Origin of the sequence: Aeromonas sp. OTU364 (genome assembly GCF_038440395.1) — a bacterium.
Classification (GTDB): domain Bacteria; phylum Pseudomonadota; class Gammaproteobacteria; order Enterobacterales; family Aeromonadaceae; genus Aeromonas.
The window spans coordinates 1-114,299 of the sequence record NZ_JASATR010000013.1; the positions used below are offsets into that span (position 1 = coordinate 1).

The following is a 114,299-nucleotide window of genomic DNA, read 5'->3' on the forward strand; positions in this document are numbered from 1 at the left end:
TTGGCGTGTTCCGCCGTGCTGGTAGGGGCGCATTATAGGGAGCCGGTTCACGATGACAAGGGCTTTTTGTAAAAATGCGTTCGTTTGCTGAAAAAGCAGGCTGAACCTCATGAAATGAGAGTTTTAGCTCCGTTTCATGCCGCTTTTTTGTTCATTCCATCGGTCTGGGCCTGGATGTAGTTGACCCAGCTGGTCGCCCGCTGTTGCCAGTTGTCCTGCTGTTGCAGCTCGCGAGCCAGTTCCAGCGCCTGGGCATACTGCTCCTTATTGAGATGTGCCTGCACCAGCAGTGCCTTGGCTCTGTTGCCCTGCTCACCCTTGGCTGACTTCATGGACACCAGCTGGGTCATGGCGGCTTCTGTCTTGCCTTGTTGCAGCAACAGCTCGGCGACGCGCATGGCCGCCTTGGGCTGGGCATGCTGTTTGGCAAGCTGTTGCCAGCTATCTACCGCCTTGGGCCACTCGCGGGCACCTTCCCACAACTGCGCCAGCAGTTGCTGGTTCTCGGCACTCGCCTTCATCTGTCCCTTGGCCATGGCCGCTTCCAGCAGACGGGCGCCGCGATAGGGCAGCCCCTGCCAGGCATAGAGCCGGATCAGCTGGTTGCGGGCGGCGGCATCGTCCATCAGTTGACGGTCGATGGCTGTCTGCAACAGCGCCAGCGCCTGGTCCCCGCGCTTGGCGGAGAGGTTAAGGGATACCGCCTGCTGCCACCACTTGCTCTCTTTCGGTTCGTGGCGGATCAGCTCTTCCGCCTGATCCGCCGCCACACCATAACGTTGCAGGGCAGTGAGGGCGGAGAGGCGAATGATCGCCGTCTGCTTGTGCCAGCCTTTCTTCAGCAACTGCTCGCTCTGGCTGACCGCCTCGCCATATTGCTTGTTGTGGTAATAGAGGCCGGCCAGGCGCAGACGCAAGGCATCGTCGGACTTGAGTGCCAGTGCCGCCTTGTAACTGGCGATGGCGCCTGACCAGTTGGATTGCTGCGCCTGGATATCCCCACGCAGACGCAGCAACTGGAGCTGCTGCTGCTCGGGCCACTCTTTATAGGCCAGCGCCTGTTCCACGTAGCGACTCGCCTGTGCGGTCTGCTGCAGGTTGGCCGCCAGTGATGCCTGCAACTGGGCCAGCCAGGCGCGCTCGGCATCGGAGCCAGGCTTGAGCCCGCTCGCCTTGTTCTGGGCCTGTTGCCACTGACCCGACTGATAGAGCTTCATCACGGGCTCCAGCTGACGGGAGAAATGAGGGCTCACTTCCATGGCCAGACAGGCTTGACTGACCAGGGCCAGCAGACAGATCCAGATCCGCAACATGGTTACGACTCCAATTTGAATTTGAGATTGATGGTTTGCACCAGCTTGTCGGTGGCACCCGGTCTTGGCTGGTAGCGCCACTTGCTGACGGCCTGAATCGCCGCCCGCTCGAACTGCCGCTTGGGTTTGGCGTCGATCACTTCCACATCTTGTACCCGCCCCTCGGCATCGACGCTGAAGCGCAGGGTCACCGAGCCTTCTATGCCGGCCTGCTGGGCCCGATAGGGATAGACGGGTTCGACTCGCTGCAAGGGGGTCAACATGTCGCCGACCCCTATGCCCGCGCCTTGGGACTGACCATGGAAGCTGCCGCTCGCCACCGGGGTGGGGCTGGTTGCGACCCCAGGGGCAGATACCTGCACCGCGCTCAGGCTGGATACCAGATCCAGGCTGGGCTGCACCGAGGGCAGCGGCGCCGCCGCCGGCATGGGCATTGGCGTGGACGCCAGGGCGGCGGGAGGCTCCGGCAAGGGTTCCGGCTCCTGGGGTACCGGACGCTCGCGCACCTGCACCTCGTTCACCTCAGTCTGCATGTTGATGACGATGGCTTTCTGCTCGGACGAGGCCTTCTCTCCCCGGGGAGGTTCCACCAGCGTGGCCATGAACAGCAGGATCCCCAGACTGAGGGCAATCCCCAGCCCCAGGCTCATCAGCTTGAACTTCATTTCGGCGCCACCGCCACGGCGATATTGGCGATGCCTGCCGCCTTGGCCTCATCCATCACCCGTACCACCTTGCCATGGGGCACCCGCTCATCGGCCTGGATCACCAGGCTGGCATCGGGCTGCTCCGACAGCAGACGGGCCAGACTGGCCTGCACCCGCTCCACATCCACCTGTTTGCGGTCGAGGAAGATCTGCCCCTGGGCGCCGATCGCCAGCATGATGCTGGAGGACTTCTGCGCCTTGGCCTGGCTCGCCTGGGGCCTGTGCACTTCTAACCCGGCTTCCCGTACGAAGGAGGTGGTCACGATGAAGAAGATCAGCATGATGAACACGATATCCAGCATGGGGGTCATGTCGATCTGCACTTCATCACGCTGGCGTTTGGATTGCCGTCTCATTGCATTACCTTCTCTTCTCGCAGGCCGTCCCGGGTCTTGGCCAGCGCACGCTTGGCCTGGCTCTCGAGACGACTGAGTAACAACACGCCGGAGAGCGCCACCACCATGCCTGCCATGGTGGGGATGGTGGCGCGGGAGATACCGCCCGCCATGCTCTCCGGGTTAAAGCGGTTGGCGGCGGCCAACGCATCGAATACGCCTATCATGCCGGTCACAGTGCCGAGCAGACCCAGCATGGGGCAGAGCACCACCAGGGTGCGGATGAAGATGAGATGGCGGTTGAGCTCGAGCTCTGCCTCGGCCAGCCAGCGGCTGCGGATCGCCTTGGCGTGCCAGCTGTGGCGCTCGCTGCGTCCCTGCCAGCGGCCGAACAGCTGCCGCTGCAGCGGGCCGAAGCCCAGGTTGAGGTAGAGCAACCGCTCGATCATCAGAATCCACATCAGCACCAGCAAGGCCAGGATGACCCAGAGCACGGGGCCGCCACGGCCCATGAAGCTCTGCAACTGTTGCCAGATGTCGACCATCATGCCACCCGCTCCATCCCGTCCCCGTTATTCTCGGCCCGCTCGGCCAGAATGCCGGCGACCTGCTGCTCCAGCACGTTGGAGAGCTCGGTGAAACGGGATTGCAGCAGGCTGTGGGCCAGGATCAGCGGAATGGCGGCCACCAGCCCCTGTACCGTGGTGATCAGCGCCATGGAGATGCCGCCCGCCATGATCTTGGGATCGCCGGTACCGAACTGGGTGATGGCCTGGAAGGTGCCTATCATGCCGGTGACGGTGCCGAGCAGCCCCAGCATGGGGGCGATGGCCGCGATCACCTTGACCATGCCGATGCCACGCTCCATCCGGGGCGTCTCCTGCAATATGGCCTCGTCCAGCCTCAGTTCGAGGGTCTCCATGCTCAGCTCCGGGTGCTTGTCCGCCACCGTCAGCACTCGACCGAGGGCATTGTCGGCGTGGTATTCGCCGCTCTTGAGCTGGCGACGCACCAGGGTCAGTTCGCTGGAGAGGGTCCAGAGCCGCACGGCGGCAATGCCGAGGCCGATGGCGGCCAGCAGCACTATGATGGCGCCTACCTGGCCCCCTTGCTGGACTTGCTGCCAGAAGGTCGGTGCCTGGGCCTGCATCTCGAGCAGGACGCCGTGGGAGGGATCCAGCGGCAACGCCTCACCTTCCTTGCCCTGATAGGCGGTCAGCTCGGACAGCAAGCCGCCGGGCAGTCCCAGTACAGGGATCAGCCCTTCGCCGCTCGGTTGCAGGAAGCCTTCGCTGCCAAACAGCGCGAAGCTCCCGACCCGGGTCAGCGCCTGCTCACTGGCCGCGCCCTGGGCATTGAGCACCTTGCCATCGAACTGGACAACCCGACCCGACTCGCGGATCTCCTGCAGCAGGGTGGCGGGCAGCAGGGCGAGGGCGGCGCGATCCGGCACCTGCTTGTCCTGGGCCATGGCCTTCAAGGCAGTCAGGCGATCCGGATACTGGCCCTGCACCGAGGAGTCACCCAGCAGCTTGACCGCATCGCTGGCCCCCTGACGGGTCACCGCGAAGATCTCGTTCATGTCGCCGGAGGCTTGCTCCCAGCGGGTGTTGAGCTCGACCAGCTGCTTTTCATTGCTGGCAAACTGACCGGCCAGCTCCTTGCTCAGGCGCTGAGCCTCGGCCAGCCTGGCGCGGGCACTGTGCAATTCGGTGGAGACAGACGCCAGATCCTGCTGTGCCTGTTGCTCGCGGGCCTGTTCCTGCTGTTGCCACTCTTCATTGGCAAGGGCCAGCTGGGAGCAGAGGGAGAGGGTGATCAGAAGGGGGAACCATTTCATGACTGAGCCTCCTGGCTACGCGCGACAGACAGGGGCACATGCAACAGTTGCGGGACTTTCTTGTCGGCCGCCATGTCAAGCGCATCGGCAAGGGGGCTGAGCCACTCGCTATCCAGCGGCAGCCAGGTCTTGCTCTCGGCGGACCAGCGCCAGCCCTGGGTGCGATCGGCTGTCATGGCCAGCAGGGAGACGCGACCGAGCGCCAGCACATCGACCCGGCGCTCGGCACCATCCAGCGCCAGCTGGGCGGGATAGGCATCCATCCGGCTGCCGTATTCGGCTTCGATTTGGTAGGCCTGCAGCAGCTGGCGGAACTTCTCCGCCTCGCTCACGTCCGCCCGGGCCAGGGTCACCTTCAGCTGCTCGACCCGCGCCAGACGGTCCTCCTTGCGCAGGGGAATGTCATCCTGCACCAGCTTTTCCAGATCCGCCTGCATCTGCAACATCAGCGGGATCAGGCCCTGACGGGTCTCCTGAACCGCTTCCAGCTGTTGAGTCAGCTTGCCCAGCTCATTCTGCTGATCGGCCACCAGAGACTGCATGTAGCGGTTGTAGGCTTCCAGATCCCGCAGTTGCAGCTGGGCATTTTGCAGCTCCAGCCGGGCGGCAACGGCGGCATCGGCCGCCTTTTCTACGCGCTGCTGGGAGGCTTTCCCATCCGCGATGCTGTTTTTCAGTGCGGGCGCGACCAGATCGTCTGCCGAGGCGACGAAATGAACGGCCAATGGCAACAAGGCCAGACCCCAGATCTTTTTCATGGTACACAATCTTAACAATGATAACTATTCTCATTGTCTCAAAGAGTAGGGTCAGTGGCAATCAGATGATTTTCTTGGCCTGTGGCTGAAAAAACAGGATACTTTTTAGACAAGCACGGGAACAACTGGCGTTGGTAGTCACAACACCATTTTAAATAACTAAAAAATGTCTTTTCGATCAGGATGATAAGTGGTCGAAAAAGGAGACTTACATGTTTAACGATGCGATCTGGGAACACATAGATCGGTTCACCAAGGCCAAGAAAACCAGCGACATCCAGCAACAACTGGAGCGCTTCAGCCATCAGATGGGATTTGATTACTTCAGGTTGCTGATCATTTTCCCCATCAGCATGCAGAAATCACACGTGGCCTTGTTCAACAACTGCCCGACCAGCTGGTTTGATGCCTACACGGAGCGGCACTACCTGACCCAGGATCCTGTGGTCTTCCTGGGCCTGAAGCAGACCCAGCCCATCTTCTGGAACAAGCTCGACTGCGACTCCCCCTGGCTGCCCAGCGCCAGCCGGGAAGTGATGAATCTCGCCGCCGACTTTGGCGTGCGAAACGGTGTCTCCTTCCCGCTGCACACCCCTCAGGGGGAACACGGCATCCTCTCCTTCATCAGCAAGGAAAGGTCCAACTCTGACCTGATGTTTGAAAACGTTCCCATGCTCTCATTTTGTGCCAGCTACATCTTCAACGCGGCGCTGCAGCTGATAAAGAGCAGGCCGGACCTGATGAAGCATCTGGCCGAGCTGTCGGATCGGGAGAAGGAGTGCCTGTTCTGGGCCAGCGAGGGCAAGACCTCCTGGGAGATAGCCACCATACTCGGTATCAGCGAGCGTACCGTGAACTTCCACCTCAATCAGGTCACCAACAAGACGGATTCGAAGAACCGCAACCAGGCGATCGCCAAGAGCATCTCCAGCGGCATCATAGTGCCCTCGCTGGACGACGTGACCATCACCAACCTGCGGCTGTCGTAACGGCAACCCCGCCAAGAAACCAAAAAAAGAGCCGCAACAGCGGCTCTTTTTTATGTCTGACAACGGCTTATTCCACGGTCACGGATTTCGCCAGGTTGCGCGGCTGATCCACGTCTGTGCCCTTGATGAGGGCGACGTGGTAGGAGAGCAGCTGCAACGGCACCGTGTAGACGATGGGGGCTATCATCTCTTCTACGTGATTCAGGCTCATCACCCGCATGGTCTCGTCGCTCTTGAAGCCGGCGTCCGCATCGGCGAACACATAGAGGATACCGCCACGGGCGCGCACCTCTTCCACGTTGGACTTCAGCTTCTCCAGCAGATCGTTGTTCGGCGCCACGACGATGATGGGCATCTCGGCATCGATCAGTGCCAGCGGGCCGTGCTTGAGCTCACCGGCGGCATAGGCCTCGGCGTGGATGTAGGAGATCTCTTTCAGCTTGAGCGCCCCCTCCATGGCGATGGGGTACTGGCTACCACGACCGAGGAAGAGGCTGTGATGCTTGTCGGCAAACTCTTCGGCCAGAGTCTCGATCTGCTTGGCCAGGGCCAGGCTCTCCTTGATGCGCAGCGGCAGGGCCTGCAGCGCCTTGACCAGTTCGGCCTCGGCCTCGGCACTCAGGTTGCCGCGGCAGTGACCGACGGAGGCCACCAGCATCAGCAGGCCGGCCAGCTGGGTGGTGAAGGCCTTGGTGGAGGCCACCCCGATCTCGGCACCGGCCCGGGTCATAAAGGCCAGATCCGATTCCCGCACCAGGGAGGAGCCCGGCACGTTGCAGATGGCGAGCGAGCTCATGTAGCCGGACTCCTTGGCCAGGCGCAGGGCCGCCAGGGTGTCGGCGGTCTCGCCGCTCTGGGAGAGGGTCACCAGCAGGCTGTTGGGGCGCACCACGGACTTGCGATAGCGGAACTCGGAGGCGATCTCCACGTCGCAGGAGACGCCGGCGATTTCCTCGAACCAGTAGCGGGCCACCATGCCGGAGTTGTAGGAGGTGCCGCAGGCGACGATCTGGACGTGCTCCACCTTGTCGAAGATGGCACGGGCGCCGTTGCCGAAGGACTCGACCACCACGTGATCCGTGCCCAGACGGCCTTCCAGGGTATTGGTAATGGCCTTGGGCTGCTCGTAGATCTCTTTGAGCATGTAGTGGCGGTACTCGCCCTTGTCACCGGCGTCGTGGGAGAGCTCGGACTCCAGCTCCTCGCGCACCACGGCATTGCCGTCGGTGTCGAAGATGTGCACGTCGCGACGGGTCACCTCGGCCACGTCACCCTCTTCCAGGAAGATGAAACGGCGGGTCACCGGCAGCAGGGCCATCTGATCGGAGGCGATGAAGTTCTCGCCGATGCCGCGACCTATCACCAGGGGCGAGCCGGAGCGGGCCACCACCACGCGGCTGTCGTCACGGCTGTCCATCACCACTGTGCCGTAGGCACCGCGCAACTGCTTCACCGTGACCTGCATGGCCGCCAGCAGGCTGGGGGCGGATTTCAGCTCGTGGTGCACCAGGTGGGCAATCACCTCGGTGTCGGTGTCAGAGGTGAACTCGTAGCCCATGCCCTGCAGCTGGCTGCGCAGCTCTTCGTGGTTCTCTATGATGCCGTTGTGCACCACGACGATATGCTCGGAGACATGGGGGTGAGCATTGCGCTCGGACGGCTCGCCGTGAGTCGCCCAGCGGGTGTGGGCGATGCCGGTGCCGCCATGGACGGACTGCTCTTCCAGCGCCTTGGCCAGCTCGGCCACCTTGCCGAGGCGGCGCACCCGCTGCAGCGGCTGGTTGGCGCTGAACACGGCCACACCGGCGGAGTCATAGCCACGGTATTCCAGACGGCGCAGGCCTTCTACCAGGATTTCAGCCACATCACGTTGGGCCACAGCCCCGACGATGCCACACATAGACTTCTCCTCAAGAGGTAAAAACGGAAATTCGTTTGGATAGTTGGATGTTTGGGTCAAACCGCCACGGGGGCGCAGATCAGTGCTATCCCCCGGGCCTGGATCTGTGCTCTGGCCTCGTCGTCCAGCCCCTCGTCGGTCACCAGGGTATGGATGCTGGACCAGGGCAGCTCGAGATTGGGGATCTTGCGGCCTATCTTCTCCGACTCCACCATGACGATGACCTCGCGGGACACCTCGGCCATTACCCGAGAGAGGCCCACCAGCTCGTTGAAGGTGGTGGTGCCCCGCTCCGGGTCTATGCCGTCGGCGCCGATGAACAGCTGGTCGAAGTCATAGGAGCGCAACACCTGCTCCGCCACCTGTCCCTGGAAGGATTCGGAGTGGGGATCCCAGGTGCCGCCGGTCATCAGCAAGGTGGGCTCGTTCTCCAGCTCGCGCAGGGCACCGGCCACGTTGAGGGAGTTGGTCATCACGATGAGGCCGCGCTTGCTGCCCAGCATGGGGATCATGGCGCTGGTGGTGCTGCCGCTGTCGATGATGACGCGGTTGTGATCGCGGATGCGCTCGGCGGCGGCACGGGCGATGGCCAGCTTTCGTTTCGAAACTTGATCCGGGTTGCTGTCCACCACCATCTCGCTCGGCAGAGGCACGGCGCCACCGTAACGGCGCAGCAGCAGACCGCCGGTCTCCAGCACCGCCAGATCCTTGCGGATGGTCACTTCCGAGGTGGAGAAGTGCTTTGCCAGGGCATCGACGCTGACTTCGCCCTGTTCCTGCACCAGGGTCACTATGGTGTGACGGCGCTGTTGAGTGTTGCGTTTGGTCATCTTAAAGTTTCGATTCGAAAGAATGGCGAAATATTAATACCTTTTCGGGAAAAATCAAACGGCAAATAGGATCCGAATTGGTTCGATGCCAGAATGGTCAGGCCGATTTGTGACGAGGACGCCATGCAAAAACGAGTCATCTGGCTGGTGGAAGATGAGGCCAGCATCGCCGACACCCTGATCTATGCCCTGCAGACCGACGGTTTCGAGGTGGAGTGGTTCCCCCTCGGCCAGCCGTTGCTGGCGCGACTGGAACAGTCGCGCCCGGACTTTCTGATCCTGGATGTGGGGTTGCCAGACATCAGCGGCTTCGAGCTGTGCAAGCAGGTGCGGGCCCTGACCGACACTCCCCTGATGTTTCTCACCGCCCGCAGCGAGGAGATAGACAGGTTGATCGGGCTGGAGATAGGGGCCGACGACTACGTGGCCAAACCCTTCTCGCCACGGGAGGTGTGCGCCAGGGTGAGGGTGATTCTGCGCCGCAGCCAGCCGAGCGCTCCCCAGCCCAGCGCCCTGCTGGCACTGGACGAGGAGCGGGCCCGCATCTGCTTCCACGGTCAGCCCCTGACCCTCACCCGCTACGAATACCTGCTGCTCAAGACGCTCATGCAGGCGCCGGGCCGGGTCTACTCCCGCCAGCAGCTGATGGACCTGGTGTGGAGCGGGGCCGAAGAGAGCCTGGATCGCACCGTCGACACCCACATCAAGACCCTGCGCGCCAAGCTGCGGGAGCGGGACTCCGAGACCAATCTGATCCTGACCCATCGCGGGCTGGGCTACAGCCTGGAGCTGGCATGAACTCAGGGGGCCGGGCACCGGCCGGAGGATGAGATGAGAATCGGATTGCAACTGCTGTGCGGCCTGGTGCTCATCTTCGCCCTGGCCGCCTGGTTCGTGCTGGAGATCTTCGTCGAGGAGATCAAACCCGGGGTGCGCAGCGCCACCGAGGATACCCTGGTGGACATGGCCCAGTTGCTGGCCCCCCTGGCCCTGGACGATCTGCAGGAGGGGAGGATGGCGGATGGCCGGCTGGCCAGCGCCTTCGCCCGCCTCAACCAGAGCCCCATCAACGCCCTGATCGACGGTCACCTCAAGCAGCAGGCGGAGTACCGCATCTATGTGGTCGACGCTAAAGGCAAGGTGGTCTATGACTCGGACGGGGTGGATCTGGGCAAGGACTATTCCCGCTGGAACGACGTCTACCGCACCCTGCGCGGGGAGTATGGCGCCCGCAGCACCCGCAGCGACCCTGACGATCCCGCCAGCTCTGTGATGCACGTGGCCGCCCCCCTGCGCGAGGGGGACGAGATCCTGGGTTCCCTCACGGTCGCCAAGCCCAACCGCACCCTGCTGCCCATGATAGAGCGCAGCGAGCACCAGCTGTTGCAGGGGGCGGCCCTGCTGCTGTTCATCTCGCTGCTGATCGGCGCCCTGCTGGTGTGGTGGCTCACCCGCGCCATCGGCAAGCTGGTGCACTATGCCGATGCGGTCAGCCAGGGTCAGCCCGCCAGCCTGCCGCGCCTCCACAGCCCGGAGCTGGACCGGCTCGGCCACTCCCTCGAGACCATGCGCCGCCAGCTGGACGGCAAATCCTACATCGAAGCCTATGTGCACAGCCTGACCCACGAGCTCAAAAGCCCGCTGGCCGCCATCCGCGGGGCAGGGGAGATCCTCGCCGAGGCGCCGCCCCCCGAGGTGGCGCGGCGTTTCATCGGCAACATCAATCTGGAGACGGCCCGCATGCAGCAACTGATCGAACGCATGCTGCAGCTCGCACGTCTCGAATCGGGGCAGGGGCTGGACAGACAGGCCACAGCCCCCGCCACGCTGGGCAGGCGAGCTCTGGATGCCCGCCAGATAGTCGCTGCCCGTCGTCAGGTGGCCCTGGCGGCAGAGCTCGCCGACGCCCCCAGGCAGAAGTGGGATCCCCTGCTGGTGGAGCAGGCGCTGGGCAACCTGCTGGACAACGCCCTCGACTTCTCACCCGCCGGGGGTCACATCCGGCTAAGTGGCGCCATGGAGGAGGGGGGTTACTGCTTCCGGGTACGGGATCAGGGGCCCGGCATCCCGGACTATGCGCTGCCGCGGATCTTCGAGCGCTTCTACTCCCTGCCCAGACCCGACAAGGGCAAGAGCAGCGGCCTCGGGCTCAGCTTTGCCGCCGAGGTGGCGCGCCAGCACGGCGGCCGGCTGACCCTGGGCAACCAGCCTGAAGGTGGGGTGCTGGCCGAACTCTGGCTGCCTGCCGGCCAGAAGACTTCACACTGAACACACAGAGCCGGGCTAAGCTGCGCCTCCTCGGATAGGGTCCCGCCCGGACCCGTCTACCCGCGTTCTGATGAATCAAGGAGATGTTCATGTCCCGCATTCTATTGTCCGGCCTGCTTGCCGCCGGCCTCTTCTGTGCCTTGCCCGCCAACGCCACCACGGGCTGCCTGCTGTTCGCCGATGGCAGCGGCAAACCCCTCAGCGCCCAGGGTGACTGCGCCAGCCAGCTGACGCCCGCCTCCACCTTCAAGATCCCGCTGGCGCTGATGGGCTATGAGAGCGGCTTCCTGGTGGATGAACAACTGCCCGCCCTGCCATTCAAAGCCGGCGACCCTGACTTCCTGCCGGAATGGAAACAGACCACCACCCCGAGCAACTGGATGAAGTTCTCGGTGATCTGGTACTCCCAACGCCTCACCGAATGGCTGGGAGAGGCGCGCTTCCAGCAGTATGTCGACCGCTTCGACTACGGCAACCGGGAGCTGTCGGGCAACCCGGGCAAGCACGACGGCCTGACCCAGGCCTGGCTCAGCTCCAGCCTCGCCATCAGCCCCCAGGAGCAGGCCCGCTTCCTCGGCAAGCTGGTGGGCGGCAAGCTGCCGGTCTCCGCCGAGGCGGTGCGCCGCACCAGCACTCTGCTGCGTCAGCCCGACATCGATGGCTGGCAGATCCACGGCAAGACCGGCATGGGCTATCCCAAGCTGCTGGATGGCAGCCTCAACCGGGATCAGCAGATCGGCTGGTTCGTCGGCTGGGCCAGCAAGCAGGACAAGAAGCTCATCTTCGTGCACACAGTGGTGCAAAAACCCGGCAAGCAGTTCGCGTCCCTCAGGGCAAAGGAAGAGGTGTTTGCCGCCTTGCCAGCAGAGCTGAAGAAACTCTGATCCCCAACCGGCGCCTGGCGCCGGTTTTTTTATCCTCCTTCACTCCCACTTCACAGGGCCCCATCCCCGCTTCACCCGACCAGGGCACAGTCGACCCCATCAACAAGGAGAGGCGTCATGGTCAAACAGATATTCACCCACAAGATAGTGCTGCTGCTGTTGCTCAGCCTGCTGCTGATGATCCCGGTTCACTCCATCATGGAGCTGAACCGGGAGCGCCAGGCCTACCGCAGCCAGGCCATCCACAGCATCATGGCCAGCAGCAGCGGTCCGCAGCGCTTGCTGGGGCCTGTGCTGGTGCAACCCTATACCCGGGCCGTCACCGTCGAGCAGGATGGCAAGCGCTTCGTGCGCGAGGAGCGGGTCTATCGCTACCTGCTGCCGGACAGACTGGATGTGCGGGCCAGCATGGAGGTCACCCCGCGCAAGCTCGGCATCTATCAGGCCCAGGTCTATCACGGCCGGCTCTCCCTCTCCGGCCGCTTGCCGGCCAGCCTGGCCGACAAGGCGCTGGTGGCCGGCAACCCGGACCTGAGCTTCGACGCCGCGGATCCCGCCCTGATCCCGGGCAAACCCTACCTCAGCCTGGTGCTGTCCGATGCTCGCGGCATCAGCAGCGTGCCCGAGCTGCAGTTGGGGGAGCGGCGCATTCCGTTCGCCCCCGGAGCCTTGCTGGGTGACGGCCTGGCCGGTATCCATGCTCCGCTCGAGCGCCTGCCCGGGGAAGATGGCCGCTTTCACATCGAGCTGAACCTGCAGGGCATGAACGCACTCGAGGTAGTGCCGATAGGCCAGGACAGCAGGTTCAACCTGAGTGGCAACTGGCCCCATCCCAACTTCATCGGCGATTTTCTGCCCGGCAGCCGCACCCTGAACGATCAGGGGTTCGACGCCAGCTGGCAGACCAGCTGGTTTGCCACCGACATGGAGCGGCGCTTCACCCGCATGATGAAGGGAGCGGGGGCCGAGTTACCGACCTTCAGCGTCAGCCTGGTGCAACCGGTGGACCACTACCAGCTGAACGAGCGGGCCGCCAAGTACGCCCTGCTGTTCATCGGCCTCACCTTCCTCAGCTTCTTCATGTTCGAGCTGCTCAGGGGGCTGCGGGTACACCCGATCCAGTACGCCCTGGTGGGCATGGGGCTGGCCATCTTCTATCTGGTGCTGCTGGCGCTGACCGAGCACCTCGGCTTTGGCTGGGCTTATCTGGTCGCCAGCCTCGCCAGCGTGTCGCTCAACGGCTTCTACCTCAGCCATGTGCTGGGGGGGCCGCGTCAGGGCCTCGGCTTCGCGGCCCTGCTCGGGCTGGTCTACGCCATCCTGTTCGGGCTGCTGCAAGCCGAGGAGATAGCCCTGCTGCTCGGCGCCCTGCTGCTGTTCGCCATCCTGGCGCTTGTCATGGTGCTGACCCGCAAGCTGGACTGGTATGGGGTGATGGGCAACCCGCCCCCTTCTCCAGCCCCGGGCCAGGAGAGCTGAAAACAAAACCGGCGCCCTCAAGGCGCCGGTTTCATTTCATTGATCGGGCATCACTTCTTCTTGACCGGGCGGGCCCAGTTCTTGATGTGGCGCTGGGGCACCCGGGTGATCACCAGCTCGTGCTCGGCCACATCCTTGGTGATGGTGGAACCCGCCCCCAGGGTCGCCCCCTTGCCGATGCGCACCGGCGCCACCAGCTGGGTATCGGAGCCGACGAAGACGTCATCCTCTATGATGGTCTGGAACTTGTTCACCCCATCGTAGTTGCAGGTGATGGTGCCGGCACCGATATTCACCTTGGCGCCGATGTCCGCATCCCCCAGGTAGGTCAGGTGACCACACTTGGAACCGACCCCGAGCCGGGATTTCTTCATCTCGACGAAGTTGCCGACATGGGCATCCTGCTCCAGCACGGCACCCGGGCGCAGACGGGCGAAGGGGCCGACCGAGCATTGATCCGCCACCAGGGCACCCTCGATGACGGAGTAGGGTTTCACCTCGCTGTGATCGCCAATCTCGCAATCCTTCAACACGGCACCGGCACCTATGCGCACATGGTTGCCGAGCTTGACCTTGCCCTCGATGATGACGTTGACGTCGATCACCACCTCTTCACCTATCTCCAGGGTGCCGCGCAGATCGAAGCGGGCCGGATCGATCAGGGTGACCCCAGCGATCATCAGCTTCTCGGCCTGCATCTGCTGATAGCTGCGTTCGAGGGCCGCCAGCTGGACCCGGTTGTTGGCCCCTTCCACCTCCATGGCGCTGTCCGGATGGACGGCGGCGATGGGGCAGCCATCCCCATGGGCCATGGCGATCACGTCGGTCAGATAGAACTCCCCCTGGGCGTTCTTGTTGTCCAGGCGCGACAGCCAGCCGCTCAGCTGGGCGCCATTGGCCACCAGCACACCGGTATTCACCTCGCGGATGGCGAGCTGTTCGGCGTTGGCATCCTTCTGCTCGACAATGCCGACCACCTGGCCGTTTTCCCGCACTATGCGGCCGTAGCCGGTGGGATTGTCCAGCACCACGGTCAGCAGCGCCATGCCGTCGTCGGCCTTGGCGGCCAGCAGCCGTTGCAGGGTCTCTGGCTGGATCAGCGGGGTGTCGCCGTAGAGCACCAGCACGTCATCCTCATCCTGCCAGAACGGGATCGCCTGGGCGACCGCATGGCCGGTGCCCAGCTGCTGCGCCTGCAACACCCAGTTGAGATCCGGGGCGGCGATCCGCTCCTTGAGCAGCTCGGCGCCGTGGCCATAGACCAGGTGCAGTTGCTCGGCACCTATCTGGCGGGCGGTGTCGATCACATGGGACACCATGGGTTTGTTGGCGACGGGGTGCAGCACCTTGGGCAGAACGGAACGCATGCGAGTACCTTTACCCGCAGCCAGGATCACGACGTTGAGAGACATAGCCAGCCTTTGAAACATGAGGAAATACCCGGCGGAGTCTATCCAACGGGCAAAAAAAAAGCGACCCGAAGGTCGCTTTTTGCATCACCGTGATTAGCGGTAATTCTTTTTGACGATATCGATAACCCGCAGCTGGGCCATTGCTTTGGCCAGCTCGGCAGACGCCTGAGCATAGTCGATATCACCATGGGAGCTGCTGATCCGCTCTTCGGCACGACGCTTGGCTTCCTGGGCTTTCGCCTCATCCAGGTCATCGGCACGAATGGCGGTATCGGCCAGCACGGTCACGGCTTCGGGTTGTACTTCCAGCATGCCGCCGGAGATGTACAGCACCTCTTCGCTACCATTTTGCTTGATCAAGCGGACCAGGCCCGGCTTGATGGCAGTCAGCAACGGAGCATGACCGTGGCGGAGACCCAGCTCACCCTCGGAGCCTGTTACCTGGGCAGATTGCACGCGACCGGAAAACAGTTTCCCTTCGGCGCTCACTACATCCAGGTGAAATGAGATCATCTCAGCCATGGGCCCTCCTATCGAGGCTTACAGTTTCTTGGCTTTCTCGACGACTTCGTCGATACCGCCAACCATGTAGAACGCCTGCTCGGGCAGATCGTCATACTCGCCTTTCAGGATGCCCTGGAAACCGCGAATGGTCTCTTTCAGCGGCACGTACTTGCCGGAAGAACCGGTAAATACTTCGGCCACGAAGAACGGCTGGGACAGGAAACGCTCGATCTTACGGGCACGGGATACGGTCAGTTTGTCTTCTTCTGACAGTTCATCCATACCCAGGATGGCGATGATGTCCTTCAGCTCCTTGTAGCGCTGCAGCACGATCTGCACACCACGAGCGGTCTCATAGTGATCCTTGCCAACCACCAGCGGATCCAGCTGACGGGAGGTGGAGTCCAGCGGGTCAACGGCCGGGTAGATACCCAGTGCCGCGATCTGACGGGACAGTACTATGGTCGCATCCAGGTGGGCGAAGGTGGTCGCCGGAGACGGGTCGGTCAAGTCATCCGCAGGCACGTAAACGGCCTGGACTGAGGTGATGGAACCGGTCTTGGTGGAGGTGATACGTTCTTGCAGAACACCCATCTCCTCGGCCAGGGTCGGCTGGTAACCTACTGCGGACGGCATACGGCCCAGCAGTGCGGATACCTCGGTACCGGCCAGGGTGTAACGGTAGATGTTGTCCACGAAGAACAGCACGTCACGACCCTCGTCACGGAACTTCTCGGCCATGGTCAGACCGGTCAGCGCCACGCGCAGACGGTTTCCGGGCGGCTCGTTCATCTGACCGTATACCAGGGATACTTTGTCCAGTACGTTGGACTCCATCATCTCGTGGTAGAAGTCGTTACCCTCACGGGTACGCTCACCCACACCGGCGAATACAGAGTAACCACTGTGTTCGATCGCGATGTTACGGATCAGCTCCATCATGTTGACGGTCTTGCCTACACCGGCACCACCGAACAGACCGACCTTACCACCCTTGGCGAACGGACAAACCAGGTCGATAACCTTGATGCCGGTCTCCAGCAGCTCGGCGCTGTTGGACTGATCTTCGTAGCTGGGGGCTTCGCGGTGGATGGACCAACGCTCTTCTTCGCCGATCGGACCCTTCTCGTCGATGGGCTCGCCCAGTACGTTCATGATACGACCCAGGGTCGAGGTACCAACCGGTACCTGGATGGCCTTGCCGCTGTTAACTACTTCCAACCCACGACGCAGACCGTCGGAGGAACCCATGGTGATGCAACGAACGACGCCGCCGCCGATCTGTTGCTGAACTTCCAGTACCAGACCCTGGCCTTGGCCTTCGCTGATGACTTTCAGTGCATCGTACACCTGGGGCACGGCATTCTGCGGGAACTCGATGTCCACTACAGCGCCGATGATTTGGACGATGAAACCGTTACTCATGTCAAATCCTCTAAACCTTTGATAACCCTTGCCTTACACCGCAGCAGCACCGGATACGATCTCTGTCAGTTCCTGGGTAATACTGGCCTGACGGGCCTTGTTGTACACCAGTTGCAGATCGTTAATCAGGTTGCCGGCGTTGTCAGTCGCGGCTTGCATGGCAACCATTCGGGCTGCCTGTTCACTTGCCAAGTTTTCTACCACGCCCTGGTACACCTGGGATTCGACGTAGCGAATCAGCAGGGTATCCAGCAGCTGCTTGGGATCCGGCTCATAGAGGTAATCCCAGTGGTGTTTCTTGGCGAGCTTGCTGTCTTCTGTTACGGGCAAAGGCAGCAGTTGATCGACTTTTGGTTGCTGAACCATGGTGTTGACGAACTTGTTGTACACCAGATACAGCCTGTCAATCTCACCGTTGTCGTAAGCCTTCAGCATGACCTTGACTGAACCAATCAGGTCATTGACGCTCGGGTTGTCACCCAGTCCGGAGACATGGGCTTTCACCTTGGCGCCGTGCCGTTCAAAGAAGTTGGAGGCCTTGCTACCGATCAGTGCCAGGTCAACCTTGGCACCTTTCGCGCTCCATTGCTTCATATCGTTGAGGGCAGCTTTGAACAGGTTGATGTTCAGGCCGCCACACAGGCCACGGTCGGTGGAGACGACGATGTAACCCACTCGCTTGACCTCACGTTCGATGAGGTAGGGGTGCTTGTATTCCAAGTTCCCCTGAGCGATATGGCCGATCACCTTGCGCATGGTTTCAGCGTACGGACGGCTGGCAGACATGCGTTCCTGCGCACGGCGCATCTTGCTGGCTGCCACCATTTCCATAGCGCTGGTGATCTTCTGAGTGTTCTTCACACTCCCGATCTTGTTACGTATCTCTTTTGCGCCGGCCATCTCTTCTCTCCATCAGGTGGCAGCTTGCGCTGCCACACACGCTTACCAGGTCTGGGTTGCCTTGAAGCTATCCAGCAACGCAGTCAGCTTGCCAACGATCGCGTCGTTGTAGTCGGCCTTGGCATTGATTTCAGCCATCAGCTCGGCATGCTGGGTATTGGCGTAAGAGAGCAGAGCGGCTTCGAAGTCGACTATCTTGCTCAGTTCGACATCGGCGAGGTAGCCCTTCTCGGCGGCGAACAGCACCAGAGACTGGTGAGCCACGCTCATCGGAGAGTACTGCTTCTGCTTCATCAGCTCGGTCACTTTCTGACCATGGTCCAGCTGCTTGCGAGTCGCATCGTCCAGATCGGAAGAGAACTGGGCGAAAGCAGCCAGCTCACGATACTGGGCCAGCGCGGTACGGATACCACCGGATAGCTTCTTGACGATCTTGGTCTGAGCGGCACCGCCCACACGGGATACGGAGATACCCGGGTCAACCGCCGGACGAATACCGGAGTTGAACAGCTGAGTAGTCAGGAAGATCTGGCCATCGGTGATGGAGATCACGTTGGTCGGAACGAACGCAGACACGTCGCCGGCCTGGGTTTCGATGATCGGCAGCGCGGTCAGAGAACCGGTCTGGCCAGTCACGGCACCCTTGGTGAACTTCTCGACGTACTCGACGTTGACGCGGGAAGCACGCTCCAGCAGACGGGAGTGCAGATAGAAGACGTCGCCCGGGTAAGCTTCACGTCCTGGCGGACGGCGCAGCAGCAGGGAGATCTGGCGATAGGCTACGGCCTGCTTGGACAGGTCATCATAGATGATCAGCGCGTCTTCACCGCGGTCACGGAAGTACTCACCCATGGAGCAACCGGCATAGGGAGCCAGGTACTGCAGGGCAGCAGCTTCGGAGGCGGAGGCGACGACCACTATTGTGTTGGCCAGGGCGCCGTGCTCTTCCAGCTTGCGCACCACGTTGGCGATGGTGGAGGCCTTCTGGCCAATCGCAACGTAGACGCACTTAATGCCGGAGTCTTTCTGGTTGATGATGGTGTCGATCGCGATGGCGGTCTTACCAACCTGACGGTCACCGATGATCAGCTCACGCTGGCCACGACCGATGGGGATCATGGCATCGATGGCTTTCAGACCGGTCTGGACTGGCTGGTCAACAGACTTACGCTCGATAACGCCCGGGGCAATGACTTCGATCGGCGAGTAGCCGTCGTTGTCTACCGGACCCTTACCGTCGATCGGCTGACCCAGGGTGTTGACCACCCGGCCCAACAGACCACGACCGACCGGCACTTCCAGAATACGGCCGGTACCCTTTACTTTCATCCCTTCCGCCAGGTTGGCATAGGGACCCATGACAACGGCACCAACGGAGTCACGCTCCAGGTTCAATGCCAGAGCGAAGCGGTTACCCGGCAGCTCGATCATTTCACCCTGCATGGCATCGGCCAGACCGTGGATACGAATGATACCGTCACTCACAGAGACGATGGTACCTTCGTTACGCGCTTCGCTTTTGACATCAAACTGCGCAATGCGCTGCTTGATCAGCTCGGCGATTTCAGTGGAATTCAGTTGCATGCTCTAATACCCCAATCAAGATTGCAGCGCGTCGGCCATGCGATCCAGCTTACCGCGGACCGTGCCGTCGATAACCAGATCACCGGCCTTGATGAGCACCCCGGCCATCAAGGACGCATCTGTGCTGCAATTCAGCTTCACTTTGCGCGCGAGACGTTGTTCCAGAGAAGCCTGAATAGCGGCCTTCTGCTGGTCGGTCAGTTCGATCGCCGAAATCACGTCAGCCTGAACTTCTTTGTCCAGTTCAGCCTTGAGCGCGACATATTCAGCAACGACAGCCGGCAGCACACCCAAGCGACCATTCTCAGCCATCACCCGGATCAGGTTCTGACCATGCTCGTTGAGCTGCTCACCGCAGACACCGACAAACAGATTTGCCAGTTCTTCGGCGGCCACGGAGCCGTTTACCAGGTCATGGATGGTCTCGTTCTCTGCCACTTGTGCGGCGAAACCGAGCATCTCCAGCCATTGGTCAACCGCCTTGTGCTCAACGGCAAACTCGAAAGCAGCCTTGGCGTAGGGGCGAGCGATTGTAGTCAGTTCAGACATAGCCCCGTTCCCGTTACAGTTCTGCTACCAGTTTGTCGACGATGTCGCTGTTGGCAGCCTGGTCGATTTGGCGTGCCAGGATCTTCTCTGCACCCGCGATGGCAAGAGCAGCAACCTGCTTGCGCAGTTCTTCTTTGGCACGATGACGTTCAGCTTCGATCTCTGCACGGCCCTGAGCCAGGATTTTTTCCCGCTCTGCTTGAGCTCCGACAGCGGCTTCATCAATGATCTGGGCCTTGCGTTTGTTGGCTTGATCGATGATTTCAGCAGCCTGAAGCTTGGCTTCTTTCAGCTGATCGGTGGCGTTGGCCTTGGCCAAATCCAGATCTTTCTTGGCACGTTCGGCAGAAGAGAGACCATCAGCAATTTCTTTCTGACGGGCTTCGATGGCAGCGATCAGCGGCGGCCATACGTACTTCATGCAAAACACTACGAAGATGAAAAAAGCAACTGCTTGGCCGAGGAGGGTGGCGTTGATATTCACAGCCGATGTCCTCTTAAGTTAGTTAATGGGTTCTGCGTGAGTCGTGACGACTTAGGCAACCGCAAACATCACATACAGACCCAGACCAACGGCGATCATCGGGATCGCATCCACCAGACCCATGACGATGAAGAACTGGGTACGCAGAACAGGGATCAGGTCCGGTTGACGAGCAGCACCTTCCAGGAACTTGCCACCCAGGATACCGATACCGATGGAGGCGCCGATAGCCGCCAGACCCATCATCATTGCAGCAGCGATGTACAGCAGGTCCATGTTCAAGTTTTCCATGAGGATCTCCATTTATTTAGATGTAATTGATTGTATAAAAAGGATTATTTGAGTTGCATCAACCATGGTCTTCTTGCGCCATCGACAGATAGACGATGGTCAGAACCATGAAGATAAACGCCTGCAAAGTGATGATCAGGATGTGGAAAATTGCCCAAGGCACGGACAGGATCCACTGTGACCACCAGGGTAACAAACCCGCAATCAGGATAAAGATCAGTTCGCCAGCATACATGTTGCCGAACAGTCGCAGACCCAATGAAACAGGCTTGGAAATCAACGTGACGGTTTCAAGGATGAAGTTAACCGGGATGGCAGCGGGATGGTTGAAAGGCTGAAGCGTCAGCTCCTTCACGAATCCGCTGATACCCTTGACCTTGATGCTGTAGTACAGGATCAAGAAGAACACGCCCAAAGCCATGGACATGGTGATGTTAACGTCAGCAGAGGGAACCACACGCAGATAGGGAACACCCATCAACTGTGCAGCGTGAGGGATAAAGTCAACGGGGATCAGATCCATGAAGTTCATCAGGAAGATCCAGACAAACACTGTCAGTCCCAGCGGTGCGATGACCGGGTTCCGACCATGGAAGATGTCTTTGACGTTACCATTCACAAACTCGACCAGCATCTCCACAAAGCACTGCAGTTTACCGGGCACACCGCTGGTGGCCTTGACGGCTACACGGCGGAACGACCAGATAAACAGGGCGCCTAGCAAGACGGAAAATATCATTGAGTCGATATTCACCGTCCAGAACCCGGACCCGACTTGCAGGTGGGTCAGGTGGTGGGAGATATATCCCTGAGGAGTCAGGACTTCTCCGGTTGCAGACATGAGTTTTCCTAATAGTGGTTGTTAAGCGTGAATGAAACTATCCACTGTACAACGAGGGCGAGGATATAAGTGGCGAAGAACGAGACGGTGTCGACCTCGATCCCGGAGCCAAACATCAGGGCGAAAAGTCCTGTTGTAGTAATGAGCTTAATCCCTGCCCCACCATAAAAGTCCCGCAAAACCAGGCCCACGCTCTCTTTCGTCACCTTGCGGCGCAGAACCCAGAGCGTGAACAGGGCTTGAGGAACCCAGTACATTCCCCCCCCGAAGAGGGAAGAACGTCCGGCAAGCGCCCCGCTCTGATAAAACCAGACGGAACCGATCGCCAGGATCAGGATGAGCTGACAAACGAGCATAGCCAAGGCTAGCGTCAAACCTTCCAAGGCTACTTTCTGTTTCACCAACCTACCCCTGAACATTACAGAACTGTAAAAAATCGGGATCCGAAGACCCCAGGTTCACAGCTCGAAAAGCCGGTCAAATTATACCCGTGAAGACGGCTATTGCAACATGGCAAAAATCCTTAATTTTTGCGGCTTTCCGCGCGAAATTAAGGTTATGTTCATATCGAAAGGAATGGATGTTTTATTACTACAAAAAGCGTAAAAATCACGATTCTGACAGACCAAAATAGCCCAATACCCGGTCCAAATCCGCTAAGTTATCGTAACTTATTACTAACTTGCCGCTATCCTTCTTGCCTGGCTGAAGCTGTACCTGATTGCCAATTTTTTCTGAAATCTGGCGCTCGAGGTAACCAAACTGCGGATCGCGGACTGGCTCGACCTTGGTTTTTGCCGGTTCCAGCGTTTTTTGCACCAGTTTCTCGGTATCTCGCACCGTCAGCCCCTTCTGGGCGACCAGCTTGGCCAGCTCTGACTGGGCCGGGCCGCTCAGGGCAAGCAGGGCACGGGCATGGCCCATGTCGAGATCCCCGTGCTCGACGAACCGCTTCACGTCCTCGTTGAGCTGATTGAGGCGCAGCAGGTTGGTGACCGTGGTGCGGGACTTGCCCACCGCCTCGGCCACCTGCTGGTGGGTCAGCTCGAACTCGGTCAGCAGTCGCTGCAGGGCCACCGCCTCTTCGATGGCGTTGAGATCCTCGCGCTGGATATTCTCAATCAACGCTATGGCCACCGCCGCCTCGTCGGGCACGTCCTTGACGATGCAGGGCACCACCTCGAGCCTGGCCAGCTGGGACGCGCGCCAGCGCCGCTCACCAGCGATGATCTCGAAGCGATTCTCGCCGATGGAGCGTACCACTATCGGCTGAATCACGCCTTGCGCCCGTATCGAGTTGGCCAGGTCTTCCAGCGCATCCTGAGACATGTCCTTGCGCGGCTGGTACTTGCCGGACTGCAGCCACTCCAGCGGCAGCTTGCGCAACTCGCCCTGGTTGGTGGGGGCCATGGCCTGTTCGGTACGCTGGTCGCTCATCACCTGTTTCTGGCGGGCGGCCGTGCTGGTGCTGAGCAGGGCATCCAACCCCTTGCCCAGCCCACGTTTCTTCGGCGTCATATGCTCTCTCGGTCTGCGGTGATCGGCTGAGACTCCTGCTCCTGGCGACGCAGGATCTCGCCAGCCAGGGCCAGATAGGCCTTGGCCCCCACCGATGATTTGTCATAGTGCATGGCCGGGGCACCGAAGCTCGGCGCCTCCGCCAGTCTAACGTTGCGGGGGATGATGGTGCGATAGACCTTGTCCCCGAAATGCTGTTTCAGCTGATCGGACACATCATTGGCCAGCCGGTTGCGGTGATCGAACATGGTGCGCAGCACCCCTTCGATCTTCAGCTCCGGGTTGACCACGGCCGCAAGCTTGCTGATGGTATCCACCAGGGCGGTGAGCCCTTCCAGCGCGTAATACTCGCACTGCATGGGCACCAGCACGGAGTCGGCGGCGGCCATGGCGTTGACGGTCAGCATGTTGAGAGAAGGCGGGCAGTCGATGAAGACGTAGTCGTACTTGTCCCGTACCGAGGCCAGGGCGTTGCGCAGGCGGATCTCGCGGGCGAAGAACTCCATCAGACGGATTTCCGCCGCCGTCACGTCGGCATTGGCGGCGATGAGGTGATAGCCACCCGAGGTCTCGGGGATGATCACCTCCTTGATGGGGGTGTCTTCGATCAGCAGTTCATAGGCGGTGCGTTCGACTTCGTACTTGTCGACGCCGCTGCCCATGGTGGCATTGCCCTGCGGATCCAGATCGATCACCAGCACCTTGCGCCGGGTGGCGGCCATGGAGGCGGCCAGATTCACACAGGTGGTGGTTTTACCCACTCCACCCTTCTGGTTGGCTATGGCAATGACTTTTCCCACACTATCCCCTAAATGAATACGGCGGCCCTATTCGGGCTGGATGGCTTTAAACTCCAGCAGATGACGCTCACCTTCCAGTTCGGGCACCACCAGCTGATGGGTGGCAACCAGGCGAATGCTGGCAGGCAACTGTGCCAGTTCCTGCTCGGGGTATTGTCCCTTGAGTGCCAGGAAGCTGCCCTCGGGTGACGGCAGATGGTGACACCAGTTCAACATGTCCTCCAGGGAGGCGAAGGCCCGGCTGAGAACGCCATCGAAGCCCACCTCGGGTTGATACTCCTCCACCCGGGATTTGACCGGCGTCACGTTGGTCAGCCCCAGCTCCTGGATCACCTGGCGGATGAAGTTGATCCGCTTGCCCAGGCTGTCGAGCAGCACGAACTGCTTGTCCGGATTGATGATGGCCAGCGGCAGGCCGGGCAGACCCGGGCCGGTGCCCACATCGATGAAACGCTCACCGTGCAGGTGAGGGCTCACCACCAGGCTGTCGAGGATGTGCTTGACCAGCATGGCGTCCGGATCCCGCACCGAGGTGAGATTGTAAGCCTTGTTCCACTTGTGCAGCAACTCAACCAACTGCACCAACTGGGTCTTTTGAGTGTCGGTGATAACAATACCGGCCTGCATGAGCAGGCCGTTCAATCTTTCCAGCATGGGATTCCTCAGGCGGTTTTACGCAGCAGGCCGTGTTTCTTCAGGTGAACCAGCAGGATGGAGATGGCCGCCGGGGTGATGCCGGAGATGCGGGAGGCCTGACCTATGGTCTGCGGCTTGGCATCGTTCAGCTTGGCGATCACCTCGTTGGAGAGACCGTTCACGTCGCGGTAGTTCATGTCCAGCGGCAACAGGGTGTTCTCGTTGCGCAGCTGCTTCTCCACCTCGTCGTGCTGGCGCTCGATGTAGCCGGCGTACTTGATCTGGATCTCCACCTGATCCGCCGCGGCCGCATCTTCCAGCGCCGGGCCGACCCCTTCGATGGCCATCAGGGCATCGTAGGTCACCTCGGGGCGACGCAGCAGCTCTTCCAGGCTCTGCTCCCGGGTCAGGGGCGTGTTCACCAGGGCGTTGACTGCCTCCAGCGACGGATGCTGCGGGTGGATCCAGGTCGAACGCATGCGCTGACGCTCCTGCTCCACCTGCTCCATCTTGGTGTTGAACAGGCTCCAGCGATGGTCATCCACCAGGCCCAGCTCGCGACCTATGGCGGTCAGGCGCAGATCGGCGTTGTCTTCCCGCAGCAGCAGACGGTATTCGGCGCGGCTGGTGAACATGCGGTAGGGCTCGCGAGTACCCAGGGTGGAGAGATCGTCCATCATCACGCCCATGTAGGCCTGATCCCGGCGCGGATGCCAGGCATCCTTACCCTGGGCGCGCAGACCGGCGTTCAGACCGGCCATCAGCCCCTGGGCGGCCGCCTCTTCATAGCCTGTGGTGCCGTTGATCTGGCCGGCGAAGAAGAGGTTTGGAATGCACTTGCTCTCCATGTTGGCCTTGAGATCCCGCGGATCGAAGAAGTCGTATTCGATGGCGTAGCCGGGGCGGGTGATGTGGGCATTCTCAAAGCCACAGATCGAACGGACGATCTGCACCTGCACGTCGAACGGCAGGCTGGTGGAGATCCCGTTCGGGTAGAGTTCGTGGGTGGTCAGGCCTTCCGGCTCGACGAAGATCTGGTGCGCCGTCTTGTCGGCGAAACGGGTGATCTTGTCCTCGATCGACGGGCAGTAACGAGGGCCTATCCCCTCGATCACCCCGGCGTACATGGGGCTGCGATCCAGGTTGTTGCGGATCACCTCGTGGGTCTTCTCGTTGGTGTGGGTAACGTAGCAGGGCACCTGACGCGGGTGCTGGCTGGCGTTGCCGATGAACGAGAAGACGGGACGAGGATCGTCACCGTGCTGCTGCTGCATCACGGAGAGATCGACGGTACGGGCATCGATGCGTGGCGGCGTGCCAGTCTTGAGCCGATCGATGCGCAGCGGCAGCTCACGCAGACGCTGGGCCAGGGCGATCGAGGGTGGATCCCCGGCGCGGCCGCCCTTGTAGTTTTCCATCCCGATGTGGATCAAACCGTTCAGGAAGGTCCCGACCGTGAGCACCACCGTCTTGCCGCTGATGCGGATCCCGCTCTGGGTGACCACGCCGGCGACGCGATCCCCGTCCATAACGAGATCGTCACAGGCTTGCTGGAAGATCTTCAGGTTCGGGTAATTTTCCAGGGTCTGGCGCACCACAGCCTTGTAGAGCAGGCGATCCGCCTGGGCACGGGTGGCACGCACAGCGGGCCCTTTGGAGGAGTTGAGGGTGCGGAACTGGATCCCGCCAAGATCGATGGCCTGCGCCATGATCCCACCCAGGGCATCCACTTCCTTGACCAGGTGTCCCTTGCCGATCCCGCCGATCGCCGGATTACAGGACATGTGTCCCAGCGTATCGATGTTATGGGTCAGCAACAGGGTATTCAGGCCCATACGAGCGGCCGCCGTTGCTGCTTCGGTTCCTGCATGACCGCCACCGACGACGATCACATCAAATTGTTCATGGTATTGCATTGGGGATCACCTTGATCTGCACGCCTGAAGATCTTTATTTGCCTGGGCTGAAGGGCGGATCATTCTATCCGTTTCGCCTCTTGAGGGGAACGTCTACTTCAGGATCAGTATGGATGCAGGATCCGTTAGTAGATCTTAAGGATCTTTAGATCGATCTTTTACTGGATCTTTTATTAGGATCCGGGGTTTCTGTTGATAAGCCCTTTTTGATCATAAAGATCATCGGTTTAAAGACGATCCCAGCTTGTGGAAAAGCTTGGATCCCAGGGCCGTGAACGGGGGGATAACCAGTGGTTTTATACACAGACCAGAACTGGATTAGATCTCATACATGGATAACTATAGGTTTTACAGAGCTTAACACTGTAGTTATGCACATAACCCCTGGGCGTTGTGGGTAACCCTGTAGAACAACTCTCCCGGATCTATCTGTTAATAACCTGGTGGATAGGAATTTGGGGATAAGCGGGGAGATCAAGGTGTTTTTACCGGATCTCCCAGGCCCTGATCAGGCGATCATCTGCATCCAGTCCTGGATCCAGGCTTCGGCGGCATCTTCCGGGATCTCGTGCTGGGTTACGTCTATCTCCAGACGATCCCCGATCCGGCTGGCGCCACATTCGGCCAGCAGTCGATCCAGCGTCTTGCCACCCTGGCAGAGGGTGTCATAACTGCGGTCCCCAAGCCCGATCACCCCATATTTCAAGGTGTTGAGATCCGGATGCTGGTCGGCAAGATCCTTGGCGAAGGGCTGAAGATTGTCGGGCACATCGCCGGCTCCGTGGGTGGAAGTGATCACCAGCAGGATCGCATCCGGCTCCGCCAGCACCTCGGCCAAGCTGGCCGGGTTGTGGATCCGGGTCTGGTGGCCCGCCTGTTCCAGCAGGCTGGCGACATGATCTGCGACATATTCGGCGGCGCCCAGCATGGAGCCGACGACAAGATTGAGTTTGGCCATGGAATGGATCCTGATGTCATCGAAAGAAACGGAGAGCCGGGATTCTACCGCCAAAGGATGTGGATAAATATGGATAAAGCTTGGGGATAAGGATCCTTCACGATTTTTATGGCGAAGGCCGCCCTCGCCACCTTTTTTCATCTTCCTCTGTGTTCCCTTCTCTTGATCACCCTCTTGAATGAGTCTTTCTGCCGGAAAAGTCGCCCGTTGATACAGCAGGTAACAATAGAGATGCAAATGATTAGCAATTATTGAATCGATTCGATCATGGCTCCTGTAGTAGCATTATGCCGATTTATTCGCCTAAGGAGTCGGGCAGACCGGCCGCATTGGGCACCCATAATAAGAAACCAATTTATAACTCATTGATATTTGAGACACTTATATGATTGCGCAAAAAAATACCCAAGATGCAGTGATGCGAAAGAAGGGGGCCCAGCTGTTGTCGCTCTCCTGCCTGCTGGCGAGCCTGCCGGTGCTGGCCGCAGAACCGGTGGATAAAGAGCTGCCCAAGGCGGCTGAAACCATGGTGGTGACCGGCACCGCCATGAAGGTCGAGGTGCCCATGGCCGAGACTCCTCGCGCCGTCTCCGTGGTCAACCGTGAAGAGCTGGATCAGCACGCCGTGCAGCAGCTCGACGAGTCCGTGCGCTACCGCTCCGGCGTGCTCACCGGTTTCTATGGCTCGGACAACAACACCGACTGGTTCAAGGTGCGTGGCTTCGATGCTGCTCAATACCTCGATGGCAACCGCCTGTTCGGCACCGGCTACTATGTCTGGACACCGGAGCCATTTGGTCTGGAAAGCGTGGAGCTGCTCAAGGGCCCGGCCTCCATCCTCTACGGCGAGGCGCCTCCCGGCGGCGTGATCAACTCCATCAGCAAGCGCCCCACCGCGACCCCGCAAGGCCTGGTCAATCTGCAACTGGGCAACCGGGATCTGCGCCAGGTCGGGGTCGATTTCTCCGACGATCTGACCGACGACAGCCGCTATCGCATGGTTGCGCTCTATAAAGAGCGCGACGGCGTGCTGGATGGCACCTACAACGAGCGCGCCTACCTGGCGCCGAGCGTGACCCTGGACATCTCGGATCGCACCAGCCTCACCCTGCTGGCCAGCTTCCTGCACGATGAAGGAGTGCCCACCAACGGCTTCTTCCCCGTCTATGGCACCCTCAATACCGAGGGCGGCCAGATCGATCCCGCTACCAACCTGAGTCAGCCGGATTACGATCGCAACCGCAACACCCAGATCTCCACCGGTTACGAGCTGGCCCACCAGTTCAACCAGACCTGGGAGTTCAAGCAGAACGTCCGCTTCAACTACAACGATCTGCTGCTGCGCCAGACCTATATCTTCCCGACCTATGAAGGCACCACCGCCTACCGCGGCCTGGTCTACCGTGACGGCGACACCAAGAGTGCCACCATGGACAACCAGCTGGTGGGTTACTGGAACACGGATCGCACCGAGCAGACCCTGTTGATGGGGATAGATCTGCAGCGTCACGTGAATGAAGGGGTCGAGGCCGACAACTACGGCATGGGGTCCATCGACACCATGAACCCGGATTACAGCGGCTTCCCCGGCTTCGACGAGTCCACCGCCACCTATCAGAAGAACACCAAGGGTCAGAGCGGCCTCTACGCCCAGCATCAGATCCGCTGGGACGATCGCTGGTTGCTGACCGCAGGTGGCCGCTTCGACTATGTGGAGACCCACAACATCAGCGAAGCCACCAGCAAGAACGAGAAGCAGTATGACGACAACCTCTCGCTCTCCGGCAGTCTGATGTACCTGGCCGACAACGGCCTCTCCCCGTACTTCGCCTATGCGGAGTCGTTCGAAGTGCTGCCTGGCATAGACCCGAACACCAAGAACTCCTACAAGCCGCTGGAAGGCAAGCTGTATGAGACCGGCATCAAGTACGCCCCCAGCTTCCTCGATGGTTACATCAACCTGGCGCTGTTCGATCTGGAACAGACCAACTCGCTGGTCTCCACCGGCTCCGGCCAGCAGACCCAGGCCGGTGAAGTGACCTCCCAGGGGATCGAACTGGAAGGGAGCGTGCAGGCCACAGAGGCGCTGCGCCTGACCGCTGCTTATACCTACACCGATGCCAAGACCAACGACACCGGCAACGGTGATCGCCAGGCCAGCCTGATCCCGCGTCACCAGGCCTCCTTCTGGGGCAACTACAAGGTGCAGCAGGGTCCGGTCTCCGGGCTGGAAGTGGGCACCGGGGTGCGTTACATCGGTTCCAGCGTCGGCATAGGTGCCGTGAATGCGGACTACACCCCCATCTACGGTTCGGCCCAGGTGCCGGCCCAGACGGTGTGGGATGCGATGATCGGGTATGACTTCGCCAAGAACTGGCGTGCCCAGGTCAACGTCAACAACCTGCTGAACGACACCTATGTAGCGAGCTGTGACTACTACTGCTACTACGGCGAGCCGCGCAGCATAGTCGGCTCAGTCAACTACCGCTGGTAAGATACAGGCCGGGCGGGAGCCTCAAGCTCCCGCCCTCCTTCTTTTTGTACACAGGCCTGTCATGGAACTCTTGTCACTGGTTTACCGCCAATACCGTTGGCCCTTCATCGCCATTACCCTGCTCAGCCTGCTCAGTGCTGTCAGCGGGATAGGTGTCATTGCCTTTATCAATCAATATCTTATCGAGTCAGTCGGCGATCCGTTGCCGATCCTGGGTCAACTTGTCGGCCTTATCTTTTTGCTGCTGGTGATCACGCTCGGCTCTCAGCTGGCCCTGACCACCCTCGGTCATCATTTCGTCTACCGGTTGCGCGGCCGCCTGCTCAAGCAACTGCTGGACACCGACGTCGCCCGCATTCGCCAGATAGGGCAGGGGCCGCTGCTGGCCTCCCTCTCCAGCGACATCGGCCAGATCACCATCGCCTTCGTGCGCCTGCCGGAGCTGGTGCAGGGGCTGGTGCTCACCCTGGGTTCCATCATCTACCTTGGCTTGCTCTCTCCCGCCCTGCTCGGTGTCACCGCCCTCTGGGTCACCGTGACCATGGTGGTGGGCTGGCTGCTGGTGAACCGGGTCTATCGCCACCTGGCCCGGATGCGTCAGGCCGAAGACAGGCTCTACCAGAACTACCAGTCCATCATCGCGGGCAGCAAGGAGCTGGCGCTCAATCGCGAGCGGGCTCACTTCGTCTACCACCAGCTCTATGAGCAGAACGCCCGGGACTACCGCCGGGAGATCATCCGTGCCGATACCTATCACCTGAGCGCGGTGAACTGGTCGAACATCATGATGCTGGGGGCCATAGGCCTGGTCTTCTTCCTGGCCAACGGCCTCGGTTGGGCCAACACCAATGTGGCCGCCACCTTCGCCCTGACCCTGCTGTTCCTGCGCACCCCCTTGTTGCAAGGGATAGGCGCCCTACCGACCCTGATCTCGGCCCAGGTGGCGTTCGACAAGATAGCGACCCTGAATCTGGCCGAGCCGGAGCCCAGGTTCCCGCTGCCGCCGGCCCCCAGTGCCTGGCAACGCATCGAGCTGGAGCAGGTGAGCTTTCACTATCAGGGGGAGGGCGGCTTCGCCGTGGGCCCCATCAATCTGATCATTGAGCGGGGGGAGCAGATCTTCATCATTGGCGGCAACGGCTCCGGCAAGTCGACCCTGGCCATGCTGCTGACCGGGCTCTATCAGCCGGTCTCTGGCCGGATCCTGCTGGATGGTGAGCCCATTGCCGATCGCAACGCCTACCTGGCGCTCTTCTCCGCCATCTTCACCGACTACCACCTGTTCCAGCACCTGCTGGGGCCTGAGCCGAAAGAGGCCCTGGTGGCCGAGTGGCTGGAGCGGCTGCAGATGGGCAGCAAGCTTTCCATCGAGGAGGGCTTCATCGCCAACATCGATCTCTCCCAGGGGCAGCGCAAGCGGGTCGCCCTGCTGCTGGCACTGGCGGAGCAGCGCGAGGTGATGCTGTTTGACGAGTGGGCGGCGGATCAGGATCCCCAGTTCCGCCGCATCTTCTATCAGGTGCTGTTGCCACGCCTCAAGGAGATGGGCAAGACGGTGATCGCCATCAGCCACGACGATCTCTATTTCTCCCTGGCGGATCGCCTGCTGGAGATGCGTCAGGGCCAGCTCACCGAGCTGACCGGCGAGCGGCGCGAGCAGGTGAGCCGGGATGCGGTCGCCCATCTCGATAGCGAGGTGCCGGTCTGATACCGGCCGCAAGGGGGAGGCGAGCGCCAACCCCTTTCAGTACAGGAATGAATCATGTTTGAGATGAAAGCCGCCAGCTTCGCGGTCAACGACCGCACCCTGCTGCAACCCACCAGCCTGCGTTTCGAGCAGGGTCAGGTCTACGGCCTCATCGGCCACAACGGCTCGGGCAAATCCACCCTGCTCAAGCTGCTGGCACGCCAGCAGCCCCTGAGCGATGGGGAGATACGGTTCGATGACAAGCCGCTGCAGGAGTGGGGCAACCGGGACTTCGCCCGTCAGGTGGCCTATCTGCCCCAGCATCTGCCGAGCGCCGAGAACCTGCTCGGCCGGGAGCTGGTGGAGATGGGGCGCTATCCCTGGCGCGGCCTGCTGGGCCGCATGGGGGCGGAAGATCACCGCCAGGTCGACAAGGCCATAGCGCTGACCCATACCGAGGGGTTTGCCGACCGGCTGGTGGATACCCTCTCCGGCGGCGAGCGGGGCCGGGTCTGGCTGGCCATGCTGCTGGCCCAGGAGAGCCGCTTCATCCTGCTGGACGAGCCGCTGGCTGCGCTGGACGTGGCCCATCAGGTGGAGGTGCTCACCCTCGTCAAACAGTTGAGTCGCCAGCTCAACCTCGGGGTCATCATCGTCATTCACGACATCAACATGGCGTCCCGCTTCTGCGATCGGCTGGTGGCGCTGCACGGTGGTCGTCTGCTGACCCACGGTGAGCCCGAACAGATCATGACAGGCGAGACCCTGCATGCCATCTATGGCATCCCGATGGAGGTCATTCGCCACCCGGCTCATGACCATGCCATCGCCATCGTCTGACCGGGGGAGCTCTTGAACCTTTTATTGAAGATGGCCCCCTGCCTCGTCAGCCTGCTGCTGCCGCTGGCGACGCAGGCCGAGACACCGCCCTCATCCCCTGTTGCCGACGGCACTGTTCCGCGCATCGCCACCGTGGACTGGACCATAGCCGAAACCCTGCTGGCCCTCGGCGTGACCCCGCTGGCCATGGGGGATGTGAACTCCTATCGCGCCTGGGTCGGCGAACCCAGGCTCCCCGCCGGGGTGATCGACATCGGCCTGCGGGCCCAGCCCAACCGGGAACTGCTGGCTGAGCTCAAGCCCGATCTCATCCTCATATCCCCGCTGGCGGCCCCCCTGGCGCCGACCCTGTCCCGCATCGCGCCGGTGCAGTCCATCGCCCTCTATGAACCCGATGCCGAGCTGTGGCCGCGGCTGCGTGAGGCGACCCTGACCATAGCCGCGCTGGTGAACAAAACCGCCGAGGCCGAGCGCCAGCTCGCCGCGCTGGAGCGGGATCTGGCGCAGATGAAGGAGACGCTGCCCGCCGATCTGCCCCCCTTGCTGGTGGTGCAGTTCATCGACGAGCGCCATGTACGGGTGTTTGGCCGCCACAGCCTGTTCGAGGCGGTGATGGAGCGGCTCGGCCTGCGCAATGCCTGGCAGGGGGAGACCAATGCCTGGGGCTTCTCGGTGGCCAGTCTCGAGCAGTTCTTGGCCATTCCCGAGGCCAGGCTGGTGGTGGTGGATCCCATTCCCGTGGGGGTGAGTGAAAAACTGCAGGAACCCGGGCTCTGGCAGCACCTGCCGCTGGTACAGAACACGCCCGTGCTGCATCTGCCCGCGACCTGGAGTTTCGGCGGCATGCTGGCCGCCCGTCGTTTCGCCACCTTGCTCGGTGAGGCCCTGCAGCCTCAGGGCGGCGTGGCCCTCAAGGGGGAAGCCCAATGAATAGTTTCGTCTCCTCTCCCTTGCTGCGCCCGGGCCTCTGCCTGCTGGCGCTGACCCTGGTGCTGGCTTGTGGTGAGCTGGCGCGCCAGCTGCCAGGCTCCCTCTGGTGGCAGGCGCTCTTCTCCCCCGAGCTGGACGACGCCCGCCAGGCGGTCATCCACTTCAGCTGGCTGCCGCGGCTGGTGGTCTGCCTGCTGGCCGGTGCCGCCCTCGGGCTGGCCGGCACCCTGATGCAGCAGGTGCTGCGCAATCCCCTCGCGTCCCCCACCACGCTGGGGGTGGCCTCCGGCGCCCAGCTGGCGCTGATGATGGTGACCCTGTTCGCCCCCTCCTGGCTGCTGATCGGGCGCGAGTGGATCGCCATGGCGGGGGGGAGCCTCGCCATGGGGCTGGTGTTTGCCCTGGCCTGGCGTCGCCAGCTCAACCCTGTGGTCATCGTATTTGCGGGGCTGGTGATCAACCTCTATCTGGCGGCCATCAGCATGGGGCTGCTGCTCTTCTTCCAGGAGGAGCTCAAGGGCCTGCTGGTGTGGGGCAGCGGTTCCCTGGCCCAGAACAGCTGGAGCGGCGTCCTCTACCTGCTGCCACGGCTGCTGCTGGCTGGCGTCCTGGCCGCGGTGCTGGTCCGCCCCCTGGGCGTGCTGGAGCTGGATGATGCCAGCGCCCGCAGCCTGGGGGTCTCCCTCAAGCAGCTGCGCTTCGCCGGCCTCGGGCTCGCGGTCTTCGTCACCGCCTGCGTGGTGAGCGTGGTGGGGCTGATCGGTTTCATCGGGCTGGCGGCGCCGGCCATGGTGCGACTGCTGGGGGTGAGGCAGCTCGGCCAGCGCCTGCTGTGGGCCCCCATACTGGGCGCCTTGCTGCTGGCGGCCACGGATCTGCTGCTGCAATCCCTGAGCCGCTTCTGGCCTGTGCTGATCCCGACCGGGGCCATGACGGCGCTGCTGGGGGCCCCTCTGCTGCTCTGGCTGATCCCTCGGCTTGCCTTCAAGTCAGGCGCTCCCAAGGCCGCCAGCGGCCTGACGGTGGCACGCCATGGGGCGCCCGCTCGCCTTATCGGCCTGCTGTTGATGGGGCTGCTATTGGCGGTGGTTGCGTCCCTGCTGGTCGGGCAGGGGGTGCATGGCTGGAGCTGGCCGAGCTGGCTCAGGTGGCAGGCCCAGCTGGAGTGGCGCCTGCCGCGTACCCTGGCTGCCGGTGCTGCCGGTGTGCTGCTGGCCCTGGCGGGCACCCTGTTGCAGCGGGTCAGCAACAACCCCATGGCGAGCCCGGAGCTGCTGGGGGTGAGCGGCGGCACCTTTATGGGGGTGATAGCGACGGCCTTGCTGTTGCCCGCTTTGCCGCTGCCCATGATGCTGCTGGGGGGTCTGCTTGGTGCCTTCGGCTGCCTGCTGCTGCTGGTGCTGGTCAACCGCAAGCACGGTTTCCAGCCTGAGCGGATCCTGCTCTCCGGCATCGCCATCACGGCACTGTTCGAGCCGCTGCAGGCCATCGCCCTGGCCAACGGCGATCTGCGGGTGCAGCAACTGCTCTCCTGGATGTCCGGCTCCACCTATTACGTCACCCTGCCGGTGGCCTATGGCCTGACGGGGTTGGCGCTGCTGATGCTGGCGGCCTGCCTGCTGGTGAGCCGCTGGCTCGATCTGATGCCCATGGGGCCGGCGGTGGCGACGGCGCTCGGCATTCGTCTCAACCGCGCCCAGCTCATCATACTGCTGCTGGTGGCCGTGCTCACCGCCAGTGCGACCATGGTCATAGGCCCGCTCTCCTTCGCCGGCTTGCTGGCCCCCCACATGGCCAAGCTGATGGGGCTGGTGCGGGCCCGCTGGCACCTGCTCGGTGCGGCGGGATGCGGGGCCCTGCTCATGGTGTTGGCGGACTGGGTCGGCCAGCAGCTCCTGTTCCCGCAGGAGGTGCCGGTCGGGCTGGTCTCCACCCTGTTGGGGGGCGCTTACTTCATGTGGTGCCTGCGCCGCCTCTAGGGTTGTGAAGAAAAAATGCACAAAAAAAGTCCGGGATCATCCCGGGCTTTTCATTGCCTGCCGTGCAGGTTTATTTGCCGATGCAGAAGCTGGAGAAGATGCGCCCCAGCAGATCGTCGGAGCTGAACTCGCCGGTGATCTCGGAGAGGGACTCCTGCGCGAGGCGCAGCTCCTCGGCCACCAGCTCGCCGGCCACGAAGACCTCGAGTTGCTCCCTGGCCACCAGCAGCCGCTCGGCGGCACGCTCCAGGGCATCCAGGTGGCGGCGGCGGGCCATAAAGCCCCCTTCGGTGTTGCCCTGGAAGCCCATGCAGGCCTTCAGGTGCTCGCGCAGGGCGGGCAGCCCCAGCTCGGTCTTGGCGGAGATGCGGTAGACGGCGTGGCCCAGTTCCTGGCTAGGTTCCAGATCCTCGCCGGTCAGGTCGGCCTTGTTGCGCACCACGGTGAGACCGATCTTTTTTGGCAACCGATCAACAAATTCCGGCCAGATCTCCCGCGGGTCGACCGCATCCGTGGTGGTGCCATCCACCATGAAGAGCACCCGATCGGCCTGCTCTATTTCGGCCCAGGCACGCTCGATGCCGATCTGCTCCACCTTGTCCTGGGTATCGCGCAGGCCGGCGGTGTCGATGATGTGCAGCGGCATGCCGTCCAGGTGGATGTGCTCGCGCAGCACGTCGCGGGTGGTGCCGGCGATTTCGGTGACGATGGCGGATTCGCGGCCCGCCAGGGCGTTGAGCAGGCTGGACTTGCCGGCGTTGGGACGGCCGGCGATCACCACCTTCATCCCTTCCCGCAGCAGGGCGCCCTGCTTGGCCTCGCCGCGCACGTCATCCAGCTCTGCCATGATGGCGTAAAGATCCCCCGCTACCTTGCCGTCTGAGAGGAAGTCGATCTCCTCGTCCGGGAAGTCGATGGCGGCCTCCACATAGATGCGCAGCCGGGTGAGACTCTCCACCAGTTGCTGGATCTTGCCGGAGAACTGCCCCTGCAGGGAGTGCATGGCGCTGCGGGCGGCCTGCTCGCTGGAGGCTTCGATCAGATCGGCGATGGCCTCGGCCTGGGCCAGATCCAGCTTGTCGTTGAGGAAGGCGCGCTCGCTGAACTCGCCGGGACGGGCGGGGCGGATGCCCTCGATTTGCAGGATGCGGCGGATCAGCATGTCCAGGATGACGGGGCCACCGTGGCCCTGCAGCTCCAGCACATCCTCGCCGGTGAAGCTGTTGGGGGCCTTGAACAGCAGGGCTATGCCCTGATCCAGAGGCTGGCCCTGCTCGTCCTTGAACGGCAGATATTCGGCATAGCGCACCCTGGGCAGCCGACCGAGCACGATTTCGGCGACTCGTTCGGCGGCGGGGCCTGAGACGCGGACTATGCCGACGCCACCCCGGCCGGGGGCGGTGGCCTGGGCCACGATCGTATCTGTTGTCATCTTGCTTGACTCGTCTGTTCGGTAATTGGGGGACATTGTAATAAAAAAGGCGGCCCGAAGGCCGCCTCTTTTGTCATCAGGGAAGATGGGCTGCGCATCAAGTGCGTGAGTGCAGGCCTTTCTTCTCCAGCTGACGATAGATGATGGTCTGCTGGATGATGGAGATGACGTTGCTCACCAGCCAGTACAGGGTCAGACCTGCCGGGAACCAGAGGAACATGAAGGTGAAGATGATCGGCATGAACTGCATCACCTTCTGCTGCATCGGGTCCGTGATGGTGGTCGGGCTCATCTTCTGCAGATACCACATGGAGGCACCCATGAGGATCGGCAGCACGAAGAAGGGGTCCTTCACCGACAGGTCGGTGATCCACAGGGCGAACGGCGCGTGACGCAGCTCGACAGACTCCATCAGTGCCCAGTAGAGGGCGATGAAGATAGGCATCTGTACCAGGATCGGCAGACAGCCACCGAGCGGGTTGACCTTCTCCTTCTTGTACAGCTCCATCATGCCCTGGGACATCTTCTGGCGATCGTCACCGAAGCGTTCCTTGAGCGCAGCCAGCTTGGGTTGCAGCATGCGCATCTTGGCCATGGAGGTGTACTGGGCCTTGGTCAGCGGGAACATGATGCCGCGTACCAGCAGGGTCAGCATGATGATGGCCAGGCCCCAGTTCTGGACGAAACCGTGGAACACGGTCAGCAGCCAGTGCAGCGGCTGGGCGATGAACCAGAGCCAGCCGTAGTCGACGGTCAGGTCCAGGTGGTTTGCCACCTTGGCCATCTGATCCTGCAGCTTGGGACCGACCCACAGCTTGCCGCTTACTTCGGCCTGCTGACCGGCAGCCACGTCAACCAGCGGCGCCTTGTAGCCGATGATGGCCTGGTCTTTACCCGGGATCACGCGGCTGTAGAAGCTGTTGGTGTCCTCGGCGTTCGGTGCCCAGGCGGAGACGAAGTAGTGTTGCAGCATGGCGACCCAACCACCCTTGGTGGTCTTGTTCAGGTCGGCATCCTTCATCTCGTCGAAGGTGTACTTCTTGTAGCGGGTATCTTCGCTGGAGAAGGCACCACCACGGTAGGCGCTGGCCACCATGGCATGGCCTTCCTGGTCCTTCGGCGTGGTCACGGTCTGCTTCAGCTGACCGTAGAACTGCACCTGAACCGGCTCGGCAGACTTGTTGTCGATCTTGTAATCGACGCCGATGGCGTAGTCACCGCGCTTGAGCACGAACTCCTTGGTGAAGACCACGCCCTTGCTGTCGGTCCAGGTCATCGGCACGACGACTTGATCCTGACCGTCGGCCAGCTGGTAGCTGGTCTGGGCGGCTTCGTAGGTGGGACGACCCTGGGGCTGGCTGTCAGGACCATTGCGACCCACCAGACCACTCTGGGCAACATAGAGGTGCGCAGGCTGGCTGGTCAGCAGGGTGAACGGCTGTTCCTTGCCTTCTTCCAGCTTGTGGGCCAGCAGTTCGGCAGAGACGATGTCACCGCCCTGGGTATCCAGGGTCAGCTTGAGCACGTCGGAGGAGACGGTGATCAGCTTGCGTGCGGTAGTGGCGTTGGCTTGCTCGGAAACCTGAGGAATATCACCGGTCTGACCGGCTTCAGGTACGAAATGTTCGGTTTGGGCCACGGTAGTCGGGGCCGGCTTCGGAGCCTTGTCGGACTCCCACTGTTGCCAGAGCAAGAAGCTCACGAACAGCAAACCGATCAGGAGTAAATTGCGTTGTGATTCCATAGTCTTCAGTTTCTTCGCTTTGGTTGCGGAACCGGGTCATAACCACCCTCGGATAAGGGATGGCATTTTAATAGACGTTTGCTGGCTAACCAAACGCCTTTTATGAAACCGTGAAGTCGGATTGCTTCTATCGCAAATTGGGAACAAGTCGGGGTGAAACGGCAGCGCGGCCCGAGCAGGGGACTAATGATTAGCTGATACAGGCGTATCAGTTTGATAGCTACCCATTGCAACGGCGTGACAGAGTGCGCCATAGCTTTTCCAGTAACTTGAACAGCTCTTCGTTATCCATCTCCTTTACGCCACCCTTGGCTATGACGACGATGTCGATAGCGGGCAGATTGGCCTGATTGAGACGGAAGCTCTCCCGTACCACTCGTTTGACACGGTTACGCCAGACGGCACGCTTGAGTGCTTTTTTGGGCACAGCTAGGCCAAGACGGGGGTGTTCGAGGGAATTGGGGCAAGCAAGAAGCGTAATTTGCGGAGAAGCGGCCCGGACAGGCTCGGCGAAAACGCGTTTGAAGTGTTCGGGAGTTAACAGACGTAACTCCCGAGAGAAGGTGTGCTGGGTAGGCATTAGACTACCAGGCGGGCACGACCCTTGGCACGACGAGCGGCCAGAACTTTGCGGCCGTTGGCAGTAGCCATGCGAGCGCGGAAACCGTGAGAGCGCTTGCGCTTCAGGTTGGACGGTTGAAAAGTACGTTTCATGATTCGATTCCGTATTTCTGTACAGTTTTGATTGTCACACTTAGCCGACGCGCCAGCTATAGCGTGTGACGACTAGCAAAAGAGGCCGAATTCTAAACAGAGTTCGGCTTCTCGTCAATCCGCCGTTCCCTCTCATCTTCTTCTGGCTCAACAATAAGCAGGAGAAGCTGGCAGGATCCAGAGGATCAAGGGCCCCGAATTATACTGGCAACCCCGGGTTAAACAAGGATCCACCAAGAAAAAAGGCGGCCAGGCCGCCAAAGAGAGAGCTATTTAAGGACTTTGCGCAGGAACTCCCGGGTACGGGGATCCTGCGGATCGACCAATATCTGATCCGGCGGGCCCTGTTCGACGATCCGGCCCCCTTCCATGAAGATCACCCGGTCGGCGACATCACGGGCAAACTCGATCTCGTGGGTCACCACCACCATGGTCTGGTGCTGGCGGGCGAGCTCCTTCATCAGCCCCAGCACCTCGTCGACCCATTCCGGATCCAGGGCCGAGGTGGGCTCGTCAAACAGAATGACCTTGGAGTGGGCCGCCATGGCGCGGCCTATGCCGACCCGCTGCTGCTGGCCACCGGAGAGGGACGCCGGGTAGGCATCCTGCTTGTCGGCGAGGCCTATGTCCTTGAGGATGCCAAGGGCGGTGGCACGGGCCTCCGCCTTCGGCTGTTTCCAGACGGTGATCAGCCCCTCGGCGATGTTGTCCAGCGCCGTCTTGTTGGCAAACAGGGCGTAGTTCTGGAACACGAAGGAGGCGCGCTTGCGCAGCTCGATGGCCTGCTGCTCGCTGGCACGGGCCAGATCCAGCTGCAGATCATCGATGGCAAGGGTGCCTGCATCCGGGGTCTCCAGCAGGTTGAGGCAGCGCAGCAGGGTCGACTTGCCGGTGCCGGAGGGACCGATGATGACGACAATGTCACCCTTCTTCACCTCCAGATCGATGCCGTTCAATACCTGATTGCCGTCATAGGCCTTGGAAAGACCCGTTAACTTGATCATGACAGGTCTCCTTCAATGGACGCGGCTGTTGAGAGGTACTCCCAGCCTGTGCCGCAAGTGGGTAATGGCGTGCTCATCATCGCTGGCATCCTCTTAGTAAGCACGATTGAGGCGTACTTCCAGCAGGTGCTGCAAGCGGGTGAAGAAGATGACCACCACCCAGTAGACTAGGGCCACCGCCATGAAGCTCTCGAAAAACTTGAAGGAGGAGGAGGCCTCCATCTGTGCCTTGCCCATGATCTCGGCCACCCCCAGGGTAAACGCCAGGGAGGTGCTCTTGATCATGTCGATGAAGTAGTTCATCAGGGACGGCGTCGCGATGCGGGCCGCCTGCGGCAGTATGATCCGCCGCATCGCCTGATAACGGCTCATGCCGATGCTGAGGGCAGCTTCCATCTGGCTCTTGTGGATGCCGAGAATGGCGGCCCGGATCGATTCGGCCATGTAGGCGGCGAAGTGCAGGGTCAGCCCTATGATGGCGGCGGTAAAGGCATCCATCCCCACGAAGACAGGGAACAGTTGCGGCAGCCCGTAGTAGAGCAGGAACAGCTGGACGAGCAGGGGAGTCCCCCGGAAGAACGAGATATACAGCATCGCCAGCCAGTGAATTGCGGGAACGCGAAACACCCGTACTATCGCCAGGGCCAGCGACAGTACGAGTGCCAATACGAATCCCCACAGGGCCATTTCCATCGTGGTGCCCAGGTATTTGAGCAGGATGGGAAACAGCCCTAGCGTGTACTCGAGATCAAATTCCATCATTTATTTGCTGGTGATATCCGCTGCGAACCATTTTTCCGAGATCTTGGTCAGGGAGCCGTCTTTACGCATGGCGGTCAGCGCCTCGTCGACCTTCTTCAGCACGGCCTGTTTTTCCGGGGTCTTCAGGAAGGGCAGGGCGTTCTCGATAGTCTCGAACGGTGCGCCTGCCTGTTGCAGCGGCAGCTTGGATTCCTTGATCAGCTGGGCGGTGGAGACGCGGTCCATCACGAAGGCATCGATGCGACCCAGGGCGACGTCCTGCTCGAAGCTGGAGTCATAGGTGCGGATGTCGATCTTCTTGTTCGGGTCGTTCTTGCGCAGCAGCTCTTCGAAGTTGGAGCCCAGGTTCACCGCGACCGTCTTGCCTTCCAGATCCTTGAGACCGTGGATGGTGCTGTTGCCCTTGCGCACCACTATCTGGGCGCCGTCATAGACGTAGGGCTGGGAGAAGGCGTACTTGGCCTTGCGCTCGTCGGTGATGGTGATCTGGTTGGAGATGGTATCGACGCGACCGGTTTCCAGCATGCCGAACAGGCCGGAGAAGCTGGCGGTGACGAACTCGACCTTGTAACCGGTGCGCTCACCGATCTGGTTCCACATGTCCACCTCGAAGCCCTGCAGCTTGTCCTGCTTGACGAAGGTGAACGGGAAATACTTGCCGGACATGCCGACCTTGATGGTTTCCTGGGCGATGGCCTGGCCGGACAGGCTGGCCAGCAGAATGGCGGCGCCGGAAATCAGCTTGATGGTGGTCTTCATGGGGATTCCTCTCTCTGTAGTTCTGTATTTTTAGTTGTAATCACGGGTTGGCGCTGATGTTATTGGAATAAAATATAAAGAATAAATGATATTTGGTTATATAAAATAACCGCAGCAGCAGGCTCTCATTCTGTCCACATCACCGGTCGGTGGCTGTGGGTAACTTTGGGGATGAAATCAGATCCTGGGGCGTTGGATCCTTGAAAGTCAAGGATCTTATTTGCTGGATCCGTGCGGCGGCAACTGGAGATCCAGCCACTAAAAACGTAGAATAGCCGGTCTTTACTTAATCAATTGACGGGAGTCTAGAGTGACTGCTTCGCTATGGCAGCAGTGCCTTAACCGGCTGCAAGATGAGTTGCCCTCGGCAGAATTCAGCATGTGGATCCGGCCGCTTCAAGCGGAGTTGAGTGACAATACTCTGACCCTGTATGCACCGAATCGCTTCGTTCTGGACTGGGTACGCGACAAGTACCTGCTCCGGGTCAATGGCATCATCAACGAGCTGTGCGGAGCCGATGCTCCCACCCTGCGTTTTGACATCGGTAATCGTCCCCATCCCGTCGCGGTCGCCAGAGCGCCGGCGCGCGGTGTCGATCCTGTGAATAACTCTCACAAGAGCTGGGAAAGCAAGGCGGAAGCCAAGCCCGAACCGAACCACAAGAGCAACACCAACGTGAACTACACCTTCGAGAATTTCGTCGAGGGTAAGTCCAACCAGTTGGCCCGTGCGGCGGCCCGTCAGGTGGCCGACAATCCGGGTGGCGCCTACAACCCGCTGTTCCTCTATGGCGGCACCGGTCTGGGCAAGACCCACCTGCTGCACGCCGTTGGCAACGCCATCAAGGAACGCAAGAAAGACGCCAAAGTCATCTACATGCACTCCGAACGGTTCGTGCAGGACATGGTGAAGGCGCTGCAGAATAACGCCATTGAAGAGTTCAAGCGTTATTACCGTAGCGTCGATGCCCTGCTCATCGATGACATCCAGTTCTTCGCCAACAAGGAGCGCTCCCAGGAGGAGTTCTTCCATACCTTCAACGCCCTGCTCGAAGGCAACCAGCAGATCATCCTGACCTCGGATCGTTACCCGAAGGAGATCAATGGTGTCGAGGATCGCCTCAAGTCCCGCTTCGGCTGGGGTCTGACGGTGGCGATCGAACCGCCCGAGCTGGAGACCCGCGTCGCCATCCTGATGCGCAAGGCGGACGAGAACCAGATCCATCTGCCGGACGAAGTGGCCTTCTTCATCGCCAAGCGTCTGCGCTCCAACGTCCGTGAGCTGGAAGGCGCCCTCAACCGGGTGATCGCCAACGCCAACTTCACCGGTCGTGCAATCAACATCGACTTCGTGCGTGAGGCGCTGCGCGACCTGCTGGCCTTGCAGGAGAAGCTGGTCACCATCGACAACATCCAGAAGACGGTGGCGGAGTACTACAAGATCAAGCTGGCGGATCTGCTGTCCAAGCGTCGCTCCCGCTCCGTTGCCCGCCCGCGTCAGCTGGCGATGGCCCTGGCCAAGGAGCTGACCAACCACAGTTTGCCGGAGATAGGCGATGCCTTTGGTGGCCGTGACCACACCACCGTTCTTCATGCCTGCCGCAAGATCGAGCAGCTGAAGGAGGAGAGTCACGACATCAAGGAAGACTATTCCAACCTGATCCGTACCCTTTCTTCCTGATAACGGAACGGAGTGGACAGATGGGGCTCGAATATTCCAACCTGATCCGAAAATTTTCCTCCTAATCACAACGGAGAGCACAGATGCAGCTCGAAATTAGCCGTGAGGCCCTGTTACGTCCTCTGCAACTGGTGTCCGGTGCCCTGGGTGGCCGGCCGACCCTACCCATCCTCGGCAACGTCCTGCTCGATGTCAGCAATGGCCTGCTGTCGCTGACCGGGACAGATCTCGAGGTGGAGATGATAGGCCAGGTCTATCTCAGCAGCGACAGCCAGGATGGGCGCACCACAGTGCCGGCGCGCAAGTTGCTGGATATCTGCCGCGGCCTGCCGGAAGGGGCGGATATCCGTCTCAACACCGAAGGGGAGCGCCTCATCATCCGCTCCGGTCGTTCCCGCTTCAATCTCTCGACCCTGCCGGCGACCGAGTACCCGAACATCGAGGACTGGGAATCCGTGCTCGAGTTCGACATCAGCCAGCTGGAGCTTAAAAAACTGATCGATGCGACCCAGTTCTCCATGGCCAGCCAGGATGTGCGTTACTACCTGAACGGCATGCTGTTCGAGAGCGAGGGCCATGGCCTGCGCACCGTCGCCACCGACGGTCACCGCCTGGCCACCTGTCGCCGCGAAGTGGTCGGGGAATCGCTGCCCGATCATCAGGTCATCCTGCCCCGCAAGGGCGTGCTGGAGCTGGTGCGCCTCCTGGAGGCGGAAGACAAGCCGGTGCGGTTGCAGGTCGGTCGCAGCAACCTGCGTGCCGCCCTGGATGGCTTCATCTTCACCTCCAAGCTGGTAGATGGCCGCTTCCCGGACTGGCGTCGCGTCATTCCCCGGGGGAGCGACAAGGCCCTGATCGCCGGTCGTGAGGATCTGCGCCAGGCCTTCGCCCGCGCCGCCATCCTCTCCAACGAGAAATTCCGTGGGGTGCGTCTCAATCTGCAGGAAAACCTGCTGCGCATTACCGCCAACAACCCGGAACAGGAAGAAGCCGAGGAGCTGCTTGACGTACAATATGCCGCTGGCGAGATGGAGATCGGCTTCAACGTCTCCTATGTGCTGGACGTGCTGAATACGTTAAAATGTGACCAAATCCGGATCAGCCTGAGCGATTCCATCAGCAGTGCCATTATTGAGGATTTTGACAGCCAAGATGCCCAGTATGTGGTGATGCCGATGCGGATCTAGTCGTGTCCCTGGTCAAACTCCAGCTCAGCGACTTTCGCAACATCCAGCACGCCAGTCTCGCGCTGTCCCCCGGCCTCAATATTCTGGTCGGGTGCAATGGCAGCGGCAAGACCAGCGTGCTGGAAGCCATCCATTACCTCGGTCTCGGTCGTTCTTTTCGTACTCACCTGACCGGGCGGGTCATCCGCCAGGGGGAGAGGGCGTTTACCCTGTTTGCCCAGTGCGAGCTGGAAGGGCGTCAGGTGCCCATCGGGCTTGCCAAGGACAAGGGGGGCGAGACCCAGCTCAAGATCGCCGGGGCCCAGGCCCAGCGATTGGCCGATCTGGCCGAGCTGTTGCCGGTGCAGTTGATCCACCCCGATGGTTTCAACCTGCTGACCGGCGGGCCTCAGGCTCGCCGGGCCTGGCTGGACTGGGGTGTCTTTCATCAGGAGCCGACCTTCTTCTCCCTGTGGGGGCGGGTGCGGCGTCTGCTGAAACAGCGCAATGCGCTGCTGCGCCAGAGCAGCCAGTATCGCCAGCTGGCATTCTGGGATCAGGAGCTGGTGCGGCTCGGGGGTGAGCTGGCGGAGTTTCGCGCCAGTTATTGTCAGGCCATTACCCCCCTGATCAAGGAGATGACGGCGGATTTTCTGCCGGAATTCGACATCAGCCTCGGTTTCTATCGGGGCTGGGAGAGAGAGACTCCCCTCGGCGACTTGCTGGAGGCGGGGTTCGAGCGGGATCGTTCGCTGGGGTACACTGGGGTCGGTCCGCAGAAGGCGGATGTGCGGCTCAAGGCGAACGGGGTGCCCGCTCAGGATATTTTGTCCAGGGGTCAGTTGAAGTTGCTGGTCTGTGCCATGCGACTGGCTCAAGGGCTCTATTTGAATCAACATAGCAGCCGTGGCTGTATTTTTTTAATTGACGATTTTGCCTCTGAACTGGATGTCGACAAACGTCGCCTGCTGGCCGCAAGGCTGAAGCAGTGCGCGTCCCAGGTGTTTATCACCGCCATCGATACCGGTCAGCTCGCAGACATGATGGATGCGAGTGACTGCAAGCTGTTCCACGTGGAACAAGGCAAGATCTCCGAAACGTTAGAGAAGGCAGAGAGTAAGCTATGAGTGAAAATACTTACGACTCCTCGAATATCAAGGTGCTGAAGGGCCTGGATGCGGTCCGCAAGCGCCCGGGGATGTATATCGGCGATACGGATGATGGCTCGGGCCTGCACCACATGGTGTTCGAGGTCGTCGATAACTCCATTGACGAGGCTCTGGCTGGCTACTGCTCCGATATTCAGGTCAAGATCCATTCCGACGGTTCCGTCTCCGTCCGTGACAACGGCCGGGGTATTCCGGTCGACATGCACGAGGAGGAGGGCCGCTCCGCCGCCGAAGTCATCATGACGGTGCTGCACGCCGGCGGCAAATTCGATGACAACTCCTACAAGGTATCCGGCGGCCTGCACGGCGTGGGTGTCTCGGTGGTGAACGCCCTCTCTGACAAGCTGCTGCTGACCATACGTCGCAACGGCCACGTCTACGAGCAGACCTATCACCTGGGTGAGCCGCAGGCGCCGCTCAAGCAGATTGGCGACAGCACCGGTACCGGTACCGAAGTGCGCTTCTGGCCGAGCCCGACCATCTTTACCGATACCCTGTATCACTACGAGATCCTGGCCAAGCGCCTGCGTGAGCTCTCCTTCCTGAACTCCGGTGTCTCCATCCGCCTGATGGACGAGCGGGATGGCCGCGAGGCTCACTTCTGCTACGAGGGCGGCATCAAGGCCTTCGTCGAATACCTGAACCAGAACAAGACCCCGATCCATCCCAAGGTGTTCCACTTCACCACCGAGCAGGATGGTATCGGCGTCGAAGTGGCGATGCAGTGGAACGACGCCTATCAGGAAGGGGTCTACTGCTTCACCAACAACATCCCGCAGCGGGATGGTGGTACTCACCTCGTTGGCTTCCGTACCGCGCTGACCCGTACCCTCAACTCCTACATGGACAAAGAGGACTACAGCAAGAAGGCCAAGTCTGCCGCCAGTGGCGACGACGTCCGTGAAGGCCTGATTGCGGTCATCTCCGTCAAGGTACCTGATCCCAAGTTCTCCTCCCAGACCAAGGACAAGCTGGTCTCTTCCGAAGTGAAGACTGCCGTTGAACAGGCGATGGGCGAGAAGCTGGCGGACTTCCTGCTGGAAAACCCGGGCGACGCCAAGATAGTGGTCAACAAGATCATCGATGCGGCCCGTGCCCGTGAAGCGGCCCGCAAGGCCCGCGAACTGACTCGCCGCAAGGGCGCCCTAGACATCGCAGGTCTGCCCGGCAAGCTGGCGGACTGTCAGGAGAAAGACCCGGCCCTCTCCGAACTCTACATAGTGGAAGGGGACTCTGCTGGCGGCTCCGCCAAGCAGGGTCGCAACCGCAAGAACCAGGCCATACTGCCGCTCAAGGGCAAGATCCTGAACGTGGAGAAGGCCCGTTTCGACAAGATGATCTCCTCGCAAGAGGTGGGCACCCTGATCACGGCGCTGGGCTGCGGCATAGGTCGCGACGAGTACAACCCGGACAAGCTGCGCTACCACAACATCATCATCATGACGGATGCGGACGTCGATGGTGCGCACATCCGTACCCTGCTGCTGACCTTCTTCTACCGTCAGATGCCGGAGATCATCGAGCGTGGCTACGTCTTCATCGCCCAGCCGCCGCTCTACAAGGTCAAGAAGGGCAAGCAGGAGCAGTATCTGAAAGACGAAGATGCACTGCTGCAGTACCAGACCTCCATGGCGCTGGACGGTGCTACCCTGCACGTCAACGAGTCTGCCCCTGCCATCGGTGGCGAGGCGCTGGAGCGTCTGGTAAATCAGCACCGTGCCGTCTCTCACCTGATCACCCGCATGTCCCGCCGCGCCCCGGATGCCGTGCTGACCCAGCTGATCTATCAGCCTGAGTTGAACGAAACCCTGCTGGCCAGCGAGAGCGATCTGCTGGCCTGGTGCCAGGGGATGGAAGCCGTGCTCAACGAGAGCAACCACGGCATCCAGTACCAGATCCAGGTACGTCGTGACGAAGAGCGCAGCCTGTTCGTGCCCCACGCCGTGGTACGTCAGCACGGTGTCGACCGGGAATACCCGCTCAGCTACGACTTCCTGCAGTCCGGTGAATACCGTCAGCTGGTCTCCCTGGGCAAGGAGATTGCCAACCTGATCGAGGAAGGTGGTTTCATCAAGCGTGGCGAGAAGGTCAAACCTGTGGCCAACTTCGTGGAAGCCGTCGACTGGCTGATGGGCGAAGGCAAGCGTGGCATCTACATCCAGCGCTATAAAGGGCTGGGTGAGATGAACCCGGATCAGCTGTGGGAAACCACCATGGATCCGGAAGCCCGTCGCATGCTGCGTGTCACTATCGACGACGCCGTCGGCGCCGACCAGCTCTTCTCCACCCTGATGGGTGATGCGGTCGAGCCTCGTCGTGACTTTATCGAGACCAACGCCCTGCGGGTCGCCAACCTCGACGTCTGATCGACGCAGTCAGACAGTAAAAAGCCGCTCCTTGTGAGCGGCTTTTTGTTTTCTGTGCATGAGGAAAGTGGCGTGTTCCACGTGAAACATGAAACCGCCTTGGTGTTGATAGCACCGACTCAGCCCGGTTCTGCTGCCAGGCAGTAGAGGCGCAGGCGATGGCCATCGGGATCGAGGGCCATACCGGTATAGCCAAACTCCATCCGGATCGGCTGCTGGATGATGGTCAGGCCGCGAGCCTGACACTCGGCCAAGCCAGAATCGACACTGGCTTCATCGGGCTGCGGGAAGGCCAGCTCCATGGCGCCGGCACACTGGGTCACGGCAGGCTCGACGGTAGCGCTGGACCAGAGCGCCAGTTTTGCTCCCGACTCGAACACGAACATGACAAAGGTAGGGGACTCCTCTACCGGTGGGCGACCGAAAAGCTCGCGATAGATACGGGCGCTGCGGGCCGGATTAGAAACATAGAGAATGGTGAACGGTGGGACTAACAACATGGTGATGCTCCTTGATTCGGGGAGGGCGCATCTGCGCCGACCCCGTCAGCATGGCGCTACCTGCTGTCAGTTTCTGTCAGCAATGAATTTGGGTTGCGGGATCTGCTGGGTGGCGCGCCACGCTTTCAGCAAGCTCTCCCTACTTTTGGGATAGCGGTTTTCTTCTGGCTGCATCCGGGTGATGCGATCGACCCGAAAGTGGCGAAAGCCCTGACGTAGTTCGCACCAGGCGACCAGTACCCGCACCTGCTCGAAGTAGCCAAGAGCAAAGGGCCAGACGGTGCGCTCAGAAGTATCTTCCTTGAGATCGCGATAGCTCAGGATCACTTTGCGCTGCTGGCGGATGGCGCTGCGCAACGGGGCTTCATCGGTGAGGCTGTCGCTGCGGGAGGTGCCGATCAGCAGGGCATTGCTCTGGAGCTGCTGGCGATAGTCGGCGGGCAACACGGCTTCTATCTTGGCTAGCGCACTCTGGCCGATGCACTCAAGGCTCCGTCACCGTGCGCGACCACCCAGCGCGACCCCAGCACCAGTGCATCCAGCTCCTCTTCGCTGAACATCAGCGGCGGCAGCATGAAGCCGGGGCGCAGCACATAACCGATACCCGGTTCTCCCTCGATATGGGCACCTTGCGCCTGCAGGGTGGCGATATCCCGATAGAGGGTGCGCAGGCTGATGCCAAGCTGGCTGGCCAGTTCAGAGCCTGTGATGGCGTAGCGGTGGCCGCGCAGCAGCTGGAGCAGGGCCAGCAGGCGTTCGGAACGGGACATGGTATGACTCCTGAGTATTTCTGGTTAGCCTGCCATAGCGGGTTGAACCGGTACAGGGGGCGTCATCAGACGTTGTGGCCACGAAAAGAGCGGCGCCATTCACTCGGAGAGACGCCGAAACGGGCGCGAAAATGCTGGCGCAGTATGGCGGCCGTCTTCAGCCCCACCAGCTCGGCGATGCGATCCATGGAGTGGCCGCTCGTCTCCAGCAACTCCTGGCTGCGCCTGAGACGCTCGGCCAGCAGCCACTCCCCGACGGAGAGGCCGGTCGCCTGCTGGAAGCGACGGGTGAAGGTGCGCCGGCTCATCAGGCAGTGTTCTGCCAATGCGTCCAGGTTGTGAGGCTCGGCCAGGTGCATGCGCAGGTGATCGAACAGCTGGTTGATCCTGGCGTCCCGGGTGGAGGCGGGCACCGGCTGTTCGATGAACTGGGCCTGGCCCCCTTCTCTATGGGGCGGCACCACCAGCCGTCTGGCCAGCTTGTTGGCGATCCGGCTGCCATGGTGTTCGCGCACCAGGTAGAGGCAGCAATCCAGCCCGGCGGCGGTGCCGGCCGAGGTGATCAGGCCCTCATCGTTCACGTAGAGGGCATTGGTATCGAGCCGCACGGCGGGAAAGCGGCCCATGAAGTCCTGTTCGAACTCCCAATGGGTCGAGGCCCTGCGTCCCTCCAGCAGACCGGCATAGGCCAGCACATAGGTGCCCAGACAGAGCCCCACTATCTGGGCACCCCTGCTTCGGGCGGCAACCAGGGCATCGAGCAGTGGCTGGGCCGGTCGCTCGGCCGGATCGCGCCAGAAGGGGATGATGACGATGTCAGCCCCGATCAATCCCTCCAGCCCGTGGCTGGCGTCGATGCGAAAGCCCTGGGCGGAACCGGGCTGGCGGGTGGTGTCGCCGGCGCAGAGCCTGAGTTCGAACAGGGAGGCGCCAGGCATCATGGTGTCGCCGAAGATGAGGCAGGGCACGGCGCAGTGAAAGGGGCTGAAGTGATCGAAGGTGATGACGGCGACGACGATGGGATTGGGCATAGTAGCAGACTCCTTTGCACTCGGATCCCCATGATAAGGGGCGGCAACAGAAAGCCGAAGGGCCATGTGGTCACATGGCCCGCTCGATCAGAGGACGATGGACTCGCCATCCTCGGGCACCAGCACCCGCGTTGCCATCCCCTGTTTGCCGATGTAGTCGCGCAGCTCGCCCCTTGTCAGCAGGGCATGATTGACCGCCTCCATGTGGCTGGCAATCAGGGTGGCCTGTGGCGCTGCCTGATAGACGGCGGCGACATCCTCCTTGCCCATGATGATGGAACCCAGCCCAGGCACCTGGGCATCGCCACAGTTGAGGATGACGACATCGGGCTGGTGCTGTTGCAGCGCTTGTTCAACCTGGGCGTTCCAGACGGTGTCACCCGCCAGATAGAGGGTCTTCTCTGCGGGGTGGGAGAAGACCACCCCGGATACCTCACCCAGCCGCTCGCCCAATACCGCCATGACCTGATCGTTGCCGTGTTGCCCCTCGGTCTGTTGCAACCGGATCCCGGCAAACTCTGCCTGCTCGCTCAGCAGGCGCACATCCCTGAAGCCGCTGGCGCTTATGGTGTCGGCATCTTTCTGATGCTGCACAAACAGCGGGAGGTGCTTGGGGATCTGCTGCTGAGCGGCAGGGTCCCAGTGGTCGAGGTGATCATGGGTCACTATCACCGCATCCACATCGAGGATCTCCGCCATGGGCAGGGGCAGTTCGACCAGCGGATTGCGCAGCTGGCTGTTGGCCGTTCCCTCAAACCCCGGGAGGCTGCCCTTGGCAGACAGCATGGGATCGATCAGGAAGCGGGTGCCGGCGTAGTGGATGAGCAGGGTGGCATTGCGAACCTGGGTAACTTGCATGGTGTGCTCCGGTCTCTGGTTGGGGGACGCAACCAGTATGGCGCGGAGGGGATCGAGGGATGAGTGGCCCGTGGGCCGAATATCATATCAATCGGGCCATTTTCGACGCTGACGGGCGACCAAAAATTTCTTTTCATTTTTTCCCTTGAAAGGAAAAAGTGAGCCCCTATATAGGTAACAAGGCCGGAACGCTCGACAGAGGTTTCGACCAGTCGCCCGTCCATATGGAGGGCAAACAATCCGTTATCGCTCACAAGAGGGTAATACTATGCGTTCTATCGACTTTTCTCCGCTCTATCGTTCTGCCATTGGTTTCGATCGTCTGGCCAATCTCATCGAATCTGCAGCCAGCAATGGCAATGCCGGTTATCCCCCCTACAACATCGAGCAGCTGGGTGACAACGACTACCGCATCAGCATGGCGGTGGCGGGCTTTACCCAGGAAGAGCTGGAGCTGAGCTTCCAGGAAAATCTGCTGACGGTGAAGGGCAACAAGCAGGCTGACACCGAGCGCCACTATCTCTATCAGGGCATAGCCGAGCGCGGCTTCGAGCGTCGCTTCCAGCTGGCCGACTATGTGCGGGTGAAAGGGGCCGATCTCAAGAATGGCCTGCTGCACATCGATCTGGCCCGTGAAGTGCCCGAGGCGATGAAGCCCCGCAAGATCGAGATCAACGGCTGATTGCCTGAACTCTCAGTGTTTTTACCTGCTTCCCGGGTGCCGATGACGGGCCTGTGGAGAGTCAAACCTGTTGCTTATTAGAAGGATAGGATTATGCGTAACCTCGATTTTTCTCACCTCTCTTCCAATGCCGTCGGCTTCGAGCGGATGGCTCGTGAGCTGGAAGGCCTGTTCGACCAGAAGGCGGCGGCCTATCCCCCTTACAACATCGAGAAGCGGGAGCATGACGGCTACCGCATCACGGTCGCCGTGGCTGGCTTCGAGCGCGAAGAGCTGGAGCTGGAGACCGAAAACGGCACCCTCAAGGTGAAGGGGCGCAAGGCCGCAGCGGCCGGTGAGCGTCAGTTCCTCCACCAGGGAATTGCCGAGCGTGACTTCGAGCTCGCCTTCAAGCTGAGCCAGCACGTGGAGGTGAAGGGGGCCAGACTGGAGCATGGTCTGCTGACCATAGATCTCGCCCGCGAATTGCCGGAGGCACTCAAACCCCGTGCCATCCCCATCGGCAAACCCGATCAGCTGGCGCTGCCGAGTTAAGTCGGGGAGCCTGACACCAGAGACGAGAAAGGCCTGCGATCGCAGGCCTTTCTTTTATCTGCAGGCAAGTCAGCCGCCGCGGTAAATGGCGTTGATCTCGTCCGCCAGTATGGCGATGCCGCGCCGCACCAGCTCCTCGCTCTGGGAGTAGTTGAGGCGGATGCACTCCTGACTGTGGCGCCACTCGGGGTCGTCGATGCCGGGGAAGAAGTAGTGCCCCGGCACTATCAGCAGGTTCTTCGCCTTCAGCCGCTCGTAGAGCGCCTGGCAGTGGATCGGCAGGCCTTCGAACCAGAGCCAGAGGAAGAGGGCACCTTCCGGCTTGTGGATGTGGAAGCGCGGGTCGGGAATGGCTTCGCGCAGCAGTTGCACGGCGAAGTCGGCCTTCTGCTTGTAGAAGGGTTTCACCACCTGTTCGCTCAGGGCGATGATCTCGCCGCTCTCTATCATGGGGATGGTGATGGCGGGTCCCAGGCTGCCCGGTGCCAGGTTGATGATGCCGCTCAGGTTGGTGATGGCCTGGATGATCTTCTCGTCGGCGATGACGATGCCGCAGCGGGTGCCCGGCAATCCCAGCTTGGAGAGGCTCATGCAGAGTATGGTGTTGGCATTCCAGAACGGCTTGGCCTCGCTGAAGATGATGCCGGGGAAGGGCACGCCATAGGCGTTGTCGAGCAGCAGCGGGATCCCCTTGTCGCGGGCGATCTGATCCAGGTGCTCAATCTCTTCATCGGTCAGCACGTTGCCTGTGGGGTTGGTGGGGCGGGAGACGCAGATCACCCCTATGTCGTCGCCCACCTCCAGGCTCTCGAAATCCACATGGTATTTGAACTGGCCGTCGGCCAGCTTCTCTATGGTGGGCTTGTAGGCGACGAAGTGATCCTCCGCCAGGGCCGAGTCCGCATAGCCGATGTATTCGGGGGCCAGGGGGAAGAGCACCTTCTTCTTGCGGCCATCGGCGAACTCGCCGGCCAGCAGGTTGAACAGATAGAAGAAGGCATTCTGGCTGCCGTTGGTCAGGGCTATGTTGCGGGCCGAGATGTCCCAGCCCAGCTCTCTCTTGAGCAGGGCGGCCAACGCCTTGGTGAACCTGTCCTTGCCTTGCGGGCCATCGTAGTTGGCCATGGCCTTGATCAGCTCGCCATTGTCGAGCAGCTGCTTGGCCTCGGTCTGAAAGCGTTCCAGCATGGCGGGGATGGGGGCCGGATTGCCGCCTCCCAGCATGATGGCGTCCGGATTGAGCAGCCCCTGATTGAGGTCATCCATGAGTTGGGTAATACCGGCGTGGCGAGTGAACTTCTCGCCGAACAAGGAGAATTCCATTCGGTGACAGATCCAGAGTCAGTTACGGGGGAGCTAGCACCATAGCTCAGTTTAAAAGCGGGTGTCGATCAAAATCATGGGACGTTCCACGTGGAACGGGCCCAGGAAAATGGATGTGGTAAAAATAACCACTAATGGGTTTCAAAATAACCAACAAGATGGAAAGGAATGCCTCAAATGGCATCTGTTTTTATTTTATTTAAACAAAATCAAATGTTTATATAGTTGGCACGACTATTGGAATAACTCTCTGGTCATCTCAACCACACCGGAGCAAGCCAGATGAAGACCCTGATCGCGACCCTGATACTGAGCAGCCTGAGCCTGAGCCTGAACGCCATGGCCAACGACAACCCCAGGCCCGAGCTGGATAGCGCCAAGCTGGCGCAGGAGATGCTTGCCCAGCAGCAGCAGGCATCCCGGGAGGTGGTACTGGATGCCATCCACAACCTCCAGCCATTGGCACTGGATACCCTGGTGGTGGAGGTCAGCCCCGCCGTGGCGACTCACCCCGAGAGTTGAGGTGACGCAGGGGCGTCTGCCCCGAGTGCTGTTTGAAGAAGCTGATGAAGGCGCTGTCGCTGGAAAACTCCAGGGAAGCGGCAATCCGGCTGATGGGTTCGTTTTCGGCCAGCAACTCCATGGCTCGCAGCAGTCGCCACTGCTGACGCCAGGCCTGATAGTTCATGCCGGTCTCTCTCATGAAGATGCGGCCTATGGTCTTGTCACTGGCACCCACCTCCTCGGCCAGCCGGTTGAGCCGAGGGGGCAGGGTGTCGCCCCGCTTTATCTTCTGCAGCCAGGTCGCCAGACGCGGGTCTGACGGCAACGGCAGCTGCCAGGACTCTCGGGGTGCCTGCCCCAGCTCCTCCATGAACAATGCCAGCGTCCGCTGCTGCTCCTCTTGCGGCTGGTCCCACGGCCAGAGCGCCATCCGTTCGATCAGGGCGTGCAACAGGGGATTGACCGCCAGCACCGCCATGCTGGTCGGCAGCTCGGGGTGCGGGGTGAAGTAGAGAGAACGATAGGCCACCACACCGCGCATCAGGACCCTGTGGGGCGTGCCCGCCGGCAGCCAGGCCGCTCGCGTCGGCGGGAGCAGGCAGACGCTGTCTGCCAGCTCCATGGTCATGCAGCCTGATTGGGCGAACAGCAGCTGGTGGCGCTGATGCCGATGTAGGCCGGAGTCGTGCCAGCCGAGCGCGGAGGCGATGCCGATCACGCTGCCCGTCAGCTGGTCGGGGTCGAAAGGGTGATCGGGAAGAATAAAGGCCATGTGTCCGATTCTTGATGTATATAGTCCTGCTTATTGTAATCAGACAATCGGTATCTCTCTAGAATGGCGACCTCTTGTGAAGAAGGTTTGTCATGAACAACAAGTTGCCACCGCGCTGGCTGGTGGTGGGATTGATGATGTTTCCCCAGATAGTGGAGACCATCTACAGCCCGGTGCTGACCCAGATCGCCACCCAGTTCCGGGTGAGCGAGGGGCAGGCATCCCAGACCCTGTCGGTCTATTTCCTGGCGTTTGCGGTGGGTGTGGTCTGCTGGGGCAGGCTCTGCGATCTGATCGGGCGGCGTCCCGCCATGCTGGCAGGTCTGCTCACCTATGGCGTCGGCACCCTGCTGGCGCTGTTGGCCAATGAGTTCGAGGTGTTGCTGCTGGCCCGGGTCATCTCGGCCTTCGGCGCCGCCGTGGGATCCGTGGTGACCCAGACCATGTTGCGCGACAGCTATCAGGGCAGCGATCTGGCGCGGGTCTTCTCGGTGATGGGCATGGCGCTCTCCCTCAGCCCCGTGCTGGGGTTGGTGAGCGGCGGCCTGCTGGCCGAGCGGCTTGGCTATCTCGGGGTCTTCAGCGGTCTGCTGGTGCTGGCGGCAGTGTTGCTGCTGGTGGCCGGTCGGTGGCTGCCGGAAACCCGTCCGGCCACGACTCAGCGGGTTGCGCTCTGGCCGCTGGCGTGCCGGATGATGAAAGATGGCGGGCTCTGGCGCAGTGCCCTGCTGGTCGCCCTGTTCAACACCATGCTGTTTGGCTACTACAGCCTGGCGCCCTTCCTGTTTGCCGGACTGGGATTGAGCACCGGCGAGTTTGGTTACTCGGGGATCTTGCTGGCGCTGGCGACCCTGCTCGGCAGCCTGTTCAACAAGTATCTGCTGGGAAGGGGGTGGCAGCCGTCATCCCTGATCAGGCTGGCCTGCACTCTGGCACTGGTTGCCGGGCTGCTGGTCTGGGCGAGTCAGGCCTCGCTCTGGTTCCTGCTGCCCATGATGGGGATAGTGGTGGCCTATGGGGTGGCGATCCCCAATGTGCTGAGTCAGGCGCTGCTGGCCTATCGCGAGGTGGCAGGCAGTGCTGGCGCCCTGTTCGGGCTCGGCTACTACCTGCTGCTCAGTCTGGGGCTGGCGGTGGCGGCCGGATTGCAGGATCTCGGCCTGTTGCTCTGTGGCTGCGGTCTGTTGGCGCTGATTTGCAGCGGGCGTCGTTCCACGTGAAACGTCAGTTGCCGATACCGGGTATGGTGTTTCGAACGGGGTAGGCTGCCTGTGACGGTTTCAACTGCCGATGAAGCGGTAGCCGATGCCGGATTCGGTCTCGATCAGGCTGGGGTTCTGGGGATTGTCTCCCAGCTTCTTGCGCAGGCTGGCAATGACGATGCGCAGGTAGTGGGTATCCTCCTTGTGGCTAGGCCCCCAGATGTCGTTGAGCAGCTGGGTCTGCAGCACCAGCTTGCCGGGGTGACACACCAGGGCCTGCAGCAGGGCGAACTCCTTGCGGGAGAGGGGGATCTCCTCATCTCCCATGGTGACCTTGTGACTGCCGGTATCCAGGCTCAGGCCGCATTGGGGAAAGTGGCGGCATTCGCCGCTACTGACCCCGGCGCGCTGGCGCAGCAGCACCCGGATGCGGGCCATCATCTCGCCGATGCCGAACGGCTTGCTCATGTAGTCGTTGGCCCCGGCATCCAGCAGCCGCACCTTCTCCTGCTCCGAATCCCGTGCCGACAGCACCAGCACCGGGTTGGGGTGGTGCTCGCGGATGGCCTGCAAGATCTGGATGCCGTCCCCATCCGGCAGGCCGAGATCCAGGATCACCAGATCGGGGTTGAGGTGGCGGTACTGCGCCAGCCCTTCGTTGACGCCCACCGCCTCGCTCACCTGGTGCCCCTCGGCGACCAGGCTGATCCGCAGAAAGCGGCGAATGGCCGCTTCATCATCTATGACCAGGATATGAGCCATCTAACCTCCAGAGGCGAGTGTTGAAGGGTCAGAAACCCGAAATGTTTGCATCATACCTCAGGTGAGTTGAGAGAGAGCGGCAGGGAGATGCGCATGCAGGTGCCGTTGCCGTTGGGGCCGGCAAATGCCCAGATGCGACCACCGTGGGCCTCTATCATAGCGCGGGAAATGGCGAGGCCAAGTCCGGTGCCACGACTGCCGCAATCCCCCACCGGCTGGGTATAGAACAGATTGAAGATCTTGTCCCGATCCGATTCTGCGATGCCGACCCCGATGTCGATGATGTCGATGATGAGGTCGGGATCCGCCAGCATCACCTTGAACTCTATGGGGGTGCCGGCTGGCGAGTAGCGGGAGGCGTTGTCGAGGATGTTGACCAGCACCTGCTCGATCAGGGCGCCGTGCACATAGAGCTGGGGGATCTGCTGATCGAAGTGGATCAGCAGCTTGTGCTGGCGCCAGGAGGAGTCCAGCCGCTTGCGGGCACTCTCCACCAGGTCGGCGAGGTCGACCCACTCCCGCTTCAGTTGGAAGTCCGGGGAGCCGATGCGGGTCATGTCCAGCAGGTTCTGCACATAGCTGTGCAGGCGGCGCGCCTCCTCCTGCACCGAGTGGAGCAGCTCGTTGCGATCCTCGGCACTGATCCTGTCACCGTATTCCAGCAGTGTGCTGCCTGCCCCCATGATGGTGGCGAGCGGCGTCTTCAGATCGTGGGAGACCGAGGAGAGCAGGGCGGCGCGCATCCGATCCGTCTCCGCCTGCAGCTGGCTGTCGGCCAGCCGCTCGTTGAGATCGATCCGCGCCAGGGCGGCGCGGATGTCGGTGAGCAGCGCCTGCAACTGATGTTCGGCGGAGGAGGCGAGCGGGCTGGCCAGCCGTATCCCCAGCACCAGTTCATCGGTGAGGTGGTGGTACTGGGCCTCGGCCGCATTGAGGGTGGCGGTATGGGCCCCGGCGCTCTGCTTCTGGGCCAGGCACCAGTCGATGGCGGCCTTGTCGGTCTGGCCCGGTGCCCGCACCTCGTCTCCGGCTCTGTACTGGTACTCCTCATCCAGGGCGAACACGGGTTGCCCCAGGGCGAGGGAGATGGCCTGGGTACCCTGCCTGAGCACCTCCACCGGGCTGCTGGCGGTGGCCAGCCCCTGGCTGAGAGAGAGCAGGGCGTTGCCGAGCTGCTGGGTCTCGCGCAAGCCTACCAGCTGCTGGCGCTGGCGGGAGGCGAGCCGCCCCGCCGTCATGCCGACGATGAGCAGCACGAACAGGGTGAGCAGGTCGCTGTGGCTGGCGACGCTGAGGGAGAAGTAGGGGGCGGTGAACAGCAGATTGTGCGCGACGAATCCCAGCACGGCCGCCAGGATGGCGGGCACCAGGCTGGTGGTGAGCGCCGTGGCGAGTACCCCCAGCACGAACAGCAGCGGCAGGGAGGCGGGCGGCAGCCAGTGGGAGAGCCCCCAGGCGCTGGCTGAGGTCACCGCCATAATGGCGATGGCCAGCAGGCTCTGGCGAATGTCCTTGGGGTGGAGTGGTTGCAGCCTCAGCCCTGGCTTGTTCTTCTCCGTGTCCACCAGCGTGATCTCGAATCCCTGTGCCTGTTTCAGCAGATGCTGCACCAGGGAGCGGCGCCAGGGCGGGTTGTGGGGCTTGCCGAGCAACAGCTGCGAGACCTGCTGCTGTTCGGCCGTCTCCAGCAGGGCATCGGCGACCGCCGGGCTGGAGAGGGTCAGCACCTTGGCGCCGAGGTGAGAGGCCAGCGCCAGCGCCTGCTCCAGCTCAGGGGAGCGCTGCCCCTTGCTGTCGATGTGCACCACCAGCCAGGGTAGCTGGCGGCGCTGGGCGAAGCGGTGGCCGTAGCGCACCAGGGCCGAGCCGTGCTGATCTCCGAGGCAGACCATCAGCTTGCCCCGCAGCGGCAGCGTGGTCTTGCCCGCCGCCTGCCACTGCAGTTGCAGATCCCCCTCCACGTGGCTGGCGGCAGTCTGCATCGCCAGCTCGCGCAGGGCGGTCAGGTTGTTGAGGGAGAAGAAGGATTGCAGGGCGGCCTTGGCCTGATGGGGCACATAGACCTTGCCCTCCTTGAGCCGGCCGAGCAGCTCCTTGGGGGGCAGGTCTATGAGGACTATGCTGTCCGCCTCCAGCAGCACCTGATCGGGCAGGGTCTCCTTGACCCTGACCCCGGTCAGCTGCCACACCAGATCGTTGAGGCTCTCCAGGTGTTGTACGTTGAGGGTGGAGTAGACGTCTATGCCGGCGCCGAGCAGCTCCTCCACATCCTGCCAGCGTTTCTCGTGGCGGCTGCCGGGAGCATTGGTATGGGCCAGCTCATCCACCACTACGATGGATGGCTTGCGTTCGAGCAAGCCATCCAGGTCCATCTCCTCCAGTCGTTGCTGGCGGTGGTGATGCAGCTTGCGTGGCTGGATGGCGAGCTTGTCGAGCAGCGCCAGGGTCTCCTGGCGCCCGTGGGTCTCGACCACGCCGATGAGAATGTCGACCCCTTCCTTGGCCTGTTCCCGCACCGCCTGCAACATGGCGTAGGTCTTGCCTACGCCGGGGGCGGCGCCGAGGAAGACCTTCAGCTTGCCCTTGTGTTCCTCTTCCAGGCTTGCCAGCAAGGCGTCGGCCCGAACCTCATCACGCATTCCCGTGCTCCTGCTTCATGCCTGCCAGCAAGGCACCCGCTTTTACCACATCACGCATCATCATCCTTATGGAGCAACTGCCGGCTCGGTTTGAAAATCTGGGTCGCCCTCCAACTCGGGCCAGCCAGGCGCGCCATCATGCGTCCTTGTGCTGATCGAGCAACAGATTCAACTGGAGGATGTTGACCACCTGGGGGCCAAGGATACCAGCTTGTGTCGACGACTTGACCTGCTCCGTCAGGGAAGCGGGATCCAGCCCGCGTTGCTTGGCGACGCGCTCCACCTGGGCCAGCACGGCATCCAGGGGCAGGTGGGGATCCAGGCCCGAACCTGAGCGGGTCAGCATGGCGGGGGACTGGTAATTACCCTGTGCCTTGGCAAATTCGCTGCGCAGGGGGGAGCTCATCCCCAGGTTGCTGGCGCCGCTGCCTATGGTGGTGAAGTCGCTGGCGGAGGGACGGGAGTGGAAGTACTCCGCCCGCTCGAATTTTTGCGCCAGCAGGGCGCTGCCGATCAGCTGCTGCTTGGCATCGGTCAGCTGGCTGCCGTTGGCCTGCCAGGGGAACAACAGCTGGGCCAGTCCGGTGACGGCCAGGGGGTAGCCGACACCCAGCAGCAGGGTCAGGGTCAGCAGGGTTCTGATTGCTATCATGATTTTCTTGCTCCAAACAGATTGATGGGGTGCAGGCCAGGCTTGCACCCGTTATGTGGCTACACCAGCCCCAGGCCTGTGATGACCAGGTCGGTCAGCTTGATGCTGATTAATGGGGGGCACCAGCAGGCCATGGATCTCCTCGCTTCCACAACCTGCATCGCGCCCCCTTACACCAGCCCCAGGCCTGTGATGACCAGATCGATCAACTTGATTCCAATGAAGGGCACGACCAGGCCACCGAGACCATAGATCAACAGGTTGCGGCGCAGCAGGCTGGCGGCGGAGCCCTTCACGTTGACCCCCCGCAGCGCCAGCGGTACCAGCGCCACTATGATCAGGGCGTTGAAGATGATGGCCGACAGAATGGCGCTCTCTGGACTGCCGAGTTGCATCAGGTTCAGTGCCCCCAGCTGCGGGTAGGCCGCGATGAAGAGGGCCGGCAGTATGGCGAAGTACTTGGCCACGTCGTTGGCGATGGAGAAGGTGGTCAGGGCACCCCGGGTGACCAGCAACTGCTTGCCCACCAGCACCACGTCCAGCAGCTTGGTGGGGTTGGAGTCCAGATCCACCAGGTTGCCCGCCTCCTTGGCGGCCTGGGTGCCTTCGTTCATGGCCAGCCCCACGTCCGCCTGGGCCAGGGCCGGTGCGTCGTTGGCGCCGTCACCGCACATGGCGACCATGCGGCCATCGGCCTGCTCCTGGCGGATATAGGCCAGCTTCTTCTCCGGGGTTGCCTCGGCGATGAAGTCATCCACCCCGGCTTCGGCGGCGATGGCGGCGGCGGTCAGCGGGTTGTCCCCGGTGATCATCACGGTGCGGATCCCCATATGACGCAGGATCTGGAAGCGGGCCTTGATGCCTGGCTTGATGATGTCCTTGAGGTACACCACCCCCAGCAACTGCTCGTGGGTGCAGACCAGCAGCGGGGTACCGCCCTGACGGGCGATATTGTCGACCGCCTTCAGGATAAGCTCGGGCACTCCCTTGCGATCGAGGGAGAGGTAGTTGAGCACCGCATCCACGGCCCCCTTGCGATATTGATGACCGTTGCGATCCAGACCGCTCAACCGGGTCTCGGCGCTGAAGGGGATCACCTTGTCGCTCTCGAGCTGGCTCGGCTTGGCCATGCTCTTGCCGGCCAGGGTCAGGATGGACTTGCCCTCGGGGGTGTTGTCGCCGAGGGAGGCCAGCATGGCGGCCTGGGCCAGCAGGGAGGGATCGACGCCGGGGGCAGGGATCAGCTCGTCGGCCATGCGGTTGCCGAAGGTGATGGTGCCTGTCTTGTCCAGCAGCAGGGTGCGCACGTCACCGGCGGCCTCCACGGCACGACCTGACTTGGCGATCACGTTCAGCTTCACCAGCCGGTCCATGCCGGCGATGCCGATGGCGGAGAGCAGGCCCCCTATGGTGGTCGGGATCAGGGTGATGAACAGCGCCAGCAGGTAGAGCCGCGGTACCTGGGTGCCGTTGTAGTCGAGGAACCAGGGCAGGGTGGCGACCACCAGCAGGAAGATCAGGGTCAGACCCACCAGCAGGGCATCGAGTGCCATCTCGTTCGGGGTCTTCTGGCGCTTGGCCCCCTCGACCAGCGCAATCATTCGGTCGAGCGTGCTCTCCCCGGGATTGTTGGTCACACGGACCCAGATCTCGTCGGAGACCACAGTGGTGTTGCCGGTCACGCCGCTGCGGTCGGTGCCGGACTCGCGGATGACGGGGGCGGATTCACCTGTGATGGCGGCCTCGTTGACGGAGGCGATACCGGCAACGACTTCACCGTCGGCCGGGATCATCTCGCCGCTGCGCACCAGCACCAGATCCCCTTTTTGCAGGCTGGTGGCCGCGACCCATTCGCCCTGGCCATCTTTCGGATCCCGCACCTTGCGCGCCTGGAGCTGGCTCATGCCCGCCTTCAGGCTGTCGGCCCGCGCCTTGCCACGGCCTTCTGCCAGGGTTTCGGCGAAGTTGGCAAACCACAGGGTCAGCCACAACCAGGCCGTCAGCTGCCAGGCCAGGCTGGGGGTGACCCCGGACAGGGGCTGGCCCAGCAGGGACTCCACGGTCGCCATCACGGCGGCCAGCCAGAGGGTGAACAGTATGGGGCTGCCAAACAGCGCCTTGGGGTTGAAGCGATAGAAGGCTTCGATCATGGCCTGCACGACTTGTGAGGTCTGTTTCTTGCCCTTGCCCTTCACCTTTTCGGTGCGGGCAGGGATGGAGATGGACTTGCTCATTTGAATGCTCCCAGCATCAGATGTTCGGTCATTGGCATCGGTAAAGTGACTGACATGAACAGGGTCATCAGAGCGCTCCCAGTATCAGGAGATGCTCGGCGACGGGGCCCAGCGCCAGTACCGGCAGGAAGGAGAGACCGCCTATCAGCAGCACTGTGATGATCAGCAAGGTGATGAACAGCGGGCCGCGGATGGGGAAGTCACCTTCGCCGGCATCCTGTTGGGAGGCGCGCGAGAGCTGACCGGCGATGGCCAGTACCGGAATGATGTAGCCGAAGCGACCGAGCAGCATGGCCAGACCGATGGCGACGCACTGCCAGTTGTCCGCGGCGGCGAAGCCCCCGAAGGCCGAGCCGTTGTTGCCGGCGGCCGAGGCGTAGTTGTAGATCAACCTGGACAGGCCGTGGGGGCCATCGTGACCCATGATGGTGGCGGCATCCGGCATCAGCAGCGTTACCCCGCCGATCACCAGAACCCCGACCGGCATCACCAGCATGCTGGCGACCACCCATTTCATCTCGGTGATCCCGAGGCGCTTGCCGAGATAGGTCGGCGTGCGCCCGACCATCAGGCCGCACAGGAACACGGTCAGCAGCACGAACAGCATCATGCCGTAGATACCGGCACCCACGCCGCCGAAGATGACCTCACCGAGCAGCATGTTGATCATGCCGACCATGCCACCCAGCGGGGTGAAGCTGTCGTGCATGGCGTTGACGGAGCCGTTGGAGGCTGAGGTGGTCGCCACTTCCCAGATGCTGGAGAGCACGGGGCCGAAGCGGCTCTCCTTGCCTTCCCAGTTGCCTGCCTGGGTGGTGAGCTGGGCGAGCGCCGGATCCGGTTGCAACTCCTGGTAGACGGAGAGGCCGAGCCCCATCACGAACAGCAGCGTCATGGCAGAGAGGATGGCGCGGCCGTGGCCGGAATCCTTCACATAACGGCCCAGGGTACAGACCAGGGCGGCGGGAATGGTCAGCAGGGCGACCATCTCCAGCCAGTTGGAGAGGGCGGTCGGGTTCTCGAACGGGTGGGCCGAGTTGACGCCGAAGAAACCGCCACCGTTGGAGCCGAGCTGCTTGATGGCGATCTGCGAGGCGGCAGGGCCGAGCGGCAGCAGTTGCTCCTGACCTTCCAGGGCATGGAACGGCAGATAGGCCGACAGACTCTGGGGAACCCCTTGCCACACCAGCAGCAGCGCCATGATCAACGCCATGGGCAGCAGCACATAGAGGCAGAAGCGCACCAGATCCTGCCAGAAGTTGCCAAGGTATATGGTCTGCTGGCGGGAGAGACCGCGGAACAGCGCGACGGCGACGGTGGCACCGGTGGCGGCGGAGACGAAGTTCTGGGTGGTGAGCCCCACCATCTGGCTGAAGTAGGAGAGGCTGGCCTCACCGGAATAGGCTTGCCAGTTGGTGTTGGTCATGAAGCTGACGGCGGTGTTGAAGGCGAGTTGCCAGCTCAGGCCCGGCAGCTGTTGCGGGTTGAGGGGCAGCAGGCCCTGGGCCATCAGGATCAGGAACAGCAGGCCGAAACCGGCACCGTTGAAGGCCAGCAGGCTGAGGGCGTAGGACTTCCAGTCCTGCTCCCGTCCGTCCGTGCCGCAGCAGGCCAGGGTGGCGCGCTCGACCGGCGCGAGCCAGCGACTCTTGCCCTCGAACACGCGATACATATAGCTGCCGAGCAGGGGGGCTGGCAGCAGGACCAGCAGCACGAAGGCCACCGGATAGATTATTTCTTGCCACATATCCGGTTCCTCACTCATGGGTGCGCGCAAGAGCGCGCAGCAGATAGCCCATCAGGGCGAGGACCAGCAGCAGATATAGCCAATTCATAACGACTCCGTTGAGATAATTAGCGTCGAGAGTCGATGCAAATCCATATCGACTCCGTTGATATCATTGACGCTGAAAGGGTATGTAAAACGGGCGTAAAGGCGCCATAAAGGGGCATTGGGGGAGCGTAAAATCGGCGTAAAGAAGGCCGGTTTCAGAGGGAATCGGGTGGGTAGGGATCAAAAAACCCGGCCTGGGCCGGGTTTGGAGAGCGAGGCTTATGCCGTTGCCGAAGCTGACCAACCAGCTTCAGATGCACTTAGCGCATGGTCACAAATTCTTCTGCGCTGGTGGGGTGGGAAGGGGAACGCAGTTGTTGGTTTGACCTTTGTCTCCCTGTTCCCCAGCCTCAACGCATGGTGACAAACTCTTCCGCGCTGGTCGGATGGATGGCGACGCAGTTGTCGAAGTCTGCCTTGGTGGCCCCCATCTTCATGGCGACGCCAAAGCCCTGCAGTATCTCGTCCATCGCAAAGCCGATGCCGTGCAGGCCGACCACCTTCTCCTCCGGTCCGACGCAGACCAGCTTCATCCGGGTGGGCTGGCGATGCTGGGTCAGGGCCGAATACATGGCGGTGAACTGACTGCGGTAGACCTTGACCTGATCTTCACCGTATTCGGCGATGGCTTCCGGCTCGGTCAGACCTATGGTGCCGATGGGCGGGTGGCTGAACACCACGGTCGGCACCAGATCGTAGTTGAGGTGCTCGCTCGGCTTGTTGTTGAACAGCCGCTCGGAAAGGCGACGGCCGGCCGCGACGGCCACCGGGGTGAGCTGGATGCGGCCGGTGTTGTCACCCACCGCATAGAGGTTGGCGACGGCGGTGTTCTGGAACTTGTCGGTGGGGATGAAGCCCTTCTCGTCCAGGGTGATGCCGGTGGCGGCCAGATTGAGGTTGTCGGTGGCCGGCACGCGGCCGATGGCCCAGATCAGGCAGTCCACCGTGAGGTGGCGACCATCTTCCAGTTGCAGGGTCAGGCTGTCGTCGGCGTTCTTGACCACGGCCTTGGGCACGGCGTGGGTGTGCAGCCTGGGCCCTTCCTGGGCCATGATCTCCACCAGGGTCTCGTGGATCATGGGGTCGAAGTTGCGCAGCGGCGCATGTTTGCGCACCACCAGATGGGTCTCGGAGCCAAGCGCCTGCATCACGCCGGCGATCTCGACCGCGATATAGCCGGCACCGACCACGGCGACCCGCTTGGGCTGGCTTTGCAGATCGAAGAAGCCGTCGGAGTCGATGCCGAGTTCGGCGCCCGGTATGGTCGGGACCTCGGGGCGCCCACCGGTGGCGATCAGTATGTGATCGGCGCTGTACTGCTCGCCATCAACCTCGATGGTGTTGCTGCTGACGAAACGGGCGAAGCCCTTGATGACGGTGATCTGGTTCTTGCCCAGCACATTCTCGTAGGACTTGTGGATGCGGCCAATATAGGCCTGACGGGACTCGACCAGCTTGGCCCAGCTGAAGTGATTGAGGGTGGTGTCGAAGCCGTAGTCGGCCCCGTATCTCAGGGCATCGGCGATCTGGCCGGCATACCACATGGCCTTCTTCGGCACGCAACCGACGTTGACGCAGGTACCCCCCAGCTCTTTGGCTTCAATCAGGGCGACTTTCTTGCCATACATGGCAGCCCGGTTGGCCGAGGCGATGCCGCCGCTGCCGCCGCCGATGGCGATATAGTCAAAATGCTGTGCCATTGCGAGGTTCTCCGCTCGTTAAGAATGCAATCACAGCATGATGGGGACAAAGTGGCCGGCTCACAAGAGCCGGCGTTCAGTTCTGCCGGATCGGCAGGCGGATATGGAACTGGGCACCCTGGCCAGGTTCGCTGGCGCAATGGATGCGGCCGCGCAGCAGTTGCACCACCAGGTTGTAGATGATGTGGGTGCCGAGCCCGCTGCCACCCTGGCCCCGCTTGGAGGTGACGAAGGGATCGAAGATGCGCGGCAGTATCTCCGGGGGGATGCCGCGACCGTTGTCGCTGTAGTCGATGACCAGCTCGTCACCCTGCTGCTCCACCCTGATGGTGATCTTCTTGGGTCTGTCCCAGCCGTCGAAACCGTGATGGATGGAGTTGAGGATCAGGTTGGAATAGATCTGGGTGAAGCTGCCGGGGAAGGAGTAGATGGCCAGCTTGGGATCGCATTGAATGTCGACCTCGCACTGGGCCTTCTTCAGCTTGTAGCCGAGGGAGACCACCACCTGATGCAGGTTGTCGGCGAGGCTGAAGTTGTAGCGCGCCTCGGACGACTGATCCACCGCCACCTGCTTGAAGCTGGCGATGAGCTCCGAGGCCCGTCTCAGGTTGCCCTGCAGCAGTTGCATCGACTCGTCGAGGTTCTGGGTGAACTCGTTGAGATAGGTGCGCGACAGCTGCTTGGCCTCGAGGTGCTGCTTGAAGTCGGCCACCCGCTCCTGCAGATAGGAGGAGGCCGTGACGCTGATGCCGATGGGGGTGTTGATCTCATGGGCCACGCCGGCCACCAGCGAACCCAGGGAGGCCATCTTCTCCGACTCCACCAGGGTCTGCTGCGCCTGTTTCAGATCGTCATAGGCCTTGCCCAGCTGGTCGTTGGCATCGCTCAGGCTGCGGGTACGCTCCGCCACCTTGCCTTCCAGCTGTTCGTTGAACAGTATGATCTCCCGCTCCACCTTCTTGAGGGGGGTGATGTCGTAACCGAAGCCAATCAGATACTTGAGATTCGGCCCCTCGTAGAAGGGGGCGAAGGTCCACTGCAGGACGAGTTCGCTGCCCTGCTGGTCATGCATGGTGATCTCCCTGTCCTCGAGGGAGCCCTGATCCGCCAGGGTGGCCGCCAGCTCGGCCCGCTGCTCCTCGCTGACGAAGAGATCCAGCCAGTTGTGCTGCAGCAGCTCCTCGTGGTGATAGCCGGTGAGCAGTATGGCGGCCGGGTTGATGCTGGCGATGTTGAGATCTGGCTCCATGCAGCAGATGACCATGTTGGCGGAGTTGATCAGGGTGGCGGAGAAGTCCCGCTCCTGCTGTAGCTGATCCGCCGCCTGATGGCGGGCGTTGAACTCGTCGTTCAATCGGGTGCGCATCTGGTTGAGGGTGGCGGCCAGCGCATCGAACTCGTCCGGGTGCTTGCGGGGCAGGGGACGCCCTTCCAGCGTCAGCTCCACCGCCAGCCGATCCAGGCTCAGTTTCTGGGCGTAGCTGACGATGCGGTTGATATGGCGGATCACCAGGTAATAGATGATGACCAGGATGCAGAGGGAGACGACCAGGGTCTTGATGGTCTGGCTGACCAGGATCAGCACCGATTTCTCGATCAGCCGCTGGTAGACCTGATCCAGGGTGGCGGCGACGAACAGCTTGCCGACCACCTCTCCCTGATAGGTGAGGCTGAATTCGCGGGAGATGTCGTATTGCGCCTGCTCCACTCCCTGGGTCAGCAGCGGTACTTCCGAGTTGCCCAGCATCTCCTTGACCATGACGAACTGCATGTTGGGCAGGTTCATGATGCCTTCGATCTGCACCTTGACCTGCTCTTCATCCAGGTTCCACAGGCTGGCGGAGATGGGTTGCAGGAAGGAGGCCTCGATCTGGTCGATGCTGGCCTCGATGACGGTGACATCCTTGTTGTAATCCCAGGCGAGCTGCAGCACCGTGATGACCAGCGCCAGCACAGTGCTGCAGATCAGAATGTAGGAAAGCAGACGATAAGAGAGTCCGTTAAGGCCTATGGCCCTGGAGAAGATTCCTGACATGGCATCCTTGCGGTCTGGATTGCGAACGGCCTAGTTTAACTGCTTCATGGACTCATGTCGTGGGTCATGAAATGGATAAAAATAAGGCCCCTTTCGGGGCCTTTTGGCTGTTGGCTGAGGATCAATGGTTTCCTTTCGCCTTGGCCGGAATGGATTCGTCGAATTCCGGCAGCGGTTTGTGCTCCGAGGCCAGGAAGGTGTAGATCACCGGCAGCACGAACAGGGTGAAGAGGGTGCCGATGGCCAGACCCGCCACGATGACGATGCCGATGCTGAAGCGCTGGGCCGCCCCCGCACCCGCCGCATAGAGCAGCGGGATCAGGCCGGCGATCATGGCCGCCGTGGTCATCAGGATGGGGCGCAGACGCACCTTGGCAGCCTGCATCACGGCCTGCATCCGGTTCATGCCGTGCAGCAGCTGCTCCTCCTTCGCCACCTCGCAGATCAGAATACCGTGCTTGGTAATCAGACCGACCAGGGTGATGAGGCCCACCTGGGAGTAGATGTTCATGGTGGCCAGGCCCCATGCCAGGGCAATCAGGGCCCCGCTGATGGCAAGGGGGACCGACACCATGATCACCAGGGGGTCACGCACCGACTCGAACTGGATCGCCAGCACCAGGAAGATGATGGCCAGGGCCAGGGCGAAGGTGGCATAGAGCGCATTGCCCTCGGTCACGAACTGGCGGGCTTCACCCATGAAGTCGTAGCGATAGCCTTGCGGCAGCTTCTCTTCGGCGGTGGCCTTGAACCAGTTGATCGCATCCCCCATGGCCACGCCGGGTGCCGGTACGGCGCCTATGGTGGCAGAGTTCAGCTGGTTGAAGTGGGGCAGGGCGCGGGGTTCGCCAACCACTTCAATCTTGATCAGGCTGCCCAGCGGGATCGACTTGCCGTCGGCGGCGCGCACGTAATAACCCTTGATGGACTCGGGGTTGAGACGGAATTTGCGCTCCACCTGGGGGATCACCTCGTAGGAGCGGCCATCCAGATCGATCCGGTTGACGTAACCGTCCGCCATCATGGTGCCCATGGTGATGCCGATGTCCTGCATGGTGATGCCGTAGGCACCCGCCTTGTCCTTGTCGATGCTGATCTTCATGGTGGCCGAGTCGTAGTTCAGATCGAGATCCGAATAGACGAACTGGCCGTTGGCCTGGGTCGCCGCCAGCATCTCACCCGCGATCAGGAACAGGCTCTCGAAGCTGTTCGGGGTGGTGATGACGAACTGGATGGGCAGACCGCTGGAGGCACCTGGCAGTTCGGGGAACTGGAAGGTGGTGATGGCCATCCCGGGGATGTCCTTCACCAGACCGGCCACTCGATCCAGCACCTCTTTCTGGCTCGCCTCACGCTGGCTCCAGGGCACCATGGAGGCGATGCCGAAGGCCTGGTTGGCGTTGAACACCCCGGAGAAGACCTGGGAGTAGGCGATCTCGGGCTGGTCATCCAGCACCTTGTTCACGTCCGCCATGGTGTTCTCGATGTAGTCCAGGTTGGCATTGGACGGTGCCGTCCCCAGCACGGCCATGACCCCCTTGTCCTCGGACGGGGCCAGCTCGCTCGGGATGAACTTGAACAGCAGCGGCAGGCTGCCGAACACGATGACGGCGAACAGTATGACCACGATGCGGCGCTGCATGACCGCATGCAGCATGCTGTCGTAGCGGGCCGTCATCTTATCCAGCAGGTGATGCACTGTACTCTCGAACTTGCCTGGCTGTTCGTTGGCCTTGAGCATCTTGGAGCACATCATGGGCGACAGGGTCAGCGCTATGATGCCGGAGACAAACACGGCCCCCGCCAGGGTCAGGGCGAACTCCTTGAACAGGGAGCCTGTGATGCCTCCCATCAGGGCGATAGGCGCGTACACCGCAGCCAGGGTCACCGTCATGGCGATGACGGGCACGGCGATCTCCCGGGTGCCTATGATGGCGGCCCGGAACGGTTCTTCCCCCTCCTTGATGTGTCGGTCGACGTTCTCCAGCACCACGATGGCGTCATCCACCACCAGACCGATGGCGAGTACCATGGCGAGCAGTGTCATCAGGTTTATCGAGAAACCGAACATGTCCATCATCATCACCACGCCGATGAGGCTCAGCGGGATTGTGATGATCGGGATGATGACCGCCCGGAAGGAGCCGAGGAACAGGGTGATGACCACCAGTACGATGGCGGCCGCTTCCAGTATGGTCTTGATGACCTCGTTGATGGACTCGTTGATGGCGATGGTGGAGTCATACAGGATGTTGACCTGCATGGTGCTCGGCATGTTGCTCTTCAGGCTCGGCAGCAGCTCCAGCACATCGTGGGCGATGTTGATGGGGTTGGCGGTTGGCGCGGCATTGATGGCAAGTACCACGGCCTCGCGGCCGTTGGCGCTGGCGCGATAGATGTCGTGGCTCTTCTCCAGCGACACCTTGGCAATGTCGGAGAGACGGATCACCTTGCCATCCCGGGTCGCCACCACCAGACGCTTGAGCTCATCGGTATTGCTGACCTGGGTCTCGGCATTGCCGTTGAACAGGGTGAAATAGCCGGTGGCCTGACCGGTGGCCGACTGATAGTTGTTGCTGTTGAGCACAGTCATCACGTCGCTGGAGGTCAGGTCGAAGGCGGCCATCTTGGCCGGATCCAGCCACACCCGCAGGGCAAACTCGACCCCGCCGTAGAGGTCAACCTTGGATACCCCGCCCACGGTGAACAGCTGGGGCTTGATGACCCGCTCCAGGTAGTCGGTGATCTGGCTGGAGTTCAGCTCCGGGCTGGTGAAGCCCATGTAGAGCACCGCTGTGGTGGAACCCGTGGAGGAGGTGACCGAGGGGTCTTCCGCCTCTTTGGGCAACTGGGAGCGCACCGAGTTGACCTTGGCCAGGATGTCGGACAGCGCGGCGTTCGGATCGGTGTTCAGCTTCATGTAGGCCGTCACCGTGGAGCTGCCCAGCTGGCTGGAGGAGGTCATGAAGTCGATGTTGTCGGCTTGCGCGACCGCCTGCTCCAGCGGCTGGGTGATGAAGCCCTGGATCAGATCCGAGCTGGCGCCATAGTAGCTGGTGTTGACCGTGATGACGGTGTTGATCACCTCGGGATATTCCCGCACCTGCATCTTGAAGATGGCCTGGAAGCCCAGCAGGGCTATCAGGAAGCTGAGCGAGATCGCCAGCACCGGCCGTTTTATGAATATGTCAGTAAATCGCATCGCAGATCTCCGCGCTTACAGCATCGGGGTTTGTGCCGGAACGGCAAGGGCATCATTCTCGACCACGTGCACCTTGGTATCGTTGCTCAGGCGAACCTGACCCGACAGCACGATTTGATCGCCAGCCTTGATGCCGGACAACACATGGACATCATTGCCGCGACGCTCACCCGCCTTGACCACCACCTGCTTGGCGCGTTTCACGCCGTCTGCCTCGTGAATGACGTAGACGTTCTCGCCATAGAGGGTGAAGGAGATGGCAGACTGCGGGATCACTATCTGGTCTTTCACCGTGGGCAGTATGATGCTGGCGCGGGCGAACATGCCGGAGCGCAGCTGGCCGCCGTTGTTCGGGATGTTGGCTTGCACCTGGATCAGGCCGCTCTGGTAGTTGACCGCCGGCTCGATGGCGGTGATCTGACCGTCAAACTGGGTCTGGGGATAGGCATCCACGTTGATCTTGACGGTCTGGCCGAGGGAAATCTTGGAGATGTCGGTCTGGGGCACGGTGAAGCGCAGGCGCATCACGCTGGTGTCTTCCAGTCGCACTATCTCGGTACCGGGTTCCAGATACTGGCCGAGGAAGACGTTGCGCAGACCCACGACGCCACCGAAGGGGGCGCGGACTTCGCGGCGGGCTATGGTGCCCTTCAGGCTCTCGATGTCCGCTTCCAGTGAACGGTAGCTCGCTTCGGCATCATCCAGCTGATCCCGGGAGATGGAGTTCTTCTGGTACAGGTTCTGGTAGCGCTCGAACTTGGCACGAGCCGCAGGCAGCCTGGCCCGGGAGGAGTTCAGGTTGGCCTTCTCCACGCTGGAGTCCAGGCTCAGCAGCAGTTGATCCGCCTTGACCTGAGCCCCGGATTCGAAACTGATGTTGTCTATGGTGCCAGCCAGTTCACTGGAAAGGGTGACCCCCTGGTTGGGCTCGATGAAGCCGATCGCCTCTATGGTGGGGACCCAGTCCTGCGCCTTGGTCACCATGGCGGTCACCGGGAACTCGGGCTCGGGTCGATTGGCCATGAACTCTGCAATCTTCTTCTGCTTGAACATATTGAAGCCGATGACACTGCCGAACAGGGCGAGTGCTATCAGCAACATGATGGCCATCCACTTTTTCATGAACAGGCTCCTGTGATGGAATAATTAGGGTTTAAAATGGCATTCCAGCTGGCCCGGATGACCGTTTCCAACTGTTCTTGCGTCAACTCAAATTCGTGAGCCTGGCGTTGTTGTACCAGGTTGACCACGCTGCTCAGACTCAGGGCCTCCAACACCAGAACGGGCAAATCGATGAACAGACCCTGCTGGCGTCCCTGTTCGAAGAAACGCTCAAGTGGGGCCCATGTCGCCATTATGACCGGATCACGCTCCAATTCAGCCCCCAATGGAGAACTTTCGTACTGCAATTTGCATTTAAGTACATTGGGGTGGCTGGCAAAGAGGGCGTCGATATTGAGCCAGAGGCGTCGATACTGCCGATAGGACACCTCTTCTATCTGCACATCTTCCATGACCAAGGGATGACACTTGAGAATGGTGTGCTGATAAAGCTGGCGGACAAGATCATCCTTGTCGCTGAAGTAGCGATAGATGGTGCCTGCCGCTACCTTGGCTTTCTTGGCAACCGCGGCAATGGAAAGGCCGTAGAAGCCCTGCTCGCCGAGGATTTCGTGCGCTGCCTCGAAAATCCGTTCTTTCTTATCCATGATGATCAGGTTTTGGCGAGTGAATGAACGTTCATTCATTCTAGGTGGAGAAGAAAGCAAGTCAAGGGATGCCGGCCACTTTACTGTCAGAAGTGGATCCAAAAGTGGGCCGAGTGAGGACGTTTTTGGCCGAACCTCTGAAGAAGAGGCATAAAAGCGTACGAAAAGATTGAAAAACAGACACTTGAATCATGTAGATAAAAAAAGAGTAGACAAGGTGGGCGCCATCATCAATAATGCGCCCCGTTCGACAGCGTAGCGCCCGTAGCTCAGCTGGATAGAGCGCTGCCCTCCGGAGGCAGAGGTCACAGGTTCGAATCCTGTCGGGCGCACCATTAAAGTGCGCCAGTTAAGCGGGCGTTGTTGTGGAACAAAACAGCTGTGGTGGCTGTAGCTCAGTTGGTAGAGTCCCGGATTGTGATTCCGGTTGTCGTGGGTTCGAGCCCCATCAGCCACCCCATTTTACAGCTTGTCAGGTATGCGAAGGTGGCGGAATTGGTAGACGCGCTAGCTTCAGGTGTTAGTGCCCCCCGGGTGTGAGGGTTCGAGTCCCTCTCTTCGCACCATACTTGCTGTATGACGAGGATGACCACATGGTCATCTTTGTATTTTGGAAATACCCCATCGGTGATTAGCGCAGCCCGGTAGCGCATCTGGTTTGGGACCAGAGGGTCAAAGGTTCGAATCCTTTATCACCGACCACATTCTGAAAACCTCGCTTCGGCGGGGTTTTTGCTTTTCTGCGTGCCCGTCGCGCCTCTGTCACCTCTTCTTACATTTCTGCTGGCGCCTGTTCGCCGCGAGTTCGTTATGCTTGGCCGGGAGCCACCCGAAGAGTGGACACCCGCGACCCATTCAGATACAGGCCTATGCACCATCATGCCCCTTCACATCCGATTGTTCGCCCTGATGGCACTGCTGCTCGGCGGCTGTGCCTTGCAGCCGAGACCAGAGAACCTTCTGCTGGGGGCCGCCTCCAGGTCAACGCCGGAGCCCCCGGCCACCCTGGTGACCGATGGCGGCTTCTGCGTGGCCCTGGACGAGCAGGGCAGCCTGCTCACCCAGCCTTGCGATCAGAGTCCAAGCCAGCTGTTCAGCTGGGATGCGGGGGCCTTGCAGCTGGCGCAGGGTTGCCTGATCGCCAGGGGGGAGGATGGCCTCGCCGTGGGAGAGTGCCAGGACGACAGCCGTCAATGGCAGTGGCAGGGGGATAGACTGTTCAACCGGCAGGTTTCACTCTGTCTGGATGTGGCTGGTCGCCGCCACAGAGCCGCGGTGCCGCTGCGGCTGGCCGAGTGCTACGGTGGCGCCAATCAGAGCTTCACCTGGACGCCGACCGGTAGCCTGCTGGATCGCCTTGGGCTGCCTGGCCTCAGCGGATGAGGCTGTCCCTCGACTCCTGACGGGATCCGCGCTGGACACCGGGCAGGGGCACCAGACGCCAGACATCCTCGGGACCGGCCCCTTCCAGTGCATCCAGCCGGCTGATGAGCAGGGTCTGGATGCCGTGCAGTTGATCCGCCCGTTGCAGCGTCTCGACCAGCGGGCAGTGGAGGTGCCGGGGTGACTCGTCCAGATAGTGGAGCGGCCTGACCCCCCGCAGTATGGTCATCTGGTTGAGCAGTGGCTGATCATCTGAGAGCGCCCAGATGGGCCCCTGATGCGTGCCGCGGGAGATGGCGGTGACGGCCTGGCCCCCCTTGGTCAGGATGGCGATGCCGCAGGTGTTGTCCAGGCCGAGGCTGGATGTCAGGGTGGTCAGCGCCATGTGATGACCGGCTTGCACCTGGGGTGTGCTGCCCTGAAGCCAGAGTGGCTGCCCGCCGCCCCCGTCCTGCTCGGCCCCCAGGGTGATGCGGGCCATGGCCTCCACCGCCTCGACGGGAAAGTGGCCGGCGGCCGATTCGGCCGAGAGCATGACGGCATCGGTCCCGTCCAGCACGGCGTTGGCCACATCCAGCACCTCGGCACGGGTCGGCATGGGGCTGGCGAGCATGGACTCCATCATCTGGGTCGCCGTGATCACCGGCCGACCGAGCAAGCGGCAACGCTGGATCAGTGTCTTCTGCACGCCGGGCAGCCTGGCATCCCCAATTTCGACCCCGAGATCTCCCCTGGCCACCATGATGATGTCGGCGGCATGAATGATCTCGTCCATGGCCTCGATGGAGGCGACCACCTCGGCCCGCTCCACCTTGGCGATGATGGCCGCCCTGCTGCCGGTGGCGCGGATCAGCTGGCGAGCCTCCTGCAAGTCCGCCGCGCTGCGAGGGAAGGAGACGGCCACGAAGTCGGCGTCAATCTGCCGGGCAAGGAGAATGTCGGCCCTGTCCTTGTCGGTCAGGGCCGGTGCGCTCAGGCCACCGCCGAGCACATTGATCCCCTTGCGACTGGACAGGGTGCCGCCGACCAGCACCCGGGTGTGCACCTCGGCCCCCGCAATCCGCTCCACCTTGAACTGCAGGCGACCGTCATCGAGCAGCAGTATGTTGCCGACCCCGACCTCCGCCACCAGTGCCGGATAGTCGAGCCCGACTCTCTCCTGGTTGCCCTGTGCGGGATCCAGATCTGCGTCCAGGATGAAGCCGTCTCCCGGCTTCAGCTGAATGCTGCCCGTCGCCAGGCTGGCGATCCGGATCTTGGGGCCCTGCAGGTCGGCCAGTATGCCGATGTGCAGCCCGAACCGGCTGGCGACCTCGCGGATCCGCCCTGCGACTTGCCTGTGCTGTTCGTGGCTGCCGTGGGAGAAGTTGAGGCGAAAGACATTGGCGCCTGCGAGCAGCAACTTCTCCACCATCTCGCTGGAGGAGCTGGCCGGGCCCAGGGTGGCGATAATCTTGGTTTTACGCATGGGGTGACTCTCTTGGGTAGTGCAGGGAACAAAAAAGGTGGTCAAGCGACCACCTTTTTTGCGAGCAGGCATCAGTAGTTGACGACTTTCTTGGCATTCCACACCGTCATGGCGAGCAGCATGGAGACCACAGAGGCTCCGAGCCAGAAGTACTGGGCACTGCTGAAGTCATAGTGGGTGACTCCGTCGACCACGCTGGTCTCGATCAGGGCGGCGGAGACCAGCTCCTGGCCGGAGGCGGCGATGTAGGAGCACAGACCGATGAAGCCCTTCACCGCCCCCACTGCCGTCTTGGGCATCAGGTCGCAGGCGGTCAGACCGGCCAGGAACACCACCAGACCCCCGATGGAGTAGCCGATCAGGGAGAGGGCGACGGCATCCATCATGCGGCTCTGGGGGCCCCAGAACATCAGGCACATGCCGGCGATGTTGGCCAGGCCGTACAGCAGGGTCGGAATGTGGCGGTTGGCGTTGAACAGCTTGTCGGAGATGACCCCGGCCAGGATGGCGCCGATGAAACCGGCGATGGGGTAGGCGGACATGGCGAAGCCGGCATCGATCAGGCTGTAACCCTTCTGCTCTTGCAGATAGAGCACGGCCCAGGAGCTCATGGCATAGCGGGACATGTACATGCAGGCGCAGGCGGCGGCGATGAGCCAGACCACCGGCTGCTTGAGAATGAACAGCTGGGCGCGGCGGATCTCGGCCGGCTCGACCTTCTTGGCGATCTCGGGCTCTTCGCCGAAGGCGACGGCAGGCTCGGGCAGGGCATAGGTCTGCGGGCGATCCTTCAGGACCAGGTACATCAGGATGGCGGCGATACCGGAGGCGATACCGGCGCCGATGAAGCCGGCCTGCCAGCCGAAGTAGCTGACGACGGTGGCGGTCAGGATCCAGGAGATGCCTTCACCTATGTTGCGCGAACCGCCCCAGATGGAATAGACGGAGCCGCGCTGCTTGGGGGAGAACCACTGGAAGATGGAGACGCAGGAGGGGGCCGAGCCGATGGACTGGAACCAGCCGTTCAGGCCCCACATCAGCACCAGGAAGAAGGTGGCTGTGTTCATGCCCATCAGGATGGTGCAGACCGCGGAGGCGCCCAGGGCGACCGACATGAAGCGGCCTATGTTGGCGTAATCCGACAGGAAGCCGTTGGAGAACTTGCCGACCGCATAGGTGAACAGGAAGGCGGAACCTATCACCCCCAGCTCGTCCAGGGTGACTATGCCGGCATCCAGCAGGGGCTTCTTGACCACGTTAAGGCTCATGCGAACCACGTAGAACATGGCGTAGCCCAGTACCAGACCCAGGAAGACCTGCCACTGATACTTGCGATAGATGGATCTTATCTTGTCCGGCGAGGCGTCCATGACCGGCAGGTCGGCTCGCGTCTTGAAGAAGTTGAACATGTTGTGCTCCGTGAAGGTGGGTAGCGGAAGTGCAGAGAGGCTCTGACTGTCGCCGCCATCTTAGGGAGCCTGTTCGGACCCTTACAAAACGCGCTTTTCGGGTCAGTTGTGACTCAAGGGGCCGCTTTCCTGAGTCAGAAATGGCAGCTTTCGTCTGGCCCGCCCATGCGGGATCAAAGACAATAAGCCAGGAGGAGGAGGGGGAATGAGTCAGATCCGGCCCATGGCCCCGGCCGGGTGTTTTTGACCGGATCTCGAATCTTTGATCGTTCGCACACATTCGATGACCACGGGGAGTCAGCCAGCCGTTATGCGTACCCATTGCCGACTGCTATCCATCTTGATGCTGCTCTGTGGCGGACTCGGCAACGGGGCCGGTGCCGCCTCGCTGACGGTGCTGACCTCCTTCTCCGAGAGCCCGGTCAGGGCCATGGTGGCGGGGTTCACCGAGGCCAACCCCGGGGTCAGGGTCGAGGTGATCTACAGGCGCACCTTGCCCGCCCTGCGGCTGCTGACCCAGGCCGACGGGGCCCCGGTGGACGTGGTGCTCTCCTCGTCCCCCACCTTCTTCCACTCGCTGGACAGGGCGGGCCTGCTGACCGAATTGCCGATCAAGAGCCGGGCCCCCGCCTGGTTGAGCCCGCATACCATGGGGCTGGGGGAGAAGGTGGCCGTGGTCGGCTATTCCGGCATCGGCATCATGTACAACAGGCGCTATCTGGAAAAATACCGGCTGCCGGTGCCAACCAGCTGGCAGAGCCTGGCCGACCCCGCCTTCATGGGCCATGTGATGATGAGCTCCCCCTCCCAGTCCGGCACCACGCACATGATGGTGGAGAGCATACTGCAGCAATATGGCTGGCAGCAGGGCTGGGCCATGCTGATGCAGATCGGCGGCAATCTGTCCGCCATCACGGCCCGCAGCTTCGGGGTCAGCGACGGCATCAGCCGCGGGCTGGCGGGGGCTGGCCTGGTGATCGAGAGCTACGCCCGCACCAGCAAGGCCCGCTTCGATTACATCGGCTTCACCCCCCTGCCACAGGCGGCCATATTGCCGACCTACCTGGCGGTGACCCGCAGCAGCCGGCAATCGGCGCTGGCCGGTCACTTCATCGATTACCTGCTCTCCGCCGAGGGGCAGGCCATAGTCGGCACCTCGGAGATGGCCAAGGTGACGCTCACCGAGCCGAAGCTGGCGCAGCAGACCGAGTTCGTGATCGACAAGGCGCTGCTCTATGGTCGCGCCAACCTGTTGAAGGCGCTGTTCGATCAGACCATCACCCAGCAGTTGCCCAAGTTGCGACTCACCTGGCAGGGCCTCGCCGAGGCGGATGCCGGAGGGAATGTCGAGCGGACTGCCCTGCTGGCCAAGGCGAGGGCCCTGGCCAGCACGCCCCCCCTGAGCGAGGCGGAGGCGCGGGAGCCGGCCACCCTGGCGCTGTTTGATGCCATCTACGAGCAGGACAGGCCCAATCCCCAGGCCGAGCGTCTGCAACATCGGTGGCGCCAGCTCACCCGGGACAATCTGGCGGCCGCCATGGTACTGGTGGAACAGGCGGCCAAACCGTGAGGCGCTGGCGGCTGCGCTGGCCCGGTACCCTGGGGCGGCGGCTCAGACTCTCCTTCGTGGCCATCCTTGTCCTGGCCCTGGCCATGGGGGGCACGGCCTATGTGATGTGGGACAGGCTGGGCCGCCAGGTGGGGCTGATCGTCGAGGAGAGTCTGCCGGCCATCGATGATGCCTACCGGCTGGAGCGGGCCAGCTCCCGCCTGCTGCTGCAACTGGCCCAGCTCAGGGACGCCCCCACCCTGGGGGATTTCCAGCGGCTCTCCCGTCAGGTATCGGTGACCCTGCGGCAGATGCGCCAATCCGCCCTCTCCAGCAGCCCGGACAACCGGGAAACCCCCAGCCAGCGCCAGGCCTTCGCCGAGCTGGGCGAACGGGTCGAGCGCCACGCCGGCTACCTGCGCCAGCAGCTGGATCATCAGGAGATGCTGAGCCAGATGCGAAAGCGCAGCGCCTGGCTGCACCAGGATCTGGTCGAGGAGGTAGCCCCCCTGCTGCAGGAGGTGGAGTGGCACCTGACCGGCATGGTGGCGAACCAGGAGCAGCGGGAGACCCTGGCTGAGGTGATCAAGGAGTTCTCCGCCCTGCAGGATCTGACCTTCAAGGAGAACGAGCTGCAGGGCCTGGTGGAGGAGGTGATAGCCCAGCGGTATCAGCAGGATCTGGAGAGCGCCTTCCTGTTTATCGGCTACAAGATCGACGAGATCGACGGCCTGACGGCCCGTCTCGCCGATTACCCCTCGACGGTGAGCTATCGCCAGATCCTCGAAGAGATAGTCACCCTGGTCAAACCCGGCGGCCAGCTGCAACAGCTGCTGGCCGCCGACGTGCGGACCCATCAACGGCTGGAGGCGCTGCGCCCCCAGCTGGATGAATCCGTCTCCCGCTACCATGCCAGGGTGAGCCGGGTGGTGACCGAGGCCAACCAGGCGTTGCGCACCCTGAGCCATGATAGCCATCGCATGGTGGCCACCGGCAAGACGGTGATCCTGGTGGGGCTGAGCCTCTCTGTGCTGATCGGGGGCCTGGTGCTGGTGGTGCTGATCGGGCGCCGGCTGATCCGGCGCCTGGACATCCTGGGTCAGGATCTGGCCAGGGTCGCCGCCGGGCAGCTGGATCAACCGATCCGCACCCTGGGGCGGGACGAGATTGGCCGCCTGGGGGAGAGCCTGCGCAGCTTCTGCGAGCAGTTGCAGCAGATGGAGAAGAGCAATGCCCTCAACCTCATCAACAACACCCAGGCCTCCCTCATCACCTGTCATCAGGACGGGACCATAGAGTCCGTCAACCCGAGTGCCCTGACCCTGTTCCAGCAGAGCGCCATCGCGCCGGAGCAGCCGCTGTGGCAGCTGTTCCCCGGCGAGGGCTGCGCCGTGCTGGCGGCCCAGTTCCAGCCCGATCAGCCGTTGCAGCGATTCGGCAGCAGCGAATGCACCCTGGCCGTCGAGCTGGCGGGGCAGATACGCTACCTGCACTTCAACTTCCGCCGCTTCGAGCAGGCCAGACGATCCAAGTTCATCATCACCATCACGGATGTGACCCGCCAGGAGCTGACCGCTCGGGAACTGGGGCTGCTGGTGGCGGAGCGTACCCGGGAGCTGACCGAGAATAACCGGCGGTTGGCCGAGGAGGTGGCCCAGCGGGAGCAGGCCCAGCGCAACCTGCTGCAGGCCCAGGACGAGCTGATCCAGGCGGCCAAGATGGCGGTGGTCGGCCAGGCCATGACCAGCCTGGCCCATGAGCTCAACCAGCCGCTGTCGGCCATGATGACCTACCTCTACACCAGCCGGATGGCGCTGGCGACCGGGGAGAGCCAGCGGCTCGGCCAGGAGCTGGACAAGATAGAGCGGCTCGCTCAGCGGATGAACCGCATCATCACGGCGCTGCGCAACTTTGCCCGCAAGTCGCCACAGCTCGACGCCCTCTGCCGGCTGGACCTGCACGAGCTGGCGGAACAGTCCCTGCTGCTGGTGGAGAACCGCGCCAGGCGCGAGGCTTGCCAGCTGCACAACGAGCTGCCCCCCGGGCTCTGGATCCAGGGCGACCCCGGTCTGGTGGAGCAGGTGCTGGTCAACCTGCTGGTGAACGGCCTCGATGCCATCGCCGGGAGGGAGTCGCGCCAGCTGCGGCTGATACTGCTCGAGCGGGGGAGTGCGCGGGTGCGCATCGCCCTGTGTGACAGCGGCCCCGGTTTCGCCGAGGCCATACTGCCCAGTCTGTTTACCCCCTTCACCAGCTCCAAGGAGGTGGGGCTGGGACTGGGGCTGACCATCTGCCGCTCCCTGCTGGCGCGCTGCGCCGGTGAAATAGGGCTGGCCTCTGCCCCGGAGGGCGGTGCCATGGTGGTGCTGGAGTTTACCGTCGACCCATCGGCGCTGCCGATGACGTCTGCCTATGATGACGCGCGGGAGTGAGAACCATGCTGTTGACCCGTAGTCGCCCCACCGATGTGCTGCTGGTGGATGATGACGAAGATGTACTGGAATCCTATTGCCATCTGCTGAACCTGTCGGGGTACAGGCCCAGGGGGCTCGCCGATCCTGAGCAGGCACTGGCCCTGCTCGACGACCAGTGGCCCGGCGTGCTGGTGTCAGACATCTACATGCCTGCGATGAATGGCCTGGATCTGCTGGCCCAGGTGCAGCAGATAGATGCCGAGATCCCGGTGATCCTGATCACCGGGCACGGGGACATCCCCCTGGCGGTCAGGGCGGTCAAGCAGGGGGCCTTCGATTTTCTGGAGAAGCCGCTGCACCCCGAGGCCCTGCTGGATCTGCTGACGCGCGCCATGGCGCACAGGCGGGAGGTTCTGGCCAGGCGCGGCGAGATCCAGACGGCCGTGGAGCATCAGCTGATCGGCACCAGCCCCCAGATCGTCGCCCTGCGTCATCAGCTCAACCAGCTGGCCCAGACCGACAAGGATCTCATGCTGGAGGGGGAGCCTGGCAGCGGCCGCCATACCCTGGCCGAGTTGCTGCACCGCATAGGCGCCCGCAAGGAGCAGAGGCTGCAGCTGCACGACTGCGCCGCGGCTCCCGAGCTTGCAGCCTTGAAAGAGAGCCTGGCGCTCAGCCGTGGCGGCACCCTGGTGCTGAATGCGCCGGCCAGGCTGACGCCTGAGTGCCAGCGCTGGCTGGGGGGCCATCTGCTGGAGCAGGAGCGCAAGGGGGACAAGGAGCAACGCACCCTCGCCCTGTTTGACGAGGCGCCAGAGCAACTGGTGGAGAGCCACCAGCTGATGCCGGAGCTCTATTACTACCTCTCCCAGGTGCGGCTCAAGCTGCCCCGGCTGGCGGAGCGCAGCTGCGACATCATCCCGCTGTTTCGCGCCTTCCTCCATCAGGGTTGCAAGCGCATCGGCCGGCCGGCCCCCCAGGTGGATCGCGCCTACCTGGAGACGCTCAAGCGCCATCGGTGGCCGGGCAACATCCGGGAGCTGCGCAACGTGGCCGAGCTCTATGCGGTGGGCATCATCAAGCTGGCGGGGGTCGAGCGTGCCATCCCGGCCGCCAGCGCCAGGGAGCCCCTCGACGACCTGGTGGAGGAGTACGAGAAGCGAGTGATAGAGGACACCCTGTTCCTCTTCTCCGGGCGGGTGAGCGAGGCCGCCAGCTACCTCGGCATCCCGCGCAAGAAGCTCTATCTGCGCATGAAGAAGCACAATCTCGAGAAGGAGCAGTTCAAGCCTCGCGGCTGAGGTGTCAGATCTTGAACTGTTGCACCGTGGTGGCCAGTTGCTGGCTCTGGTCTTCCAGCTGGCCACAGGTCTGGCGAATGATCCCCAGGTTCTCCAGCATGGCACGACCATTGCCTGCGACGACGCTCAGATTGTGGTTGATCTCGGTGCTGACGCAGCTCTGTTCATGGGCTGCATCCCGGATCTGGCCGTTCATCTCGTTGATGATGGTGATCGCCTGGGTCATCTGGCTCAGGCTCTCCCTGGTCTGGTGTGCCTGAGCGACAGCCTGGGTGCCGCTCTGGCTGCTGGCCTCCATCTTCTGCACGGCCAATTGGCTGCCCTGTTGCAGCCGCTCGATCATTTGCTGTATTTCACCCGTGCTGTGCTGGGTCTTGCTGGCCAGGGTGCGGACCTCGTCGGCTACGACGGCAAAGCCGCGCCCCTGCTCCCCGGCCCGGGCCGCTTCGATGGCCGCATTGAGTGCCAGCAGATTGGTCTGTTCGGCAATGCCGCGGATCACCTCCAGCACCGAAGAGATGTGCCCGACATCTTGCTCCAGCCGCTGAATGCCCTGTTCCGAGCTGTGAATGTCCCGCGCCAGTGACTCCATCGCCGTGACCGTATTCATCAGATCCGTCGTGGCGCTCTTTACCTGGCCGGCCGCCTCGGCCGAAGCGTGCTCGGTCCGGCTGGCGTGCGTCACCATGAGGGCGCTGGTGGCGTTCTGCTCCTCCACCGCGGCGGCAATTTGATCGCTTTGGCGCTGCTGATCTTCGGCATTGCCGAGCATCTGTTCCATGAGGGAGTGCAGCTGCCGTGATGCCGATTGCACAGTGCTGGCGGTCTGGCTGACATCGCTGACGATCCTGTGTACCTGATCGATGAAGCGGTTAAATGTGGAGCCGAGGGTACCAATCTCGTCGCGCGAGGTGATGGTGAGGCGTCGGGTGAGGTCTCCCTCGCCCTGGGCGATATCCTCAAGCGCCTGCTGCATCTGGTTGAGGGGTCTGAGCGTGAGCCGGGTGACTGACCAGGTAAGTACCAGGGCCAGCAGTATGGCGATGAGTGTGCCCAAGCTCAAAACCTGCTGCGCATGCTGGCTCGATGCCTGAACCTCCAGTCTGAGGGCCTGCTGGGATAGCGCGATCGCATCCTTGAGCACATTGAGTTGCTTGCGGATGGTGGTGAACTGTTGCTGTGATGCTTGGAAATGGCTGGCAAGCAGATGGCTGCTCTCATGGGGAGTGGCAAACACGGCCTGATAGTGTGCGAGCCAGCGATCAAACTCCGCCAGCATGAGGTCAAGATTGCTCTGGTACTGCTTGCCGAGGAGGCCTGCATCGATCAGGGTTTGCACCTGGACAAGCCTGTTTCTTGCCTTGTGGCCATTATCCTGAAACTCCGCTAGCTGATGCGTCACATTTTCGGTGGTGAGGCCACCCACGCTTAGCCCCTGGCCTGCGGCAATGACCTGATAGAGGTCACGATAGGCATCTTCCAGGGAGTTTTGTACCGGCAGTATCTGCTCGACAACGGTGCGATTAACCCGCTGTTGCTCGCTAAAACTGGTGTAGGCAACGGCAACTACGCTGGACATGATGATCAGCACAATCAACACGGGTAAGCGGGTTTTGGTTGTGAGGGACAAGCGATTGAGAAGTGTCATGGCGGTGAGTCTCGCAAGGGGAGGTAAATACCGTGCCATTGTCGGACTTCATGTTTTAAAAGGGCTCATACGGTGTCTCGCTGTTGGGTAGGAGCCATAAAAATTTGAGTTATTACCGGCACATAAGGGTGCAGTCGGTGTCGATAGGAGCGAAACTTGTTCGAGTAGTGAGCAGTAAGTTCTGTTCTGTCAGCCAAGAGGTGCATCATGAGATGTCCAAGGTGTCTGAAAGAAGGGGTCGAAAAAGCATTGGATGAACGGGTCGGCCGGGCCTGTGCCCTGGGTTGTGGCGCGGCGGGAGGCTATGCCTGTGCGGCGACCTTTGCCAAGTTCGGGGCTGGGCTGGGGGCCACGCTGGGTGGCGTGGGGATACCCATAGGCGCCATCGCGGGTGCCCTGAGCGGCGCCCTGGTCGGCGGTGCAACCGGTGGTGGGGTCGGGCTATGGCTGGGTCGCACCCTGGATCGGCAGATCTCCCGGCAGTACTGGTGCAAGGAGTGCAACCACAGTTTCAAGCGATGAGGCGCTCGCGCGCATAGTGCCATGGCGATCCCGGGGGAGATCGCCATGATGGCGGAGATCAGGCTGCGCCTGTCTGATCGATGGCGAACAACTGCTCCAGATAGACGGCGACGCCATCCTCATCCGAACTCAGGGTTCTGTCGTGTTCGCTCAGGGCCAGCTTGAGGCGATCATGGGCGTTGCCCATCACCACACCCCGGCCCACCATGCTCAGCATCTCGAAGTCGTTCATGCCATCACCGAAGGCGACCGCCTGGGACATCTCAAGCCCATGCTGTTCCAGCACGGCGCGTACGGCATTGCCCTTGTGGACCCCGGCGTGCATCACCTCGAGGCAATCCGGCAGGGAGAAGGTGACATTGATCCGATCACCATAACGCTGGTTGAGCTCTGCCTCTATCTGCAGCAGTTTCTCGTGTTCGCCGATGTAGAAGACCTTGTTGATCTTGTCCAGCGGGTGGCTGGCGAGATCGGTCAGGCGATAGCTGAAGCCGGAGTCGTGATGGAACTGCAGCAGCCAGGGCATCTCCTCTTCCACCAGCCACTCGTCGCCGTAGTAGACGTTGATGTGGATGGAGGGGTCGCGCTCCAGCGCGATCAGCTCGGCTGCCACCGTGCTCGGCAGAGCCTGGTTGAAGACGAGGGTATCCTGCTTGTCGTGCACCACGGCGCCGTTGGAGGTGATGAGGTAGATATCCAGCCCCAGGGCATCGCGGATGCTGCGCACATCCACATGGTGACGGCCGGTGGCCACCACGAACTTGATCCCCTGATCCACCAGACGGTGCAGGGTATCCCGGGTGCGGGAGGAGATCTGGTGCTGCCCGTTGAGCAGGGTACCATCGAGATCGGACACAACTACCTTGAACATCATTACCTCGGCATCAGTGGAACGCCGGGGCAGTGTACCCCAGCGTCCGGTGTGACCCCATTTATTTAGGGATCCAAAAAATAACCAGTCCCCGGGTCTGTTGCCGTGCTGGTGCAGGGCAAGTGACGCCATGCTGGACGCTGGCCACTCCCCTGGCACGTCACGCAACCGGCCACTAGAAGCGGGCGAAGAAGTCCAGGGTCGCGGTCAGGGCAGGCAGGCGCTGGGCATCGGCCTCGATGAACAGCTCGTGCCAGGCCCCCTCGATCCGCAGCGGCTTGCCCCCTTCACACTGGAGCCGGGCACAGAAGCTGTCCTGGGCCTGGTTATCGACAATGCCGTCTTCCCCGGCCTGGATCAGCAGCAGTGGCGTCTTGATCCTGTCTGCCTCCGCGATGGCGGCATCCCCGGCCTTGATGCCCTCGCGGATCCAGTGGGCCGTCACCCCGCCCAGCTTGATCTGCGGATGCTGCTCATAGAGCTGGCGGAATGCCTGGTAGCGGGGCTCGCTGTGGCTCAGGCCGTTGTCGGCAAATTCATGGGAGACATAGCCGGTCTGGCCCGGGCCATAGGGGGGCTCGCCCAACCAGCTGCCGACCGTATCCATGGTGGCCGCCAGCCCCTGGGCCAGCCACTTGGGCAGGCCGCCGAGGTTGATGCCCATCATGGGGGAGGAGAGCACGGCCGCCTCGACATCATCCGGCCAGCGCTCCAGATAGCGGGCCGAGATGGCGCCGCCCATGGAGTGGGCCAGCAGGAACAGCTTGGCGGGTTTGTCCGCCAGTATGACCTCGTCATGGAACTGCTTCAGATCCAGCACATAGTCGTCGAAGTCGGCGACATAGCCCTTCTCCTTGTCGGCCAGCAGGCGATCCGACAGCCCCTGGCCGCGGTGATCGATGAGGTAGAGGCTATAGCCCTGACGCCACAGATCCCAGGCCAGCTCCTGATACTTGAGGTAGCTCTCGACCCGGCCGTTGACCAGGAGTATGGCTCTGTCCACCTTGGCCTGGCGCAGGGCGGCATAGCGGATGGCGACCCCGTCCTTGGCCTTGAAGGCGCTCTCGACGGCGTGCTGGCGCCAGAAGTCGGGCAGGGTCTGTTGATGGAGGGCGGGTACTTCGGCTTCCGTGGTCAGATGATAGGGATTGGTCACGGCAAGGGCTCCGGCAGAAAACAGGGTCAGGGCCAGCAGGGGCAGAGCGTTAAATTTCATCGGTTGGATACTCCATATCCAGGGGATCGTCCTGTTGTGCGGCCCAGCCCTTGCGGGTCAGCTGCATCCGTTGCCACCAGGCTTCGTCCGCCAGGATCTCGCCGGCCGGGCCGAGCTGGGGATAGGGCATCTCTTTCTCTTTGCAGAGCTGGGCATAGATGGGGTAGCCCCCCTCGAACAGTATGCTGTTCTGCTCCTCCAGGTCGAGCGGGCAGCCGCGCTGATAGCAGCCGGCCAGCTCGCGCTGGCGCTGGGCTTCGTACAGTATGGCGGCGGCTGCCACCGAGACGTTGAGGGACTGCACCATGCCCACCATGGGAATGACGATATGGTGATCGGCCAGGGCCAGCGCCTCTTCCCCTATGCCGTGCTTCTCCTGGCCCACCAGGATGGCGGTCGGCTTGGTGTAGTCGATGGCGCGAAAATCCACCGAGCTCTCCGAGAGATGGGTCGCCAGGATCTGCATGCCGGAGGCTTTCAGCTCGGCCACGGCACTGCCGATATCCGGGTGCAGCTTGACGTCGACCCAGTTCTGGCTACCGCGGGCGGTGCCCTTGCGCTTGTGGATCCAGGTCTTGGGCCAGACGGCGTGGACCCGGTGAATGCCGATGGCATCGGCGGTGCGCACTATGGCGGCCAGATTGTGAGGCTTGTGGACCTCTTCCATGCAGACAGTGAGATCGAGCTGGCGCTGGGCCAGCATGTCGGAGATCCGTTTAAAGCGTTCAGGTGTCATGTCAGTTTCTATCGAGTGAGGCTTGTGGACGTCTTTCCAGGCATACAGACAGTGAGGTCGAGCTGGCGCTGGGCCAGCATGTCGGAGATCCGTTTAAAGCGTTCAGGTGTCATGTCAGTTTCTATCGAGTGAGGCTTGTGGACGTCTTTCCTGGCATGCAGACAGTGAGATCGAGTTGGCGATGGGCCAGCATGTCGGAGATCCGTTTAAAGCGTTCAGGTGTCATGTCAGTTTCTATCGAGTGAGGCTGGTGCACGCAACAAGGCAGGTGGGCTGCTGCATGGGGCCATGAGTGTCTCTTGAAAAGCAGCAGGCGGCTCGCGCCGCCTGTGTGATCAGTTCTTCTGTCGGCTCACCCTGAGCACGTTGGGCATCACCCGGATCTTGCGCATGATGTTGGCAAGGTGGATGCGGCCCTTGGTGGTGATGAGCAGGGTGACCAGATAGACCCGGCCATCCTTCTCTTCTGTGCTGATGGCGTGGATGTTGGCGCCGGTGGCGGCAATCACGTTGGCCAGCTCCGCCAGGGCACCCTGGTGGTTGACGATCTCGATGCTGATGCCGGTGCGGAACTCCTGTTCCTGCTCCTTGTCCACTTCCCACTGCACCGGCAGGTACTTGTCCGGCTCGCGGCTGTAGCCCTTGATGTTGCGGCAGGACTCCTGGTGAATGACCAGTCCCTTGCCCGGGCTGATGTGGGCGATGATGGCATCCCCCGGGATCGGGCGACAGCAGTTCGCGAAGGTGACCAGCATGCCGTCGGCACCCTTGATGGGCATCTTCTTGCTGCTGGACTTCGGTTGCTCTTCCGGCGGCAACTCGTCACCCAGCATGCGGCGCGCCACCATGACGCTCATGGCATTGCCCAGCCCTACATCGGCCAGCAGGCCCTGCAGGTTCTCGTGCTTGGTGTCTGCCAGCACCTGCTTGATGCGCGGCTCGGGGATGTCTTCGATGTTCTTGGCGCCGAGGGCATGGTTGAGCAGGCGGCGACCCAGCACCACAGACTCTTCGGTACGCAGGTTCTTGAGGAACTGGCGGATCTTGGAGCGCGCCTTGGTGGTCACCACGAAGTTGAGCCAGGCCGCGTTCGGGCGGGCGCCCGGCGCCGTGATGATCTCCACCGTCTGGCCCGAGTGCAGCGGACTGCTCAGGGGGTAGGGGTGGCGGTCGACCCGGGAGCCGACGCAGGCGTGGCCGATGTCGGTGTGCACCGTGTAGGCGAAGTCCACCGGGGTGGCACCGGCGGGCAGCTCCATGATGCGGCCCTCCGGGGTGAAGACGTAGATCTCGTCCGGGAAGAGGTCGGTCTTGACCCCCTCGATGAATTCAAAGGAGCTGCCGGCGCTCTGCTGCAACTCCAGCAGGCTCTGCATCCAGCGCTGGGCGCGGATCTGGGCCGTGGTGCCCGAGCTGTCGCCATCCTGCTTGTAGGCCCAGTGGGCGGCGACCCCCTTGTCGGCCATCTGATCCATGAACTCGGTGCGGATCTGCACCTCCACCGGCACCCCGTGCGGCCCCACCAATGAGGTGTGCAGGGACTGGTAGCCGTTGGTCTTGGGAATGGCGATGTAGTCCTTGAAGCGGCCGGGACGGGGCTTGTAGAGGCTGTGCATCTGACCAAGCACCCGGTAGCAGGTGTCTATGTCCTTCACCCTGACGCGGAAGGCGTAGATATCCATCACCTCATGGAACTGCAGCTCTTTCTTCTCCATCTTGTTGTAGATGGAGAACAGGTTCTTCTCGCGACCGCTGACCTGGGCATCTATGCCGGCCTCGCGCAACCGGCCCTCAATCTCGCTCTCGATGGAGTCGATGATCTCGCGGCGATTGCCGCGGGCGCGGCGCACCGATTCTCGCAGCACCCGCGAGCGCATGGGGTAGAGCGCCTCGAAGCCCAGCTCTTCCAGCTCGTTCTTCATGGTGTGAATGCCGAGGCGGTTGGCGATGGGGGCGAAGATCTCGAGGGTTTCCCGGGCGATGCGGCGACGCTTGTCAGGCCGCAGTGAGCCCAGGGTGCGCATGTTGTGGGTGCGGTCGGCGAGCTTGATCAGGATGACCCGGATATCCTGGGTCATGGCCATCATCATCTTGCGGAAGTTTTCGGCCTGGGCTTCCTTGCGATCGCGGAACTTCAGCTTGTCGAGTTTGGAGACGCCGGATACCAGCTCGGCGACGGCGTTGCCGAACAGTTCGGCGAGATCGTCCTTGGTGACCGGGGTATCTTCGATGACGTCGTGTAGCACGGCGGCCATCAGAGTTTCGTGATCGAGTCGCATGTCGCCGAGAATGCGGGCAACGGCAACCGGGTGGGTGATATAGGGCTCGCCGCTGGAACGCATCTGTCCCTGGTGAGCGTCACGGGCCACCACATAGGCTTGCCTGAGCTTCTCAACCTGCTCTGGAGGCAGGTAGGAACTGGCTATTTCTTTAAGGTTTTCAAATAAATACAAGACAGTCCCCGCAGCGGTGAAACGACAATCCGTGGAATTGAGGGTATGCCCTCGAGTTTGCGAGGTTTTCGAGCGGTTGTAAATGGGAAGAACAGTCGGCACCCGGGCGGGCGCCGACCATGAGAAATAACTTAACCGCGGCCTTCGGCGATGGCAGCAACGGCAGCCAGCTCGGCGGCTTCCTGCTCTTGCTGCTCGTAGCGGTCCTGGGTATCCATCACCTGGTTGTTGACCAGACCCAGTTCGATCTCGCGCAGGGCGATCACGGTCGGCTTGTCGTTCTCTTCGTCGACCAGGGGATCTTTGCCTTGTACCGCGATTTGACGGGCGCGGCGTGCGGCGACCAGCACCAGGTCAAAACGGTTACCTACCTGTTTTACAGCATCTTCTACAGTAACGCGTGCCATGCAGGACTCCAGTGTTTGGGCTTTCTGTGTTTGAAAAAGCAGTGTTTAAAAATGACGCAAAAGTTTACTTGTTTTTGGCCTATTCTGCCAGTAGCTGTTGCAGCAAGTTTTGTTGGGCCTGCTGCTGCTGGCGCAATTCCAGCCGCTGGCACTCTATGATGGCCCTGAGCTGGAACAGCGCCTGCTCAAAGTCTTCATTGATAATGACATAGTCATACTCGTCGTAGTGCACCATTTCGGCAATGGCTTTCGCCATCCGGCCGGCGATCACTTCGCTGCTGTCCTGGCCGCGGCCGATCAGGCGGCGCTCCAGCTCTTCCCGGCTCGGGGGCAGGATGAAGATGGACTTGGTCGGCATCTGCTCGCGGATCTGGCGGGCGCCCTGCCAGTCGATGTCGAGGAAGACGTCGATGCCTTGGGCCAGGCAGGCCTCGATGGCGGCGCGGGAGGTGCCGTAGTAGTTGCCGAACACCTCTGCCCACTCCAGAAAATCACCGCGCTCGATCAGCGCCTTGAACTCTTCCACCTGCACGAAGTGGTAGTGCACCCCGTGCTCTTCGCCGGGGCGGGTGGCACGGGTGGTGTGGGAGACGGAGAGCTGCATCTTGCCGGCGTCGTTGTGCTGGGTCAGCAAGGCATTGAGCAGGCTGGACTTACCGGCCCCGCTCGGGGAGGAGATGATATAGAGAGTGCCTTGTTGCGCCATGTCTGTACCTTTAAGCGATGACCCGTGTTTTGGTTGTAGCAGAGGCTGCCGTCATGTGCCCGAAAGGGAGACAGTCGCTCGCAAAACGCGGAAGAATCAGAGTCAGGAGGTTGTAAAGGCGGCGAATGTTAGCAGATGGGGGCGGATAAAAAAACGGCCGGAATCATATTCCAGCCGATCAAAGTATTCGTTGCTTGCTGCGGGAGCGTTACCCACATCGGCCGCTATTCTGCCCCCGGCACCCGACTCGGGCCATCAGATTATCCCTGCCTCAGGGCTCGGAATTTCCGAGTTGCCCCTCAGCCCGGCAGCTGGCGCTCGGCACAGAGCCGATCGAAGGCGGCGATGACCCGCTCGCTGGTGATCTTGCGCATGGCGTCCGGATCCTTGAGGCGGGTACGCCAGTCGAGCGCCGCCAGCGGCTTGCCGGTCTCCTGCTCGATCAACTCCTGATAGACGCTGACCGCGTGTTCGCGGCACAGATAGGGGCCGGTGCGATCCGGGTTGTGATGGGCGTAGAGGCCGATCACCGGCGTGCCCGCCAGGGTCGCCATGTGGGTGGGGCCTGTATCGGGGGCGAGCACCAGGCTGGCTTCCTTGATGAGTGCCAGCAGTTGCTTGAGGTTGGTCTGCCCCACCAGGTCCACCGGCTTGCTCTGGCTCAGGCGCTGGATGTCGGCGGCCAGATCCCGCTCCAGCCTGGCCGGCCCGCCGCAGAGATAGACCTGAAACCCCTTGCTGGCGGCATGATCCGCCAGGGCGGCATAGCCTTCGGCGGTCCAGTTCTTGAACGCCTTGCTGGCGGCGGCGCAGATGAGCAGGGTCGGCTTGCCGTCTATCTTCTCCCGGGCCCAGGCCTGGTGCTCGGCGCTGATGGGCAACTGCCAGTCCGGGGTCAGATCCTGGATGCCGAGCTCCCTGGCGAAGGCGAGTAAGCCATCCAGCACATGGGGGGAGGCGGGGGAAGGCACTTGATGGTTGGTGAACAGCCACTGACCGTCGTTGGCCCGCGCCTTGTCGAACCCGAGCTTGATCTTGGCCCTGATGCCCAGGGTGGCGATGCTGGCCCGCAGAGCCGCCTGCAGGTGAAGCAGGGCATCGAATTTGCGGCCCTTGAGGGTGCGCCAGAGATCGCGGTAGCCACGCCAGCCCTTGCTCTTGTCGAAGGGGATCACCTCCACCCCGGGCAGATCGGCAAACAGGGTCGCCTCTATCTTGCCGGTTACCCAGGTGATGCGAGTCTCTGGCCAGGCCCGCTGGATGACGCGCACCAGCGCCAGCGCATGGCAGCAATCCCCGATGGCGGAGAGCCGCAGGATGCAGATAGAGGAGGGCGGCGTTTGGAACAGCGGCATGATGTGGCGCAATGGTGGCAAAATGGATGGATGGCATTATGCAAACTCCCTTGTGGATTGTAAAATTGCGCCAGCTGCCCGACCGGCACAGTCCCCATGACGGGATGCATTGCGTCCCACTATCGACCGGAATACTCATGATGCTGACACAGACCGCCCACAACCAGATCTGCTGGTATGCCGAAGGCGCCTTCCGCGACCCTTCCCCTGCGTTGTTCGATCCGGCCTGGTGGCAGACCCATCGGCAGGTGGTGGGCTCCGCCATAGGCCGTGGGGTGACCTGGTTCGTGAAGGACGAGTCGCGCCACCTGGTGCTGCGCCACTATTATCGCGGCGGCATGGTGGGCAAGCTGGTACGGGATCGCTTCTGGTTCGAAGGGGTTGAATCGAGCCGCGCCATGGCCGAATACCGTCTGCTGGCCCAGCTGAGCGAGCAGGGGCTGCCGGTGCCACGGCCGTTCGCGGCCCGCATGGTCAAGCAGGGGCCCTTCTATCGCGCCGACATCCTGATCGAGCGCATCCGTGGCGCCAAGGATCTGGTGGCCCTGCTCAAGCAGGGGGCGCTCCCCGACGAGGTGTGGCACAAGGTGGGTCAGACGGTGCGCCGGCTGCACGAGGCCGGGGTCTGTCACGCCGACCTCAACAGCCACAACCTGCTGCTCGACAAGGAGGGCAAGGTGTGGGTGATCGATTTTGACAAGGGGGCTATCCGCTCCCCTGGTAGCTGGCAGCAGGCCAATCTGGAGCGGTTGCTGCGCTCCTTCAATAAGGAGTCGCAGCTGCACACCAGTTTCCACTTCGTGCCGGAGAACTGGCAGGCTCTGATGGCGGGCTATCAGGGCAAGACGGGCTGAGCTCGGCCTCCACTTCGTGTCTGAAGGTTGGCAGGCCCTGATGGCGGGCTATCAGGGCAAGACGGGCTGATGGAGCGGCTGGTGCGGATGAAAGGGCACCAGGGAAAAGCGGGTTGGCGCTGTTGCTCGGCGCAATCGCCAATGTTACTTATTGAGTGTTGCTGTCTGGGCAGACAGTCAGATCCGGTTTCGAGGCGCGTGATGGAAAGGTATGAGACTCCCGGGGTTGAGGTCATTACCCCGCTTGAGGTGATGCTGAAGGCAGAAGCCATGGCGATGCTGGAGGCCGGGATCTGGACCTGGTCGGTCGAACAGGGCCTGAGGCGCGATCCCTCCTGCCTGCAACTGCTGGGGCTGGTGGGGAACGAGCTGGATGATCTCGGCTGGCTGGCCCGGGTGCACCCGGATGACGGGCCCCGCCTGGGGGAGGCCATCGATGCCTGTCGGGAGGGGCGCAGCAGCGGGTTGCGGCTCGAGTACCGCATCCTGCACCATCAGGGCCACTACATCCGGCTGGAAGAGCGGGTGCGCCGCGACGAACGAGGCCAGCTGCTGGGGGTGGTGCGCCATCTGGACGCGGTCATGCCCCAGCTGGACGATCGCCACGACACCGACCCCCTCACCGGGCTCGAGAGCCGCAGTCACTTCGAGTCGCTGCTGGACGAGCGGCTGACCAGCGAGAGCGGCAGCTTCTGCCTGCTGCAGTTCACCGTGGATCACCGCAGCAAGATATTGCAGCTGTTTGGCGAGGCCGCCTGCGACGCCATGCTGGCCAAGCTGGCCCGCATAGTGCGCCGCGAATTGCGGCGGGAAGATCCCTTCGCCCGCTGGGACGAGGACGGTTTCATCCTGATGCTCTCCCAGACAGATCGGCTGAGCGGCCTCGAGATTGCCGAACGGCTGCGTCTCGAGATCGCCGATGCCAGCCTGTTGCCCGAGCGGCCGGTGACCGTCAGCATAGGTCTGGTGCAGAGCCAGAGCGCCGAGCAGCTCGATCACCTGCTGGCCCGGCTGGCCTCCTGCCACGGCCAGGCCAGGCGGGAACGCAACACAGTGGTTGGCTGATTTTTAGTCAGCGCTCACTCACCCGCCGACGTCTGTGGGTCAAAGGAGGCCTGTATCGGCAGGCCTGGTGCTTCGTCAGCCCGCGCTGCGCGCCGGCTGACGCTGGCAGACCCAGAGGGAGGCCAGCATCAGCAGGGCGCCGAGGCTGAGCCTGAACAGATCCGTATCCTTGCCCCAGAGCACCAGATTGACCAGCAGACCGGCCGGGATCAGGGCGTTGTTCATGATGGCCAGCACGCCGCTGCTCACCAGGGTGGCCCCTTTGTTCCACAGGAAGTAGCCGAGCCCGGATGCCCCCACCCCCAGCCAGAGCAGTATGCCCCACTGCAATCCACTCGTCGGGTATTGCGGTTGGCCCAGCAGCCACCAGGCGGGCAGGGCGATCACCAGGGCCCCCAGATAGAAGCAGCCAAACACCGCCAGCTGGGGCGGTTGCTGTGCCTCTCGCGCCAGCAGCACCTTGTAGCCCACCTGACCCAGGGCGAAGCAGAGGTTGGCTCCCTGCACCACCAGGAATCCCATCACATAGCTCTCGGTCAGGCCGTCGAAGCGGATGATGGCCGCCCCCAGCACCGCCAGCAGCGCCCCCCACAGGTAGGTCGGCTTGAAGCGCCCCTCCAGCAGATCGTGGATCAGGGTGACGTAGATGGGGGTGAAGATGGTGAACACCAGCACTTCCGGCACCGTCAGCAGCAGGAAGGAGTGGTAATAGAACAGATACATGATGCCGAGCTGGATGGCGCCGAGAGCCATCAGCTTGGCCACCAGATCGGGGCGCAGCCAGCGGCGGCGCAGGAAGGGCAGGAACACCAGGCTGGCGAGGACGATGCGGGTCAGCACCGAGAAGTAGGAGTCCACCTGGCCGGCGAGGTAGACCCCGATCAGGCTGAAGGAGAAGGACCAGAGCAGGGTAACCCCTATCAAGTAGTTCATGTGATTGAATTGTCGTCAGTTGTCAATTTGGAGGGCGCTATGATGGCCGAGTTGGAAAGCGCGATCCAGCGTTTATGGGGGCAGTTGCCACAGATCGGTGTGTTTGCCTTTGAGGCGAGCAACGGGGCGGGCTCCGCGACCGACTGGAACGGCCGTGGCGAGGGGGAGGTGCGGGTGACCGATCATCAGGGGGGCTGGCTGTTTACGGAGCAGGGGCGCTACACCACGCCCCATGGCCGGGTGCTCACCATGCACAACAACTTCTGGTGGCAGCGCGGCGAGCGGGGGATCAGCCTCTCCCACCTTCGCCATCAGTCGCCGGTGCTGCTGTTCGAGCTGTTGCCCCAGGGGGACGGGCGCTGGCTCACCGCCGAGGCGCACCTGTGCGGTCAGGATCACTACAGCGCGGAACTGACGCCGACCGAGGACGGCTTTCTGCTCGCCTGGCAGATCACGGGGCCGCGCAAGAACGAGCGGCTCAGCTACCGCTACTGGTCGGAGGGTGGAAAACCGGCATAAAAAAACCGGCGCAGAGCGCCGGTAGCGGGGACAAATCGGAGGTTTTTTTTAAAACGGTCCCAAAAACAGGAGAGATACACTCTCGTCACACATTCAGAGATGGCATTCAGGCATTCAGGGCATAGCTCAGCATGGCCTGCAGCTTGCTGTCGAAGAACCAGGGCAGGGTCAGCATCAGCAGGCCGAGCAGTCCGGCCAGCCGGTGGCGATATTGCCAGCCGGCTATCAGCACCAGACCGCCGCAGAGTGTGGTCAGGATGCCTGACATAGGCTGGCCTCCCGACGGGCACGACGCTGCTGTGCCCACTGGTTCAGGGCGACCGAGCCCAGGATCAGCGCCAGTGCCACGGCTGTGGTGGAGTGCACCTGCTCGCCGAGGAACAGGGCACCCAGCATGACGCCGAACAGCGGCACCAGGTAGTTGCTGAAGGAGGCGAAGGTCGGGCCCGCCTTCTGGATCAACGCCATGTAGAGGAAGTAGACCAGACCGGTACAGAAGACACCCAGAACTGTCACGGCACCGATGGCCTGCTGGCTCGGCAGGGTCAGGGCGCTCAGATCGGTGACGAAGGGCGCGGCCAGCAGCAGCTGGATGGCTGACGAGATCAGTATGTTGCGGGCCACCACCACAGGGTGGTCCTTGGCGAAGCGCTTGATCATCAGCAGGCCGATGGCGAAGCAGCTGGCGCCGAACAGTATGGCCATGGCACCGAGCAGACCGGCGTTCATGCCGTTGGCCAGTTTCGGCCAGAACAGCACCAGCACGCCGACGAAGCCGATGACCACGGAGAGCAGACCGCCCTTGGTGATTCTTTCACCAGAAATAAACAGGGGTGCAGCCAGAATGGTCACAAAGGGGATACAACCCATGACCACGGCGGCGATGGCGCTGTCCACATACTGCTGACCCCAGGCCACCATGATGAAGGGGATGGTGGCATCGAGCAGGGCGATCAGCATATAGGTACGCCAGGGGGTGTGCTCGCTCTTGAGGCGCATGAACAGGCAGAGCAGACCCAGGGTCAGGCTGCCGCACAGGGCACGACCGGCCGCCACCATGATGGGGGGCAGTTCGGTCACGGCCTGATGCATGAAAATGAACTGGGAGCCCCACAACAGGCCTATCGCCAGCAATAACAGATAGCTACGCATGTTAATCTCCGTGTAATTCGCCCGCGCATTCTATGCAATCTGCTACTATGCCAAAAATGAATTGTCGTCATTCAACTATGGCCAATATCGATGGAACTCCCCCTTTCCCGCCTCGACCTCAACCTGCTCAATGTGTTCGACATGCTGATGCAGGAGCGCAACGTCACCCGTGCAGCGGAACGGCTCCACCTCTCCCAGTCCACCGTCAGCCACGCCTTGGGGCGCTTGCGCCAGGCGCTGGACGACCCCCTGTTTGTCATGAGCCGGCGGGAGATGATGCCCACCGAGCGCGCCAAGGCCCTGGCCGGGCCGGTGCGCCAGGCGCTGGCCATGCTGGAGCAGGGCTTGCGCCAGGCCAAGGGATTCGAGCCCGCCAGCGCCCAGCGGGTGTTTCGCATCGCCACCCCGGGCTCGGTGGAGCACGGCCTGGTGCCGACCCTGGTGGAGCGCATGGTCCAGCAGGCGCCCCATTGCCGGCTGGAGGTGTGCGAGCTGGCGGACAGCGACTACGAGCGGGAGCTGGAGAAGGGGGAGCTGGATCTGGTGATCGGCTTTGCGGGCGCCAACAATCTCTCCCCTCGCTTGTGGCGCGAGGAGTGGTTCAGCAATCCCCTGGTCTGCCTGTCACCCCTTGGCAGCGCGCTGCCCGATGAGCTGGGGCCGGACGAGCTGGTGAGCCGCCCCCACATCCACACCTCCAGCTGGGGGCACAGCCAGGCCATGGTGGATCTCTGGCTGGCCCGCTTCGGGGTGGCGCGGGAGCTGGGGGTCAGGTTGCCGAGCTTCATGGCGGTGCCGCAGCTGATGGCGACCGGCCGCTATCTGGTGGTGGTGCCCGAGATGATAGGGCGCCACTTCTGCCGCTACTACCCGCTGCGGCTGCATCAGCTGGAGCCCGCCATTCCCATCGTCTACCTGATGGCGGGCCACCCGCTCAGCGCCCACGACGAGGCGATCGGCTGGTTCAAGGGGCTGCTGCACCGGCTCGCCTTCGAGCGTTACGGTGCAGACGCGCTGGGGGCGCCGACTCAGCGCAACCCGGCGAAGTAGTCCAGCCCCATGGCGCTCTTGACCTCTGCCAGCACCTCGTCGGTGAGGTCGCGGGCCTGCAAGGTGCCCTGCTGCAACAGGCGCAGCAGCTTCTCCTTGTCGGCGATGGCCGCCTGACGTCGCTCCCGCATGGGGGCGAGCAGAGTCTGCAGGCAGTCGTTCAGCACCTGCTTGCAGCGCATGTCGCCCAGCCCGCCGCGCTGGTAGTGGGCCTTCATCTCGGCCACCAGCGCCTTGTCCGGGTGGAAGGCATCCAGATAGGCGAACACCGTATTGCCCTCCACCTGGCCCGGATCGCTCACCTTGAGGTGATGGGGGTCGGTATACATGGCAAACACCGCCTGCTTGATCTCTTCCGCCGACATGCCGAGCTCTATGGTGTTGCCGAGGGACTTGGACATCTTGGCCTTGCCGTCTATGCCGGGCAGGCGGCCGGTGTCGCTCAGGATGGGCTGACATTCGGTCAGCACCTCTTTTCCTACCAGGGCGTTGAAGCGGCGCACTATCTCGTTGGTCTGCTCCAGCATGGGCAGCTGATCCTCGCCGACCGGCACATGGGTGGCGCGAAAGGCGGTGATGTCGGCGGCCTGGCTGACGGGATAGACCAGAAAACCGGCCGGCAGGCTGCGCTCGAACCCTTTCTGCTGGATCTCCGCCTTGACGGTGGGGTTGCGCTCCAGCCGGGCGACGCTGACCAGGTTGAGGTAATAGGTGGTGAGCTCGGCGAGGGCGGGCAGGGCGCTCTGCAGGCAGAAGGTGGTCTTGGCCGGATCCAGGCCGGCGGCCAGGTAGTCGGCCATCACCTCCAGCACGTGATCTGTCACCTTGGCCGGGTTGTGGCCGTTGTCGGTCAGCGCCTGCAGATCGGCGATCATCACGAACTGGCGGTAATGGTGCTGGGCCTCGACGCGCTGGCGCAGGGATCCGACGTAGTGGCCTATGTGCAGTTTGCCGGTGGGGCGATCGCCGGTCAGGATAACGGGGTTGTGCATGTCACTCTCTCCAGTGGGGTGGGCCGGGAGGCGACAAAGGGATGAAAACAATGACCGCCTCTTGGCGGTCACGGTGTTTTCTTTGGGAAAAATTACATAGAAAAGCAGTGCCGCCTGTTTATAAGCAGCACCACCAGTAGTTGTGATTGACGATGGTCATGTTCATGGCAAATCAAGCTACGCCTGTTTGATCACTTCTGCAAGGGCACGACCAGCAGATCGCAGGGCACCGTATTCATCAGCTGGCGGGCGCTGGAGGTGAGCAGGCTCCAGAAGCTCTGGCGGTGGCCACATACCAGCAGGTCTATCTGGTAATCCTTGACCGCCTGATTGACCCGCTCGCTCAGATCGCCGCAGATCACCAGCTTCTTCTCTATGGGGTAGTCCACCGAGGCGAGGAAGGCCTCCAGCTTCTCTTTCGCTTCGGCGATCACCTGATCCTGCACGTTGTCGATGTCGATATCGATCATCTCGGTGTAGAGATCCTTGAGGTCCACGTCCACATGAATCACCGACAGTTTGGCGCCATTGGAACGGGCCCGGTCGACCGCCTTGTCGATCACCTTGCGGTTGTCTTCCGACAGGTCGATCGCCGCCAGTATGTGCTTGTAATAGGTTCCACTCATGGGAATTCTCCTCACTGATCCTGGGTTCACTATACCAATGTCCGCTGAAACTAAAACGGCGATGTCACCACAGTTTCAGGATTTGCATGGCAAGCCCGTACTCCCTGGTTGCCATTGCGGATAAAGGATCGCACATATTTTGAACAGGAGTTTGAAGCCGATCACAGCCGTTCTATTGCCCCGACTGAGTGAGGGGAATAGGATGTGCCCGTGCTTCGCAATGAACACAACACAACAAAAAGCATCTGAATAACGCTTTGGGGAGCCTTGTGCTCCCTCTTGTTTTTCTGCCCCCTTTTCTTGCCCCTATGCCACCCGACATCAAGGTAATCCATGGCTTCTTGGTTATGCTCTAGCCAATTCCCGTGGCGATGCTGCCGACGCTCGCTGCGGCCGATCCCCGTATTCCATCGATCCCTTGGAGATTCATTCATGATCATTCATCCCCAGATCCAGGGCTGTGTGGCCCGCAACTGCCATCCCATCGGCTGCCGCGCCGCCGTGCAGCAGCAGATCGCCAGCGTCAAGGGGGCGGGCCCCTTCAACGGGCCGAAACGGGTGCTGGTGCTGGGGGCTTCCTCCGGGTTCGGACTGGCGTCACGCATTGCGCTGACCTTCGGCGCCGGCGCCGATACCCTGGGCATCTCGTTCGAGCGCGGGCCTTCCGACAAGGGGCTCGGCAGCGCGGGCTGGTACAACAACATCTGGTTTCGCCAGGCGGCGGAGCAGGAGGGGCGCATCGCCATCAACCTGATCGGCGATGCCTTCTCGGACGCCCTGCGCCAGCAGGCCATCGACGCCATCCGCCAGCAGCTGGGGCAGGTGGATCTGGTGGTCTATTCGCTCGCGAGCGGCCTTCGGGTGCTGCCGGATGGTCGCCAGGTGCGCTCGGTGCTCAAGACCACGGGCCAGCCCTTCAGCGGCTGGGGGCTGGATCTGGAACAGGACGCCCTGGTGCAACAATCCCTGGCACCAGCGACCCCGGAGGAGATCCGCGACACCGTCACCGTGATGGGGGGCGAAGACTGGCAGCTCTGGCTGCAGGCGTTGCAGCAGGCGGATTGTCTCGCGCCCGGCGCGCAAACCGTGGCCTACTCCTACATCGGCCCCGAATCCACCTATCCCCTCTATCGGGATGGCACCATCGGTTATGCCAAGGAGCATCTGCATGCCACCGCCGAGACCATCAACCTGCAGCTGGCCGAGCTCGGCGGTCACGCCTGGGTGTCGGTGTGCAAGGCGCTGGTGACCAAGGCGAGCGCCTATATTCCCGTGCTGCCTGTCTACCTCGGCCTGTTGATGGGGGTGATGAAGGAGCGGGGCGTGCACGAGGGCTGCATCGAGCAGATGCAGCGGCTGTTTGCCGCCAAGATGTACGGGCCCCATGGGGTGGTGGCCGACGGCAACCGCCTGATCCGGATGGATGACCACGAGCTGGATCCGGCGGTGCAGGCCGCCGTCTCGGCGCTCTGGTCCAAGGTGACACCGGACAACTTCCACGCCCTGGGGGACTTCGCCGGGCTGCGCCAGGACTTCATGCAGCTCAACGGCTTCGAGCTGCCCGGCGTCGACTATGGGGCGCCGGTGGATGTCGCCTCCCTGACCGAGCTGCTGCCCTGAGTCAGGTGCCTGTGTCAGGCTACGTTGCAGGCAGGCTGGTTGGGGGCCGGAGCCAGCCAATATAGTCTGGTTGCGTCCCTGGTGTCTGATGTTCGAGGCGTTATGGCTTCAGGCTTTCAGCCTCAGGCGACATTGCAGCTTGGCTGATTGGGGGCCGGAGCCAGCCAATATGGTCTGGTTGCGTCCCTGGTGTCTGATGTTCGAGGCGTTATGGCTTCAGGCCTTCAGCCTCAGGCGACGTTGCAGGCAGGCTGGTTGGGGGCGGGAGCCAGTATGGTCTGGTTGCGCCCCTGACGCTTGGCCTGGTACATGGCCATGTCGGCCCTGTGGATCAGCTGGCTGAGGCTGTCATCGTCCGGTGAGCGCTCCGCCACCCCTATGCTGATGGTCATGTGGGGGGCGGCCAGGTAGGCGATCCGGTTTCTCAGCTGTTCGGCCAGCCGCCAGCAGGTGGCCCCGTCCTGCGTCATGGCCACCAGAAACTCCTCCCCGCCCCAGCGCCCGACCTGTTGCAGGTCCGGCGCCCAGCTCTTCAGCTCCCGGGCCAGTTGCCGTATGGCCTGGTCACCTGTCTGGTGGCCGTGCCTGTCGTTGATCTGCTTGAAATGGTCGATGTCGATGATGAGCAGGGTCAGTGGCGCATCCAGCTGCCACTGCTGCTCCAGCTGCTCCAGCAGGGCGCGCCGGTTCGGCAGCCCGGTCAGCTGATCGAAGGTGGCGAGCTTGTAGAGGTGGCGCGAGCTGCGGTGCAGCCTGTGGGTGGTGAGTCCGAGCAGGATCAGGGCCCCGATCAGCAGGACGACCAGCATCAGCTGGTAGTAGCGGGCACTCTGCTGATACAGCAGTTGCTGGCGCTTGTTCTCGTTCTCCTGCTGCAACGCCAGGTTGCTGGCCTCGCTGCGGGCCAGGTCCATCTCGACCTGGAAGGCGGCGGCATGCTGGCTCAGGGTCTGGTTGAAGTGCTGCCTGTAGTGCTGCATGTAGCGGGTCATGACACCATAGGCCTCGGGGTAGCGTCCCAGGTCTGCCAGCAGCCTGGCCTGCATCGCCTTGCCCTCTATGCTGACCGGGCCTGGCTGATTCGTCAGCAGTTGCAAGGCCAGCTGGGTCTCCCCCCGTCCCTGCAGGGTTCTGGCCCGGATCTCGGTCAGCCGGGAGGCGGCCTGGGGATAACCCAGCCCCTCATAGATGGCCTGCGCCTCCTCCAGGCTCTGCCAGGCGGAGTGCCAGTCTCGCTGCGCATTGAACACCATGGCCCTGTAGCCGAGGACGATGGCGCGATAGTGGGGCGAGAGCCCGGGGGTGGCCAGCAGGGCCTCGAGCAGCTCGCTCGCCCGATCGGGGCGCCCCATGTCGATGTAGAGCCGCGCCATGTTGGCCCGGATGATGGCCTGGCTGTTGGGTTCGTTCAGTCGCACCATCTGCCCGAGGGCATCCTGATAGTAGCTCTCGGCCTCCCGGTGGAGGCTGAGATCGGCATAGAGGTTGCCAAGGGTCATCATCAGACGGGCACACTGCAGGGTGGAGAGGGCGCTTCTTGGCCCTTTCTGCTTGAGCTGGAAGGCGGTCTTGAGCTCGGCGATCGCCTCCTTCATCTGCTGGGTACGGTAGAGGGCGAGGCCATTGAGGGCATGCCACTCGGACTCCTGCTGGAGATGGCCCAGGATGGCCGGCCTGAGCTGGGTCAGCAGCTGGAGGGCTTGCTCGGGGGCCTCGGTATCCAGGGTCAGGGCAATCTGCTGCAATCTGAAGTCGAGCAGGCGCCGGCTCTCCTGCTGGGCACTGGCCAGCCCGCGGGCGCGGGCGTTGTCCAGCAGGGCCTGCTGGTAGCGTCCCAGGGCGGCCTGGGCAAGGGCTCTGGCATGGAACAGCTCCATGTCCTGCTGCGGGCTGGCGTCGAGGCGCTGCAGATAGCCGACGGGATCCCGCGCCGCCTGCAATTCAGCCTCTTCCAGCAAGGAGGGAGTGGCCTGCAACTGGGTTATCCAGAGCAGCGCCAGTGCCATAATGAATCTCATTGAATCCTTTCCCCGACCACTGGCGCCATCATAATGGCTGACGCTACCTACACCATGTTTCTTTGCTTCTCTATAACCGTATGGGTGACAGGATGAGGTGAAGCCGGGTCACAACTGCGAGCGCTGACCGTCGTATCTGGTTGCGTCAGGCTGCAACAGTGGCGACAATCGTGACCAAATCACAGTGGAGAATCATCATGTTGGCCAAAGCCATGATCGAGAAGTTGAACGAGCAGATTAATCTTGAATTCTATTCCTCCAATCTCTACCTGCAGATGAGCGCCTGGTGCGAAGACAAGGGCTTCGAAGGGGCTGCCACCTTCCTGCGCAAGCACGCCGCCGAGGAGCGCCAGCACATGGAGCGTCTGTTCACCTACGTGAGCGAAACCGGTGGCATGCCGCTGCTGGGGGCCATAGATGCGCCTCCCCACGAGTTCAACTCGCTGGGAGACATCTTCCGCACCACCCTGGAGCACGAGTACCACATCACCAAGTGCATCAACGGCCTGGCCCATGTGGCATTCACCACCCAGGACTACTCCACCTTCAACTTCCTGCAGTGGTACGTGGCCGAGCAGCACGAAGAGGAGAAGCTGTTCAAGAGCATCGTCGATCGCCTGTCGCTGGTGGGCGAAGATGGCAAGGGTCTCTACTTCATCGACAAGGAGCTGGCCGAGCTGGCCAAGGGTGCCCCTGCCAGCATCATGGACGGCAACGCCTGATAGTCGTGGACACTTAGTGTTCAGCCAGTACAATACGGCCCCCTCGTGGGCCGTTTTCGATTGATGCAGCCATGAAACCGCCGCTGTGGTTTCTGCCGGATGCGATGACGGCCCCTTGGCAGGGGCCGTTTTTCTTTTGATGGGTGAGTGACGATGAAGCAGGTGGATGTGGTGGTGATCGGGGCCGGGGCGGCCGGCTTGATGTGTGCGGCCCAGGCCGGTTATCGGGGGCGATCCGTGCTGCTGCTGGACAACGCCAAGAAACCGGGGCGCAAGATCCTCATCAGCGGCGGCGGTCGCTGCAACTTCACCAACCATCAGGCCGGTCCCCACGCCTTCCTCTCGGGCAATCCGCACTTCTGCAAGTCGGCGTTGGCGCGCTACACCCAGCAGGACTTCATCGATCTGGTGGACAGGCACGGGGTGAATTATCACGAGAAGACCCTGGGCCAGCTGTTCTGTGACGAGAGCGCCAAGGAGATAGTCGAGGTGCTGCTCACCGAGTGTGACTGGGCCGGGGTGACCCTGCAGTGCCAGACCGAGATCCTCTCCGTCAGCAAGAGCGAAGAGGGCTTCGTGCTGACCACCAGTCAGGGGGAGATCAGCTGCCACTCCCTGGTGGTCGCCACCGGCGGCCTCTCCATGCCGAAACTCGGCGCCACTCCCTACGGCTTCAAGCTGGCGGAGCAGTTCGGTCTCAACGTGCTGCCCACCCGCGCCGGTCTGGTGCCCTTCACCCTGCATCAGGAACAGAAAGAGGCGTTCGCCGATCTCGCCGGGGTCAGCCTGCCGGTGGCGGTGACCGCCGAGGATGGCACCCGCTTCAAGGAGGCCATGCTGTTCACCCATCGCGGTCTCTCCGGCCCCGCCATCCTGCAGATCTCCTCCTTCTGGCTGGCGGGGGAGAAGATCCACATCAACCTGCTGCCCGAGCTGGATATACCGGCGGCCCTCAAGGCCTGGGCCCAGGCCCATCCGGCCCAGGAGCTGAAAACCGTGCTGGGGCGCGAGCTGCCCAAGCGCTTCGTCGACAAGCTGGTGGAGCTGGGGCAGCTCCACAGCAAGCCGATGCGCCAGTACAACGAGCGGGAGCTGGAGGCGGTGGCCACCTTGCTGGGGGACTGGCAGATACTGCCGAACGGCACCGAAGGCTATCGTACCGCCGAGGTGACCCTGGGGGGGGTGGATACCAACGAGCTCTCCTCCAAGACCATGGAGGCGCGCAAGGTGCCCGGTCTCTACTTCATCGGCGAGGTGGTGGACGTGACCGGCTGGCTCGGTGGCTACAACTTCCAGTGGGCCTGGTCTTCCGGCTGGGTTGCCGGCCAGTACTGCTGATGATGCAGCCCGGTGTCGTCGATGACCACGATCACGGGTTCAGTAGTGACAACTTCCAGTGGGTCTGTCATCCCCTCCGGCTGGGTGGCCGGCCAGTACTGCTGATGATGCAGCCCGGTGTCGTCGATGACCACGATCACGGGCTCAGTAGTGACAACTTCCAGTGGGTCTGTAATCCCCTCCGGCTGGGTGGCCGGCCAGTACTGCTGATGATGCAGCCCGGTGTCGTCGATGACCACGATCACGGGCTCAGTAGTGACAACTTCCAATGGGTCTGAAATCCCCTCCGGCTGGGTGGCTGATCAGTACTGCTGACGTACCCTTGCTCTCATCAACGTCCAACGCGGCCTTCTCAGGCCGCGTTTTTTATGGGTGCTATCCCACGCGGGGCGATCCGCTACCCCTTGCGGATCGTCGGCAAGAAGGCGGTCAGCAAGCCGATGAGCGGCAGGTAGGCGCAGAGCTGGTACACGGTCTCTATGCTGGTGGCATCGGCCAGCTGACCCAGCAGGGCGGCGCCTATGCCCCCCATGCCGAAGGCGAAGCCGAAGAAGAGGCCGGAGATGGTGCCGACCTTGCCGGGCACCAGCTCCTGGGCGTAGACCAGGATGGCGGAGAAGGCCGACGCCAGGACGAGGCCGATGATCACCGAGAGCACCGAGGTCCAGAACAGGTCAACGTGGGGCAGCAGCAGGGTGAAGGGTGCGACCCCCAGGATGGAGATCCAGATCACCCGCTTGCGGCCGATGCGGTCACCGACCGGCCCGCCGAGCACTGTGCCCGCCGCGACGGCGAACAGGAAGGCAAACAGATGGAACTGGGCGCTATCCAGGGACAGGCTGAACTTGTCCATCAGATAGAAGGTGTAATAGCTGCTCAGGCTGGTCATGTAGAAGAACTTGGAGAACATCAGCAGGCCCAGGATGGCCAGCGACCAGCCGATCTGGCGGCGGCTCAGGCCGCTGCCGGCATGGGCCTTCATCCGCTTGTGGAAGTTGGCCCCGTGATGGCTGGACCAGCGCCCGACCAGGCAGAGCACCATGACGCCCACCAGGGCGAACAGCGAGAACCAGGCGGCGCTGCCCTGTCCCTGCGGCACTATGATGAGCGCGGCGAGCAGCGGACCTATGGCCGAGCCGAGGTTGCCGCCGATCTGGAACAGGGACTGGGCCAGGCCCGGCTGGTTGCCGGCCGCCATGCGGGCGACCCGGGAGGATTCCGGGTGGAAGACGGAGGAGCCCATGCCGATCAGCATGGCCGACAGCAGCACGGCGCCAAAGCTGCCCGCCTGTGACAGGGAGAGCAAGCCTATCAGGGTGAAGCCCATGCCGAGGGGAAGCGAATACGGCATGGGCCTGCGGTCCGTGTAGAGGCCGATCAGCGGCTGCAACAACGAGCCCGTGAACTGGTAGGTGAGGGTGATGAGCCCTATCTGGGTGAACGACAGATCGAGCCCCAGCTTCAGCAGCGGATAGATGGCCAGCAGCACAGATTGCATCATGTCGTTCAACAGGTGCGAGAAGCTGATGGCGGCAATCACCGGATAAGTGGTGGTGTTCAGGGGGTCGGCCGAGGGCGGGGCGGCGATCGGCGTGTCGGTACTCAGGGTCTTTTCCATGGGTGAGGTATCTGCGGTTTCACACTCCCTCTACCATGCCCTATCCAGGTGCATCTGGACATAACCAAAGTGGGCGAACGCCGGGGCTGCTCTCGATCGGCGTGCCAGCCGTTCATCCTGAAGGTGTGGGGATGGCAGGTCAGATCTTGTGCTTGGCGCGTGGCGGATTAGTATAGAAAGCCTGCCGCCGCTATCCGGCCCATCGCCCGCCATGGAGGGAACATGTTCGAAAGCCTGGGAGTCATCAACGTCTGGACCTATCTGGTGGGGCTCTTCTTCATCATCATAGCGCCGGGCCCCAACTCCATTTATGTGCTGCGCACCGCCGCGGTGCGGGGCATTGGGCCTGGCTATCGCGCCGCCCTCGGGGTCTTCGTCGGTGACGCCATCCTCATCTTCTGCGCCTATCTGGGGATCGCCTCCCTCATTCGCACCACCCCATTGCTGTTTACCCTGGTGCGTTATCTCGGCGCCATCTACCTGCTCTATCTGGGGGTGAAGATCCTCCATGCCAACTTCATTGCCAGGCGCGAAGGGCAGGAGTCTGCGGTGGAGCTGGGGGAGCGCTATTTCTCCAAGGCCCTCACCCTGAGCCTCACCAACCCCAAGGCGATCCTGTTCTACGTCTCCTTCTTCGTGCAGTTCATCGACTTCAGCTATGCCCACACCTGGATCTCCTACCTGGTGCTGGCCGGCATGCTGGAAGCCATGAGCTTCGTCTATCTCACCCTGCTGATCTTCGGCGGCACTCTGGTGGCTAGCTTCTTTCGCCGTAAACAGGGGCTTGCCCGGCTGGGCAATGGCCTGATAGGTCTGTTCTTCATGGGCTTCGCCGCCAGATTGGCGACGCTCTCCTCCTGACCTTCGGGATTGCTGACCCAGGTTGCCCGGTGCCGGTCACCTAGTCTGGCCAGCAATCCTTGCCGACCGGGATGAAGCGGGACTGGTAGACGATCAGTTTCTGGTTGCCTGCTTGGCCGATCCTCGGGTTCTGGTAGGTCTCACCGGGCAACAGGTATTTGCTGTCGGCCTCGCTGTCCGGCTGCTCACAACCTTGCTTGACCATGAATTCGAAATAGGTGTTGCCGGTATTGGTGATGCTGCTCTGTGCCGAATCCAGCTGGTATTCAAAACGTGACTGACGCGGGCGCACCACCAGAATGGACTGCAGGGCCAGCTTCACCTCTACGGTTCCCCGGTGCTGCGTCTGACTGCCGTCATCCACCTGGGCCGCCGGTGACTCGGTGAAGGTGATCCGGTAGTAACGCTCATGGTCATCGGCCGGCCCCTTGTAGTAGAACTTGACGTTCTGGGCCTGTTTGGCATGCAGGGTGAAGCGCTTGGGGGCATACAGCAGCTCACCGGGGACGGTGGGCAGTGCCCTGCCCCTGGCCGTGGGGTCGCTGATTTTTTCCATCTGTATGTCGTACAGCTTGGGCGAGGCGCTGTTGTTGGTCAGGGTTCGGGTGATGAACTCCTGCTTTGGCGCCATGGCAAGAGTCATGGCGCCGATGTCGAGGGCGGCGGCCTGTGAGGCGAGCAGGCCGCCCAGCAAGGGCCAAAGAAGACGATGCATGTTGTGCTCCATGGTCAGCGCCAGGTCCCCTTGATGGTGATGGTGCCGCTTTGCTCCACCTCACCTTCCCACATCTCGTCGCCCATGGTGCGCTGCACCATGGGATCGGTCAGGTCGAACTCCAGCGCCAGCTTGTAAAACCGGGTGATGCCCTGGCCGTTGACGGGATCGTTCCACTCCTGCGGCGGCTGGTTGTCCCGTATACCCAGGGTGCGAATATCCACCGGTGTGCGATCGCAGCGAATGGTGTGCCGTGAAGCCGCACCATGAGCCACCGAATCGAATACCAGCCTGGTGGGTATGGGGACGGCCTGTTCGGGTGCAGACGAGCCAGCAGGATAGAAGGTGCAATGTCCCTGATAAGGCGAACCTCTGTCCTGTGAAATGGAAATTTCCAGCATGTCGGCACTGATGGGGCCGCTATCAGAGATATTGTATGAGAAGCTCAGAATATCTTTTCCGACCTGGCCCTCCCTGTAAGGGTTACTGACGCCTTCCGAAGATAAAATGGAAACGCTGAAGTCCCGTGGCTTTATATGAATTTCTGTTGTGCCGCTGAATTCATAGTATCCACTCTCGGGGGCATAGCCATTCTTCATGTTGAAGTTGATCAGACTGCGAGTCAGTTGATCTTGCAGTCCCAGTCTCACAACTTGTTTGAAGAAATTGCTGGACAAGAAAAGATAAACCGATGGCTGCCCTCTTAAATAGCTGATGTTGTAGCGAGAACCTTTGTTTGCCCAATTTTTCAAATCTGCGCTCATTTGCAGATCCGCAGCATCAATGGCGCTATTCAGCGAGCTGTTTCTGACATTGGTATACATATAGGGCTCGGTGTAGTTCTGGCTGCCATCTTCGTTGAAGTTGTAATCAAGAAAACGACACAAAATCCCATCTCGGGTGCCCAGCCTGTAATTCTCACAGCCTTGTGAACCGGGCAAAACATAGGGTGTCCCATTGCTGTCCACAATGACTTCGCTTATCGCATTGGTTTGTACGAAGCGAAGATGGCCTGCTTTTTTGTGCTGCATGTTTCTCACATACCAGTAGCCACTGTTTTGATTGATACAGCGTTCACCGGCTGCCGCGTCATATTTGAGTGTGGTCATGCACAGGTTCATTTCCCTGTTCAAGATGGCTCCCACAGGCATGGTCCGAAGATAGTCAAAGAAACTCGAACTCAATTTGCCATGACCCCAACCAGCAGATGCCCCGATGAGGCCGAAGAAGCCGAGATCATCAACGACGGCCGGTTTGTTGACTGCCTCCGCTGTATCGGGGTCACAACGGGTATAAGTCATGATGCAGCGTTGGTTGACGTAAGGGCGGCGAATAGGGCCGTTTTCCCACATATCGACGTTCCAGTTGTTGATATCGGTGTTGTATCCGTTATCAACGTACGCCAGGCTCACCTGACCATTGCCTTTGAGCGAGGTCCAGGCATTTGCGCCGGTCAGGCGTGGATCCAGACCATCGGTCGGCGCAACAAACAGGTTGTTGTCTTCCTGATTTTCAATAAACAGAAAATGGCGCAGCGCGGCATTCGGCCAGACGGTTTTGGATACAGCCGCACTGCTTTGCTGTGCCCAGCCGGCGCCAAGTGCAATGACCAGCAGCAATCTGTGTGTGATGTTCATGTTCAATATTCTCTCACCATGGCATAGGTGGGCAGTCCCTGGCAGGTCACGACGCCGACCCAGGCTGCGCCCGTGTGTTGTGCAAGATCCAGGTCGGCTTCACAGAAGTCGCTTCCCCGGCGGAAAGTCAGCATGGGATTGGCCTTGTCCACATCCAGGGAGAACTCGCCTGCCTCGTTGGTCACCGTGGTGCCGATGTGGTTGTCAATGCGGGCATTCGCAAGCAGCGAGCCGTCTTCTGCCCTGAGTACGCCGAACACGGTGACCATCTCCTTGATGCTGCTGCCGGCATCCAGGGTGGCGACGTTGCCGGGGAACAGGGTGTAGCGCTGCTTGCCGGTGTTGATGTCATAGCTGTCCTTGCCCGTCTTGCTGTTGAGCAGTTCCACCTCGTACTCCTGATAGGGCGGGAGTGCCAGGAATGTCTGTTCCCCTTGCAGGGGGTAGTCCTGTCCATTCACCTTGGCCAGCATCTGTCCTTCACGGTGGATGCCGGTATTGATGATGAGGCCTGAACCTGAGGAGCTCCGGCTGGATGCGACCACGTCATTCTCCGTGGTGATCAGGGCACCTCGTGCAATCAGGTTGCCATTCATGTCGCCACCGTGGCCGCGACCCAGCGTCATGGTGCCGCCGATGACCCTGTTCTCGAACCCCAGGGTGCCGGAAAGCGCCATATTGTGCGTGTCGCTGCCGTGCATCATGCGGGAGGCATTCAGCGTTGCCAGGTTGATGGCCCCCTCCATGCGCTTCTGATAGCTGAGGTTGGCTGTGGTCTGGCCCTGCTCGTTGCTGCTCATGCCGAAGCTGAACAGATTGTCGAACGGGATGGAGTAGTCCAGGGTGATGCTCTTGTTGCTGAATCCATCGAGGGTACTGCTGTCACTCTGCAGGCTGGCGCGCATGGAGAGGTTGCCGTATCGGCCCGCATAGAGGTGCTGGTAGTAATCCGCATAGCTGCGATCGCTGTTCATCTGACGGTCGTGCGTGGTGTTGAAGGTCAGTTGGCCCAGGCCGCTGACCCAGCCACCCAGATTGAGCGTGATGCCGGCGGAGTAGAGCTCGGTTTCACCCACTCCCAGGGTATCGCCCGCGTTCAGTTTCTCCTGGCTGACCCACAGGGAGGCGTTGTCATGGGCCTGCAGGGAGAGGCTGGAGGCCAGCCGCCAGGAGTGATCGGTGGCCAGCATGCCTTGCACCTGGGTGCCGAGGCGATCCGTAACCTGCCAGCTGGCACGCCCCTCGCCGACGGCCGCGCCCCTGAAAGCATAGGTCGTCGTGGCCAGTTCAAGGGTGTCCAGCGAGCGCGCCAGCGACAGGCCCAGCAGGGGGGAATCGCCGCTGCTCTGGCTGTTCTCCATCATGCCCCCCCACCACTGCCATCCCCACTCCCGGGTAAACCCCGGGTTGCCACCCAGCTTGGTGACACGCTGGGTGGTCGTGCTGGTCAGGCGGCCGTCGACATAGACTTCGACCGTGACGTTGTAGACCCCGTTGGGGAACGAAGAGGTATCTATGTGCTGGTTGCCGATAGCCAGGTTTTGCAGGCCGATCAGGCGCTCATCCCGATAGACCCTGGCCTCGCCGTTGGCGGGCATGAAGACTTGAACCGGGGTGGTCGATTCGTTGGTTGCCTGTTTTCGAGATTGTGCCTGGTTGCCATAGGATGCGCCGTAGAGGCGGCCCGTGGTCAGGCCCGTCACTACCCCCAGGGTCTGCAAGTCCCACGTCGACACCATGCCCGCCGCGATGCGGCGATCATCGAGATCCCGTTCGTACATGGCGCGGTAGATATCGCCGCTCTGTTCCGGCTCGCCCAGGTTGTAAAGGGAGGCATCCATGGCGACATGGTGCGCGCCGAGTCCGACGATGCTCTCCAGTTGCAGGAAATTGGAGTCGTGGTGGCCGCTCTGGGGATTGTTGATGAAGGAGTAGCCCAGGTTGTAGCGCTGTACGCCCGTCAAGGTGTCCACCGTCGGGGTCAGTGCGACGCGGTTGTCAGGCTGCCTGGCCTGGCCAAAGGCGTCCCGTGACACCCGGATGGTGAGCAGCATGGCGACAAGGTCCAGCTGCATGCTGGCATCGGCGTCGATCTGCAAATCGCCTTCTGCAGAAAAAGTGCGTTTTTGCTGGCTGGAGAGCAGGGTGGTGAGGGCGTCGTTCAGCACGCCTTGCTGCTGGCCGGCACTGAAATCAAGGTGCAACAAGTGCAGCTTGCCATCTTGCAGCAGCAGGGTGGCATTGCCGATGGTGTCGTCGGTCAGGGTGTCGATCCTGTTGTCCTCATCCGTGTATCGGAGGCGCACCGGTACCGCCAGCCCCTCTTCCAGTGCCTTGGCAAAACTGGCAGGAATGATGACGTTGGCGATTTTGAGAGGGGCAGCAGTGCTGGCCGAGGCTGACATAGCAATCAGCCAGGAGAGCGGCAACAGCCAGGCTTTTTTCAACATTTCGAGCACCATGGTTCCGGATGTAGACAACGGGAGGGCGTCACCCTGCAAGAGGGTGGGACGGTACCGTTATTGGGGGTTACTTGATGACGACGAATTCCTGACCCAGCCAGAGCCCCAGGTGGCTCTTTGGATCACGCATATTGACCTGCCTGAACCGACGTTGCTTGCCCGGCAGGTCGTAGTAGGTCTCCTTGCACAGCTCCTCGCCTTTCAGGCAGGGGCCATACGCCACCGTGCGATAGGAGGCATTCCCCCGGTTGGTGAGGGTGTCGTCCTTCAGGTCATAGGCGAATCGGTGCTGGCGTGGTGTCACCACCAGAATGGTGCCTATCTGGGCGGACGTGGTGGCAACCGCCTGACGGTGTTCGTTGCGCTGATCGTCGACGGAGAGGGCCGTGTCCAGCCAGCGGATGCGGTAGTAACGCTCCTTGTCATCCTGCGGGCCCTTGTAAAAGAACCTCACGTTGTTCCTGGCATTGGCGGGCAGCATCAGTCGGCTGGGTGACAACATTAGCTCGCCGCTGACTTCCATGGGGATCTCCTGTCCCCCCTCTTCCGGTGAGGTGATGCGTGTCACGCTGATCGTGACCAATCTGGCCTGGTCGCTACCATTTTCAATCTGTTTGGCGACCTCCTGACTGCCCGCATCGATGAAGGTGGTGACGGCGCCGACATTGATCGCCTGGCTGATGCCGGGAATGAGCAGCAGCCATATCGCTGCAATTTTCAGGTTCATGATGTGCCCCTAAGAGAACAAAGGGCCCCGCAGGGCCCCCAATGGTACGCGGTGGATGAGTTAGCTCCAGTTCGCCATGAACTCGACGTTGACTTCGCCGCTCCACAGACCGTCCGGCAGGGCTTCAAAGGTGGTGGGGGTGCCGTTGGCAGTGGCACTCTCGATGTTGAAGGTGAAGGAACCCTGTGCGGTGACGCGCTCGGCATCATTCTTGAAGCCGTTGGCAAGAGGAGAGAGATTCCCCCCCGTGATGCCGGCGGCGGTGTCGATCAGGGTGGTATAGGCGGTCGTGCTGACCGGTGCGCCGCCCCACAGCACGCCCACGTCGACGGTGGAGTCGCCGCCCAGGTGATTCAGGGTGCCGTTCAGTTTCTTCGCCTTCAGGGTGAAGTCGGTCGCGCTGGCATCCCCCTTGATGGCGACATCGAACAGGCCGTTGACGGTGTTGAATCCCTTGATCCCTTCGGCATATTGGAAGGAGAGGCTGGAGAGCGGGGTGACGACCAGCTCGGAGGTGGTGTCTTTCTTGGCAGTGGCCTGCCAGGTCGCGACGGCGGACGCTTCTACGGCGGCGTGAGCGGTGGCGGCAAGGCCCAGGCTGGCCACGGACAGAGCAATCAGAGTCTTCTTCATTACGATATTTCCTACATATCTTCTGGATGGTATTGACCACCCGGTTGGTTCCTTGCCCGTCGGGGGCATGCCTTGCCACCTTGGCGATGATTTGACCAAGAGTGGCAGCCGGACCTGGAATATGTTGTTCCGCGGACCAGCTCGTTTTTTCGTCGACTAAGATAGCGATCGGTGCTGTCCGGATCGACCGAATGGTGTGTAGGAAAAATCCCAAAGGGTGATGGGGTGCCTGCTTGATAAAATTATTTATTTTCCTTTTCTTTCAGGGGGTTGTTGCACCTCATGTATTTGATTTATATGTTTTTTTTAGGGCTTTTTTTCATGAGCCGAAGGCGATGAAAAAACCAAGGGTGGGGGGAGTTAAAGAAAGGGATCCATCCGGCAATGGTCGAGCTCCATACGGATCAATCAAAGTGCAATATATTGATAAATATATAGAAATTAAATGAAGCTATAATCATGATTAACTTGAAAGTACCATTTCTATATTTATTTAACATATCGAGAACAAAAGTTGACTGTATGGTG

100 protein-coding genes, 4 tRNA genes and 2 pseudogenes are annotated in these 114,299 nt (G+C 61.7%); 35 read left to right on the forward strand and 71 right to left on the reverse strand.

Features of this window, described 5'->3' with window-relative positions:
* Window positions 1-134 precede the first annotated feature (134 nt).
* From AAHB08_RS13440 to AAHB08_RS13465, 6 genes are read right to left on the reverse strand one after another with little or no spacing between them, the layout of a single operon-like run.
* Window positions 135-1,313 carry a tetratricopeptide repeat protein gene (locus AAHB08_RS13440; protein WP_342059215.1) on the reverse strand — a complete coding sequence of 393 codons (1,179 nt, stop codon included), beginning with the start codon at window positions 1,311-1,313 and terminating at the stop codon, window positions 135-137.
* A 2-nt stretch (window positions 1,314-1,315) separates the two neighbouring features.
* Entirely contained in the window at window positions 1,316-1,978 is a 663-nt protein-coding gene (locus tag AAHB08_RS13445) for an energy transducer TonB (protein ID WP_025328849.1), read from the reverse strand.
* Window positions 1,975-2,376 (reverse strand): ExbD/TolR family protein, encoded by a 402-nt coding sequence (locus tag AAHB08_RS13450; RefSeq protein ID WP_025328850.1) that lies wholly within the window; start codon window positions 2,374-2,376, stop codon window positions 1,975-1,977. The genes AAHB08_RS13445 and AAHB08_RS13450 overlap by 4 nt, the downstream gene beginning before the upstream one ends.
* Window positions 2,373-2,903, reverse strand: a complete 531-nt coding sequence (locus AAHB08_RS13455) for a MotA/TolQ/ExbB proton channel family protein (RefSeq protein WP_025328851.1) — start codon at window positions 2,901-2,903, stop codon at window positions 2,373-2,375. The genes AAHB08_RS13450 and AAHB08_RS13455 overlap by 4 nt, the downstream gene beginning before the upstream one ends.
* Window positions 2,900-4,195 (reverse strand): MotA/TolQ/ExbB proton channel family protein, encoded by a 1,296-nt coding sequence (locus AAHB08_RS13460; RefSeq protein WP_342059216.1) that lies wholly within the window; start codon window positions 4,193-4,195, stop codon window positions 2,900-2,902. The genes AAHB08_RS13455 and AAHB08_RS13460 overlap by 4 nt, the downstream gene beginning before the upstream one ends.
* A complete protein-coding gene (locus tag AAHB08_RS13465) occupies window positions 4,192-4,953 on the reverse strand; it encodes a DUF3450 domain-containing protein (RefSeq protein WP_342059217.1) in 762 nt (253 codons plus the stop codon). Before AAHB08_RS13465 ends, AAHB08_RS13460 begins: the two co-directional genes overlap by 4 nt.
* Before the next feature lie 212 nt (window positions 4,954-5,165).
* On the opposite strand from AAHB08_RS13465, the gene AAHB08_RS13470 reads away from it, so the two are divergent.
* Complete coding sequence (locus tag AAHB08_RS13470) at window positions 5,166-5,942, forward strand: LuxR family transcriptional regulator (RefSeq protein ID WP_005326226.1); 777 nt, start codon at window positions 5,166-5,168, stop codon at window positions 5,940-5,942.
* A gap of 67 nt (window positions 5,943-6,009) precedes the next feature.
* On the opposite strand, the gene glmS is transcribed toward AAHB08_RS13470, so the two are convergent.
* Both glmS and AAHB08_RS13480 read right to left on the reverse strand, forming a co-directional pair.
* Window positions 6,010-7,842, reverse strand: coding sequence for a glutamine--fructose-6-phosphate transaminase (isomerizing) (gene glmS / locus AAHB08_RS13475; RefSeq protein ID WP_247627654.1), 1,833 nt, complete (start codon window positions 7,840-7,842; stop codon window positions 6,010-6,012).
* Window positions 7,843-7,898: 56 nt separating this feature from the next.
* Window positions 7,899-8,672, reverse strand: a complete 774-nt coding sequence (locus AAHB08_RS13480; protein WP_139437167.1) for a DeoR/GlpR family DNA-binding transcription regulator — start codon at window positions 8,670-8,672, stop codon at window positions 7,899-7,901.
* Window positions 8,673-8,795: 123 nt separating this feature from the next.
* Here AAHB08_RS13480 and blrA point away from each other — a divergent pair, with 123 nt between their 5' ends.
* The 4 genes from blrA (at window position 8,796) to creD (ending at window position 13,303) form a co-directional block, all read left to right on the forward strand.
* Window positions 8,796-9,470, forward strand: a complete 675-nt coding sequence (blrA, locus tag AAHB08_RS13485; protein ID WP_202048007.1) for a beta-lactam response regulator transcription factor BlrA — start codon at window positions 8,796-8,798, stop codon at window positions 9,468-9,470.
* Between the two features lie 33 nt (window positions 9,471-9,503).
* A complete protein-coding gene (gene blrB, locus AAHB08_RS13490) occupies window positions 9,504-10,940 on the forward strand; it encodes a beta-lactam sensor histidine kinase BlrB (RefSeq protein ID WP_319914232.1) in 1,437 nt (478 codons plus the stop codon).
* A gap of 89 nt (window positions 10,941-11,029) precedes the next feature.
* Entirely contained in the window at window positions 11,030-11,824 is a 795-nt protein-coding gene (blaOXA, locus tag AAHB08_RS13495) for a class D beta-lactamase (RefSeq protein ID WP_342059218.1), read from the forward strand.
* 117 nt (window positions 11,825-11,941) lie between these two features.
* Window positions 11,942-13,303: a cell envelope integrity protein CreD gene (creD, locus tag AAHB08_RS13500; protein WP_342059219.1), complete on the forward strand. Its 1,362-nt coding sequence runs from the start codon at window positions 11,942-11,944 to the stop codon at window positions 13,301-13,303.
* 50 nt (window positions 13,304-13,353) lie between these two features.
* Here the strand turns inward: creD and glmU are convergent, their stop codons facing one another.
* From glmU to mioC, 15 genes are all read right to left on the reverse strand, one after another.
* Complete coding sequence (glmU, locus tag AAHB08_RS13505; protein WP_161507795.1) at window positions 13,354-14,715, reverse strand: bifunctional UDP-N-acetylglucosamine diphosphorylase/glucosamine-1-phosphate N-acetyltransferase GlmU; 1,362 nt, start codon at window positions 14,713-14,715, stop codon at window positions 13,354-13,356.
* A gap of 93 nt (window positions 14,716-14,808) precedes the next feature.
* Complete coding sequence (locus AAHB08_RS13510) at window positions 14,809-15,237, reverse strand: F0F1 ATP synthase subunit epsilon (RefSeq protein WP_025328862.1); 429 nt, start codon at window positions 15,235-15,237, stop codon at window positions 14,809-14,811.
* 18 nt (window positions 15,238-15,255) lie between these two features.
* Complete coding sequence (atpD, locus tag AAHB08_RS13515) at window positions 15,256-16,644, reverse strand: F0F1 ATP synthase subunit beta (protein ID WP_041206630.1); 1,389 nt, start codon at window positions 16,642-16,644, stop codon at window positions 15,256-15,258.
* Between the two features lie 33 nt (window positions 16,645-16,677).
* Window positions 16,678-17,544 (reverse strand): F0F1 ATP synthase subunit gamma, encoded by an 867-nt coding sequence (gene atpG, locus AAHB08_RS13520; RefSeq protein ID WP_041206629.1) that lies wholly within the window; start codon window positions 17,542-17,544, stop codon window positions 16,678-16,680.
* 42 nt (window positions 17,545-17,586) lie between these two features.
* Window positions 17,587-19,128 (reverse strand): F0F1 ATP synthase subunit alpha, encoded by a 1,542-nt coding sequence (gene atpA, locus AAHB08_RS13525; RefSeq protein ID WP_005326253.1) that lies wholly within the window; start codon window positions 19,126-19,128, stop codon window positions 17,587-17,589.
* Window positions 19,129-19,143: 15 nt separating this feature from the next.
* Window positions 19,144-19,677: a F0F1 ATP synthase subunit delta gene (atpH, locus tag AAHB08_RS13530; RefSeq protein ID WP_139437155.1), complete on the reverse strand. Its 534-nt coding sequence runs from the start codon at window positions 19,675-19,677 to the stop codon at window positions 19,144-19,146.
* A gap of 13 nt (window positions 19,678-19,690) precedes the next feature.
* Complete coding sequence (atpF, locus tag AAHB08_RS13535; RefSeq protein WP_139437153.1) at window positions 19,691-20,161, reverse strand: F0F1 ATP synthase subunit B; 471 nt, start codon at window positions 20,159-20,161, stop codon at window positions 19,691-19,693.
* A gap of 51 nt (window positions 20,162-20,212) precedes the next feature.
* Window positions 20,213-20,452, reverse strand: coding sequence for a F0F1 ATP synthase subunit C (gene atpE / locus AAHB08_RS13540; protein ID WP_010672265.1), 240 nt, complete (start codon window positions 20,450-20,452; stop codon window positions 20,213-20,215).
* Window positions 20,453-20,510: 58 nt separating this feature from the next.
* Window positions 20,511-21,293: a F0F1 ATP synthase subunit A gene (gene atpB, locus AAHB08_RS13545; protein ID WP_025328868.1), complete on the reverse strand. Its 783-nt coding sequence runs from the start codon at window positions 21,291-21,293 to the stop codon at window positions 20,511-20,513.
* Window positions 21,294-21,301: 8 nt separating this feature from the next.
* Window positions 21,302-21,712, reverse strand: coding sequence for an ATP synthase subunit I (locus AAHB08_RS13550; RefSeq protein ID WP_162519234.1), 411 nt, complete (start codon window positions 21,710-21,712; stop codon window positions 21,302-21,304).
* 190 nt (window positions 21,713-21,902) lie between these two features.
* Window positions 21,903-22,811 carry a ParB/RepB/Spo0J family partition protein gene (locus AAHB08_RS13555; RefSeq protein WP_171277147.1) on the reverse strand — a complete coding sequence of 303 codons (909 nt, stop codon included), beginning with the start codon at window positions 22,809-22,811 and terminating at the stop codon, window positions 21,903-21,905.
* Complete coding sequence (locus AAHB08_RS13560; protein ID WP_202048001.1) at window positions 22,808-23,611, reverse strand: ParA family protein; 804 nt, start codon at window positions 23,609-23,611, stop codon at window positions 22,808-22,810. Before AAHB08_RS13560 ends, AAHB08_RS13555 begins: the two co-directional genes overlap by 4 nt.
* A gap of 27 nt (window positions 23,612-23,638) precedes the next feature.
* The gene (rsmG, locus tag AAHB08_RS13565) at window positions 23,639-24,265 is read right to left on the reverse strand and encodes a 16S rRNA (guanine(527)-N(7))-methyltransferase RsmG (RefSeq protein WP_106887825.1); all 627 of its coding nucleotides are present in this window, start codon (window positions 24,263-24,265) and stop codon (window positions 23,639-23,641) included.
* 8 nt (window positions 24,266-24,273) lie between these two features.
* Window positions 24,274-26,163 carry a tRNA uridine-5-carboxymethylaminomethyl(34) synthesis enzyme MnmG gene (gene mnmG, locus AAHB08_RS13570; RefSeq protein WP_342059220.1) on the reverse strand — a complete coding sequence of 630 codons (1,890 nt, stop codon included), beginning with the start codon at window positions 26,161-26,163 and terminating at the stop codon, window positions 24,274-24,276.
* A gap of 508 nt (window positions 26,164-26,671) precedes the next feature.
* Window positions 26,672-27,121, reverse strand: a complete 450-nt coding sequence (gene mioC, locus AAHB08_RS13575; RefSeq protein ID WP_342059221.1) for an FMN-binding protein MioC — start codon at window positions 27,119-27,121, stop codon at window positions 26,672-26,674.
* A 385-nt stretch (window positions 27,122-27,506) separates the two neighbouring features.
* Here mioC and AAHB08_RS13580 point away from each other — a divergent pair, with 385 nt between their 5' ends.
* The 5 genes from AAHB08_RS13580 to fhuB all read left to right on the forward strand — a co-directional run bounded on the left by AAHB08_RS13580 (window position 27,507) and on the right by fhuB (window position 35,051).
* A complete protein-coding gene (locus AAHB08_RS13580) occupies window positions 27,507-29,615 on the forward strand; it encodes a TonB-dependent siderophore receptor (protein ID WP_342059222.1) in 2,109 nt (702 codons plus the stop codon).
* A 61-nt stretch (window positions 29,616-29,676) separates the two neighbouring features.
* A complete protein-coding gene (locus AAHB08_RS13585) occupies window positions 29,677-31,323 on the forward strand; it encodes a multidrug ABC transporter permease/ATP-binding protein (RefSeq protein ID WP_342059223.1) in 1,647 nt (548 codons plus the stop codon).
* 54 nt (window positions 31,324-31,377) lie between these two features.
* A complete protein-coding gene (locus AAHB08_RS13590) occupies window positions 31,378-32,142 on the forward strand; it encodes an ATP-binding cassette domain-containing protein (RefSeq protein WP_342059224.1) in 765 nt (254 codons plus the stop codon).
* A 30-nt stretch (window positions 32,143-32,172) separates the two neighbouring features.
* Window positions 32,173-33,072 carry an ABC transporter substrate-binding protein gene (locus tag AAHB08_RS13595; protein WP_342059261.1) on the forward strand — a complete coding sequence of 300 codons (900 nt, stop codon included), beginning with the start codon at window positions 32,173-32,175 and terminating at the stop codon, window positions 33,070-33,072.
* Window positions 33,069-35,051 carry a Fe(3+)-hydroxamate ABC transporter permease FhuB gene (gene fhuB, locus AAHB08_RS13600; protein ID WP_342059225.1) on the forward strand — a complete coding sequence of 661 codons (1,983 nt, stop codon included), beginning with the start codon at window positions 33,069-33,071 and terminating at the stop codon, window positions 35,049-35,051. Before AAHB08_RS13595 ends, fhuB begins: the two co-directional genes overlap by 4 nt.
* A gap of 70 nt (window positions 35,052-35,121) precedes the next feature.
* Here the strand turns inward: fhuB and mnmE are convergent, their stop codons facing one another.
* The 8 genes from mnmE to AAHB08_RS13640 form a co-directional block, all read right to left on the reverse strand.
* Complete coding sequence (mnmE, locus tag AAHB08_RS13605) at window positions 35,122-36,483, reverse strand: tRNA uridine-5-carboxymethylaminomethyl(34) synthesis GTPase MnmE (RefSeq protein ID WP_043132733.1); 1,362 nt, start codon at window positions 36,481-36,483, stop codon at window positions 35,122-35,124.
* 97 nt (window positions 36,484-36,580) lie between these two features.
* Window positions 36,581-38,227, reverse strand: coding sequence for a membrane protein insertase YidC (yidC, locus tag AAHB08_RS13610; RefSeq protein WP_139437134.1), 1,647 nt, complete (start codon window positions 38,225-38,227; stop codon window positions 36,581-36,583).
* 5 nt (window positions 38,228-38,232) lie between these two features.
* Complete coding sequence (yidD, locus tag AAHB08_RS13615; protein ID WP_010672280.1) at window positions 38,233-38,481, reverse strand: membrane protein insertion efficiency factor YidD; 249 nt, start codon at window positions 38,479-38,481, stop codon at window positions 38,233-38,235.
* Window positions 38,448-38,807: a ribonuclease P protein component gene (gene rnpA, locus AAHB08_RS13620; protein ID WP_025328882.1), complete on the reverse strand. Its 360-nt coding sequence runs from the start codon at window positions 38,805-38,807 to the stop codon at window positions 38,448-38,450. The genes yidD and rnpA overlap by 34 nt, the downstream gene beginning before the upstream one ends.
* Window positions 38,807-38,941, reverse strand: a complete 135-nt coding sequence (gene rpmH / locus AAHB08_RS13625) for a 50S ribosomal protein L34 (RefSeq protein WP_005307156.1) — start codon at window positions 38,939-38,941, stop codon at window positions 38,807-38,809. The genes rnpA and rpmH overlap by 1 nt, the downstream gene beginning before the upstream one ends.
* 269 nt (window positions 38,942-39,210) lie before the next feature.
* On the reverse strand, window positions 39,211-39,945 hold the full coding sequence (locus tag AAHB08_RS13630; RefSeq protein WP_139437132.1) for an amino acid ABC transporter ATP-binding protein: 735 nt from the start codon (window positions 39,943-39,945) through the stop codon (window positions 39,211-39,213).
* Window positions 39,946-40,038: 93 nt separating this feature from the next.
* Window positions 40,039-40,707, reverse strand: a complete 669-nt coding sequence (locus tag AAHB08_RS13635; RefSeq protein WP_139437129.1) for an amino acid ABC transporter permease — start codon at window positions 40,705-40,707, stop codon at window positions 40,039-40,041.
* Window positions 40,708-41,466, reverse strand: coding sequence for an amino acid ABC transporter substrate-binding protein (locus tag AAHB08_RS13640; protein WP_042650677.1), 759 nt, complete (start codon window positions 41,464-41,466; stop codon window positions 40,708-40,710).
* A gap of 310 nt (window positions 41,467-41,776) precedes the next feature.
* On the opposite strand from AAHB08_RS13640, the gene dnaA reads away from it, so the two are divergent.
* The 4 genes from dnaA (at window position 41,777) to gyrB (ending at window position 47,848) form a co-directional block, all read left to right on the forward strand.
* Window positions 41,777-43,147, forward strand: a complete 1,371-nt coding sequence (gene dnaA, locus AAHB08_RS13645) for a chromosomal replication initiator protein DnaA (protein WP_025325183.1) — start codon at window positions 41,777-41,779, stop codon at window positions 43,145-43,147.
* A gap of 83 nt (window positions 43,148-43,230) precedes the next feature.
* A complete protein-coding gene (dnaN, locus tag AAHB08_RS13650) occupies window positions 43,231-44,334 on the forward strand; it encodes a DNA polymerase III subunit beta (RefSeq protein ID WP_005326306.1) in 1,104 nt (367 codons plus the stop codon).
* A gap of 2 nt (window positions 44,335-44,336) precedes the next feature.
* Complete coding sequence (gene recF / locus AAHB08_RS13655; RefSeq protein WP_005326309.1) at window positions 44,337-45,440, forward strand: DNA replication/repair protein RecF; 1,104 nt, start codon at window positions 44,337-44,339, stop codon at window positions 45,438-45,440.
* Window positions 45,437-47,848: a DNA topoisomerase (ATP-hydrolyzing) subunit B gene (gene gyrB / locus AAHB08_RS13660; protein ID WP_139437127.1), complete on the forward strand. Its 2,412-nt coding sequence runs from the start codon at window positions 45,437-45,439 to the stop codon at window positions 47,846-47,848. Before recF ends, gyrB begins: the two co-directional genes overlap by 4 nt.
* A 119-nt stretch (window positions 47,849-47,967) precedes the next feature.
* Here gyrB and AAHB08_RS13665 read toward each other — a convergent pair whose 3' ends face one another.
* The 4 genes and pseudogenes from AAHB08_RS13665 to AAHB08_RS13680 all read right to left on the reverse strand — a co-directional run bounded on the left by AAHB08_RS13665 (window position 47,968) and on the right by AAHB08_RS13680 (window position 51,007).
* Window positions 47,968-48,345, reverse strand: coding sequence for a VOC family protein (locus AAHB08_RS13665; protein ID WP_342059262.1), 378 nt, complete (start codon window positions 48,343-48,345; stop codon window positions 47,968-47,970).
* A 69-nt stretch (window positions 48,346-48,414) separates the two neighbouring features.
* A pseudogene (locus AAHB08_RS13670) lies at window positions 48,415-49,118 on the reverse strand (helix-turn-helix transcriptional regulator).
* A gap of 65 nt (window positions 49,119-49,183) precedes the next feature.
* Window positions 49,184-50,149 (reverse strand): GlxA family transcriptional regulator, encoded by a 966-nt coding sequence (locus AAHB08_RS13675; RefSeq protein WP_342059226.1) that lies wholly within the window; start codon window positions 50,147-50,149, stop codon window positions 49,184-49,186.
* An 87-nt stretch (window positions 50,150-50,236) separates the two neighbouring features.
* Window positions 50,237-51,007, reverse strand: coding sequence for an MBL fold metallo-hydrolase (locus AAHB08_RS13680; protein ID WP_342059227.1), 771 nt, complete (start codon window positions 51,005-51,007; stop codon window positions 50,237-50,239).
* Between the two features lie 268 nt (window positions 51,008-51,275).
* Between AAHB08_RS13680 and AAHB08_RS13685 the strand changes: the two genes are divergently transcribed.
* A complete protein-coding gene (locus AAHB08_RS13685; RefSeq protein WP_025325189.1) occupies window positions 51,276-51,689 on the forward strand; it encodes an Hsp20 family protein in 414 nt (137 codons plus the stop codon).
* A 93-nt stretch (window positions 51,690-51,782) separates the two neighbouring features.
* Window positions 51,783-52,223 (forward strand): Hsp20 family protein, encoded by a 441-nt coding sequence (locus tag AAHB08_RS13690; RefSeq protein ID WP_307766113.1) that lies wholly within the window; start codon window positions 51,783-51,785, stop codon window positions 52,221-52,223.
* A 69-nt stretch (window positions 52,224-52,292) separates the two neighbouring features.
* Here the strand turns inward: AAHB08_RS13690 and AAHB08_RS13695 are convergent, their stop codons facing one another.
* Window positions 52,293-53,546 (reverse strand): valine--pyruvate transaminase, encoded by a 1,254-nt coding sequence (locus AAHB08_RS13695; RefSeq protein ID WP_342059228.1) that lies wholly within the window; start codon window positions 53,544-53,546, stop codon window positions 52,293-52,295.
* Window positions 53,547-53,828: 282 nt separating this feature from the next.
* Between AAHB08_RS13695 and AAHB08_RS13700 the strand changes: the two genes are divergently transcribed.
* Entirely contained in the window at window positions 53,829-54,068 is a 240-nt protein-coding gene (locus AAHB08_RS13700; RefSeq protein WP_342059229.1) for a hypothetical protein, read from the forward strand.
* Here AAHB08_RS13700 and AAHB08_RS13705 read toward each other — a convergent pair.
* Complete coding sequence (locus AAHB08_RS13705; protein ID WP_342059230.1) at window positions 54,034-54,822, reverse strand: AraC family transcriptional regulator; 789 nt, start codon at window positions 54,820-54,822, stop codon at window positions 54,034-54,036. The genes AAHB08_RS13700 and AAHB08_RS13705 overlap by 35 nt on opposite strands.
* Before the next feature lie 92 nt (window positions 54,823-54,914).
* Between AAHB08_RS13705 and AAHB08_RS13710 the strand changes: the two genes are divergently transcribed.
* Window positions 54,915-56,042, forward strand: a complete 1,128-nt coding sequence (locus AAHB08_RS13710; RefSeq protein ID WP_342059231.1) for a multidrug effflux MFS transporter — start codon at window positions 54,915-54,917, stop codon at window positions 56,040-56,042.
* 60 nt (window positions 56,043-56,102) lie between these two features.
* Here the strand turns inward: AAHB08_RS13710 and AAHB08_RS13715 are convergent, their stop codons facing one another.
* From AAHB08_RS13715 to AAHB08_RS13760, 10 genes are all read right to left on the reverse strand, one after another.
* Window positions 56,103-56,786, reverse strand: coding sequence for a response regulator (locus AAHB08_RS13715; protein WP_139437109.1), 684 nt, complete (start codon window positions 56,784-56,786; stop codon window positions 56,103-56,105).
* A 50-nt stretch (window positions 56,787-56,836) separates the two neighbouring features.
* The gene (locus tag AAHB08_RS13720) at window positions 56,837-59,425 is read right to left on the reverse strand and encodes a sensor histidine kinase (protein ID WP_139437107.1); all 2,589 of its coding nucleotides are present in this window, start codon (window positions 59,423-59,425) and stop codon (window positions 56,837-56,839) included.
* A gap of 136 nt (window positions 59,426-59,561) precedes the next feature.
* A complete protein-coding gene (locus AAHB08_RS13725; RefSeq protein ID WP_202047987.1) occupies window positions 59,562-60,077 on the reverse strand; it encodes a potassium-transporting ATPase subunit C in 516 nt (171 codons plus the stop codon).
* A 170-nt stretch (window positions 60,078-60,247) separates the two neighbouring features.
* Window positions 60,248-62,311 carry a potassium-transporting ATPase subunit KdpB gene (gene kdpB / locus AAHB08_RS13730; RefSeq protein ID WP_139437104.1) on the reverse strand — a complete coding sequence of 688 codons (2,064 nt, stop codon included), beginning with the start codon at window positions 62,309-62,311 and terminating at the stop codon, window positions 60,248-60,250.
* A gap of 67 nt (window positions 62,312-62,378) precedes the next feature.
* Window positions 62,379-64,058, reverse strand: a complete 1,680-nt coding sequence (kdpA, locus tag AAHB08_RS13735; protein WP_342059232.1) for a potassium-transporting ATPase subunit KdpA — start codon at window positions 64,056-64,058, stop codon at window positions 62,379-62,381.
* 437 nt (window positions 64,059-64,495) lie between these two features.
* Complete coding sequence (gene gorA, locus AAHB08_RS13740; protein ID WP_342059233.1) at window positions 64,496-65,845, reverse strand: glutathione-disulfide reductase; 1,350 nt, start codon at window positions 65,843-65,845, stop codon at window positions 64,496-64,498.
* A gap of 76 nt (window positions 65,846-65,921) precedes the next feature.
* Window positions 65,922-67,880 (reverse strand): ATP-binding protein, encoded by a 1,959-nt coding sequence (locus AAHB08_RS13745; RefSeq protein WP_202047984.1) that lies wholly within the window; start codon window positions 67,878-67,880, stop codon window positions 65,922-65,924.
* Between the two features lie 121 nt (window positions 67,881-68,001).
* Window positions 68,002-71,082 carry a multidrug efflux RND transporter permease subunit gene (locus AAHB08_RS13750; protein WP_139437096.1) on the reverse strand — a complete coding sequence of 1,027 codons (3,081 nt, stop codon included), beginning with the start codon at window positions 71,080-71,082 and terminating at the stop codon, window positions 68,002-68,004.
* A gap of 15 nt (window positions 71,083-71,097) precedes the next feature.
* On the reverse strand, window positions 71,098-72,204 hold the full coding sequence (locus AAHB08_RS13755; protein WP_139437094.1) for an efflux RND transporter periplasmic adaptor subunit: 1,107 nt from the start codon (window positions 72,202-72,204) through the stop codon (window positions 71,098-71,100).
* Window positions 72,201-72,791, reverse strand: a complete 591-nt coding sequence (locus AAHB08_RS13760) for a TetR/AcrR family transcriptional regulator (RefSeq protein WP_139437092.1) — start codon at window positions 72,789-72,791, stop codon at window positions 72,201-72,203. The genes AAHB08_RS13755 and AAHB08_RS13760 overlap by 4 nt, the downstream gene beginning before the upstream one ends.
* Window positions 72,792-73,049: 258 nt before the next feature.
* Between AAHB08_RS13760 and AAHB08_RS13765 the strand changes: the two genes are divergently transcribed.
* The 5 genes from AAHB08_RS13765 (at window position 73,050) to AAHB08_RS13785 (ending at window position 74,174) form a co-directional block, all read left to right on the forward strand.
* Window positions 73,050-73,126: transfer RNA gene (locus tag AAHB08_RS13765), tRNA-Arg, on the forward strand.
* A gap of 49 nt (window positions 73,127-73,175) precedes the next feature.
* A tRNA-His gene (locus AAHB08_RS13770) sits at window positions 73,176-73,251 on the forward strand.
* Window positions 73,252-73,271: 20 nt separating this feature from the next.
* Window positions 73,272-73,357 (forward strand) — tRNA-Leu (locus AAHB08_RS13775).
* A 59-nt stretch (window positions 73,358-73,416) separates the two neighbouring features.
* Window positions 73,417-73,493 (forward strand) — tRNA-Pro (locus AAHB08_RS13780).
* 177 nt (window positions 73,494-73,670) lie between these two features.
* The gene (locus tag AAHB08_RS13785) at window positions 73,671-74,174 is read left to right on the forward strand and encodes an RICIN domain-containing protein (RefSeq protein ID WP_342059234.1); all 504 of its coding nucleotides are present in this window, start codon (window positions 73,671-73,673) and stop codon (window positions 74,172-74,174) included.
* On the opposite strand, the gene pyk is transcribed toward AAHB08_RS13785, so the two are convergent.
* On the reverse strand, window positions 74,164-75,642 hold the full coding sequence (pyk, locus tag AAHB08_RS13790; RefSeq protein ID WP_342059235.1) for a pyruvate kinase: 1,479 nt from the start codon (window positions 75,640-75,642) through the stop codon (window positions 74,164-74,166). The genes AAHB08_RS13785 and pyk overlap by 11 nt on opposite strands.
* A 71-nt stretch (window positions 75,643-75,713) precedes the next feature.
* A complete protein-coding gene (locus AAHB08_RS13795) occupies window positions 75,714-77,051 on the reverse strand; it encodes an MFS transporter (RefSeq protein WP_139437088.1) in 1,338 nt (445 codons plus the stop codon).
* A 310-nt stretch (window positions 77,052-77,361) separates the two neighbouring features.
* On the opposite strand from AAHB08_RS13795, the gene AAHB08_RS13800 reads away from it, so the two are divergent.
* Genes AAHB08_RS13800 through AAHB08_RS13810 form a run of 3 tightly spaced genes read left to right on the forward strand, consistent with a single transcriptional unit; the run spans window position 77,362 to window position 82,315 of the window.
* Window positions 77,362-78,621 (forward strand): ABC transporter substrate-binding protein, encoded by a 1,260-nt coding sequence (locus AAHB08_RS13800; protein ID WP_342059236.1) that lies wholly within the window; start codon window positions 77,362-77,364, stop codon window positions 78,619-78,621.
* Window positions 78,618-81,032: an ATP-binding protein gene (locus tag AAHB08_RS13805; RefSeq protein WP_342059237.1), complete on the forward strand. Its 2,415-nt coding sequence runs from the start codon at window positions 78,618-78,620 to the stop codon at window positions 81,030-81,032. The genes AAHB08_RS13800 and AAHB08_RS13805 overlap by 4 nt, the downstream gene beginning before the upstream one ends.
* Before the next feature lie 5 nt (window positions 81,033-81,037).
* Window positions 81,038-82,315: a sigma-54-dependent transcriptional regulator gene (locus tag AAHB08_RS13810; RefSeq protein ID WP_342059238.1), complete on the forward strand. Its 1,278-nt coding sequence runs from the start codon at window positions 81,038-81,040 to the stop codon at window positions 82,313-82,315.
* Window positions 82,316-82,319: 4 nt separating this feature from the next.
* Here the strand turns inward: AAHB08_RS13810 and AAHB08_RS13815 are convergent, their stop codons facing one another.
* On the reverse strand, window positions 82,320-83,894 hold the full coding sequence (locus AAHB08_RS13815; RefSeq protein WP_342059239.1) for a methyl-accepting chemotaxis protein: 1,575 nt from the start codon (window positions 83,892-83,894) through the stop codon (window positions 82,320-82,322).
* A 276-nt stretch (window positions 83,895-84,170) separates the two neighbouring features.
* Here AAHB08_RS13815 and AAHB08_RS13820 point away from each other — a divergent pair, with 276 nt between their 5' ends.
* Window positions 84,171-84,485 carry a hypothetical protein gene (locus AAHB08_RS13820; RefSeq protein ID WP_202047978.1) on the forward strand — a complete coding sequence of 105 codons (315 nt, stop codon included), beginning with the start codon at window positions 84,171-84,173 and terminating at the stop codon, window positions 84,483-84,485.
* A 58-nt stretch (window positions 84,486-84,543) separates the two neighbouring features.
* Here AAHB08_RS13820 and AAHB08_RS13825 read toward each other — a convergent pair whose 3' ends face one another.
* The 8 genes and pseudogenes from AAHB08_RS13825 to AAHB08_RS13855 all read right to left on the reverse strand — a co-directional run bounded on the left by AAHB08_RS13825 (window position 84,544) and on the right by AAHB08_RS13855 (window position 92,241).
* A complete protein-coding gene (locus tag AAHB08_RS13825; protein ID WP_139437077.1) occupies window positions 84,544-85,356 on the reverse strand; it encodes a Cof-type HAD-IIB family hydrolase in 813 nt (270 codons plus the stop codon).
* A gap of 175 nt (window positions 85,357-85,531) precedes the next feature.
* Entirely contained in the window at window positions 85,532-86,572 is a 1,041-nt protein-coding gene (locus AAHB08_RS13830; protein ID WP_342059240.1) for an alpha/beta fold hydrolase, read from the reverse strand.
* Window positions 86,562-87,308, reverse strand: coding sequence for a tRNA (guanosine(18)-2'-O)-methyltransferase TrmH (gene trmH / locus AAHB08_RS13835; protein WP_139437073.1), 747 nt, complete (start codon window positions 87,306-87,308; stop codon window positions 86,562-86,564). The genes AAHB08_RS13830 and trmH overlap by 11 nt, the downstream gene beginning before the upstream one ends.
* 122 nt (window positions 87,309-87,430) lie before the next feature.
* A pseudogene (locus AAHB08_RS21165) lies at window positions 87,431-87,534 on the reverse strand (tRNA (guanosine(18)-2'-O)-methyltransferase TrmH); the annotation flags it as partial.
* 109 nt (window positions 87,535-87,643) lie between these two features.
* Complete coding sequence (spoT, locus tag AAHB08_RS13840; RefSeq protein WP_139437071.1) at window positions 87,644-89,761, reverse strand: bifunctional GTP diphosphokinase/guanosine-3',5'-bis pyrophosphate 3'-pyrophosphohydrolase; 2,118 nt, start codon at window positions 89,759-89,761, stop codon at window positions 87,644-87,646.
* Window positions 89,762-89,892: 131 nt separating this feature from the next.
* On the reverse strand, window positions 89,893-90,168 hold the full coding sequence (rpoZ, locus tag AAHB08_RS13845; RefSeq protein ID WP_005307060.1) for a DNA-directed RNA polymerase subunit omega: 276 nt from the start codon (window positions 90,166-90,168) through the stop codon (window positions 89,893-89,895).
* A 79-nt stretch (window positions 90,169-90,247) separates the two neighbouring features.
* Complete coding sequence (gmk, locus tag AAHB08_RS13850) at window positions 90,248-90,874, reverse strand: guanylate kinase (protein ID WP_139437069.1); 627 nt, start codon at window positions 90,872-90,874, stop codon at window positions 90,248-90,250.
* 299 nt (window positions 90,875-91,173) lie between these two features.
* Complete coding sequence (locus AAHB08_RS13855; protein ID WP_446699534.1) at window positions 91,174-92,241, reverse strand: glycosyltransferase family 9 protein; 1,068 nt, start codon at window positions 92,239-92,241, stop codon at window positions 91,174-91,176.
* A gap of 128 nt (window positions 92,242-92,369) precedes the next feature.
* Between AAHB08_RS13855 and AAHB08_RS13860 the strand changes: the two genes are divergently transcribed.
* The gene (locus AAHB08_RS13860; RefSeq protein ID WP_342059263.1) at window positions 92,370-93,083 is read left to right on the forward strand and encodes a 3-deoxy-D-manno-octulosonic acid kinase; all 714 of its coding nucleotides are present in this window, start codon (window positions 92,370-92,372) and stop codon (window positions 93,081-93,083) included.
* A 201-nt stretch (window positions 93,084-93,284) separates the two neighbouring features.
* A complete protein-coding gene (locus tag AAHB08_RS13865; protein WP_342059242.1) occupies window positions 93,285-94,148 on the forward strand; it encodes a GGDEF domain-containing protein in 864 nt (287 codons plus the stop codon).
* Window positions 94,149-94,223: 75 nt separating this feature from the next.
* On the opposite strand, the gene AAHB08_RS13870 is transcribed toward AAHB08_RS13865, so the two are convergent.
* Window positions 94,224-95,081: a carboxylate/amino acid/amine transporter gene (locus AAHB08_RS13870; protein WP_342059243.1), complete on the reverse strand. Its 858-nt coding sequence runs from the start codon at window positions 95,079-95,081 to the stop codon at window positions 94,224-94,226.
* 42 nt (window positions 95,082-95,123) lie between these two features.
* Here AAHB08_RS13870 and AAHB08_RS13875 point away from each other — a divergent pair, with 42 nt between their 5' ends.
* Entirely contained in the window at window positions 95,124-95,600 is a 477-nt protein-coding gene (locus tag AAHB08_RS13875) for a DUF6314 family protein (protein WP_342059244.1), read from the forward strand.
* A 106-nt stretch (window positions 95,601-95,706) separates the two neighbouring features.
* Here the strand turns inward: AAHB08_RS13875 and AAHB08_RS13880 are convergent, their stop codons facing one another.
* Window positions 95,707-95,868, reverse strand: a complete 162-nt coding sequence (locus tag AAHB08_RS13880) for a hypothetical protein (RefSeq protein ID WP_005326376.1) — start codon at window positions 95,866-95,868, stop codon at window positions 95,707-95,709.
* On the reverse strand, window positions 95,853-96,752 hold the full coding sequence (locus AAHB08_RS13885) for a DMT family transporter (RefSeq protein ID WP_139437058.1): 900 nt from the start codon (window positions 96,750-96,752) through the stop codon (window positions 95,853-95,855). Before AAHB08_RS13885 ends, AAHB08_RS13880 begins: the two co-directional genes overlap by 16 nt.
* A gap of 90 nt (window positions 96,753-96,842) precedes the next feature.
* Here AAHB08_RS13885 and AAHB08_RS13890 point away from each other — a divergent pair, with 90 nt between their 5' ends.
* Window positions 96,843-97,802, forward strand: coding sequence for a LysR family transcriptional regulator (locus AAHB08_RS13890; protein WP_342059245.1), 960 nt, complete (start codon window positions 96,843-96,845; stop codon window positions 97,800-97,802).
* Here the strand turns inward: AAHB08_RS13890 and trpS are convergent.
* Together trpS and AAHB08_RS13900 are read right to left on the reverse strand one after the other, a co-directional pair.
* Complete coding sequence (gene trpS / locus AAHB08_RS13895; RefSeq protein ID WP_342059246.1) at window positions 97,781-98,794, reverse strand: tryptophan--tRNA ligase; 1,014 nt, start codon at window positions 98,792-98,794, stop codon at window positions 97,781-97,783. The genes AAHB08_RS13890 and trpS overlap by 22 nt on opposite strands.
* Before the next feature lie 191 nt (window positions 98,795-98,985).
* A complete protein-coding gene (locus AAHB08_RS13900; RefSeq protein ID WP_025325220.1) occupies window positions 98,986-99,420 on the reverse strand; it encodes a universal stress protein in 435 nt (144 codons plus the stop codon).
* A 432-nt stretch (window positions 99,421-99,852) separates the two neighbouring features.
* Between AAHB08_RS13900 and fabV the strand changes: the two genes are divergently transcribed.
* Entirely contained in the window at window positions 99,853-101,040 is a 1,188-nt protein-coding gene (fabV, locus tag AAHB08_RS13905) for an enoyl-ACP reductase FabV (RefSeq protein WP_342059247.1), read from the forward strand.
* Window positions 101,041-101,270: 230 nt separating this feature from the next.
* On the opposite strand, the gene AAHB08_RS13910 is transcribed toward fabV, so the two are convergent.
* A complete protein-coding gene (locus AAHB08_RS13910; RefSeq protein WP_342059264.1) occupies window positions 101,271-103,046 on the reverse strand; it encodes a diguanylate cyclase domain-containing protein in 1,776 nt (591 codons plus the stop codon).
* A 209-nt stretch (window positions 103,047-103,255) separates the two neighbouring features.
* Here AAHB08_RS13910 and ftnA point away from each other — a divergent pair, with 209 nt between their 5' ends.
* Window positions 103,256-103,780, forward strand: coding sequence for a non-heme ferritin (gene ftnA, locus AAHB08_RS13915; protein WP_025325223.1), 525 nt, complete (start codon window positions 103,256-103,258; stop codon window positions 103,778-103,780).
* Between the two features lie 153 nt (window positions 103,781-103,933).
* On the forward strand, window positions 103,934-105,118 hold the full coding sequence (locus AAHB08_RS13920) for an NAD(P)/FAD-dependent oxidoreductase (protein ID WP_342059248.1): 1,185 nt from the start codon (window positions 103,934-103,936) through the stop codon (window positions 105,116-105,118).
* Here AAHB08_RS13920 and AAHB08_RS13925 read toward each other — a convergent pair.
* Together AAHB08_RS13925 and AAHB08_RS13930 are read right to left on the reverse strand one after the other, a co-directional pair.
* Complete coding sequence (locus tag AAHB08_RS13925; RefSeq protein ID WP_342059249.1) at window positions 105,064-105,363, reverse strand: hypothetical protein; 300 nt, start codon at window positions 105,361-105,363, stop codon at window positions 105,064-105,066. The two genes, AAHB08_RS13920 and AAHB08_RS13925, sit on opposite strands and share 55 nt — an antisense overlap.
* 152 nt (window positions 105,364-105,515) lie before the next feature.
* Window positions 105,516-106,736: an MFS transporter gene (locus AAHB08_RS13930; RefSeq protein WP_342059250.1), complete on the reverse strand. Its 1,221-nt coding sequence runs from the start codon at window positions 106,734-106,736 to the stop codon at window positions 105,516-105,518.
* A gap of 222 nt (window positions 106,737-106,958) precedes the next feature.
* Between AAHB08_RS13930 and leuE the strand changes: the two genes are divergently transcribed.
* The gene (gene leuE, locus AAHB08_RS13935) at window positions 106,959-107,597 is read left to right on the forward strand and encodes a leucine efflux protein LeuE (RefSeq protein ID WP_139437046.1); all 639 of its coding nucleotides are present in this window, start codon (window positions 106,959-106,961) and stop codon (window positions 107,595-107,597) included.
* 40 nt (window positions 107,598-107,637) lie between these two features.
* On the opposite strand, the gene AAHB08_RS13940 is transcribed toward leuE, so the two are convergent.
* The 5 genes from AAHB08_RS13940 to ecpA all read right to left on the reverse strand — a co-directional run bounded on the left by AAHB08_RS13940 (window position 107,638) and on the right by ecpA (window position 113,771).
* Window positions 107,638-108,312, reverse strand: a complete 675-nt coding sequence (locus AAHB08_RS13940; protein WP_342059251.1) for a fimbria/pilus periplasmic chaperone — start codon at window positions 108,310-108,312, stop codon at window positions 107,638-107,640.
* 14 nt (window positions 108,313-108,326) lie between these two features.
* Window positions 108,327-109,949 carry a hypothetical protein gene (locus AAHB08_RS13945; protein WP_342059252.1) on the reverse strand — a complete coding sequence of 541 codons (1,623 nt, stop codon included), beginning with the start codon at window positions 109,947-109,949 and terminating at the stop codon, window positions 108,327-108,329.
* Window positions 109,950-109,951: 2 nt separating this feature from the next.
* Window positions 109,952-112,399: a fimbrial biogenesis outer membrane usher protein gene (locus tag AAHB08_RS13950; protein WP_342059253.1), complete on the reverse strand. Its 2,448-nt coding sequence runs from the start codon at window positions 112,397-112,399 to the stop codon at window positions 109,952-109,954.
* 79 nt (window positions 112,400-112,478) lie between these two features.
* Window positions 112,479-113,138: an EcpB family pilus assembly chaperone gene (locus tag AAHB08_RS13955; RefSeq protein ID WP_342059254.1), complete on the reverse strand. Its 660-nt coding sequence runs from the start codon at window positions 113,136-113,138 to the stop codon at window positions 112,479-112,481.
* A gap of 60 nt (window positions 113,139-113,198) precedes the next feature.
* Window positions 113,199-113,771, reverse strand: a complete 573-nt coding sequence (gene ecpA, locus AAHB08_RS13960; RefSeq protein WP_342059255.1) for a common pilus major fimbrillin subunit EcpA — start codon at window positions 113,769-113,771, stop codon at window positions 113,199-113,201.
* Between the last annotated feature and the right edge of the window lie 528 nt (window positions 113,772-114,299).

Coding starts and splice junctions, on each gene's coding strand:
- rnpA (WP_025328882.1), bottom strand. CDS start 38,807: ATGCCTACCCAGCACACCTTCTCTCGGGAGTTACGTCTGTTAACTCCC.
- AAHB08_RS13720 (WP_139437107.1), bottom strand. CDS start 59,425: ATGCGTGATGAGGTTCGGGCCGACGCCTTGCTGGCAAGCCTGGAAGAG.
- atpG (WP_041206629.1), bottom strand. CDS start 17,544: ATGGCCGGCGCAAAAGAGATACGTAACAAGATCGGGAGTGTGAAGAAC.
- AAHB08_RS13755 (WP_139437094.1), bottom strand. CDS start 72,204: ATGAAAAAGTGGATGGCCATCATGTTGCTGATAGCACTCGCCCTGTTC.
- AAHB08_RS13865 (WP_342059242.1), top strand. CDS start 93,285: ATGGAAAGGTATGAGACTCCCGGGGTTGAGGTCATTACCCCGCTTGAG.
- AAHB08_RS13590 (WP_342059224.1), top strand. CDS start 31,378: ATGTTTGAGATGAAAGCCGCCAGCTTCGCGGTCAACGACCGCACCCTG.
- AAHB08_RS13810 (WP_342059238.1), top strand. CDS start 81,038: ATGCTGTTGACCCGTAGTCGCCCCACCGATGTGCTGCTGGTGGATGAT.
- yidD (WP_010672280.1), bottom strand. CDS start 38,481: ATGGCGCACTCTGTCACGCCGTTGCAATGGGTAGCTATCAAACTGATA.
- AAHB08_RS13640 (WP_042650677.1), bottom strand. CDS start 41,466: ATGAAGACCACCATCAAGCTGATTTCCGGCGCCGCCATTCTGCTGGCC.
- glmS (WP_247627654.1), bottom strand. CDS start 7,842: ATGTGTGGCATCGTCGGGGCTGTGGCCCAACGTGATGTGGCTGAAATC.
- blrA (WP_202048007.1), top strand. CDS start 8,796: ATGCAAAAACGAGTCATCTGGCTGGTGGAAGATGAGGCCAGCATCGCC.
- creD (WP_342059219.1), top strand. CDS start 11,942: ATGGTCAAACAGATATTCACCCACAAGATAGTGCTGCTGCTGTTGCTC.
- AAHB08_RS13885 (WP_139437058.1), bottom strand. CDS start 96,752: ATGCGTAGCTATCTGTTATTGCTGGCGATAGGCCTGTTGTGGGGCTCC.
- AAHB08_RS13580 (WP_342059222.1), top strand. CDS start 27,507: ATGATTGCGCAAAAAAATACCCAAGATGCAGTGATGCGAAAGAAGGGG.
- AAHB08_RS13510 (WP_025328862.1), bottom strand. CDS start 15,237: ATGGCTGAGATGATCTCATTTCACCTGGATGTAGTGAGCGCCGAAGGG.
- AAHB08_RS13470 (WP_005326226.1), top strand. CDS start 5,166: ATGTTTAACGATGCGATCTGGGAACACATAGATCGGTTCACCAAGGCC.
- AAHB08_RS13685 (WP_025325189.1), top strand. CDS start 51,276: ATGCGTTCTATCGACTTTTCTCCGCTCTATCGTTCTGCCATTGGTTTC.
- AAHB08_RS13595 (WP_342059261.1), top strand. CDS start 32,173: ATGGCCCCCTGCCTCGTCAGCCTGCTGCTGCCGCTGGCGACGCAGGCC.
- AAHB08_RS13785 (WP_342059234.1), top strand. CDS start 73,671: ATGCCCCTTCACATCCGATTGTTCGCCCTGATGGCACTGCTGCTCGGC.
- AAHB08_RS13955 (WP_342059254.1), bottom strand. CDS start 113,138: ATGAACCTGAAAATTGCAGCGATATGGCTGCTGCTCATTCCCGGCATC.
- mnmG (WP_342059220.1), bottom strand. CDS start 26,163: ATGCAATACCATGAACAATTTGATGTGATCGTCGTCGGTGGCGGTCAT.
- AAHB08_RS13910 (WP_342059264.1), bottom strand. CDS start 103,046: ATGGCACTGGCGCTGCTCTGGATAACCCAGTTGCAGGCCACTCCCTCC.
- fhuB (WP_342059225.1), top strand. CDS start 33,069: ATGAATAGTTTCGTCTCCTCTCCCTTGCTGCGCCCGGGCCTCTGCCTG.
- gyrB (WP_139437127.1), top strand. CDS start 45,437: ATGAGTGAAAATACTTACGACTCCTCGAATATCAAGGTGCTGAAGGGC.
- atpE (WP_010672265.1), bottom strand. CDS start 20,452: ATGGAAAACTTGAACATGGACCTGCTGTACATCGCTGCTGCAATGATG.
- AAHB08_RS13795 (WP_139437088.1), bottom strand. CDS start 77,051: ATGTTCAACTTCTTCAAGACGCGAGCCGACCTGCCGGTCATGGACGCC.
- AAHB08_RS13445 (WP_025328849.1), bottom strand. CDS start 1,978: ATGAAGTTCAAGCTGATGAGCCTGGGGCTGGGGATTGCCCTCAGTCTG.
- AAHB08_RS13880 (WP_005326376.1), bottom strand. CDS start 95,868: ATGTCAGGCATCCTGACCACACTCTGCGGCGGTCTGGTGCTGATAGCC.
- mnmE (WP_043132733.1), bottom strand. CDS start 36,483: ATGACAACAGATACGATCGTGGCCCAGGCCACCGCCCCCGGCCGGGGT.
- AAHB08_RS13440 (WP_342059215.1), bottom strand. CDS start 1,313: ATGTTGCGGATCTGGATCTGTCTGCTGGCCCTGGTCAGTCAAGCCTGT.
- AAHB08_RS13675 (WP_342059226.1), bottom strand. CDS start 50,149: ATGCCCAATCCCATCGTCGTCGCCGTCATCACCTTCGATCACTTCAGC.
- AAHB08_RS13635 (WP_139437129.1), bottom strand. CDS start 40,707: ATGATGGAATTTGATCTCGAGTACACGCTAGGGCTGTTTCCCATCCTG.
- rpmH (WP_005307156.1), bottom strand. CDS start 38,941: ATGAAACGTACTTTTCAACCGTCCAACCTGAAGCGCAAGCGCTCTCAC.
- AAHB08_RS13875 (WP_342059244.1), top strand. CDS start 95,124: ATGGCCGAGTTGGAAAGCGCGATCCAGCGTTTATGGGGGCAGTTGCCA.
- fabV (WP_342059247.1), top strand. CDS start 99,853: ATGATCATTCATCCCCAGATCCAGGGCTGTGTGGCCCGCAACTGCCAT.
- AAHB08_RS13555 (WP_171277147.1), bottom strand. CDS start 22,811: ATGACGCCGAAGAAACGTGGGCTGGGCAAGGGGTTGGATGCCCTGCTC.
- dnaN (WP_005326306.1), top strand. CDS start 43,231: ATGCAGCTCGAAATTAGCCGTGAGGCCCTGTTACGTCCTCTGCAACTG.
- AAHB08_RS13890 (WP_342059245.1), top strand. CDS start 96,843: ATGGAACTCCCCCTTTCCCGCCTCGACCTCAACCTGCTCAATGTGTTC.
- trpS (WP_342059246.1), bottom strand. CDS start 98,794: ATGCACAACCCCGTTATCCTGACCGGCGATCGCCCCACCGGCAAACTG.
- AAHB08_RS13815 (WP_342059239.1), bottom strand. CDS start 83,894: ATGTCCAGCGTAGTTGCCGTTGCCTACACCAGTTTTAGCGAGCAACAG.
- AAHB08_RS13900 (WP_025325220.1), bottom strand. CDS start 99,420: ATGAGTGGAACCTATTACAAGCACATACTGGCGGCGATCGACCTGTCG.
- AAHB08_RS13820 (WP_202047978.1), top strand. CDS start 84,171: ATGAGATGTCCAAGGTGTCTGAAAGAAGGGGTCGAAAAAGCATTGGAT.
- blrB (WP_319914232.1), top strand. CDS start 9,504: ATGAGAATCGGATTGCAACTGCTGTGCGGCCTGGTGCTCATCTTCGCC.
- AAHB08_RS13705 (WP_342059230.1), bottom strand. CDS start 54,822: ATGGCCTTTATTCTTCCCGATCACCCTTTCGACCCCGACCAGCTGACG.
- AAHB08_RS13550 (WP_162519234.1), bottom strand. CDS start 21,712: ATGTTCAGGGGTAGGTTGGTGAAACAGAAAGTAGCCTTGGAAGGTTTG.
- atpH (WP_139437155.1), bottom strand. CDS start 19,677: ATGTCTGAACTGACTACAATCGCTCGCCCCTACGCCAAGGCTGCTTTC.
- AAHB08_RS13630 (WP_139437132.1), bottom strand. CDS start 39,945: ATGATCAAGTTAACGGGTCTTTCCAAGGCCTATGACGGCAATCAGGTA.
- AAHB08_RS13710 (WP_342059231.1), top strand. CDS start 54,915: ATGAACAACAAGTTGCCACCGCGCTGGCTGGTGGTGGGATTGATGATG.
- AAHB08_RS13695 (WP_342059228.1), bottom strand. CDS start 53,546: ATGGAATTCTCCTTGTTCGGCGAGAAGTTCACTCGCCACGCCGGTATT.
- AAHB08_RS13800 (WP_342059236.1), top strand. CDS start 77,362: ATGCGTACCCATTGCCGACTGCTATCCATCTTGATGCTGCTCTGTGGC.
- AAHB08_RS13700 (WP_342059229.1), top strand. CDS start 53,829: ATGAAGACCCTGATCGCGACCCTGATACTGAGCAGCCTGAGCCTGAGC.
- AAHB08_RS13870 (WP_342059243.1), bottom strand. CDS start 95,081: ATGAACTACTTGATAGGGGTTACCCTGCTCTGGTCCTTCTCCTTCAGC.
- kdpB (WP_139437104.1), bottom strand. CDS start 62,311: ATGAGCAAGTCCATCTCCATCCCTGCCCGCACCGAAAAGGTGAAGGGC.
- atpA (WP_005326253.1), bottom strand. CDS start 19,128: ATGCAACTGAATTCCACTGAAATCGCCGAGCTGATCAAGCAGCGCATT.
- AAHB08_RS13455 (WP_025328851.1), bottom strand. CDS start 2,903: ATGATGGTCGACATCTGGCAACAGTTGCAGAGCTTCATGGGCCGTGGC.
- yidC (WP_139437134.1), bottom strand. CDS start 38,227: ATGGAATCACAACGCAATTTACTCCTGATCGGTTTGCTGTTCGTGAGC.
- gmk (WP_139437069.1), bottom strand. CDS start 90,874: ATGGCGCAACAAGGCACTCTCTATATCATCTCCTCCCCGAGCGGGGCC.
- atpD (WP_041206630.1), bottom strand. CDS start 16,644: ATGAGTAACGGTTTCATCGTCCAAATCATCGGCGCTGTAGTGGACATC.
- glmU (WP_161507795.1), bottom strand. CDS start 14,715: ATGTCTCTCAACGTCGTGATCCTGGCTGCGGGTAAAGGTACTCGCATG.
- AAHB08_RS13480 (WP_139437167.1), bottom strand. CDS start 8,672: ATGACCAAACGCAACACTCAACAGCGCCGTCACACCATAGTGACCCTG.
- AAHB08_RS13830 (WP_342059240.1), bottom strand. CDS start 86,572: ATGAAATTTAACGCTCTGCCCCTGCTGGCCCTGACCCTGTTTTCTGCC.
- AAHB08_RS13460 (WP_342059216.1), bottom strand. CDS start 4,195: ATGAAATGGTTCCCCCTTCTGATCACCCTCTCCCTCTGCTCCCAGCTG.
- AAHB08_RS13450 (WP_025328850.1), bottom strand. CDS start 2,376: ATGAGACGGCAATCCAAACGCCAGCGTGATGAAGTGCAGATCGACATG.
- atpB (WP_025328868.1), bottom strand. CDS start 21,293: ATGTCTGCAACCGGAGAAGTCCTGACTCCTCAGGGATATATCTCCCAC.
- AAHB08_RS13725 (WP_202047987.1), bottom strand. CDS start 60,077: ATGATAGCAATCAGAACCCTGCTGACCCTGACCCTGCTGCTGGGTGTC.
- AAHB08_RS13930 (WP_342059250.1), bottom strand. CDS start 106,736: ATGGAAAAGACCCTGAGTACCGACACGCCGATCGCCGCCCCGCCCTCG.
- rsmG (WP_106887825.1), bottom strand. CDS start 24,265: ATGCTGGAAAGATTGAACGGCCTGCTCATGCAGGCCGGTATTGTTATC.
- mioC (WP_342059221.1), bottom strand. CDS start 27,121: ATGGCCAAACTCAATCTTGTCGTCGGCTCCATGCTGGGCGCCGCCGAA.
- blaOXA (WP_342059218.1), top strand. CDS start 11,030: ATGTCCCGCATTCTATTGTCCGGCCTGCTTGCCGCCGGCCTCTTCTGT.
- AAHB08_RS13750 (WP_139437096.1), bottom strand. CDS start 71,082: ATGCGATTTACTGACATATTCATAAAACGGCCGGTGCTGGCGATCTCG.
- AAHB08_RS13715 (WP_139437109.1), bottom strand. CDS start 56,786: ATGGCTCATATCCTGGTCATAGATGATGAAGCGGCCATTCGCCGCTTT.
- AAHB08_RS13950 (WP_342059253.1), bottom strand. CDS start 112,399: ATGTTGAAAAAAGCCTGGCTGTTGCCGCTCTCCTGGCTGATTGCTATG.
- AAHB08_RS13760 (WP_139437092.1), bottom strand. CDS start 72,791: ATGGATAAGAAAGAACGGATTTTCGAGGCAGCGCACGAAATCCTCGGC.
- pyk (WP_342059235.1), bottom strand. CDS start 75,642: ATGCGTAAAACCAAGATTATCGCCACCCTGGGCCCGGCCAGCTCCTCC.
- AAHB08_RS13585 (WP_342059223.1), top strand. CDS start 29,677: ATGGAACTCTTGTCACTGGTTTACCGCCAATACCGTTGGCCCTTCATC.
- trmH (WP_139437073.1), bottom strand. CDS start 87,308: ATGACACCTGAACGCTTTAAACGGATCTCCGACATGCTGGCCCAGCGC.
- AAHB08_RS13940 (WP_342059251.1), bottom strand. CDS start 108,312: ATGCATCGTCTTCTTTGGCCCTTGCTGGGCGGCCTGCTCGCCTCACAG.
- AAHB08_RS13920 (WP_342059248.1), top strand. CDS start 103,934: ATGAAGCAGGTGGATGTGGTGGTGATCGGGGCCGGGGCGGCCGGCTTG.
- AAHB08_RS13745 (WP_202047984.1), bottom strand. CDS start 67,880: ATGTCAGGAATCTTCTCCAGGGCCATAGGCCTTAACGGACTCTCTTAT.
- AAHB08_RS13860 (WP_342059263.1), top strand. CDS start 92,370: ATGCTGACACAGACCGCCCACAACCAGATCTGCTGGTATGCCGAAGGC.
- AAHB08_RS13465 (WP_342059217.1), bottom strand. CDS start 4,953: ATGAAAAAGATCTGGGGTCTGGCCTTGTTGCCATTGGCCGTTCATTTC.
- leuE (WP_139437046.1), top strand. CDS start 106,959: ATGTTCGAAAGCCTGGGAGTCATCAACGTCTGGACCTATCTGGTGGGG.
- AAHB08_RS13680 (WP_342059227.1), bottom strand. CDS start 51,007: ATGCAAGTTACCCAGGTTCGCAATGCCACCCTGCTCATCCACTACGCC.
- AAHB08_RS13690 (WP_307766113.1), top strand. CDS start 51,783: ATGCGTAACCTCGATTTTTCTCACCTCTCTTCCAATGCCGTCGGCTTC.
- ftnA (WP_025325223.1), top strand. CDS start 103,256: ATGTTGGCCAAAGCCATGATCGAGAAGTTGAACGAGCAGATTAATCTT.
- AAHB08_RS13945 (WP_342059252.1), bottom strand. CDS start 109,949: ATGAACATCACACACAGATTGCTGCTGGTCATTGCACTTGGCGCCGGC.
- rpoZ (WP_005307060.1), bottom strand. CDS start 90,168: ATGGCACGCGTTACTGTAGAAGATGCTGTAAAACAGGTAGGTAACCGT.
- ecpA (WP_342059255.1), bottom strand. CDS start 113,771: ATGAAGAAGACTCTGATTGCTCTGTCCGTGGCCAGCCTGGGCCTTGCC.
- kdpA (WP_342059232.1), bottom strand. CDS start 64,058: ATGTGGCAAGAAATAATCTATCCGGTGGCCTTCGTGCTGCTGGTCCTG.
- AAHB08_RS13825 (WP_139437077.1), bottom strand. CDS start 85,356: ATGTTCAAGGTAGTTGTGTCCGATCTCGATGGTACCCTGCTCAACGGG.
- gorA (WP_342059233.1), bottom strand. CDS start 65,845: ATGGCACAGCATTTTGACTATATCGCCATCGGCGGCGGCAGCGGCGGC.